At 63.2% G+C, this 112,710-nt stretch carries 113 protein-coding genes, 4 tRNA genes and 1 pseudogene (2 of these 118 cut by a window edge); 40 read left to right on the top strand and 78 right to left on the bottom strand.

Annotation, left to right across the window (positions count from 1 at the left end):
* Positions 1-200, top strand: a pseudogene (locus tag FGK63_RS11525) (transposase); its annotated part reaches 304 nt to the left of the window's first position; the annotation flags it as partial.
* Positions 201-370: 170 nt separating this feature from the next.
* Here the strand turns inward: FGK63_RS11525 and terL are convergent.
* From terL to FGK63_RS11515, 3 genes are read right to left on the bottom strand one after another with little or no spacing between them, the layout of a single operon-like run.
* Positions 371-1,846: a phage terminase large subunit gene (gene terL / locus FGK63_RS11520; RefSeq protein ID WP_171052629.1), complete on the bottom strand. Its 1,476-nt coding sequence runs from the start codon at positions 1,844-1,846 to the stop codon at positions 371-373.
* A complete protein-coding gene (locus FGK63_RS20755; protein ID WP_171052628.1) occupies positions 1,833-2,264 on the bottom strand; it encodes a DUF5681 domain-containing protein in 432 nt (143 codons plus the stop codon). Before FGK63_RS20755 ends, terL begins: the two co-directional genes overlap by 14 nt.
* The gene (locus tag FGK63_RS11515; protein ID WP_246044013.1) at positions 2,257-3,651 is read right to left on the bottom strand and encodes a site-specific DNA-methyltransferase; all 1,395 of its coding nucleotides are present in this window, start codon (positions 3,649-3,651) and stop codon (positions 2,257-2,259) included. Before FGK63_RS11515 ends, FGK63_RS20755 begins: the two co-directional genes overlap by 8 nt.
* 417 nt (positions 3,652-4,068) lie before the next feature.
* Here FGK63_RS11515 and FGK63_RS11510 point away from each other — a divergent pair, with 417 nt between their 5' ends.
* Genes FGK63_RS11510 through FGK63_RS11500 form a run of 3 tightly spaced genes read left to right on the top strand, consistent with a single transcriptional unit; the run spans position 4,069 to position 6,388 of the window.
* Positions 4,069-4,299, top strand: coding sequence for a DUF3489 domain-containing protein (locus FGK63_RS11510; RefSeq protein ID WP_138842284.1), 231 nt, complete (start codon positions 4,069-4,071; stop codon positions 4,297-4,299).
* A gap of 2 nt (positions 4,300-4,301) precedes the next feature.
* Complete coding sequence (locus FGK63_RS11505) at positions 4,302-4,712, top strand: DUF2924 domain-containing protein (RefSeq protein WP_138842282.1); 411 nt, start codon at positions 4,302-4,304, stop codon at positions 4,710-4,712.
* Positions 4,709-6,388, top strand: coding sequence for a recombinase family protein (locus tag FGK63_RS11500; protein WP_138842280.1), 1,680 nt, complete (start codon positions 4,709-4,711; stop codon positions 6,386-6,388). The genes FGK63_RS11505 and FGK63_RS11500 overlap by 4 nt, the downstream gene beginning before the upstream one ends.
* Before the next feature lie 376 nt (positions 6,389-6,764).
* On the opposite strand, the gene FGK63_RS11495 is transcribed toward FGK63_RS11500, so the two are convergent.
* The 3 genes from FGK63_RS11495 to FGK63_RS11485 form a co-directional block, all read right to left on the bottom strand.
* A tRNA-Ser gene (locus FGK63_RS11495) sits at positions 6,765-6,854 on the bottom strand.
* A gap of 240 nt (positions 6,855-7,094) precedes the next feature.
* A tRNA-His gene (locus FGK63_RS11490) sits at positions 7,095-7,171 on the bottom strand.
* 47 nt (positions 7,172-7,218) lie between these two features.
* Positions 7,219-7,701 carry a GNAT family N-acetyltransferase gene (locus tag FGK63_RS11485; RefSeq protein ID WP_138842278.1) on the bottom strand — a complete coding sequence of 161 codons (483 nt, stop codon included), beginning with the start codon at positions 7,699-7,701 and terminating at the stop codon, positions 7,219-7,221.
* A gap of 76 nt (positions 7,702-7,777) precedes the next feature.
* Here FGK63_RS11485 and FGK63_RS11480 point away from each other — a divergent pair, with 76 nt between their 5' ends.
* Entirely contained in the window at positions 7,778-7,966 is a 189-nt protein-coding gene (locus tag FGK63_RS11480) for a DUF6324 family protein (RefSeq protein ID WP_138842276.1), read from the top strand.
* A 3-nt stretch (positions 7,967-7,969) separates the two neighbouring features.
* On the opposite strand, the gene FGK63_RS11475 is transcribed toward FGK63_RS11480, so the two are convergent.
* The 6 genes from FGK63_RS11475 to ribB form a co-directional block, all read right to left on the bottom strand.
* Positions 7,970-8,401 (bottom strand): MmcB family DNA repair protein, encoded by a 432-nt coding sequence (locus tag FGK63_RS11475; RefSeq protein WP_138842274.1) that lies wholly within the window; start codon positions 8,399-8,401, stop codon positions 7,970-7,972.
* A gap of 379 nt (positions 8,402-8,780) precedes the next feature.
* The gene (locus tag FGK63_RS11470) at positions 8,781-10,163 is read right to left on the bottom strand and encodes a PIG-L family deacetylase (protein WP_138842272.1); all 1,383 of its coding nucleotides are present in this window, start codon (positions 10,161-10,163) and stop codon (positions 8,781-8,783) included.
* Positions 10,164-10,392: 229 nt separating this feature from the next.
* The gene (locus tag FGK63_RS11465) at positions 10,393-10,689 is read right to left on the bottom strand and encodes a hypothetical protein (RefSeq protein WP_138842270.1); all 297 of its coding nucleotides are present in this window, start codon (positions 10,687-10,689) and stop codon (positions 10,393-10,395) included.
* Positions 10,690-10,759: 70 nt separating this feature from the next.
* Entirely contained in the window at positions 10,760-11,242 is a 483-nt protein-coding gene (nusB, locus tag FGK63_RS11460; RefSeq protein ID WP_138842268.1) for a transcription antitermination factor NusB, read from the bottom strand.
* The gene (locus FGK63_RS11455; RefSeq protein WP_138842266.1) at positions 11,239-11,790 is read right to left on the bottom strand and encodes a 6,7-dimethyl-8-ribityllumazine synthase; all 552 of its coding nucleotides are present in this window, start codon (positions 11,788-11,790) and stop codon (positions 11,239-11,241) included. The genes nusB and FGK63_RS11455 overlap by 4 nt, the downstream gene beginning before the upstream one ends.
* Before the next feature lie 2 nt (positions 11,791-11,792).
* On the bottom strand, positions 11,793-12,914 hold the full coding sequence (gene ribB, locus FGK63_RS11450; RefSeq protein ID WP_138842264.1) for a 3,4-dihydroxy-2-butanone-4-phosphate synthase: 1,122 nt from the start codon (positions 12,912-12,914) through the stop codon (positions 11,793-11,795).
* Positions 12,915-13,056: 142 nt separating this feature from the next.
* Between ribB and FGK63_RS11445 the strand changes: the two genes are divergently transcribed.
* Positions 13,057-14,109 (top strand): proline racemase family protein, encoded by a 1,053-nt coding sequence (locus FGK63_RS11445; RefSeq protein ID WP_138842262.1) that lies wholly within the window; start codon positions 13,057-13,059, stop codon positions 14,107-14,109.
* Positions 14,110-14,125: 16 nt separating this feature from the next.
* On the opposite strand, the gene FGK63_RS11440 is transcribed toward FGK63_RS11445, so the two are convergent.
* Positions 14,126-14,713, bottom strand: a complete 588-nt coding sequence (locus FGK63_RS11440) for a riboflavin synthase (protein WP_138842260.1) — start codon at positions 14,711-14,713, stop codon at positions 14,126-14,128.
* 141 nt (positions 14,714-14,854) lie between these two features.
* Between FGK63_RS11440 and FGK63_RS11435 the strand changes: the two genes are divergently transcribed.
* The 3 genes from FGK63_RS11435 (at position 14,855) to FGK63_RS11425 (ending at position 19,406) form a co-directional block, all read left to right on the top strand.
* Positions 14,855-16,165: a capsule biosynthesis protein gene (locus FGK63_RS11435; protein WP_138842258.1), complete on the top strand. Its 1,311-nt coding sequence runs from the start codon at positions 14,855-14,857 to the stop codon at positions 16,163-16,165.
* A gap of 102 nt (positions 16,166-16,267) precedes the next feature.
* Positions 16,268-17,401 (top strand): polysaccharide biosynthesis/export family protein, encoded by a 1,134-nt coding sequence (locus tag FGK63_RS11430; RefSeq protein ID WP_138842256.1) that lies wholly within the window; start codon positions 16,268-16,270, stop codon positions 17,399-17,401.
* A gap of 4 nt (positions 17,402-17,405) precedes the next feature.
* Positions 17,406-19,406 carry a capsular polysaccharide biosynthesis protein gene (locus FGK63_RS11425; RefSeq protein WP_246044012.1) on the top strand — a complete coding sequence of 667 codons (2,001 nt, stop codon included), beginning with the start codon at positions 17,406-17,408 and terminating at the stop codon, positions 19,404-19,406.
* 15 nt (positions 19,407-19,421) lie between these two features.
* Here FGK63_RS11425 and ribD read toward each other — a convergent pair whose 3' ends face one another.
* From ribD to FGK63_RS11360, 13 genes are all read right to left on the bottom strand, one after another.
* The gene (gene ribD / locus FGK63_RS11420; RefSeq protein WP_138842254.1) at positions 19,422-20,522 is read right to left on the bottom strand and encodes a bifunctional diaminohydroxyphosphoribosylaminopyrimidine deaminase/5-amino-6-(5-phosphoribosylamino)uracil reductase RibD; all 1,101 of its coding nucleotides are present in this window, start codon (positions 20,520-20,522) and stop codon (positions 19,422-19,424) included.
* Complete coding sequence (nrdR, locus tag FGK63_RS11415) at positions 20,519-20,989, bottom strand: transcriptional regulator NrdR (RefSeq protein WP_138842252.1); 471 nt, start codon at positions 20,987-20,989, stop codon at positions 20,519-20,521. Before nrdR ends, ribD begins: the two co-directional genes overlap by 4 nt.
* A gap of 121 nt (positions 20,990-21,110) precedes the next feature.
* Positions 21,111-21,524, bottom strand: a complete 414-nt coding sequence (locus tag FGK63_RS11410) for a secondary thiamine-phosphate synthase enzyme YjbQ (RefSeq protein ID WP_138842250.1) — start codon at positions 21,522-21,524, stop codon at positions 21,111-21,113.
* Positions 21,525-21,567: 43 nt separating this feature from the next.
* On the bottom strand, positions 21,568-21,975 hold the full coding sequence (locus FGK63_RS11405; RefSeq protein WP_138842247.1) for a hypothetical protein: 408 nt from the start codon (positions 21,973-21,975) through the stop codon (positions 21,568-21,570).
* Positions 21,976-22,142: 167 nt separating this feature from the next.
* Positions 22,143-24,125 carry an RNA polymerase sigma factor RpoD gene (gene rpoD / locus FGK63_RS11400; protein ID WP_138842245.1) on the bottom strand — a complete coding sequence of 661 codons (1,983 nt, stop codon included), beginning with the start codon at positions 24,123-24,125 and terminating at the stop codon, positions 22,143-22,145.
* Between the two features lie 114 nt (positions 24,126-24,239).
* Positions 24,240-26,192 (bottom strand): DNA primase, encoded by a 1,953-nt coding sequence (gene dnaG, locus FGK63_RS11395; RefSeq protein ID WP_138842244.1) that lies wholly within the window; start codon positions 26,190-26,192, stop codon positions 24,240-24,242.
* Positions 26,193-26,270: 78 nt separating this feature from the next.
* Positions 26,271-26,570 (bottom strand): hypothetical protein, encoded by a 300-nt coding sequence (locus tag FGK63_RS11390; protein ID WP_138842242.1) that lies wholly within the window; start codon positions 26,568-26,570, stop codon positions 26,271-26,273.
* A 41-nt stretch (positions 26,571-26,611) separates the two neighbouring features.
* On the bottom strand, positions 26,612-27,157 hold the full coding sequence (locus tag FGK63_RS11385) for a sarcosine oxidase subunit gamma (RefSeq protein ID WP_138842240.1): 546 nt from the start codon (positions 27,155-27,157) through the stop codon (positions 26,612-26,614).
* On the bottom strand, positions 27,150-30,083 hold the full coding sequence (locus FGK63_RS11380; RefSeq protein WP_138842239.1) for a sarcosine oxidase subunit alpha family protein: 2,934 nt from the start codon (positions 30,081-30,083) through the stop codon (positions 27,150-27,152). The genes FGK63_RS11385 and FGK63_RS11380 overlap by 8 nt, the downstream gene beginning before the upstream one ends.
* Positions 30,080-30,343 (bottom strand): sarcosine oxidase subunit delta, encoded by a 264-nt coding sequence (locus FGK63_RS11375; protein WP_138842237.1) that lies wholly within the window; start codon positions 30,341-30,343, stop codon positions 30,080-30,082. The genes FGK63_RS11380 and FGK63_RS11375 overlap by 4 nt, the downstream gene beginning before the upstream one ends.
* Before the next feature lie 60 nt (positions 30,344-30,403).
* Positions 30,404-31,657 carry a sarcosine oxidase subunit beta family protein gene (locus FGK63_RS11370; RefSeq protein WP_138842235.1) on the bottom strand — a complete coding sequence of 418 codons (1,254 nt, stop codon included), beginning with the start codon at positions 31,655-31,657 and terminating at the stop codon, positions 30,404-30,406.
* 149 nt (positions 31,658-31,806) lie between these two features.
* Entirely contained in the window at positions 31,807-32,709 is a 903-nt protein-coding gene (locus tag FGK63_RS11365; RefSeq protein ID WP_246044011.1) for a DUF6268 family outer membrane beta-barrel protein, read from the bottom strand.
* A 101-nt stretch (positions 32,710-32,810) separates the two neighbouring features.
* Complete coding sequence (locus tag FGK63_RS11360) at positions 32,811-34,241, bottom strand: Glu/Leu/Phe/Val family dehydrogenase (protein ID WP_138842233.1); 1,431 nt, start codon at positions 34,239-34,241, stop codon at positions 32,811-32,813.
* A gap of 328 nt (positions 34,242-34,569) precedes the next feature.
* Between FGK63_RS11360 and FGK63_RS11355 the strand changes: the two genes are divergently transcribed.
* From FGK63_RS11355 to FGK63_RS11345, 3 genes are read left to right on the top strand one after another with little or no spacing between them, the layout of a single operon-like run.
* The gene (locus FGK63_RS11355) at positions 34,570-36,273 is read left to right on the top strand and encodes a TadE/TadG family type IV pilus assembly protein (protein WP_138842231.1); all 1,704 of its coding nucleotides are present in this window, start codon (positions 34,570-34,572) and stop codon (positions 36,271-36,273) included.
* The gene (locus tag FGK63_RS11350) at positions 36,270-36,806 is read left to right on the top strand and encodes a TadE/TadG family type IV pilus assembly protein (protein ID WP_138842229.1); all 537 of its coding nucleotides are present in this window, start codon (positions 36,270-36,272) and stop codon (positions 36,804-36,806) included. The genes FGK63_RS11355 and FGK63_RS11350 overlap by 4 nt, the downstream gene beginning before the upstream one ends.
* A 4-nt stretch (positions 36,807-36,810) precedes the next feature.
* Positions 36,811-37,350 carry a TadE/TadG family type IV pilus assembly protein gene (locus tag FGK63_RS11345; RefSeq protein WP_138842227.1) on the top strand — a complete coding sequence of 180 codons (540 nt, stop codon included), beginning with the start codon at positions 36,811-36,813 and terminating at the stop codon, positions 37,348-37,350.
* A gap of 1 nt (position 37,351) precedes the next feature.
* Here FGK63_RS11345 and FGK63_RS11340 read toward each other — a convergent pair whose 3' ends face one another.
* Positions 37,352-37,822, bottom strand: coding sequence for a hypothetical protein (locus tag FGK63_RS11340; protein WP_138842225.1), 471 nt, complete (start codon positions 37,820-37,822; stop codon positions 37,352-37,354).
* A gap of 167 nt (positions 37,823-37,989) precedes the next feature.
* Between FGK63_RS11340 and FGK63_RS11335 the strand changes: the two genes are divergently transcribed.
* The gene (locus FGK63_RS11335) at positions 37,990-38,901 is read left to right on the top strand and encodes a pirin family protein (RefSeq protein ID WP_138842223.1); all 912 of its coding nucleotides are present in this window, start codon (positions 37,990-37,992) and stop codon (positions 38,899-38,901) included.
* A 42-nt stretch (positions 38,902-38,943) separates the two neighbouring features.
* Positions 38,944-39,246 carry an antibiotic biosynthesis monooxygenase family protein gene (locus FGK63_RS11330; RefSeq protein WP_138842221.1) on the top strand — a complete coding sequence of 101 codons (303 nt, stop codon included), beginning with the start codon at positions 38,944-38,946 and terminating at the stop codon, positions 39,244-39,246.
* Here FGK63_RS11330 and FGK63_RS11325 read toward each other — a convergent pair whose 3' ends face one another.
* Positions 39,247-39,834 (bottom strand): TetR/AcrR family transcriptional regulator, encoded by a 588-nt coding sequence (locus tag FGK63_RS11325; RefSeq protein WP_138842219.1) that lies wholly within the window; start codon positions 39,832-39,834, stop codon positions 39,247-39,249.
* Between the two features lie 99 nt (positions 39,835-39,933).
* On the opposite strand from FGK63_RS11325, the gene FGK63_RS11320 reads away from it, so the two are divergent.
* From FGK63_RS11320 to FGK63_RS11255, 14 genes are all read left to right on the top strand, one after another.
* Positions 39,934-40,179 (top strand): hypothetical protein, encoded by a 246-nt coding sequence (locus FGK63_RS11320; RefSeq protein ID WP_138842217.1) that lies wholly within the window; start codon positions 39,934-39,936, stop codon positions 40,177-40,179.
* A gap of 143 nt (positions 40,180-40,322) precedes the next feature.
* The gene (locus FGK63_RS11315) at positions 40,323-41,609 is read left to right on the top strand and encodes a homoserine dehydrogenase (protein WP_138842215.1); all 1,287 of its coding nucleotides are present in this window, start codon (positions 40,323-40,325) and stop codon (positions 41,607-41,609) included.
* A 78-nt stretch (positions 41,610-41,687) separates the two neighbouring features.
* On the top strand, positions 41,688-42,653 hold the full coding sequence (glpX, locus tag FGK63_RS11310; protein ID WP_138842213.1) for a class II fructose-bisphosphatase: 966 nt from the start codon (positions 41,688-41,690) through the stop codon (positions 42,651-42,653).
* A 111-nt stretch (positions 42,654-42,764) separates the two neighbouring features.
* Positions 42,765-44,513: a single-stranded-DNA-specific exonuclease RecJ gene (recJ, locus tag FGK63_RS11305; RefSeq protein ID WP_138842211.1), complete on the top strand. Its 1,749-nt coding sequence runs from the start codon at positions 42,765-42,767 to the stop codon at positions 44,511-44,513.
* A gap of 103 nt (positions 44,514-44,616) precedes the next feature.
* Positions 44,617-44,691 (top strand) — tRNA-Glu (locus tag FGK63_RS11300).
* A 14-nt stretch (positions 44,692-44,705) separates the two neighbouring features.
* Positions 44,706-44,780 (top strand) — tRNA-Glu (locus FGK63_RS11295).
* Positions 44,781-45,085: 305 nt separating this feature from the next.
* A complete protein-coding gene (locus FGK63_RS11290; RefSeq protein ID WP_138842209.1) occupies positions 45,086-46,132 on the top strand; it encodes an SPOR domain-containing protein in 1,047 nt (348 codons plus the stop codon).
* 14 nt (positions 46,133-46,146) lie between these two features.
* Positions 46,147-47,313, top strand: a complete 1,167-nt coding sequence (locus tag FGK63_RS11285) for a D-alanyl-D-alanine carboxypeptidase family protein (protein WP_138842207.1) — start codon at positions 46,147-46,149, stop codon at positions 47,311-47,313.
* Positions 47,310-47,936, top strand: a complete 627-nt coding sequence (gene tmk, locus FGK63_RS11280) for a dTMP kinase (RefSeq protein ID WP_138842205.1) — start codon at positions 47,310-47,312, stop codon at positions 47,934-47,936. The genes FGK63_RS11285 and tmk overlap by 4 nt, the downstream gene beginning before the upstream one ends.
* A 6-nt stretch (positions 47,937-47,942) precedes the next feature.
* The gene (locus FGK63_RS11275; protein WP_138842203.1) at positions 47,943-49,064 is read left to right on the top strand and encodes a DNA polymerase III subunit delta'; all 1,122 of its coding nucleotides are present in this window, start codon (positions 47,943-47,945) and stop codon (positions 49,062-49,064) included.
* Positions 49,061-49,876 (top strand): TatD family hydrolase, encoded by an 816-nt coding sequence (locus FGK63_RS11270; RefSeq protein WP_138842201.1) that lies wholly within the window; start codon positions 49,061-49,063, stop codon positions 49,874-49,876. Before FGK63_RS11275 ends, FGK63_RS11270 begins: the two co-directional genes overlap by 4 nt.
* Complete coding sequence (locus FGK63_RS11265) at positions 49,873-50,673, top strand: MBL fold metallo-hydrolase (protein ID WP_138842200.1); 801 nt, start codon at positions 49,873-49,875, stop codon at positions 50,671-50,673. The genes FGK63_RS11270 and FGK63_RS11265 overlap by 4 nt, the downstream gene beginning before the upstream one ends.
* A 76-nt stretch (positions 50,674-50,749) precedes the next feature.
* The gene (locus tag FGK63_RS11260) at positions 50,750-51,682 is read left to right on the top strand and encodes an AEC family transporter (RefSeq protein WP_138842198.1); all 933 of its coding nucleotides are present in this window, start codon (positions 50,750-50,752) and stop codon (positions 51,680-51,682) included.
* Between the two features lie 136 nt (positions 51,683-51,818).
* The gene (locus tag FGK63_RS11255; protein ID WP_138842196.1) at positions 51,819-52,520 is read left to right on the top strand and encodes a CbiX/SirB N-terminal domain-containing protein; all 702 of its coding nucleotides are present in this window, start codon (positions 51,819-51,821) and stop codon (positions 52,518-52,520) included.
* A gap of 92 nt (positions 52,521-52,612) precedes the next feature.
* Here the strand turns inward: FGK63_RS11255 and FGK63_RS11250 are convergent, their stop codons facing one another.
* From FGK63_RS11250 to FGK63_RS11225, 6 genes are all read right to left on the bottom strand, one after another.
* Positions 52,613-53,929 carry a peptidoglycan-binding domain-containing protein gene (locus FGK63_RS11250; protein ID WP_138842194.1) on the bottom strand — a complete coding sequence of 439 codons (1,317 nt, stop codon included), beginning with the start codon at positions 53,927-53,929 and terminating at the stop codon, positions 52,613-52,615.
* Positions 53,930-54,069: 140 nt separating this feature from the next.
* Positions 54,070-55,086: a GGDEF domain-containing protein gene (locus FGK63_RS11245; protein WP_138842192.1), complete on the bottom strand. Its 1,017-nt coding sequence runs from the start codon at positions 55,084-55,086 to the stop codon at positions 54,070-54,072.
* A complete protein-coding gene (locus FGK63_RS11240) occupies positions 55,083-55,670 on the bottom strand; it encodes a heme NO-binding domain-containing protein (RefSeq protein WP_138842190.1) in 588 nt (195 codons plus the stop codon). The genes FGK63_RS11245 and FGK63_RS11240 overlap by 4 nt, the downstream gene beginning before the upstream one ends.
* A 160-nt stretch (positions 55,671-55,830) precedes the next feature.
* On the bottom strand, positions 55,831-57,390 hold the full coding sequence (locus tag FGK63_RS11235; protein WP_138842188.1) for a trimethylamine methyltransferase family protein: 1,560 nt from the start codon (positions 57,388-57,390) through the stop codon (positions 55,831-55,833).
* Positions 57,391-57,513: 123 nt separating this feature from the next.
* Positions 57,514-58,203: an HAD family hydrolase gene (locus FGK63_RS11230; RefSeq protein WP_138842186.1), complete on the bottom strand. Its 690-nt coding sequence runs from the start codon at positions 58,201-58,203 to the stop codon at positions 57,514-57,516.
* A 22-nt stretch (positions 58,204-58,225) separates the two neighbouring features.
* Positions 58,226-58,510, bottom strand: coding sequence for a DUF3572 domain-containing protein (locus tag FGK63_RS11225; protein WP_138842184.1), 285 nt, complete (start codon positions 58,508-58,510; stop codon positions 58,226-58,228).
* A 93-nt stretch (positions 58,511-58,603) separates the two neighbouring features.
* Between FGK63_RS11225 and FGK63_RS11220 the strand changes: the two genes are divergently transcribed.
* A complete protein-coding gene (locus FGK63_RS11220) occupies positions 58,604-59,488 on the top strand; it encodes a response regulator (protein WP_218961132.1) in 885 nt (294 codons plus the stop codon).
* Between the two features lie 23 nt (positions 59,489-59,511).
* On the opposite strand, the gene FGK63_RS11215 is transcribed toward FGK63_RS11220, so the two are convergent.
* From FGK63_RS11215 to FGK63_RS11200, 4 genes are read right to left on the bottom strand one after another with little or no spacing between them, the layout of a single operon-like run.
* Positions 59,512-59,994, bottom strand: coding sequence for a periplasmic heavy metal sensor (locus tag FGK63_RS11215; RefSeq protein WP_138842180.1), 483 nt, complete (start codon positions 59,992-59,994; stop codon positions 59,512-59,514).
* Positions 59,994-60,344, bottom strand: a complete 351-nt coding sequence (locus FGK63_RS11210) for a hypothetical protein (RefSeq protein ID WP_138842178.1) — start codon at positions 60,342-60,344, stop codon at positions 59,994-59,996. The genes FGK63_RS11215 and FGK63_RS11210 overlap by 1 nt, the downstream gene beginning before the upstream one ends.
* Entirely contained in the window at positions 60,337-60,951 is a 615-nt protein-coding gene (locus tag FGK63_RS11205; RefSeq protein WP_138842177.1) for an RNA polymerase sigma factor, read from the bottom strand. Before FGK63_RS11205 ends, FGK63_RS11210 begins: the two co-directional genes overlap by 8 nt.
* A 6-nt stretch (positions 60,952-60,957) precedes the next feature.
* On the bottom strand, positions 60,958-61,425 hold the full coding sequence (locus FGK63_RS11200) for an EF-hand domain-containing protein (protein WP_138842175.1): 468 nt from the start codon (positions 61,423-61,425) through the stop codon (positions 60,958-60,960).
* Positions 61,426-61,657: 232 nt separating this feature from the next.
* On the opposite strand from FGK63_RS11200, the gene FGK63_RS11195 reads away from it, so the two are divergent.
* Both FGK63_RS11195 and FGK63_RS11190 read left to right on the top strand, forming a co-directional pair.
* The gene (locus FGK63_RS11195) at positions 61,658-62,056 is read left to right on the top strand and encodes a DUF983 domain-containing protein (RefSeq protein ID WP_138842173.1); all 399 of its coding nucleotides are present in this window, start codon (positions 61,658-61,660) and stop codon (positions 62,054-62,056) included.
* Positions 62,057-62,077: 21 nt separating this feature from the next.
* Complete coding sequence (locus FGK63_RS11190) at positions 62,078-62,779, top strand: NUDIX hydrolase (RefSeq protein WP_138842171.1); 702 nt, start codon at positions 62,078-62,080, stop codon at positions 62,777-62,779.
* A 12-nt stretch (positions 62,780-62,791) separates the two neighbouring features.
* Here the strand turns inward: FGK63_RS11190 and FGK63_RS11185 are convergent, their stop codons facing one another.
* From FGK63_RS11185 to FGK63_RS11035, 33 genes are all read right to left on the bottom strand, one after another.
* Positions 62,792-64,459, bottom strand: a complete 1,668-nt coding sequence (locus tag FGK63_RS11185; protein ID WP_138842169.1) for a ribonuclease J — start codon at positions 64,457-64,459, stop codon at positions 62,792-62,794.
* Positions 64,456-65,235: a type III pantothenate kinase gene (locus tag FGK63_RS11180; RefSeq protein ID WP_138842167.1), complete on the bottom strand. Its 780-nt coding sequence runs from the start codon at positions 65,233-65,235 to the stop codon at positions 64,456-64,458. Before FGK63_RS11180 ends, FGK63_RS11185 begins: the two co-directional genes overlap by 4 nt.
* Positions 65,236-65,246: 11 nt before the next feature.
* Positions 65,247-65,996 (bottom strand): biotin--[acetyl-CoA-carboxylase] ligase, encoded by a 750-nt coding sequence (locus tag FGK63_RS11175; protein WP_138842165.1) that lies wholly within the window; start codon positions 65,994-65,996, stop codon positions 65,247-65,249.
* 54 nt (positions 65,997-66,050) lie between these two features.
* Positions 66,051-67,493, bottom strand: coding sequence for an NADH-quinone oxidoreductase subunit NuoN (nuoN, locus tag FGK63_RS11170; protein WP_138842163.1), 1,443 nt, complete (start codon positions 67,491-67,493; stop codon positions 66,051-66,053).
* A 15-nt stretch (positions 67,494-67,508) separates the two neighbouring features.
* A complete protein-coding gene (locus FGK63_RS11165) occupies positions 67,509-69,050 on the bottom strand; it encodes an NADH-quinone oxidoreductase subunit M (RefSeq protein WP_138842161.1) in 1,542 nt (513 codons plus the stop codon).
* A complete protein-coding gene (gene nuoL, locus FGK63_RS11160) occupies positions 69,050-71,239 on the bottom strand; it encodes an NADH-quinone oxidoreductase subunit L (protein WP_138842159.1) in 2,190 nt (729 codons plus the stop codon). The genes FGK63_RS11165 and nuoL overlap by 1 nt, the downstream gene beginning before the upstream one ends.
* Before the next feature lie 6 nt (positions 71,240-71,245).
* Positions 71,246-71,551, bottom strand: coding sequence for an NADH-quinone oxidoreductase subunit NuoK (nuoK, locus tag FGK63_RS11155; protein WP_005984024.1), 306 nt, complete (start codon positions 71,549-71,551; stop codon positions 71,246-71,248).
* Positions 71,552-71,555: 4 nt separating this feature from the next.
* The gene (locus FGK63_RS11150) at positions 71,556-72,158 is read right to left on the bottom strand and encodes an NADH-quinone oxidoreductase subunit J (protein ID WP_138842157.1); all 603 of its coding nucleotides are present in this window, start codon (positions 72,156-72,158) and stop codon (positions 71,556-71,558) included.
* The gene (locus tag FGK63_RS11145; protein ID WP_138842155.1) at positions 72,155-72,565 is read right to left on the bottom strand and encodes a carboxymuconolactone decarboxylase family protein; all 411 of its coding nucleotides are present in this window, start codon (positions 72,563-72,565) and stop codon (positions 72,155-72,157) included. Before FGK63_RS11145 ends, FGK63_RS11150 begins: the two co-directional genes overlap by 4 nt.
* On the bottom strand, positions 72,562-73,056 hold the full coding sequence (gene nuoI, locus FGK63_RS11140; protein ID WP_138842153.1) for an NADH-quinone oxidoreductase subunit NuoI: 495 nt from the start codon (positions 73,054-73,056) through the stop codon (positions 72,562-72,564). Before nuoI ends, FGK63_RS11145 begins: the two co-directional genes overlap by 4 nt.
* Before the next feature lie 2 nt (positions 73,057-73,058).
* Positions 73,059-74,096: an NADH-quinone oxidoreductase subunit NuoH gene (gene nuoH, locus FGK63_RS11135; protein WP_138842151.1), complete on the bottom strand. Its 1,038-nt coding sequence runs from the start codon at positions 74,094-74,096 to the stop codon at positions 73,059-73,061.
* 240 nt (positions 74,097-74,336) lie between these two features.
* Complete coding sequence (nuoG, locus tag FGK63_RS11130) at positions 74,337-76,358, bottom strand: NADH-quinone oxidoreductase subunit NuoG (RefSeq protein ID WP_138842149.1); 2,022 nt, start codon at positions 76,356-76,358, stop codon at positions 74,337-74,339.
* A 5-nt stretch (positions 76,359-76,363) separates the two neighbouring features.
* Positions 76,364-76,717 (bottom strand): DUF5333 domain-containing protein, encoded by a 354-nt coding sequence (locus FGK63_RS11125; protein ID WP_138842340.1) that lies wholly within the window; start codon positions 76,715-76,717, stop codon positions 76,364-76,366.
* Between the two features lie 149 nt (positions 76,718-76,866).
* The gene (locus tag FGK63_RS11120; RefSeq protein ID WP_246044009.1) at positions 76,867-77,196 is read right to left on the bottom strand and encodes a hypothetical protein; all 330 of its coding nucleotides are present in this window, start codon (positions 77,194-77,196) and stop codon (positions 76,867-76,869) included.
* Between the two features lie 65 nt (positions 77,197-77,261).
* Positions 77,262-77,678, bottom strand: coding sequence for an MAPEG family protein (locus FGK63_RS11115; RefSeq protein ID WP_138842147.1), 417 nt, complete (start codon positions 77,676-77,678; stop codon positions 77,262-77,264).
* A gap of 5 nt (positions 77,679-77,683) precedes the next feature.
* Positions 77,684-78,982, bottom strand: coding sequence for an NADH-quinone oxidoreductase subunit NuoF (nuoF, locus tag FGK63_RS11110; RefSeq protein WP_138842145.1), 1,299 nt, complete (start codon positions 78,980-78,982; stop codon positions 77,684-77,686).
* A 7-nt stretch (positions 78,983-78,989) separates the two neighbouring features.
* Positions 78,990-79,217 (bottom strand): DUF5337 domain-containing protein, encoded by a 228-nt coding sequence (locus FGK63_RS11105; protein ID WP_138842143.1) that lies wholly within the window; start codon positions 79,215-79,217, stop codon positions 78,990-78,992.
* A 100-nt stretch (positions 79,218-79,317) separates the two neighbouring features.
* Positions 79,318-80,424 (bottom strand): NADH-quinone oxidoreductase subunit E, encoded by a 1,107-nt coding sequence (locus tag FGK63_RS11100; RefSeq protein WP_138842141.1) that lies wholly within the window; start codon positions 80,422-80,424, stop codon positions 79,318-79,320.
* Positions 80,424-81,638, bottom strand: coding sequence for an NADH-quinone oxidoreductase subunit D (locus FGK63_RS11095; protein ID WP_138842336.1), 1,215 nt, complete (start codon positions 81,636-81,638; stop codon positions 80,424-80,426). The genes FGK63_RS11100 and FGK63_RS11095 overlap by 1 nt, the downstream gene beginning before the upstream one ends.
* Before the next feature lie 78 nt (positions 81,639-81,716).
* Entirely contained in the window at positions 81,717-81,854 is a 138-nt protein-coding gene (locus tag FGK63_RS20750) for a hypothetical protein (RefSeq protein ID WP_171052626.1), read from the bottom strand.
* A 1-nt stretch (position 81,855) separates the two neighbouring features.
* Positions 81,856-82,029: a hypothetical protein gene (locus tag FGK63_RS20745; RefSeq protein ID WP_171052625.1), complete on the bottom strand. Its 174-nt coding sequence runs from the start codon at positions 82,027-82,029 to the stop codon at positions 81,856-81,858.
* Positions 82,029-82,634 (bottom strand): NADH-quinone oxidoreductase subunit C, encoded by a 606-nt coding sequence (locus FGK63_RS11090; RefSeq protein ID WP_138842139.1) that lies wholly within the window; start codon positions 82,632-82,634, stop codon positions 82,029-82,031. The genes FGK63_RS20745 and FGK63_RS11090 overlap by 1 nt, the downstream gene beginning before the upstream one ends.
* Positions 82,635-82,646: 12 nt before the next feature.
* Entirely contained in the window at positions 82,647-83,180 is a 534-nt protein-coding gene (locus tag FGK63_RS11085) for a NuoB/complex I 20 kDa subunit family protein (RefSeq protein ID WP_138842137.1), read from the bottom strand.
* Positions 83,171-83,536, bottom strand: a complete 366-nt coding sequence (locus tag FGK63_RS11080) for an NADH-quinone oxidoreductase subunit A (protein ID WP_138842135.1) — start codon at positions 83,534-83,536, stop codon at positions 83,171-83,173. The genes FGK63_RS11085 and FGK63_RS11080 overlap by 10 nt, the downstream gene beginning before the upstream one ends.
* Positions 83,537-83,722: 186 nt before the next feature.
* Complete coding sequence (locus tag FGK63_RS11075) at positions 83,723-84,511, bottom strand: crotonase/enoyl-CoA hydratase family protein (protein ID WP_138842133.1); 789 nt, start codon at positions 84,509-84,511, stop codon at positions 83,723-83,725.
* 9 nt (positions 84,512-84,520) lie between these two features.
* Positions 84,521-85,375 (bottom strand): hydroxymethylglutaryl-CoA lyase, encoded by an 855-nt coding sequence (locus FGK63_RS11070; protein ID WP_138842131.1) that lies wholly within the window; start codon positions 85,373-85,375, stop codon positions 84,521-84,523.
* 84 nt (positions 85,376-85,459) lie between these two features.
* Positions 85,460-87,391, bottom strand: coding sequence for an acetyl/propionyl/methylcrotonyl-CoA carboxylase subunit alpha (locus FGK63_RS11065; RefSeq protein ID WP_138842129.1), 1,932 nt, complete (start codon positions 87,389-87,391; stop codon positions 85,460-85,462).
* Positions 87,392-87,475: 84 nt separating this feature from the next.
* Positions 87,476-89,080, bottom strand: coding sequence for a carboxyl transferase domain-containing protein (locus FGK63_RS11060; protein ID WP_138842127.1), 1,605 nt, complete (start codon positions 89,078-89,080; stop codon positions 87,476-87,478).
* Positions 89,077-90,576: an AMP-binding protein gene (locus FGK63_RS11055; protein WP_138842334.1), complete on the bottom strand. Its 1,500-nt coding sequence runs from the start codon at positions 90,574-90,576 to the stop codon at positions 89,077-89,079. Before FGK63_RS11055 ends, FGK63_RS11060 begins: the two co-directional genes overlap by 4 nt.
* Before the next feature lie 37 nt (positions 90,577-90,613).
* The gene (locus FGK63_RS11050; RefSeq protein WP_138842125.1) at positions 90,614-91,321 is read right to left on the bottom strand and encodes a flavodoxin family protein; all 708 of its coding nucleotides are present in this window, start codon (positions 91,319-91,321) and stop codon (positions 90,614-90,616) included.
* Between the two features lie 50 nt (positions 91,322-91,371).
* Positions 91,372-92,535 carry an isovaleryl-CoA dehydrogenase gene (locus tag FGK63_RS11045; protein WP_138842123.1) on the bottom strand — a complete coding sequence of 388 codons (1,164 nt, stop codon included), beginning with the start codon at positions 92,533-92,535 and terminating at the stop codon, positions 91,372-91,374.
* A 185-nt stretch (positions 92,536-92,720) separates the two neighbouring features.
* Positions 92,721-93,911 (bottom strand): DegT/DnrJ/EryC1/StrS family aminotransferase, encoded by a 1,191-nt coding sequence (locus FGK63_RS11040; protein WP_138842121.1) that lies wholly within the window; start codon positions 93,909-93,911, stop codon positions 92,721-92,723.
* A gap of 62 nt (positions 93,912-93,973) precedes the next feature.
* A complete protein-coding gene (locus FGK63_RS11035) occupies positions 93,974-94,645 on the bottom strand; it encodes an HAD-IA family hydrolase (protein WP_138842119.1) in 672 nt (223 codons plus the stop codon).
* A 133-nt stretch (positions 94,646-94,778) separates the two neighbouring features.
* Between FGK63_RS11035 and glmU the strand changes: the two genes are divergently transcribed.
* Genes glmU through FGK63_RS11015 form a run of 4 tightly spaced genes read left to right on the top strand, consistent with a single transcriptional unit; the run spans position 94,779 to position 99,198 of the window.
* Positions 94,779-96,131 (top strand): bifunctional UDP-N-acetylglucosamine diphosphorylase/glucosamine-1-phosphate N-acetyltransferase GlmU, encoded by a 1,353-nt coding sequence (gene glmU / locus FGK63_RS11030; protein WP_138842117.1) that lies wholly within the window; start codon positions 94,779-94,781, stop codon positions 96,129-96,131.
* A 3-nt stretch (positions 96,132-96,134) separates the two neighbouring features.
* The gene (gene glmS, locus FGK63_RS11025) at positions 96,135-97,958 is read left to right on the top strand and encodes a glutamine--fructose-6-phosphate transaminase (isomerizing) (RefSeq protein WP_138842115.1); all 1,824 of its coding nucleotides are present in this window, start codon (positions 96,135-96,137) and stop codon (positions 97,956-97,958) included.
* Positions 97,959-97,961: 3 nt separating this feature from the next.
* Entirely contained in the window at positions 97,962-98,504 is a 543-nt protein-coding gene (locus tag FGK63_RS11020; protein WP_138842113.1) for a pyridoxamine 5'-phosphate oxidase family protein, read from the top strand.
* 7 nt (positions 98,505-98,511) lie between these two features.
* Positions 98,512-99,198 carry a DNA alkylation repair protein gene (locus FGK63_RS11015; protein WP_138842111.1) on the top strand — a complete coding sequence of 229 codons (687 nt, stop codon included), beginning with the start codon at positions 98,512-98,514 and terminating at the stop codon, positions 99,196-99,198.
* Here FGK63_RS11015 and FGK63_RS11010 read toward each other — a convergent pair.
* Positions 99,186-99,620, bottom strand: coding sequence for a hypothetical protein (locus FGK63_RS11010; protein WP_138842109.1), 435 nt, complete (start codon positions 99,618-99,620; stop codon positions 99,186-99,188). The two genes, FGK63_RS11015 and FGK63_RS11010, sit on opposite strands and share 13 nt — an antisense overlap.
* 90 nt (positions 99,621-99,710) lie before the next feature.
* Here FGK63_RS11010 and moaA point away from each other — a divergent pair, with 90 nt between their 5' ends.
* Both moaA and FGK63_RS11000 read left to right on the top strand, forming a co-directional pair.
* Positions 99,711-100,718 carry a GTP 3',8-cyclase MoaA gene (gene moaA, locus FGK63_RS11005; protein ID WP_138842107.1) on the top strand — a complete coding sequence of 336 codons (1,008 nt, stop codon included), beginning with the start codon at positions 99,711-99,713 and terminating at the stop codon, positions 100,716-100,718.
* 1 nt (position 100,719) lies between these two features.
* On the top strand, positions 100,720-102,039 hold the full coding sequence (locus tag FGK63_RS11000; RefSeq protein ID WP_138842105.1) for a 3-deoxy-D-manno-octulosonic acid transferase: 1,320 nt from the start codon (positions 100,720-100,722) through the stop codon (positions 102,037-102,039).
* Between the two features lie 64 nt (positions 102,040-102,103).
* Here FGK63_RS11000 and FGK63_RS10995 read toward each other — a convergent pair whose 3' ends face one another.
* Genes FGK63_RS10995 through FGK63_RS10970 form a run of 6 tightly spaced genes read right to left on the bottom strand, consistent with a single transcriptional unit; the run spans position 102,104 to position 109,050 of the window.
* Positions 102,104-103,267: a M20 aminoacylase family protein gene (locus FGK63_RS10995; RefSeq protein WP_138842103.1), complete on the bottom strand. Its 1,164-nt coding sequence runs from the start codon at positions 103,265-103,267 to the stop codon at positions 102,104-102,106.
* A 24-nt stretch (positions 103,268-103,291) separates the two neighbouring features.
* Positions 103,292-104,455, bottom strand: coding sequence for a M20 aminoacylase family protein (locus tag FGK63_RS10990; RefSeq protein ID WP_138842101.1), 1,164 nt, complete (start codon positions 104,453-104,455; stop codon positions 103,292-103,294).
* A 16-nt stretch (positions 104,456-104,471) separates the two neighbouring features.
* Complete coding sequence (locus tag FGK63_RS10985; protein ID WP_138842099.1) at positions 104,472-105,638, bottom strand: M20 aminoacylase family protein; 1,167 nt, start codon at positions 105,636-105,638, stop codon at positions 104,472-104,474.
* Positions 105,639-105,671: 33 nt separating this feature from the next.
* Positions 105,672-106,055 (bottom strand): nuclear transport factor 2 family protein, encoded by a 384-nt coding sequence (locus tag FGK63_RS10980; RefSeq protein WP_138842097.1) that lies wholly within the window; start codon positions 106,053-106,055, stop codon positions 105,672-105,674.
* Positions 106,056-106,058: 3 nt separating this feature from the next.
* Positions 106,059-107,225, bottom strand: coding sequence for an acetylornithine deacetylase (gene argE, locus FGK63_RS10975; RefSeq protein WP_138842095.1), 1,167 nt, complete (start codon positions 107,223-107,225; stop codon positions 106,059-106,061).
* A gap of 4 nt (positions 107,226-107,229) precedes the next feature.
* Positions 107,230-109,050: an ABC transporter ATP-binding protein gene (locus FGK63_RS10970; RefSeq protein WP_138842093.1), complete on the bottom strand. Its 1,821-nt coding sequence runs from the start codon at positions 109,048-109,050 to the stop codon at positions 107,230-107,232.
* 285 nt (positions 109,051-109,335) lie between these two features.
* Between FGK63_RS10970 and FGK63_RS10965 the strand changes: the two genes are divergently transcribed.
* The 3 genes from FGK63_RS10965 to FGK63_RS10955 all read left to right on the top strand — a co-directional run.
* Positions 109,336-111,042, top strand: a complete 1,707-nt coding sequence (locus FGK63_RS10965; RefSeq protein ID WP_138842091.1) for a peptide ABC transporter substrate-binding protein — start codon at positions 109,336-109,338, stop codon at positions 111,040-111,042.
* A 97-nt stretch (positions 111,043-111,139) separates the two neighbouring features.
* Positions 111,140-112,147 (top strand): ABC transporter permease, encoded by a 1,008-nt coding sequence (locus tag FGK63_RS10960; RefSeq protein ID WP_138842089.1) that lies wholly within the window; start codon positions 111,140-111,142, stop codon positions 112,145-112,147.
* Positions 112,140-112,710, top strand: the 5' portion of a protein-coding gene (locus FGK63_RS10955) for an ABC transporter permease (RefSeq protein WP_138842088.1). 401 nt of this gene lie beyond the right edge of the window; the window shows 571 of its 972 coding nt (coding positions 1-571); its start codon is at positions 112,140-112,142; the stop codon falls past the right edge of the window. The genes FGK63_RS10960 and FGK63_RS10955 overlap by 8 nt, the downstream gene beginning before the upstream one ends.

Genomic DNA, 112,710 nt, shown 5'->3' with positions numbered 1-112,710 from the left:
AGCAATACGAAATCTCGATGAAGCTGCGAAAGAAGGTCGAGATGCTGTTTGCGCACCTCAAACGCATCCTTGGCCTCGGACGCCTCCGATTACGTGGCCCATGCGGCGCAAATGACCAATTCCTCCTCGCCGCCACCGCCCAAAACCTCCGCAAACTGGCGAAGATCTTTCCTGCACCGCAGAAACCGAGAACAGCCTGACAAAAAAGGCACTCGCGCCTTCAATCAGCGCCCACTTTTTGCAGTCGCAACACGATGTTTTTCAACAGAATGCGCCCGTCGAGCGCTACGCCGCAAGGCAGCAGGCAACGGGTTGGATTGCCCGCACTCACTGTTCTTCGAACCAGCCCAACCGCTTGAGGACGGCGGCGTCACCGCCGCCTTTCGCGCGAACGGTTGCGTTCGCGGCGCTCGAGATTGATTGGGTGCTCACGCCCCAGGCTGCGATAGAAGCCGTTGCCCTTGGACCAATTCAGGAACTGGCTGAAGCTGTCGACCTGGTCGTCGTTCCGTCCGCGCGGGAAGGACTGCAACTCGCGCTTGAAGACCGGCAACCAGTGTGCCTCTACAGGCAGGAACACCTTGCCCTCCTCCACCGGTGCGCAGGCCGCGTTGAACCGGATCTCCTTGTCTTTCTCCGGGACCATGCGAACGTACCGTTTGTCATCCTGGAACAGTTCCTGGAACAAAGGCCGGCCGGTTGCCGCATCCTCGATCAGAACCTTGTCGGGGTTCCACTGGCGGACCAAAGCAAGCGCCTTGGATTTGAGATCCGGGTAATCCAGTTGCCCGCGCCAGAGATCGAGCAGGTACCAGGCGTTGTCCCAAAATCCCCAGGTGGTGCAAACGGAATAGTCCGACCGCGGATCTGACGAGGTGCCGGTATCCCAGCTCTGGACGACAAGCTGGCACAGGCGCATATCCGGCGCAGTTTCATAGGTCTTGAACCACTCCCAGCGAAGCGGAGATCCGTCGGGCGCGACCGGGTTCTGCTGGTATTGGCAGTTGAAGACCGCGGACCCCATTTCACGGCGCATGCGATCGAGTGTCGCCCGGTCGAGTCTCGCCGGGAACAGAAGATCCCCGGGCTTGCGCCGATGCACTTGCCCGCGCCCGATCGGCACGACCTCGTTCTCCTCCGCGATGGCGGGCAGGTTCAGGTGGCGGTAGGTGCCCTGGTCGAGGAGGTAGCCCGGCGGATCCATCTCGTGCAGACGTTGTGCGATCATCACCACCCGGCCTTCGCCGGGGTTGTCAAAGCGCGACAACAACGTGCCCTCGATGAACTCCTGCGCCCGGATCAGTTCCGCCTCGGAATTGGCGTCCCCGGCCTTCAGGAGATCATCGATGATGATGTAGTCGGCCCCATGACCGGTCACCGAACTGCCGATGGACACCGCCTTGCGGCTGCCGCCCCGGGTGGTGCGGATTTCGTCGACGGTGTTGCCGCGCCGTGCCAGCCGGGTGTCCGGGAACATCTCCTGGTACCAGCGCGAAGACATGACCCGCCGGCAATCCTCGGAATGCTTGCGGGCGAGATCGAGGCCGTAGCTGGCCACGATGATCTTGGCCCCGGGATGATGCCCCAGCAGGAAGGCCACGTAAGACACCGCCACGGTCACGGATTTCAGGCAGCGGGGCGGGATGTTGATGACCAGCCGGTGGTACTCACCGGTTCGCACGTTGTCGAGCGCATGACACATCGCGCGCACGTGCCAGGCCGGCTCGAACGTGCCATTGGGCCCGTGATGGAGGGTGTCGAACACCTTCCACACGAACGAAAAGAAGTTGTCCCGGCAGACAGCGTTCACAGCCTGCCGGACCATGCGGGGATCAGGTGCCGACATCATCGGTCTCCTCGTCTTCGATGTCTTCTTCGCCGGCCCGCGGGGCGGAAAAGAAATCCCGGAGGATGTCAAAATCGACCGGCTCGGGCAGGCCAGCGCCGGCGTTGGCCTCCGCTTCTGACTCGACGACGTTGAACAGTTCGGCATCGAGTTTCAGAAGTGCCATCAACATCTTGGGGTCACCTTTGAGTGCACCGGTCGTAATCCGCTTGGCCATGGCCTCCGCCTTGGAGATCCGGATCTCCCGGTTGCCCTCGCGGACCGTGATCTTCGACTCCAACTCGCGCTTCAGGCTGGCATTCAACCCCTTGGCGCCCTTCGGCCGTCCTTTCGGATTGCCCGACTGACCCTTCTGGAACCGGCTCGTCTTCGGCGGCTTGCCATACCCGACCTCATAGTCCTTGACGTCTTCAGACATGATCGACCTCCATCTCCCTGGCGGTGGCCAGAGCCGCCACGCATTGATCGAAAGTTTCACCGGTCCCCGAGAGAACGGCCTTTTCGCCCGTCATCTTCTGCCAGCGACGGATGGCAACATCCACGTAGAGCGGGTCGAGCTCGATCAGCCGCGCCCGGCGCCCGGACGTCTCGGCGGCCAGCAGCGTGGCACCGGACCCACCGAAGGCGTCCAGTACCACGTCGCCGCGATGGCTCACGTCCCTGATCGCATCCGCCACCAGCGCAGTCGGCTTGACCGTGGGGTGATCGGCCAGGTCCGCCTCCCGCGACTTGCCGAAGCTGTTCACGCCCGCATAGTCCCAGACATTGGTGCGGTTGCGACCATGCCGGCCCAGTTCCACGTTGTTGATGTGCGGGGCCCCCGGCTTCTTGAAGACGCAGATCAACTCGTGCTTGGACCGATAGAGGCTGCCCATGCCGCCATTGGTCTTGTTCCAGACACAGAGGTTGATGAGATCGAACCCCTTGGCCTCACCAGCCGCGACCAGTTCCTTGATGTGGCGCCAGTCCATGCAGACCATGGCGACGCCGCCCGCGGGCAGGCTGTCCGTGAGACGGCACAGCACGGTCTCCAGGAAGCCGCTGAACTCCGCGGCCGACATCTCACCCGAGGCCATGGCAAACTCGCGATGGCTGCTGCCGGTGCCGGCGCGCACATGTCCCTGCACCGGCACGTTGTAGGGCGGGTCGGTGAAGACCATGCGCGGGACATCACCATCCAGCACCCGCGTATAGCTGGCCTCTTCCAGCGCATCGCCGCAGAGGATGCGGTGATTGCCCAGCAGCCAGAGGTCCCCCGGCCGCGTCACCGCCGGCTCGCCCGGATCCGGGAGATCCACGGTTTCCGGCGGGGCAGTGTCGCTCTGCCCTGCCCCGCTGATGAGGATGTCGATCTCGGGCATCTCGAAGCCGATGATGTCGAGGTCGAAGTCCAACGTACCCTCGAGGCTCAGATCCATCAGCTCGCCCAGCTCGAGCTGCAGAGCTTCCAGGTTCCACTCCGACAGTTCCGCCAGCTTGTTGTCGGCGATGCGCAGGGCGCGCACCTCGGCCGGGCTCAGATGCGCCGCGACCACGGTCGGCACCGTTTGCAGCCCCAGCGCCTTGGCGGCCTCGAAACGGCCATGCCCGGCGATGATCACGCCATCGCCATCAACCAGGATCGGGGTGACGAAGCCGAACCGTTCCACCGAGGCTTTCAGCTTGTCCACGGTCTTTGCCGTGTGGATGCGGTTGTTGTTGGCGTAAGGTTTGAGTTTGGCAACGGACGTCTGGATCACCTTCTCGGCCATCCAGACCGGTTTGGTCGAAACCTGGGCATCGGGGTTTTTGTGCTTGGTACGCATGTGCGTCTCCATTCAGTTGCGCCGCTGTCGCGGCAGAGGTCGGAACGGATCGCATCGGGAAAATCGGAGAGAGCACGAATGGCAACTCCCCGGACCGAACGATCCGAGAGTTGCTCCTTCCGCTGCTCCCTTCGGAACTTTCGAGTTCCAGTGAGTGCTGCCTAGAAATGGAGCTGTTTACCGCCCGGTCGTACCGGGCGATTGCCTTGAAGATACCCACCCCCACGACAAGGTGCAAGTTTTTTTGTTTATTAACAGATCGTTAAGACACCCACGATTCTTCGTCAACGCCAGCGGATTCGGGCTGGACTACTGGCGCGAACCACGCATCACTGAGCCCAGGCCCGAAGCGTTCGGGCCCTTCTCGGTACCGGGGCGCGGCATCCCGCCGGCCCCCGGAACACGAGGAGATCGGACATGTCCAAAACCAGGCAAACCAAGACCGACATGGTGCAGGCCCTGCTGCGCCGTCCCGAAGGCACAAGCCTCGCGGACATCTGCAAGGCCACCGGCTGGCAGCAACACTCGGCCCGGGCCGCCCTCAGCACCCTCCGCAAAAAGGGCGCCACGATCGAACGCCACCCGGCACAAGAGGCGGGAGCGCCAGCCACCTATCACCTGATCGCGGACGCAGGTATCGGGTTGTGACCATGCCCGCTGAGATCTCCGATCTGGAGGTGATGGACAGGTCAGACCTGCTGGCGCTCTGGCAGCATCTGTTCGGGCAGCCCGCTCCGGCAATGCTGAGCCAGCCCTTCCTGCGCCGGTTTCTCGCCTTCGAACTGCAGTCCCGCCGTCATGGCGGGCTGCCCCGGTCCGCGCAGGTCGCGCTGCAGAGAGGCGCCGATCAGAAGCCGCGCCCAAGCTGCCCGGCCCTCAAACCCGGCGGGCGCCTCTTGCGCGAGTGGAACGGGGTGACCCACGTGGTCGATGTCACCGCAGCCGGGTTTGCCTGGAACGGTCGCGCCTACCGCTCGCTCTCGGCCATCGCCCGCGAGATCACCGGGGCGCATTGGTCCGGGCCGCGCTTCTTCGGCCTCGATGGAAAGGTTGCCAGATGAGCCCGCGCCCCAGGATCCGCTGCGCCATCTACACCCGCAAATCCTCCGAGGAGGGGCTGGACCAGGACTTCAACTCGCTGGATGCGCAATTCGAGGCCTGCGCCGCCTATGTCGCCAGCCAGCGCCACGAGGGCTGGTCCCTGCTTGCGGGACGCTTTGACGATGGCGGCCTCTCGGGAGGCACCCTGGAGCGCCCTGCCCTGCAGCGCCTGCTCGACGAGGTGGATGCCGGTCGCATCGACATGGTGGTGGTCTACAAGATCGACCGGCTGACCCGGTCGCTCACCGACTTCGCCAAGCTGGTGGAGCGGCTGGAGAAGGCGAACTGCTCCTTCGTGTCAGTGACGCAGGCCTTCAACACCTCGTCGTCCATGGGTCGCCTCACCTTGAACGTGCTCCTGTCCTTCGCCCAGTTCGAACGCGAGGTGACCGCAGAGCGCATCCGCGACAAGATCGCCGCCTCCAAGAAGAAGGGTCTCTGGATGGGAGGCAACCTGCCGCTGGGCTATGATCGCCATCCCGATCCGAAGGCACGTACGCTGGTGGTGAATGCGTGCGAGGCCCGAACGGTCCGGCGTCTCTTCGATCTCTACGCGGAACTGGGTTGCCTGCGCCGGGTGGCGGAGAGGGCCGCTGCGGAGGGGTTGCGCTCGAAACGCGTGGTTTGCGCGGATGGCAGCGTCAAGGGCAATTGCCCGCTGTCGCGCGGCCAGATCTACTACCTGCTGCGCAACCCGGTCTATCTCGGCAGGATCCGCCACAAGGACAAGGTCTGGGACGGCCAGCACCTGGCCATCATCGACGAAGAGATCTGGGACCGGGCACAGGATCTGATGCGGCAAGCCTCACAACGGACCCGCGCGCAATCCTCACCCGACACGCCATCCAGAGGGACGGATCCAGGCGCCTGGCTCACCGGCCTGCTGCGCGACGAGACCGGCGACCGGCTTACCCCGACCCACACCACGCGCAAGGGCCGGCGGCTGCGGTACTACGTCTCCAACCGGTTGATCTCGGGAGGCACGGACCCCACCGGTTGGCGATTGCCGGGACCGGCGCTGGAGACGGCGGTCATCGATATCGTTGTCCGACATCTGCGGGAGGCCTCCGCATCCTACCGTATCCTCGCGCGGCCCGAGGCCGGGTCCGCCGAGGCAATCCGGGCAGCGTTTACAGACCTGGCCACCGGTCTCAGCGACACCGGAAGTCGGGTCTGCGCCGGTCTGCTTGTCTCCGGTATGCTGAAGCGCGGGCGGATCTGCCTCGACCTGGACGGCAAGGCCGTGGCCAACGCACTTGGCATTGCGCCAGACGATCTGCACCCGGACCTGCTCTCCGTTGCTGCGCCCTTCGATCTGCGCCGCCGCGGTGTCGAGGCGAAGATCATCGCCGGTGACGTGACGCCCCAACCCGATCCCCATCTCCGCTCCATGCTGATCCGCGCCCATGGCTGGGCCCGTGATCTGAAGGCTGGCGTCCAGCTGGTCGACATTGCCCGCCGCGACCGGCTTCCCGCCTCCTACATCCGCACCCGTGCCCAGCTCGCCTTCCTGTCGCCGAAAATCCAGGCTGCGATCCTCGACGGCAGTCAACCACCGGAACTCACGCTCAAGCGCCTGGTCAGCCTCACCCACCCGATCAGCTGGGCGGAGCAGGAGCATATCTTCGGCTTCTGACGCCACTAAATCCGGCTTCCCTGATACCCGCTTTGCTTTCCCTGTTCCGGGCCGGAAAATTCCCTGTTCGCCCGAAAAAATTCCCTGTTCCGGCGCCCAGGGAAATCGCGCCATAAGCCATTGAAATAAATGCGGATATCCGCACAGAAAACGACGGGTTTTGGCCTTTTTGACAAAAATTCCCTGTAAATAGCCTGTTATCAGGGAAATGACACTCAAAGCGACCCCGCCAAACTGCCCAACAGAGACACCCGCCAGAACCGCGTCCCGGGTATGCCTGTTGGATCGTCTCTGATGGGAAACGGGTACGACAACCCGCGGGAATTGCGGCACAATTCCGGGGCAAAAAACACCACTGCAGTGAGACGGGCATGGGTGGCGGGGAGACAGGGATTCGAACCCTGGGAAGGCTCTCACCTTCAACGGTTTTCAAGACCGCCGCATTCGACCACTCTGCCACCTCCCCGGTGCAGGCCGTGCATGCACTTAGGCGGTTCTGCACAAGTCCGCAAGGGGAAACGATTTCGGAAGAGCCAGGTTGCCGTGCCGATGGCGGACAACCTGTGAGAACCCGTTTTCCGTTCCACGGGCAACGGGTCCAGAACTGGTGCAGGAACGCTGACGAATTTCACCGCGAATTGGAAACCGCGCACGATCGATTGCGCGCTGCGCTGAGCAATTCACCAGATCGATATTCATGGGATTATGGTACCGCCTCCCTGGCTTGAACAGGGGACCTCTGGATCCACAATCCAGCGCTCTAACCAACTGAGCTAAGGCGGCACTTGTGTGGGGCGATGTAACCAACGCGTCCCGGGATTGCAAGTGGATTATAGCCGAATTCTCCAGCTTTGCTCCACAAGATCGACCCCGAAGGAATGCACCGGTTTGCTCTCTGTCAAATGCCAACCGAAAGCCGCGTAGAGGGCGCAGGCGGCCCGATGGCTTTCATGTGTCCAAAGCTCCATGTCGCGGTATCCGGCATCGCGCGCGAAATCCATGCACGTCCGCAGCAGGCTTTTTCCCAGCCCCATACCTCGCGCCTTGGGATCCACCAGAAACAGGCGCAACTTGGCCGTGGGCCCGGTCGCGGCGACGCAAAATATGCTGCCAAGCCTGTGCCCACTGCCTTCGGCGATCCAGCCCCTTTCGCGGTCCGGGTCGTGGCCGGCAACGAAGTCGTCCAGAATCCGGGCCACCAAAGGCGCAAAGGTGTGGTCAAACCCTTCGTCGCGGGCATAGAGCGTGCCGTGGCGTTCCACCAGCCATGGGGCGTCATCCGGGCGAAAGGGGCGCAGCATTGGTTCGGTCATGCATTATCAGAACGCGAAGGACGCTTGATTCTCAACCCTTTGCGGAGTAGCAGGAACGCTCATTCCGGAGGGTGGCATGGGTATCAATACCGAGCGCGACATCGAAGCGAACCTGCAGATCGGCCCGACCGACAAGGGCATGGTTCGCCTGTACGTCGAAGCCGAGGGCGTCGAGATCCCGATGGATTTCGACCCCGAAGAAGCCGAGGAAATCGCGGAAGAGATACGGGCAGCCGCGCAAGCCGCCCGCAGCATGAAAGGCTGAACGCTACAGACGCGGGTCGCGCAACGTCCTGAGCCGCCGCGCCGCGTCCATTGCAAATTTCTGGATCATCTTCTTGCGCCGTGCCGGGGCTATCTTGTCCTCGGGCCCCATGCGGATGATTTCAGCGTCATAGGCATCGGCAATGATCAACCCGGTTCGCGTCGGCAGCAGATCGGTCGGAAACTCGATATCCACGGCCCAGAAGAAGCGGTCGCACCAGTCCAGATACCCTTCCCATTTTGAGTCCGCCTGATAGTCGGCGCGGCAAGACTTGCATTCGATCACCCAAAGTTCGCCCTTGGGGCCGAGCCCCATCACATCCACCCGAAGCCCCCGCGCCGGCACGAATTCCTCAACGGAAACAAAGCCGTGGCTAGCGAGGTGACGTGCCACACCGCGCGCGAGCTTCTGTCCGGGCTGCAAATCCAGAGTCATGGATGTAACGTGAACAATAAGTGAACAAAAATCAAGGGTGCGGCGACTTGGGCCGCGCAGCAGCGCTCGAGCAAGGATCTTATGGACGATGGAAACAACTGTTCGCGCCTGCCCCTTGTAGAAACCCGCGATTGGCCCTAATTAGGCGGGTGGCGGGTTCTGCCCTTCTCGTGTCAGGCAGCATTCCGGTGGCCTTAAACATTTCCGAGGGAGCCGGCTCTGTTCAGGTCCTGGCCTGATTACCTGGCGCCCACCTGTACATGCAGGTCCTCGGGAATCAACGCCCCACGGTTGACCGGCGGTCCCGCCACTTTTTCGTTCCGGTCACCTGGCGCCGTCAATCACACCCGGATGTATACCCGACAATGCACCTCTGCCTTCAATCGCTTTGGGGTACGGCCATCTTGATAAAGCTCTCATCATACATCGCAAAATCATATCGCCGTCTTCCGTCCCATTGCGGTAGGTATTCGTCGAAAAGCTTGTTCTTCTCATCATGCGCAACGGGCACCTTCAAATCGGCTTCTGCAAAGCCAACGCCGAAAGTCAGAACCTGGCTTGCCTGGTATCGTCCGGCGGCGTTCAACACCGCATGATGCAGAAGCACATGTTCCAAGTGCCCATACTCACCCACGGAATTATGTGTGATAACGATGGAGGGATTGCATTTTTTCATTGTGGCCAGAGCCGTCTCCGACAAGGCGCCAAATAGCGGGTGCCGCCTGAGAGGGCGTATGATCTCGACCGCGCCTTGGCCTTCCTGCTCAGGCTTCCGAATGAAGCGTCTGAGTCTGGGGTGATCCTGTTCAACCGCGAAAGGGTACTGTATACACTCCGCCCCGAGATGCTCGCAGACCCGTCGCAAAGTGGCTTCACGTGTGTGAGTATCCCGGCGATTTGGGGCCGGTCGAAAGAAACTTGCTACGGTGATTTCGGCATGCCCTTTGAGGCGAGACAAGAGCGAACCGCAAAACAAGGTCTCGTCGTCCTGATGCGCGACACAAACAAGAAGACGCTGGTTCTTCAGCGCCTCGAGCGTAGAAAGTTCCGAAGCGCGTTTTTGGCCTATTTCAAGCACCTTGTAGTTGCGGCTTTCAATTTCCGCAAACTCTGGCCTGTTCACTGGCCTAGCCATCCCTTCACTCAACAAACGATCTGAACTTTCGCGGACGTGACCGTTGACAAAGTCCCCCTGCATGAGAAAGCACTGCTTGGCGAGACCGGGCCACGCGGCCCGAACTTCGGCATACCTGTTCTTCTTTTGGGCGTCCAAGTGCAGAAAACCGATTGGTCCGAACGGGTTCTCTTTTACCGCTTGAGTGAGACCGTCGATTGAATCCGCCATATACAATCGGACCCGGTCAGGAAATCGCCGCTCGAGCCACCGGAACGCGATCGGCACGAAGATGTGCACGGGCGGCCACGAGGGCATGAGACGTTGCCCCAAGTCGATCCCTATGTAGCGCAGCTTTGGATTGGAATGGAGAGCCAGAAGTGCCGCATGTCCACCCGCAACACCAACCTCGGCAAAACATTCGACTTCTCGAGAAATCAGGTTGATGGCACGGCGCTTGCCTTCCATCGCGGGCGCAAACTCAGCCTCGTGAAACCGGTGTTGCATATGGGAAAAAAACACGTTCCCGTTTTTCGCCACCGGCTCCCCCTGCTCCGAGAGCCCTTCCGCTATTGCAAGGTTCAGTTGGGATAGATCATTTTCAAAGCTTTTTGATGCCAGCACTTCTTCATACGTGGGGAGTTCCAAGGTCGTTTCTCGTAACTAGACACTAAGAAACGCTATGTGCACAACCGAATTTAGTTCTGTCAACCGGATGTGTTTCCAGTTGGTATCGGCCAGCAAGATTTCACGAAAAGATACGGCAAGAGCATTTTTGCTTCATGCCTCGGCAAAGCTGCGCGAAACAAGTACCGACAGGATAGTTGTCACCGCATGGGGTATGCGGGGAAAGGAAAGAACTCTGCTTGGGCGCGCTCTATTTGTGGAACTGTTTGACGAGAACAGGCTTCAGCGCATGAGCGACCGGCGTGCCGCCGCGGGGACCTTCCGGTTTTTCGGCCAAGCTCATGATCGCCCAGGCGAATTGCACTCCGGCAAAGACGATACCGTTCATGAACCACAGCATTGCCAGCGCGATCAACCCGCTGTCCGAGCTGAAAATCAAGCCGCGCAGGTTGGCCACGTTCAACAGCAGGAGCGCCGCGATGAATACCGCCGAGATGGCAAATCCGATTGCGACCTGGGTGATGTAGAGGCGGATCAGTTTGGGCATGGCGAGTCTCCTTGCGCTCTGGCATTCAGTTTAGCGCATATTTGACCCGGGTAAAGCGTTCGGGGCTGTTTCAGAATGCCTCGGGCCGGGCTTCGCGCGCCATGTGATCCAGTACGGCGTTGACGAATTGCGGCTCGCGACCCTCGGGGAAGAAGGCGCGGGCGATGTCGACGAACTCGTTGATGACCACTTTGGGCGGCGTGTCGCTTTGTGTCAGTTCGGCGCCCGCCGCGCGAAATGCCGCACGCAGCGTTGGATCGATCCTGGCGATCGGCCATTTCGCCACCAGCGCCCGGTCGGTCATCTGATCGATCGGCGCCTGGTAGTTCACCGCGTCATCGACCAGTTTGCGGAACAGCGACACGTCGCCTTCGATCATCTCCTGCCCTTCGTAAACCTCACCGAACCGGTGATCCAGAAACTCGCTCACCACCTGCTCGATGGTCTGGCCCGACCGCTCCATTTGGAACAGGGCCTGCACGGCATAAAGCCGCGCCGCGGATTTCATCATGCGTTTCCGGCTGACCGGTTTGGGCGCTTCTGTTCGTGTCATGCAGTAGTGGATCCGTTGCTGTCGCCCGCCACGAGGATGGACTCGGACGGCGGTTTGAATCCGACGCCCTCCTTGGAAGCGCCCCACTTACGGCTGAGCGCGATCAGATGCAAGGCCGCAGCCGCGGCTCCGCCACCTTTGTTCATCTGCGCCGGGTCCGCGCGCACCTCGGCCTGCGGACGGTTTTCCACCGTCAGGATGCCGTTGCCGATGCAGAGCCCCTGAAGCCCCATCAACTGGATCGCCCGACTGGAATCGTTGCAGACCGTGTCATAGTGGGTGGTCTCTCCGCGGATCACGCAGCCCAGCGCGACGTAGCCGTCGAAGTTGCACTGGCGATCGGCCATTGCGATGGCCGTGGGCACTTCCAGGGCACCCGGCACTTCGACGATTTCCCAGCTGCCGCCCGCAGCCTCGATCTCGGCCTTGGCGCCGGCCACCAGGTTGTCGGCGATGTCCTTGTAATAGGGCGCCACGACGATCAGCAGTTTCACCGGTTTGTCGAATTCCGCGCGCGGCAGGATGTAGTGGGTTTCGCGTCCAGCCATGATCACTTGTCCTTCAGGATCGGTCGGGTCCCGACTATGGAAAGCCCGAAGGCATCCAGACCCAGGTACTTTGTTTGAGGTGAATCGGTCAGCAGCACAAGCTCATGCAGTCCGAGATTGGAAAGGATCTGCGCCCCAAGACCTGTCTGTTTGATGGTCCGCGGCCCTTCCTCCTCGCTGGCATACAGCGAATGACGCGGTTCGCGGAACAGGCACACCACGCCGCGCCCCTCGGCGGCGATCTTTTCCATCGCGCGCGGCAGTTCCCGCGCGGATTTGGGACCCAGCCCCAGGACATCGGAGGCCTCGTGCAACGCGTGGGTACGGGTCAGAACCGGTTCCGGCGTGGTGATGTCGCCCTTGATCATCACCACATGCTCTACGCCGTGGGTCTGGTCGGTGAAGATCCGCAATTCCCATTCGCCGCCGAATTCCGATGTGACACTCTCGCGCGAGGTTTCGACCACCAGGTTGTCGTTGCGCGAGCGATAGGTGATCAGGTCGCTGATGGTGCCGATCTTCATCCCGTGTTCGCGGGCGAAATCCACCAGATCGGGCAGCCGAGCCATGGTTCCGTCGGGCTTCATGATCTCGCAGATCACGCCGGCGGGATTGAGCCCCGCCAGCCGCGAGATGTCCACCACCGCCTCGGTATGCCCTGCCCGCACCAGAACGCCGCCGCGCTTGGCCCGCAGCGGGAAGACGTGACCCGGCGTTGCAAGATGCGCCATGGTGTTCTGCTCGTTGATCGCGGTCGCGACGGTCAGCGCACGGTCGGCTGCGGAAATGCCGGTACTGACCCCTTCGCGCGCTTCGATCGAAACGGTAAAGGCGGTTTCATGCCGCGAAGAGTTGTTCACCGCCATCATCGGCAGGCCCAACCGTTCGATCCGCTCGGCGGTCATCGGCAGGCAGATCAGGCCGCGCCCGTGGGTGGCCATGAAGTTGATCGCCGCCGCATCGGCGAACTCGGCGGCAATGCAAAGATCGCCCTCGTTCTCGCGGTCTTCATGATCGACAAGGATGTACATCCGGCCCTTGCGGGCCTCTTCGATGATCTCCTCGATCGGGCTGATCGCGTCGCGCAACTGGGCCTCTACCGGGCCGGGGGTCTCAAAGCTCATGGGGCAGCCTTTCGCAGAGAATGTCTCGCAAGGCGGGATAGACCACAAGCGCCGCAAAGACCAGACCGCAAACGGCATTGACGGGGCTGGACGCGGCGTTGCCGCGGGCGGTAGCGTGCGCCGAACGAATGAGGAGAACGCCATGCGCCTGTCCCGCATGATCACCGCGGTCGAAGCTCATGCCGAGGGCGAACCCGGCCGGGTCATCACCGGCGGCCTGCCGCACCTGCCCGGAAATTCGGTCTTTGAAAAGATGCGATGGATGCAGTCCAACCTGGACGAGGTCCGGTTGATGATGCTGCGCGAGCCGCGCGGAAATCCGGGCCTCTGCTGCAATGCGCTGGTGCCGCCCTGCGATCCGGCGGCAGATGCGGGCTTCATCATCATGGAGCAGACGGAATACCCGCCCATGTCCGGCTCGAACACGATCTGCGTCGTGACGGTCCTGCTGGAAACCGGCATCCTGCCGATGGTCGAACCGGTGACGGAACTGACCCTCGAAGCGCCCGCCGGGCTGATCCGGGTTCGGGCGGAATGCCGGGACGGAAAGGTTACACGGGTCGAGTTTCGCAACGTGCCCGCTTTCGCCGTTCACCTGGACGCCCCTGTCGAGGTCGCTGGGCTGGGCACTGTCACCGTCGACGTGGCCTGGGGCGGCATGTTCTTCGTACTGGCCGAGGCCGCGAAACTGGGTGTTTCGCTGGACGCCAACAACGGCGCCGAAATCGTCCGGGTTTCAGAGGCGATCCGCCACGCGACGGTGGAACAGCTTCCCGTATCGCACCCCGAGAACCCGGCGATCACCGGACCGACGATCACCAATCTTTGGGGGCCGCCCGTCGCAACCGGCACCCAAGGACGGGGTGCGATCACCATTTCCACGGGGCCTTTCGATCCGGCGCGCCCGCAGGATGCCTCGGGAATCCTGGACCGCTCGCCCTGCGGCACCGGAACCTGCGCCAAGATGGCGGTTCTGCACGCTCGGGGGATGCTGGGCGTGGGCGAGGCATATGTCAACGCGGGGCCACTCGGCACAACCTTCACCGGCCGCATCGTCGAAACGACGACCGTCGGCCCCTACCCCGCCATCGTACCGACCCTGTCCGGCCAGGCCTGGATACACGGCACCGCGAACTGGACGCTGGATCCAACCGATCCGTTCCCGTCGGGCTATACCGTCGGGGATATGTGGTGACGTTCACCCGGTACGGTCAAACGGCCTCGGCCAGCCTCGCCACGTAACGGGCCAGCGTGTCGATTTCCAGGTTCACCTGATCGCCGACCGAAACGTCGCCCCAGGTGGTCACTTCCTTGGTGTGAGGAATGAAGTTGATGCCGAAGTCGCATCCGTCGACGTCGTTCACGGTCAATGAGGTTCCGTTAAGCGCCACCGAGCCTTTCGGCGCGATGAACCGCGCCAGGTCCTTCGGGGCGCGCAGGGTCACGCGGGTGCTGTCTCCTTCGTCCTTGACCGCAACAACCTCGGCCACGCCGTCCACGTGACCCGAGACGATGTGGCCGCCCAACTCGTCGCCAACCTTGAGCGCCCGTTCAAGGTTGACGCGCTTGCCGACCTTCCAACCGCCGAGATTGGTCTTGGATACGGTTTCGGCGCTGATTTCCACGTCGTACCAGTCGTCGCCCAGCGCAATTACCGTCAGGCAAACGCCGTCGCTGGCGATCGACGCCCCGATGTCGATTGAGGCGGTGTCGTATCCGGTCCCGATCCGCGCGCGAAGATCGCCGCGCTGCTCAAGTTCGATCACCGTGCCGACATCGGTTACGATCCCAGTAAACATCCTGTTAACCCTCGTAGGTCTAGCGTTCAGGGCTGAGGTAACGGTATAGATGGATGCGGGCAAGCCCTGCCTTGCCAGCAATTCCCACGGCGTCCTGAAATTCGAACCGAACAAATGCCGAAAAGGACCGAGCAGCGGGCCATGTCCCGGGAAGCCCTGAAATCCGCGCCTCCGGCCGCGGTCCGCGTCTTTCTGTTTCTGCAGGGCCCGCACGGCCCGTTCTTTGACGCGCTCGGCCGCATGTTGCGAAAATCCGGCGCCGACGTCCGGCGCGTCGGCTTCAACGCCGGCGACCGCGCCTTCTGGTTCGACAGAAAAAGCTACATCCCCTTTCTGGGACATCCCGAGGTTTGGCCTTCTTTTTTCGACGGGCTCGTGACCGATCTCGGCGTCACCGACATCGTTCTTTATGGCGACACCCGCCCCATTCATGCCCGGGCGGTCGAAATCGCGCGATCCCGGGGCGTGGCGGTCCATGTCTTCGAAGAAGGGTATCTGCGTCCCTGGTGGATCACCTACGAGCGGGACGGATCCAATGGCAACTCGCGCCTGATGGCGATGGGAGTCGATCGGATGCGTCAGGCGCTGACACATTCGGACGCCGAGGCGCCGCCACCTCCTTCGCACTGGGGCGACATGCGCCAACACGTCTTCCATGGCGCGCTCTACCACTGGTTCGTGATGTTCGCGAACCGCAAGTACCGAAACTTCCGTCCGCATCGCGCGCTGACGGTATCGCAAGAGTTCGGCTTGTATTTCAGACGTCTACTGCTGATGCCCGTGCACAGGCTGGAACGCGCATGGGCGACCGCCCGTGTCCGGCGCGGCGGTTATCCGTACCACCTCGTCCTGCTGCAACTGGCGCATGACAGTTCGGTGCAAAGCCACTCGGATTATTCCTGCATGACCGAGTTCCTGGAACAGGTCGTCGGCGGTTTCGCCAAGGGCGCCCCGCGGCACCACCACCTTGTCATCAAGGAACATCCCCTTGAAAACAACACCGCCCCGCTGCGCCGGGAAATTCGGCGATTGGTGCGTCAGCACGGGCTGCGGGGCCGCGTGCATTACGTGCCGGGCGGAAAACTGGCGACACTGCTCGATGACGCACGTTCGGCCCTGACGATCAACTCGACCGCCGGCCTGCAGGCGCTCTGGCGAGGCATCCCATTGCGGGTTTTTGGCCGCTCGGTCTACGCCAAACCGGAATTCGTCTCGACGCAGCCGGTCGAGGAATTCTTCGCCAATCCGCAACAACCCGACGGTCCGGCCTACCGCACCTACCGGCGCTATCTGCTGGCGACCAGCCAGGTTCCCGGAGGCTACTATTCGCGCAGGGGACGGCAGCAGTTGCTGCGCCGGGTGATCGACATGGTGCTGCGGCCCGAAGATCCCTACGAGGCGTTCGAAACCGGAACATCGACTCCCGAGCCACAGTTGCGCCTTGTGAAATGACCAGCCCCGGTCCGAGACTGGATGTTCCAATTCGAACTGGATAGATTGGCCGCAGAATCCTTGGCGGAAACAAGAAACAATAATGTTTGAGGAAACCCGGCAGTGAAATCCTACCCTGCAGTTTGGGCGAAGCGGTTCGCCTTGCTTGTCGCATGTGGACTTGTGGCCGCCTGCCAACTGCCGAAATCCGGCCCAAGCAAGAACCAGATTCTCGCCGGTTCCGTTCAGGACGGCGGCAATGCCTTCGTAGTGGCCGTAGATGACCGCGTGGCCCGCGCTGCTGCCGCCGTGCCTGAGCTCGGTTTCAATTCCTCTTTCCGGAGCGCGGCCAGCCTGACCGCCGATACCGTGCGTCCGGGCGACGTGCTGGGACTGACAATCTGGGAAAACGTAGATGACGGCCTGCTGGCCGGAGAAACCGGCAATCAGACTGCGCTGGAAGAAGTGCAGGTGGACAGCGACGGCTACATCTTCGTGCCCTATGCCGGGCGCGTACGCGCCTCGGGCAACACGCCCGAGCAGCTGCGGGAGTTGATAACCTCGAAGCTGCAGGAACAGACGCCGGATCCGCAGGTGCAGGTGCGCCGCATCGCCGGCGACGGATCCACCGTGTCGCTGACCGGCGCCATCGGCGCGCCGGGCGTCTACCCCATCGAGCGCCCGACGCGGACCCTGTCCAACATGCTCGCGAAAGCGGGCGGTGTGGCGGTGGCCCCCGAAATCGCGCAGGTGACCGTCATCCGCGGCGATCAGAGGGGCACGGTCTGGTACGAGGACGTGTTCAAGAACCCCAACCTCGATATCGCCCTGCGGGGTGGCGACCGCATTCTGGTCGAAAAGGACAAACGCAGCTATACGGCGCTTGGCGCAACCGGCAGCCAGGCCCGTGTCGCGTTCGACAGCCAGGATCTGTCCGCACTTGAGGCGCTGGCGCAGGTCGGCGGCCTGCTGTCCCTGTCCTCGGACCCGACGGGCGTCTTCATCCTGCGCGATGAGACGCAGGACATTGCCCGGCAGGTGCTGGGACGGGCGGACCTTCAGGGGGAACAGCGCATGGTCTACGTGCTGAACCTGACAGGACCCAACGGCCTGTTCGTCGCACGCGACTTCGTGATCCGCGATGACGACACGATCTACGTCACCGAAGCACCTTACGCACAATGGACCAAGACAATATCGCTGGTCGCCGGCGGTCTGACGCCCTTTGCCAATGTCGCGACCCTGACAGGCAGTTGAGGCCGTGATCGCTGACGAAAACCCTGCAGCCGGGTGCGAACGCTCCCGGCTGTTTGTTTTCAACGGCGGCTTTCTGACCCAAGGGCGCATTCGCAGAATTCTGGACCTGAGCGGGTATGATATCCGGCTGGGCCTGCCGGGTCCGGGTGACATGGTCGGCATCTGGGGAAACAGCCCGACCGCACATCGCGGCCGCGGTATCGCGGCAACCCGAAATACGCCCCTGCTTCGGGTCGAGGATGCGTTCCTCAGATCGCTCCAGCCCGGGCGCAGCGGCGAACCGCCGCTCGGGCTTTTGCTGGACCGCTCTGGCGTCCATTTCGATCCCGAGCAACCCTCGGACCTGGAACGGATGCTCGGCAGCCACCCGCTCGACGACACCGCCCTGCTCGACCGCGCACGGGGCGCGATGGAGCGGATGCGCGAACTGCAGCTGAGCAAGTATTCCGCCCATGATCCGGACATTCCCGCGCCGGAGCCCGGTTACGTGCTGGTCGTGGATCAGACCCGCGACGACGCGGCGGTGACCGCCAGCGGCGGCACCGAGGCGTTGTTCCGCGAGATGCTGGTTGCGGCGCAGGTGGAAAACCCCGGCGCGCGCGTGCTCGTCAAGTTGCATCCCGAAACGGCCGCGGGATACCGTTCCGGCCATTTCTCGGCACAGGACGCGACCGAACGCGTCACCCTTCTGGACCAGGCGATCAACCCCTGGTCGCTGCTTGAAGGGGCCGTGGGCGTCTATACCCTGTCGTCCCAGTTCGGCTTCGAGGCCATATTGGCGGGGCACAAGCCTCGCGTCTTCGGCGACCCCTTCTATGCTGGATGGGGCCTGACGCACGACGAAAACCCCCTGCCCCGCCGACAACGGAACCTGACCCGCGCGCAACTGTTCGCTGCCGCGATGGTGCTTTACCCAACGTGGTACGACCCCTATCGCGACACGTTGTGCGAACTGGAAACGGTGTTGGACACGCTCGAGGCCCAGACGAGAGCCTGGCGCCAGGACCACCGGGGTTGGACCGCCGCGGGCATGAGGGTCTGGAAGCGACCGCATTTGCAGAAATTCTTCGGCCGGCACAAAAAGATTCGCTTCACCGAATCGCCCGATCCAGCCGGTCTGCGGCCCCATATGGTTTGGGCCAGCCGGGCCGGACCCGACGACGGGGTTGTCCGGGTCGAAGACGGTTTTCTGCGCTCGCGCGGTTTGGGCGCACAACTGGTGCCGCCACTGTCGCTGGTGACCGACGATCAGGGCATTTACTATGACCCGACGCGTCCCAGCCGCCTTGAAACCCTGATCGCCGCCCGCGAAGCCCTCCGCCCGGACCAGCAGCTTCGCGCGGAACGGCTGGTCGCGCGCCTCGTGCGCGAGGGCCTGAGCAAATACAATGCCGGCGGGCCGTGCCCTGAACTTCCCAAGGGCCACCGCATCCTCGTGCCAGGTCAGGTCGAAGACGACGCCTCGATCCTCAAGGGCGCCGGCGAAGTGAAGACGAATCTCGGGCTGCTGCGCCGGACGCGCGAGGCGAACCCCGGGGCCGTGATCATTTACAAGCCACACCCGGATGTCGAAGCCGGGCTGCGAGACGGCGCCATCGTCGACGAAGATTTGGCGGATGTCGTCGCCACGAACTCCGATCCCGCCGCGTTGCTGGCGCAGGTGCAGGAGGTGTGGACCATGACGTCCCTGACCGGGTTCGAGGCGTTGTTGCGCGGGGTCCGCGTCACCACGCTCGGCGCGCCTTTCTATGCAGGTTGGGGCCTGACACAGGATCTGGGCGCGGTGCCTGTTCGGCGTGGCGCCCGGCCATCGTTGCTGGGCCTCGTCCACGCCGCGCTCATTGACTATCCGCGCTACCTGGACCCCGTGACTGGCCTTCCTTGTCCGGTCGAGGTTGCCATCGATCGGCTTGCGGCCGGGAAACCCGCGCATACCGGGCTGCTCAACCGGCTGCTCTCCAAGGCGCAGGGCGTTTTTTCGACCCATGCGCACCTCTGGCGCTGACGGTCTGTTTTACCTTCAGCCGAGCGCGCGGCTCCAATGATGCAGGATGTCCGGACCGACCGCCCGCGTTTCGACAAGTTCGAACCGGGGCGCGTCTTCAAGCCGGTTCAACCCCAGCACGCCGATCGCGGGAAGTCCTTCGGCGCCGATCGCCAGCCCGGCCGAAAAGCCGACAAGCTCATCCACAAGGTCGTCGGCCAGCAGCGAGGCGGCCAAGGCCGACCCGCCCTCGCAAAAGACGCGTGTAAGCCCTGCATTCCCAAGCTGCTGAAGTAAATCCGCCGTGTCGATCTGCGAACCGTGAACGGCACAGGGCACGAGGCGCGCGCCCAGCCCTTCCCACGCCCTGGCGCGCTCGGAATCCGCGCCTGGACCGTGGCAAAGCCAGACGGGGTTTTCCTTCGCCGTCCGGGCCAACTGACCCATCAGCGGCAGATCCAGGTGCCGGGACACGACCACGCGCACCGGTTGATGCGCCACGCCGATGTCCCGCACGGTCAGCGAAGGATCGTCGGCGCGCGCGGTGCCGGCGCCCACCATCACCGCATCGTGGCGCGCACGCATCGCATGCACAGCGCGACGCGCCTCGGGACCCGTGATCCATTTGCTCTGGCCGGTCGCCGTGGCGATCCGGCCATCGAAACTGCTGGCCAGCTTCAATGTGACCAGAGGGCGCCCCTGTTCCGTTTTCAGGAAGAACCCCGCGTGATCCCGCGCCGCCTGATCGCGCAATACCCCTGTCGTCACCTTGATCCCCGCCTCGCGCAGCATGGCGATGCCCTGGCCGGCGACGCGCGGATCACTGTCCTCCACAGCGCAGACGACGCGTGCCACCCCGGCAGCGATCAGCGCCTCGGCGCAAGGAGGGGTGCGCCCATGATGCGCGCAAGGTTCGAGGGATACATAGGCCGTGGCGCCCCGTGCCGCCTCGCCGGCCTGCGCCAGCGCCTCGGTTTCCCCGTGCGGCCGGCCACCCGGCTGCGTCCAGCCGCGCCCTACGATGCGGCCGTCGCGCACGATGACGCAGCCGACGGCCGGGTTGGGCCAAGACGTGCCTTGGCCGCGCCGACCCAGCGACAGGGCCAGCGCCATGAATCGGTTATCTTTTTCGCTCACTCTTCGGTCGATGGCTGCGGCGGTCGCAATTCGTGAACGAAATCCTCGAAATCATCGGCCGCCTGGAAGTTCTTGTAGACGCTTGCAAAGCGAACATAGGCCACAGTGTCGATCCGCGCCAGAGCTTCCATCACGATCTCGCCGATCCTGCTCGACGGAATGTCGGTCTCGCCCATGCTTTCCAACCGGCGGACGATCCCCGAGATCATCTGGTCGATCCGCTCGGGATCGATGGGCCGTTTCTGCATCGAGATGCGGATCGAACGCTCCAGCTTGTCGCGGTCGAAATCCTCGCGCTTGCCGTTCGACTTGATGACCACCAGGTCACGCAACTGCACCCGTTCATAGGTGGTGAAGCGCCCGCCGCACGCCGGACAGAACCGTCGCCGCCGTATCGCCACGTGGTCCTCTGCCGGCCGTGAATCCTTAACCTGAGTGTCGATGTTTCCGCAAAACGGGCAGCGCATCCGCCGTCTCCTCGTCCCTTGTCCGCCTCTTTTTGTGAGTGCTTCGGCCCACTTATCCACAACTATAGGGCAGCCGCTAGGGTTTGGGTAGAAGGAATTTCAAACCGCTAGATAAAGGGCGTCATCCGAGGTGCGCCATGACCTTGCGAGTATGTGGCGAGCGTCTGTGTTCAAAGAGAAAAACCCCCTGCCAGGTACCCAGTGCCGGAACACCTCCGCTCACCGGTATCGACAGGGATACCGGCATCATCACCGCCTTGATGTGCGCCGGCATGTCGTCCGGCCCTTCGTATGTGTGACGCAGGTAGGACATGGACGGGTGATCCGAGTGCGGCACCAACCGTTCAAAGAACGCCTGCAGGTCGGTCTGCACTTCGGGGTCGGCATTTTCCTGTATCAAAAGCGAGCAGGACGTATGGCGCACGAAAAGAGTCAACAGACCGTCGTGGCCGCAGGGGCGCAGCCAATCCCGCACCTGCGAAGTGAATTCGTAAAGGCCCTGCCCCCGTGTGGAAATCAGGAATTCGTGCTGCATGACTGGCTATTGCGCTCAAATGTTGAGGTGATGCAATTCCGATTCAGAACCGGGCCGGGAACGGATCGCAATACGCGTTCGCCTGTTGCACCGACATGCTGTCGCCCGCCTGCAACCCGCTTCGGAAGCCGCCGCTCTCCAACGGGGTTACGCCTGCTGCCTGCGGATTGAGCGTGAACTGCACCGCAGTCTTGCGCCCCGTGGTCACGCTTGGGCCGTACCCACGCGCTATGTAGATTCTGTCCTGCCACCCTGCTCCCAATACGCGGCGGGCATAGTCAGACGCGCTGCACCAGTAAAAATTGGTATTGCTGCGGCCACGCGGGATCACTTCGAAAACGGCATTGTCCACCTGATTGACCCGGTAGCCATTCGCGGAACTGAAGGCCTGGGCCTGTGTCGCCAGAACAAGGGTCGTTGCGGTAACGGTGATGCCTATGAATTTGAACATCCTGCAAACCTTCCCTGAAATCATGTGACCGAAAGCCTAGAACGAAACCGTCTGATGTCACAGGGGAATTCACGGATATTTGCGACAGCTTACCAGCACCCAACCCGCTTGGCCGGTTGGTGACGTGGCAGAAGGAAAAAGGCGCCTTGAACGAGGCGCCTTTGAATTTACTGATCCAGGAATGACCGCAGCTTGCGCGATCGGCTGGGGTGTTTCAGCTTGCGCAGCGCCTTGGCCTCGATCTGGCGGATCCTTTCGCGGGTCACGCTGAACTGCTGCCCCACCTCTTCCAGGGTATGGTCGGTGTTCATGCCGATCCCGAAGCGCATCCGCAGAACCCGCTCCTCGCGCGGGGTGAGCGACGCCAGCACGCGCGTGGTAGTCTCCTTGAGGTTTTCCTGAATGGCGCTGTCGAGCGGCAGAACCGCGTTCTTGTCCTCGATGAAATCGCCCAGCTGGCTGTCCTCCTCGTCCCCGATCGGGGTTTCAAGGCTGATCGGCTCCTTGGCGATCTTCATCACCTTGCGGACCTTCTCCAGCGGCATCTGCAGCTTTTCGGCCAATTCCTCGGGCGTCGGTTCGCGGCCGATCTCGTGCAGCATCTGGCGGCCGGTGCGGACCAGCTTGTTGATCGTCTCGATCATGTGCACCGGAATACGGATGGTGCGCGCCTGATCCGCGATGGACCGGGTGATCGCTTGACGGATCCACCAGGTCGCATAAGTCGAGAACTTGTAGCCGCGGCGGTACTCGAACTTGTCCACCGCCTTCATCAGGCCGATGTTACCTTCCTGAATGAGATCAAGGAATTGCAGGCCGCGGTTGGTGTATTTCTTGGCAATCGAGATCACTAGGCGCAGGTTCGCCTCGACCATTTCCTTCTTGGCCTGGCGCGCCTCTTTCTCGCCCTTCTGGACCTGGGCGACGATGCGGCGGAACTCCGAAATGTCGAGACCGACATACTGCCCAACCTGCGCCATGTCATTGCGCAGTTCTTCGACCTTGTCGGACGAGCGTTCGATGAACATCTGCCAGCCGCGTCCGGGCTTGTCGGACATGTCGCTCAGCCAGTTGGGGTCCAGTTCGCGCCCGCGATAGGCGTCGATGAACTCGCGGCGGTTGATACGGGCCTGGTCGGCCAGCTTGACCATCGCGCTGTCCAGCGACATCACCCGCTTGTTGATGCCGTAAAGCTGGTCGATCAGCGCCTCGATCCGGTTGTTGTGCAGGTGCAGCCCGTTCACCAGCTCCACGATCTCGGACCGCAGCTTCTGGTAGGTGGCCTCGTCCTTGTCGCTGAACGATCCGTCTTCGTTCAGCGTGGCCGAGATCCGGTTGTCCTGCATCGAGCTGAGCTGGGCGAAATCGGTCGAGATCCTTTCAAGCGTCGTCAGCACACGGTCCTTGAGCGCGGCTTCCATCGCGGCCAGCGACATGTTGGCCTGATCGTCTTCCTCGTCGTCGTCGTCGCTCGTGATCGGGTTGCCGTCCGCGTCCAGTTCCGGCCCGGATTCCTTGGCCGGTTTGGCCGACTGCACGGCCGACGGGTCGACCACCGGCTCATCGGCATCCTCGTCCATCTGGTTGCCGAACGTGGCTTCCAGGTCGATCACGTCGCGCAGCAGAATGTCTTCCGAGAGAAGTTCGTCGTGCCAGATCGTGATGGCCTGGAACGTCAGCGGGCTTTCGCACAGGCCCGCGATCATCGTGTTGCGTCCCGCTTCGATCCGCTTGGCGATAGCGATCTCGCCTTCGCGGCTCAGCAGTTCGACGCTGCCCATCTCGCGCAGATACATGCGCACCGGATCGTCGGTCCGGTCCAGTTTCTCGGTCTGCGCACCGGCAAGCGCGACATCGCGGTTGCTGTCGGTGGTCACCAGGTCGGTCGAGCCTTTGTCGTCGCCTTCCTCGGCCTCCTCATCCTCGATGATGTTGATGCCCATTTCGCTGAGCATCGACATCACGTCCTCGATCTGCTCCGAGCTGACCTGGTCGGGCGGCAGCACCTGGTTGAGCTGATCGTAGGTGATGTATCCTCTCTCGCGGGCCTCGGCGATCATCTTCTTGACCTGGGCCTGGCTCATGTCCAGCGAGATTTCCTGTTCCTGCTCGTCGGATTTGGTTTCCTCGGTCGTGTCCTTGGCGGCCATTCAGTGCTCCTGCAGGGATGGGTGATTCGTTGGAACCGAATCATTAGCGCGAAGAATTGATTCGGCCACCCGTTTACCCGTTTTTCTTTGGCTGTTCCTCTGGAAAACGCACGCTCACCGGCGCTTCCGCTCAAACTTGATGCCGGACATGATCGCCTCGAAGGCCTGACGTTCATCGCGATTTATCCTCGCGCCGTTGTCCGCAACGTCAAAAATGGCCTTGTCCTCGTTCTGGCTGCGACTGGCGCGGTTTCGCTGTTCCGCGGCCTGTTTCAGCCGCCATGTCAACGCTTCATCGGCCAAATCGGACAATTCCTCCTCGGCTTCTGCAATCTCGGCATCGAGCCCGCGTTGTGCCTGGAGTTTTGCGAGTTCTTCGGCCAGGGTCATCTCGGCCAGTTCGACGTCGCCGGGTCTTCGCACACAGGGGCTTATTGCCACATGGCGAAGCCCCAACAGGTTTTCAAGGGGTTCGGCCCCAACGGAGTCCACGATGTGGTCTTTCAGGTTGTCCGGATCATCGATCGCGTGGCGCAGGATCGCTTCGCGAAGGGCCGCGTGGTCCGGATCGCGGCAGTCCATTTCCTCAAGCTGTTGCTCGAACTGCACGACGACCGCCGGGGTCGAGATCGCCGCGGCCAGAATGACCGCTTCGCGCATACGGGTCTGCGCATCCTCGCCGGACGCGGCCAGATAGGATGTCCGGACACCGGCGGTAGCCGGCGCTTTCTCGGGTTTCCACGCGCCACGCGGCTGCCACCCTCCGGGGCGCGGCTGCCGCTTGGGGCGGAACAACTGCCAGCGCAGATCCTTGATCTCCTGCCCGTAGTGGGTCCGGATCGAAGGGTCGCGGATCAGCTTGATCTTCTCGCGTAGCGCCTTGTCCAAGGCGGCCTTGCGCTCGGGGCTGTCGAAAACCTTGCCCTCGGTTTCGCGTTGCCACAACAGCTGGACCATGGGAATTGCCCGCTCCAGAACGGCCTGCACGGCGCCGGGACCTTCGGCCCGGATCAGGTCATCGGGATCCTTGCCCTCGGGCATCAGCGCAAAACGCACCGACTTCCCCGCTTGCAAAAGCGGCAGGGCCAGGTCGATCACGCGCATCGCCGCGCGCAGCCCGGCGGTGTCGCCATCCAGCGCGATGACCGGCTCGTCCGCGATCCGCCACAAGAGTTGAAGTTGATGCTCGGTGATCGCGGTCCCCAGGGGCGCCACGGCAGCGCCGAACCCCGCTTCGGACAGTGCGATCACGTCCATGTATCCCTCGGCCACGATCAAGGGCTGTCCCTGCCCAGCAGCCTGACGCGCAGGTCCGTGATTGTACAGGCTTCGGCCCTTGTCGAAGAGGTCGGTTTCTGGAGAGTTCAGGTATTTGGCGCCGTCATTCGGGTCCATCGCCCTGCCGCCAAAGGCGACGCAGCGCCCGCGCACGTCGCGGATTGGGAACATGATCCGGTTGCGGAACGTGTCATAGGGCTTGCCCCCCTTGGTCGAAGGCTTGGCCAGTCCCGCGCCCAGGATCAGTTCCTCGGCCACGTTCTTGCCCCGCAGGTGATCCCACAGGTTCTGCCAGCCGTCCGGCGCGAAGCCGATCTCCCACCGGTCCATCGACTGGCCCGTCAACCCGCGGCGCGTGATGTAGTCCCGTGCCGCGGTACCGGCGCCTGTGCTCAGTTGCAGGCGGAAGAACTGCACCGCCTGCTCCATCACCTCGGCCAACTGAGTCCGGCGATCCTGCTTTTCCTGCGCCTTGGGATCGCGGGCAGGCATGGTCATCCCGGCTTCGCGGGCCAAAATCTCCACCGCTTCGATGAACGAGACGTTCTCGGTCTCCTTCACGAAACTGATCGCGTCGCCCTTGGCGTGGCAACCGAAGCAGTAATAGTACCCTTTGCGGTCGTCCACGTGGAACGAGGCCGTCTTTTCGTGGTGGAAGGGGCACGGCGCCCACATGTCGCCCTTGCCCTGATTGGACTTGCGCGCGTCCCACATGACCTTGCGCCCGACGACCTGAGACAGACTCAGGCGGGTGCGCAACTCATCCAGGAATCCCGGGGGCAGTGACATGTGCTAAATCTGGCAGAAACGGAAACGCTCGCCAAGGACCCGGCGCGCATTGTCCACAGTCAAATTCGCGAATGTGGATCAAGGCTGCTTGAGACACAGCTCCAGCCAGGCCGCACCCAGGTCCTTTTCACGCACGTCGCGCATCTTTTGTTCGTAAACCCAGGGCGTGATCAGCGGGATGGCGGCATTGTAGTTTTCGGGCCAGGAAGGGTTCGTGTCGGCAATTGCCTGCGGCACCTGCCGCTCCTTCACCCGGTCCAGCCGCGCCTGCTGGATCGCGGCCACCACATCCGCCTGGTACTGGCAACTCTGTTGCTTGGTTTCGGCGGCGGCCAGGGGCGAGGCCAGCAGGGTGGCGGCAAGGGCAAGGCGGAACATCAGGCGGTCTCCCGGAATCATTGCAATGTGGCGCGCGCAGCTTAACCGCGCGCGGCCACACCTTCCATCGCCGTTTTCAGATCATGCACAAGGGTCTCGGCCATCGAACGGAAGACCATGATCTGGAACGCAGTGTCGCCGACCCGCGTGATCGATGCCGTCATGTGGAACAGCAGGCTGCGCACCGTGTGCCCGCGCTTGAAATGGGCGGCCCGCAGATCGACCGGAACGAGGCGCGCCAAAACGTCCTCGGCCCCTTCGCCCTCAAGCCGGACGACGGCCCAGGCATCCGACTGATCCACGATCGCGGCATGTTCGCTCAACGTGGCATCCGGAACCGGCCCGATCAGCATCGCCTGCCCGTGCCCGAACCAGACGGCGCGTGACCCGGCCCGCCCGGTGGCGCGATTGGCAGCCGGGTAGCCCATGCCATGCGCGGCCTTCAACGCCTCGGACAGTGCTTCTTCGCAGCCCTTGTACGGTGCGACCGAGGTCATCACCCCCGGTTCCTCTTCGGTCAGCGTCACCGAACCAACGGTCAGCGGCAGCAACCCTTCGCAGGGGCTTTTGGCAATCAGCTTATCCACGCACACGCCCTCCCTCGGGGTCAAAGAAGATCGGGTTCACCACTTCGCAAAGCGTCGTTACCCCGCGCAACCCATCCACCATCTTGACCGTCTCGCCATGCCGCTCCGGCCCATCGGCCAGAAACGCCAGCCCGATCATGTGGCCGAGGGTCGGCGAGTAGCAGACCGATGTCACATAGCCCTGATCGTTGACGCGCCTGGGCTCGGCTTCCTCCTTGTAGAGGTGCGCGCCGGCCAGCAACTGCTTGCTTTCTCCGATCGGCTTCAGTCCCACCAGCCGCTCGCGGCCGGTTTCCTCGAGACCTGGACGCTGTGACATCGTCTTGCCGATGCAGTCCTTTTTCTGCGAGACCATCCTCTCCATGCCGATGTCGTAAGCCGTGGTCCGGCCGTGGATCTCGGCATGGGTGATGTGGCCTTTTTCGATCCGCAGAACGTTCAGCGCCTCCATCCCGTAGGGCCCGCCGCCCAGCGCCTCGGCGCGCTTGGTCAGCACGTCGTAGAGGCTTGCGCCATAGCGCGACGGCACCGCGATCTCGTAGGCATGTTCGCCCGAGAAAGAGATCCGGAACAGCCGCCCTTCGATGCCCAGCACCTTGACCGGGCCACAGGCCATGAAGGGCCAGTTCTGATCGCTCAGCGGCTCATCCAGCAGATCGTTCAGCAAATCGCGCGATTTCGGGCCGGCGACCGCAAACTGCGCCCATTGCTCGGTGACCGAGGTAAAGCACACGTCCAGATCCGGCCTCAGCCCCTGATGCACAAACTCCAGATGTTTCATCACCTCGCCCGCCGCGGCGGTGGTGGTGGTCATCAGGAAGTGCTGCTCGCCCAGCCGCGCGGTGGTGCCGTCGTCCATCACGTATCCGTCCTCGCGCAGCATCAGGCCATAGCGCGTGCGCCCCACCTTCAGCGTCGAGAACATGTTGGTGTAGACGAAATCAAGGAACTCGCCCGCGTCCGGGCCCTGGATGTCGATCTTGCCCAGAGTCGAGACATCGCAAACGCCGACCGCCTCGCGCACCATCCGCACTTCGCGGTCGCAGGAGTCCCGCCAGGTGGTCTCGCCCGCCTTCGGAAAATAGCTCGGGCGATACCAGAGTCCCGCCTCGATCATCGGCGCGCCGCGCGCGATGCTTGCCTTGTGCGACGTGGTGAAGCGCTGCGGCTTGAACCCCTTGCCTTCGGCCCCCGCACCCAAGGCAGCAATGGCCACCGGAGAATACGGTGGACGGAAGGTCGTGGTGCCCGTCTCGGAAATCCCGCGCCCGGTGGCATCCGCCAGCACCGCAAGGGCCGCCACGTTCGAGTTCTTGCCCTGGTCGGTCGCCATACCTTGCGTGGTGTAGCGCTTCATGTGCTCGACCGACCGGAAATTCTCGACCGCTGCCTGCTTCACGTCCTTGACAGTGACATCGTTCTGGAAATCGAGCCAGGCGCGCCCTTTGCCCGGAACCGCCCAGAGTTGCGCGATTTCGTAGGCCGAGTCCTCGGCCTTCGGCGCGGACATCTCCGGCACCTTGAACCCGAGATCGCCTAGCACCTCGCCCGCGGCGGCAATGCCTTCGCGCAGACAGGCCGCGGTCGAGAAGGACCCGTTGCAGGCGCCCGCCGTGACCATTCCGGGGATCGCGCCCGGTGTCGGTACGAAGGCGGCGATGTCGCGCTGCCAGGTCGGGCGGCCGTTCATATGGCAGGTCAGGTGCACAGACGGGTTCCAGCCGCCGGTCATCGCCAGGCAGTCGGTCTGGATCCGTTCCTCGCCGCTCGCCCGGCGGACGGTGATGGCCTCCAGCCCCTTGCGACCGGCGCTTCCGCAGACCTGCGCCCCCCGCAGGACAGGGTAGTCATCCGACATGGGCGCGTCGTGGCGGCTGTCGATCACTGCCGCCACATGCACGCCCGCATCGAGCAGATCGCGCGCGGTGCGGTGGATGTCATTGGTGTTGCCGAACACGGTCACGTTCTTGCCCGCACTGACGCCCCAGCGGTTCAGATAGGCCCGCACCGCCCCCGCCGTCATGATGCCGGGGCGGTCGTTGTCGCGGAACGCGACCGGCCGTTCCAACGCCCCGGCCGCCAGCACCGAGCGTTTGGCGACGATGCGCCAGAAGGTCTCGAGCGGCGCGCCGTGCGGTCGGCGCCCGTCATGGTGAAGAACACGCTCCAGCGCGGCAAAGGTCCCGTGATCATAAGCGCCGGCCACGGTGGTCCGCGTCATCAGGCGCACGTTGTCCATCGATCTCAGTTCGGCCAGAACCTCGTCCACCCAGACATGCCCCGGCTTGCCATCGACCTCGTGGGTTTCCGCCAGCAGACGGCCACCCATCCGGCTGTCTTCGTCGGCCAGGATCACGTCGGCACCGGCCCGCCCCGCCGACAGCGCCGCCATCAGGCCCGCAGGCCCCGCGCCGATCACCAGGAGGTCGCAGAACGCAAACGCGCGTTCGTACTTGTCAACATTGCCCTGCCCCGACAACGCCCCAAGCCCCGCCGCGCGCCGGATGGCCGGCTCATAGACCTTTTCCCAGAAGCTCTTGGGCCACATGAAGGTCTTGTAGTAAAACCCGGCGCCAAAGAACGGCGCCGCCAGATCGTTCATCGCCAACAGATCGAAATTCAGCGACGGCCACCGGTTCTGGCTGCGCGCATCGAGCCCGGCGTAGATCTCTTGCACCGTGGCGCGCACGTTCGGTTCCTGCGCGGCGCCGTGGCCGACGGTGACCAGTGCATTCGGCTCCTCGCTGCCCGCCGTCAGCACCCCGCGCGGACGGTGGTACTTGAACGACCGCCCCATCATCCGGATGCCGTTCGCCAGCAGCGCCGAGGCCAGCGTGTCGCCCTCGCAGCCCGAGTACCGAACGCCGTCGAACATGAACGGGATCGACTTGGAGCGATCGACCAGCCCCTTTCCCTGTATCCTCATGACCGCGCCTCCGATGCGAGTTGCGTACCCAGAACCTCGTGCGTCACTGTATTTCGCGCCACCACGATCCAGGCTCCGCAACCGCCCTCGTGATACCAGAGGTCGCGGGTCTCGCCCGCGGGGTTCTCGCGCAGAAAGACGAAATTGTCCCACGCCTCTTCGCCCGCGTCCGGAGCCGGACGTTCCAGGTCGGTGGCCGCTCCGCGATAATAGAATTCCCGGCGATCCCGCTCGCCGCAATGCGGACAGGTGATCCTCATGGCCGCGCCCCCTGCTTCGCCTTTTCACAAATACTCAATTCCAGCATCCGCCACCCGTCCCTAATGCAGATTGTGCTGAGAGCCCTTGCCCTCTTCATCCATGACCCCGCGACCCGTCCGGAACCGGTCGAGACGGAATTTCGTGGCGTTCTCGTGGTAGCGACCCGTGGCGATCAGATGGGCAAAGACGTTGCCCGATCCCGGAACCGCCTTGAACCCGCCGTAGTTCCAGCCGCAGTTCAGGAAAAGCCCGTCGATATGGGTCTTGTCGATGATGGGCGAACCGTCCGGCGACATGTCCATGATCCCGCCCCAACTGCGCAGCACCTTGGCCTTGCCGATCATGGGCATCAGCGCCACGCCCGCCTCCATCACGTTTTCAACCGTGGGAAGGTTCCCGCGCGCCGCGTAGGAGGCGTAGAAATCCAGGTCGCCGCCAAAGACCAGCCCGCCCTTGTCCGACTGGCTGATATAGAAATGCCCCATGCCGAAAGTAACCACGTGATCGATGCAGGGCTTCAGCCCCTCCGTCACGAATGCCTGCAGCACGTGGCTTTCGATCGGCAGCCGCATGCCCGCCATCGCCGCCACCTGCCCCGAGCGGCCCGCGGCCACCATCGCCACCTTCTTCGCCCGGATCGGCCCGCGCGTGGTCTGCACGCCCCGGACCGCTCCGTTTTCGATGTCGATGCCGATGACCTCGCAATTCTGGATCAGGTCGACGCCCCGCTGATCCGCTCCGCGCGCAAAACCCCACGCCACCGCGTCATGTCGGGCGGTGCCACCGCGCGGATGATAGAGACCGCCATAAAGCGGAAAGCGCAGATCGTCGAAGTTCAGATAGGGCAGCATCTTGCGCAGCTCGTCCCGGCCCAGCAGGATCGCGTCATCCCCCTGGCTGATCATCATGTTCCCGCGCCGCGCCGCTGCATCGCGCTGTCCGTCCGAATGGAACAGGTTGATGATGCCGCGCTGCGAATGCATGACGTTGTAGTTCAGGTCTTCTTCCAGCCCTTCCCACAGCTTCAGCGAGTGCGAGTAGAATTCCGAGTTGCCCTGCAGGAAATAGTTGGCGCGCACGATCGTAGTGTTCCGGCCGATGCTGCCGCCGCCGATGTAACCCTTCTCCAGCACCGCCACGTTGGTCAGGCCATGCTCCTTGGCCAGGTAATACGCCGTGCTCAGGCCGTGGCCGCCGCCGCCGATGATGATGATGTCATACTCGGATTTCGGTTCAGGATCGCGCCAGTGCGGCGTCCAGCCCTTGTTGCCGGTCAACCCTTCCTTGAAGACGCGAAAGCCGGAAAAGCGCATGTTGAACTCCCTGCGGATTTGTCGGCATAGAACCAACTCCGCGCACCAGTATCAACGCCTTGACGCGCCCCCCCTTCCATTTTCGACAAAATCATGTCGCTGGGCGACCAATGGCCAAGCGGAACCGACGGCGGCCCGGATGCCTGAGTTCAGAAAAGCACTCTGACCGCCAGTCCCGCGATCGGGGCGGTATCGTAAGTCTGCCTGCCGACCTCGCGTCCGGTCGCATCGTCCAGCCGCAGTTCACCGTCGAATTCGGCCCCGACAAACACGCTGATCGAGGTGCTTCGGGTTGGCGTGTAGTCCAGCGACACGACAGCCGGAATGCTCCGATCCTCACCGACGCCACCCGGCGCCGGCCCCGAGTCGTTCAGCTGAAACCGCACACGTTCCGAGCGGACCGCCAGGCCCAGCCGAAACTGCTCGGACACGGCGTAGCTGAGGGACAGCCCGGGACCTTGCGTCGCCCCAAGTCCGCCGCCGGTGCTCAGGTTCCAGCGATCCGAGATGTCCCAATCGACCAGCAGAGCCGGAAAGACGTCGAGATCGCCTGTTCCGACCTCCGAGAAGACGCCGAACGCGGGTCCGATCCGCAAGGCCGGGTTCAGTTGCCAGGACACCCCCGCGAAGGCGCCATAGGTGAAACCATCCGACGCGCTGGCGCCACGTTCATAATCCCAGCGAAGTTGCGGCGAAACCAGCACCTGCAGCCCGTTTTCCGATGCCCAGCGTATCGGGACGGAAAGGCGGATATCCCGCACGTCCTGCCAGGGTTCGTTGGCGGCCGTGCCGAAATCGTAGTCGAATTCACCGAAACTCGCGACTAGTCCGGCGGCGGCGCCGTTGCCGAAGCTGTAGATCGCGCCAGCCCGTAGAAACGCGCGGTTGGCACTGAATTCGCCGCCACCCTCCAGATCGGCGTCGCCCTGATGAACGGCAAGACCATCGAAGATGGCACTCCAGCCTTCGGGCTGCTGGGCGACCGCCGCCACTGGAACGAGTGTCAAGGCCGTCGCGGCCGCGATGGCCGTTGGGAATTGGACTTTGCGCATTCAGGACACTCTTGCGAACTGTTCGAACCGGCAACCGGACGCAGTTCAACGTAGTTCAACTGCAAGGTCTTCAAGGACAATTCACCTTGGTTGCCGCAACGTCAAAGCCCCTTGGCGCGATAGCTCTTGGCCACCCGGTCGATCGCCACGATATAGGCCGCCGTCCGCAAATCCTCGACATCCGGTCTATCGTGCCAGACCTCGCTCATGGACTGATAGGCGAACCGCATGGTGTCATCGAGGCCCGAGCGCACAAGCTCCAGTTCGTCCGCGCCCTTCAGGTACTTCGCCTTGAAATCGGGCGACATGGACCACCCGTCGCCCATGTGTCGCGCCAACCGTTCCAACTCGCTGATGATCAGCTCATGCCGCGCTTCTTCCTGCCGGCGCTGCATCCTTCCGAACCGGATATGGCTAAGGTTCTTGACCCATTCGAAATAGGAAACCGTCACACCGCCCGCATTGGCATACATGTCGGGAATGATGACGGTGCCCTTCTTCTGCAGGATTTCGTCCGCCCCCGCCGTCACCGGCCCATTCGCCGCCTCGATGATCAGCGGCGCCTTGATCCGGTCGGCGTTGGCCAGATTGATCACGCCCTCAAGCGCGGCCGGGATCAGGATGTCGCACTCCGCCTCCAGAACCGCGCCGCCCTCGGCGGTGTGGGTGGCGTCCGGATAACCCGTGACCCCGCCGTGCCGGACGATCCAGTGATGGACCGCCTCGACATCGATGCCTTCCGGGTCGTAGAGCGCCCCGTCCCATTCGATGATGCCGACGATGCGCGCGCCGTCCTCGTGGCTGAGGAATTTCGCGGCGTGGTATCCCACGTTGCCCAGCCCCTGCACGATCACGCGCTTGCCGTCGAGACTGCCTGACAGCTTCGCCTTGGCCATGTCTTTCGGATGGCGAAAGAACTCGCGCAAGGCGTATTGAATTCCGCGCCCCGTTGCCTCGACCCGGCCCTGAATGCCGCCCGCATTCAGCGGCTTTCCGGTCACGCAGGCGCGTGCATTGATGTCCGTGGTGTTCATGCGCGCGTACTGATCGGCGATCCAGGCCATCTCGCGCTCGCCCGTCCCCATGTCGGGCGCAGGCACGTTCTGGGACGGGTTGATGAGGTCGCGCTTGGCCAGTTCGTACGCGAAGCGCCGGGTGATCTGCTCCAGCTCATACTCTTCGTATTGCCGCGGATCGATGCACAATCCCCCCTTTGAACCGCCGAACGGCGCTTCGACCAGCGCGCATTTGTAGGTCATGAGCGCCGCCAGCGCCTCGACCTCGTCCTGGTTGACCGCCAGAGAGTAGCGGATGCCGCCCTTCACTGGCTCCATATGTTCGGAATGAACCGAGCGATATCCGACGAACGTGTGAATGTGGCCGCGCAGCCGGACTCCGAAGCGGACGGTGTAAGTCGCATTGCAAACGCGGATCTTTTCTTCAAGCCCCGGCGGAAGGTCCATCAGGGCCGCAGCCCTGTTGAACATAAGGTCCACGCTCTCGCGAAAACTCGGTTCGGCTATTGGGCTCATGGTCTCCTCCGGGTCCGAAATTTCGACCGGCTTCACGACGATTAGTCGCAGCGAATTCGCAACGGATCAATCGCAAAGAGGTTTTTTTTCAGTGAATTGTGGTTACCAATGGATGCTCTGAATGAGTCGTTTCGGCTTGGCGCCGCTCTCTCGATTGTCCTTGCGGCGGAAACAGAATCGTCCGGCCAACTGGTAGTATCGCCCAAGTCAAGGCAATACGGGCAAGACGGCGGCCTTTTCGCCTAAATCCTGCCATTTTCAGAATTTACCCTCTTAAGGTCCGAATATGTCTTGTGGCCGGACCTCCCGGCCAAGAGAGGTTTCTGCCATGCGCAAGCATTTCGAGAATTTCATTGGCCGCAACTCCGCTGCCGCACTCTTTTCGCAAACTCGTTCCGGTGAATTCCACCGCGACGAACGCGGAAGCGTTACAATTCTGTCAGTCTTTCTTTTCCTCATCATCCTCATGGTCGCCGGCATCGGCGTCGATCTCATGCGGTACGAGCGCGACCGGGCCATCCTGCAATCCACCCTGGATCGCGCCGTGCTGGCAGCGGCCGACCTGGATCAGAAACTGCCCCCGACCGAAGTGGTCAGCAACTATCTGGACAAGGCCGGGCTGTCGGGAAAATTTCCGACCCCGACCGTAAACAGCGGTATCGGTTACCGGAAAGTGACGGCGAACGCCCAGATCGACGTTCCGACCTTCTTCATGCACCTGTCCGGCGTGGATATGTTGAACGCGCCGGCGTTGAGTTCCGCCGAGGAAAGCATCGGCGGCGTCGAGATCTCGCTGATCCTCGACGTTTCCGGGTCCATGAACAGCTACAGCCGCCTGACAAACCTCAAAGTCGCCGCCAAGGATTTCGTCGACCAGATGGTCAACAACACCGAAGACGGCAAACTGTCCATCTCCATCGTGCCTTATGCGACACAGGTTTCGGTGCCGCAGAACATCTTCAGCCAATACAACACGACCGGCACCAACAATTATTCGCGATGCATCAATTTTGCGGCGAGCGACTTCAACGCCACCGCGATCAGCCAGACCGCCCCACTGCAGCGCACCATGCATTTTGACCCGTGGCAGGATACCGACCGCCGCGACAACGGCCAGTTCCTTGGGCAGAGCACCAATACCAACTCCTACTACGGTCGACCGGTCTGCGAAGCGTGGGCCAGCCGCGAAATCATGCCGTTCCAGAAGAACGCGACCACACTGAAGAACTACATCGACAGCTTCGTGGCCCGCGGCAACACCTCGCTGGATATCGGCATGAAATGGGGCACCGCGATGCTCGACCCGGCATTCCGGCCAGTGGTTAATTCGCTGATTGCCGCCGGCGACGTGGACGCGGGATTCAATACGCGCCCGGCCAACTACAACAGCGGCGATACGCTCAAGGTGATCGTGCTGATGACCGACGGTAACAACACCTCGCAATATTACATCGACGAGAACTACCGAAGCGGGATGTCAAACATCTGGTGGAATGCCCAGGAGAAAGTCTATTCGGTCTACGATCCCCAAAGCGACAGCTACTACTGGCCCGACTACGACGACCTCAACGCGTATCGGTGGCAGGACCACCCGTATGGGAACGATAACAAGCACAAGGACTGCAACAGCTATAGCTGCTGGACGGACAACGAAGACGAACCAGGCGAAGCCGTACGACTGGACTATCCCGAGCTTTGGGCCCGCACGTCTCTAAAGTTCAACGTCCAGGAACACTACTATCCTTGGATGAACGACAGCACCGCCAGGAGCATCTGGGAATACGGCGTTCGCAGCTACTACAACGACACCATCAAGGACGTCCGTACGAAAGCAATCTGCGATGCGGCCAAAGCCGGTAACAAAGGCATCATCCTCTACACCATCGCGTTCGAGGCACCTTCCGAAGGCAAGGCCGTGCTGAAATACTGCGCCAGTTCTGACAGCCATTACTATGACGTGAAAGGCTTGGAAATCTCGGACGCCTTCGCGTCGATCGCTTCCTCGATCCGCAAACTGAGGCTGACGCAATGATACGCCACATCCTCAAGGCCACGCGCCGTTTCGCGCGCAAAGAAAACGGAACGGCGACCGTCGAATTCGTGATGGTCTACCCGGCCATCATCGCCCTCATGCTGTCCGGGGTGGAACTGGGCTTTGTCGTGCTCCACCACGCCATGCTGGAACGGGCCGTGGACCTGACGGTTCGGGACATTCGGCTGGGCACGGGCACGAACCCCAAGCATGACGAACTCAAGGACACGATCTGCGAACGCGCCATCTTCATCAACGACTGCAAAGCCAATCTGCGTCTGGAAATGATCCGTCAGGACCCCTTCGCCGCGATCACCATTCCCGAAGAGCCCGACTGCACGGACACCTCGGAAGAGGTGAAACCGGTGCGGACTTTCGTGAACGGTCAGTCGAATGAACTGATGGTCCTGCGCGCCTGCGCCAAGATCAACCCGATCTTCCCGACCTCGATTCTGGGCGCGCAGCTATCGGACAACACGGACGGTCAGTACGCGCTGACCGCAACCACGGCCTTTGTTCAGGAGCCTTTGTAAGACGATGCGCAAAAGTCTCAAAAATTTCCGAAGCGACGAAAGCGGCTCGATTCTTGTCGAAGCCCTGCTGGCCTTGCCGGTTCTGCTTTGGGCCATAGCAGCCACGTTCACGTATTTCGACGGGTTTCGCCAAAGCGCGTCGAACCTCAAGGCCGCATTCACCGTCAGCGACCTGATCTCTCGGGAAACGCGAACGATCACGGAAACCTATCTCGACTCCATGCACGAACTCATGGAGTTGATGGTGGACAACGGCACGCAGATGAACGTCCGGATCTCGCTTATCGCTTTTGACGAGGATGATGACCGCCACTATGTCAGGTGGTCCGGAATTCGCGGATTCGACGAGGAATGGACGGACGACAACATCCACCTCATCCGCGACAAGCTTCCTCCGATGCCGAACGCGGATACCCTGATCCTGGTTGAGACCAGCAACACTTACGTACCGTTCTTCAACGTAGGTCTCGGGAACAACATCACCTTCGACAACTTCGTTTTCACCCGTCCGCGTTTCACCAACGAGATCGCCGGCTCGGTTTAGGTCACTGCCGTTCCGCGATCAGCGCGGCGAGCGTTTCCGACATGAACTTGGTCTGCGCGGCTGGCGTAACCCCGCCTATGCCGACGCGCCGTCCGACCCGCCACCAGAGGCCGGGCGCCCAGGCCCTTTGGCCCGGTTCACGGGTCCGGACAAGGAAACCGTTCGACGGCTTGAAGGCGAAAACGCCACGATCCATGGCCTCGACCTCTGACACCCTGGCAATGACCTCCCCGGTGCTTGAACGCAGTTCTTGTTCGGTCAATTCGATCCGGTGCGCCGTCGCCTGATGAAGGCGCTGCGCCAGCCACAGGGAAAGTCCCCCGATCACGATCAGGAACACCTGCCAACCAGGCGCGGGCGGCGTAGCCAGGGCAACATATATCGACAACAGCCCGACCGTCGCGAGCATCCCCACCCCCAACCAGCGCCTTGGCGTTGACGCCTCGACCACGGCCAGCACTTCGTCCTGCATTCGATCCTCCGGTTTGTCCTTCCGCCCCTTACTCTGATTTCCCGCCAGACGACAGGGGGTATCGCCGCCCCTGCCTATTCCGCAAAATTGCACAACACCAGTGTCGCGATGCGAATTGATTGCCTGCCTTCAAGGGTTAGATTGCAACGCAGCATTCAGGAGGTGCCATGTCCATCCGTCCGACCATCGAAACCCGCAAGGCAATGCCCACCATGGAAGGGGCCGGTGTCAAACTGCACCGCGCCTTCGGCTTTCATGACCCAACCGAGCTTGATCCGTTCCTGCTGTTCGACGATTTCCGCAACGAACACCCCGCGGATTACCTGCGCGGCTTCCCGTGGCACCCGCATCGCGGCATCGAAACCATCACCTATGTGCTGGCCGGCACCGTCGAGCACGGCGACTCGTTGGGCAATTCCGGGTTGCTGGGGGCTGGCGACGTACAGTGGATGACCGCCGGATCGGGCATACTGCATCAGGAAATGCCCAAGGGGAACGCCAAAGGTCAGATGCACGGCTTCCAGTTGTGGGGCAATCTGCCGTCGAGCCAAAAGATGACCGCGCCGCGGTATCAGGACGTACGCGGCAGCGACATTCCCGAAGTGATCGATGATGACGGCACACGCGTCCGGGTGATCGTGGGCGAATTCTGGGGCAAGACCGGTCCGGTGGACGGGATCGCGGCGGACCCGCAATACCTCGACATCTCCGTCCCGGCGGGCGTCAGAAAGACCTTCAAGGTGGACACTTATCGTCGCGCCTTCGCCTATGTTTTTGAAGGGCAAGGCGCCTTTGCCGATGCCTCTGTCCCCACCGGAGTGCTGTTGGAAAAGGAAGTGGCCGGGCAAGAGGTCAACATCCGCGACATGTCCGGCGACCGCACCCTTGTGCGTTTCGGCACGGGTGACGAAGTCACCGTGCAGGCTGGGCCGCAAGGCGTCCGGTTTCTGCTGATCTCGGGCGCGCCGATCGCCGAGCCGGTGGCCTGGCATGGGCCCATCGTGATGAACACGCAGCAGGAATTGCAGCAGGCGTTCCGGGAGCTGCGCAACGGGACCTTCATCCGTCCCGCGCATTGAAACATGCTATGATGGCTTCGCCACAGAACAGGGGAGGCCATCATGATCGTCCGAATTTTCCGTGCCGTCATCTTTGACGACAAGGTCGCAGAGTTCCGCAAATTCCTGATCGGCACCGCCCTGCCCTTCATGCGTAAGCAGAAGGGGCTGGTTTCGATCACCCCGTGCCTTCCGCGCGCCGAAACGCCCAACGAATTCTGCCTGGTCATGGTGTGGGAGACGGTGGACGCGCTGGCCGCCTTCGCCGGCGAGGATTGGCGGAAACCCCATGTGCTTCCCGAAGAGGAAGGCATCGTCAAAGAGCGGTTCCTGCACCACTACGACCTGGCGCAGGAAGCCGCCTGATCACAGCGCGACCGCCTTGCGCACCATGTCCCAATAGATGGTTTCGACCTGGTCCAGCGACAGGCGGCCACCGCTGCGGTACCAGGTGTTCACACCGTTCAGCATCGCGATGACCGCAAGCGTCGCGACCTTGGTGTCGGGCACGGCGAACACGCCCTGCGCGACGCCATCGCGCAGGATGCCTTCGAGATCATTCTCATAGGTCCGACGAAGCGCCTCGATCGCGGCGAAATTCTCGGGCGTCAGGTTGCGCAATTCCATGTAGGCGATGAACACTTCGTCCGGCCGTTCCAGGTGAAAGCGGATGTGAAAACCCACGAACTGTCTGAGGTTTTCCAGCGCGTCCTTCACTCGCTTCGAGCCGGCGCGCGCTGACAGCAGATCGTCCATATGCCCGTGCATCAGGTGAAACAGAAGGCTTTGCTTGTCGGGCGTATAGTTGTAGAGCGCGCCGGCCTGCACCCCGACCTCGCCCGCGATCTGACGCATCGAGACGGCCGCGTAACCATGCTGGGCAAAGAGTTTCAGCGCCGCCTTGTGGATGCGCGGGCCGGTAATGTCGGAATGGGAACCTTGGGTACGTGCCATGGCTCCACGTTATATGAACATTTGTTCATATAGAAGCCCGCTTGAACCGCCTGGCCAAAAAGTGCAACAACCGGAATTGACCCACCCGAAGGGACCGAAATGAAGCCACTGCTGCTGATCCTGATCGCTGCCGCTGCCGGGTGCACCCAGATCCCCGAACTCGAAGAGCGCGAAACGCCCGAGTTGCTGAGGGCCAAGTTCCCTCGTCTGGTGCCCTTGCAGGACACGCTGGGACCGCCGGTCGATCCCGTGGACGAAGCGGGCAAGGTCGAAGAGGAACTGACCAAGCGGAGAGAGGCCCTGGGAAAGCGTGCCGATGCTTTGCACGCCGCACAGACCGACTGATCACGCTGAAAAGCAGACAGTGCCGGGCGACCGCCGACTCCGCGACATCAGATGGATTGCGCCCTTGCGCCGAACCGGATAAGGCACCGGGCAAAGTACGTGCCGCCAAAGGCCGTAATTTCGAGCGGAAAGGGACCCACAGGATGACACAGGCGCTGCGGTTGGGCATTGCAGGTTTGGGAACCGTCGGCATAGGTGTCGTCAAGATCATCCGGCGTCAGGCCGCCCTGCTCGAGGCGCGAACCGGGCGGCAGATCGAGATCGTTGCCGTCTCGGCTCGCGACGCAAAAAAAGATCGCGGCGTGAACCTCTCGGGCTATGCATGGGAAGCCGACCCCGTCGCCCTCGCGCGTCGCGACGACATCGACGTGTTCGTAGAACTGATGGGCGGCGAGAACGGTACCGCGAAAGCCTCGGTCGAGGCCGCCCTGGCATCCGGCAAGGACGTGGTCACGGCCAACAAGGCGCTTCTTGCCATCCACGGTCAGTCGCTGGCGGAACAGGCCGAGGCGGCGGGCCGCGTGATCCGGTTCGAGGCCGCGGTCGCAGGCGGCATCCCGGTCGTCAAGGCGCTGACCGAAGGCTTGGCGGGCAACGAGATCAAGCGCGTGATGGGCGTCATGAACGGCACCTGCAATTACATCCTGACCCGGATGCAGTCGCAGGGCCTTGGTTACAACGCGCTTTTCGAGGAATGCGCCCAGCTGGGCTATCTCGAAGCCGATCCCAACCTGGACGTGGGCGGGATCGACGCGGCGCACAAGCTGGCCCTGCTGGCGTCCATCGCCTTTGGCACCAAGCCCAACTTCAACGGAATCGAGATCGAAGGCATCGAGCACATCAGCCTCGACGACATCAGCCAGGCCGCCGACATGGGCTATCGGATCAAGCTGCTCGGCGTGGCGCAGCGCAGCGCGCGCGGACTGGTGCAGCGGATGCAGCCCTGCCTCGTTCCCAGCGACTCGCCGCTGGGCCAGCTGGAAGGCGGCACCAACATGGTCGTGATCGAAGGCGACGCGGTGGAACAGATCGTGCTGCGTGGCCCCGGCGCGGGCGAGGGTCCGACCGCAAGCGCGGTTCTGGGCGACATCTGCGACCTGGCGCGCGGCATCCGCATTCCCACTTTCGGCCAGCCCGCCAACACCTTGAAAAAGGCGCCCGCCGCGCGCGTCGGCCTGCCCGCGCCCTACTACCTGCGCCTCAGCCTGCTGGACAAGCCGGGCGCGCTGGCCAAGGTGGCGGCGATCCTGGGCGACGCCGGCGTTTCCATCGACCGGATGCGCCAATACGGACATACCGACGCCACCGCCCCGGTGCTGATCGTCACCCACAAGACGACCCGGGCCGCGCTGGACGTGGCGCTTGACGGGTTCAGATCGACCGACGCCGTGGCCGGTGAGCCCGTGGCCCTGCGGATCGAACAAGTCTGACCCCTCGCCTCTTGCGGCACCGGTCGAGGCCGGGCTATGCCGGAACAAACGTCTTCACGACCAAAGGAAATTCGGAAAATGAACGCAGCCAAGATCGATTTCAACGACCGCATGCTGTCGCTGGGGCTTGCACGCGTGGCGGAACAGGCGGCACTGGCTTCGGCCTCGCTGGTGGGACGCGGCGACGAGAAAGCGGCCGATCAGGCAGCGGTGAACGCCATGCGCGAGCAGCTGAACCTGCTCGACATCGCGGGCGTCGTGGTGATCGGCGAGGGTGAGCGCGACGAGGCACCGATGCTCTATATCGGTGAAGAGGTCGGCACCGGCAACGGCCCGGGCGTCGATATCGCTCTGGACCCGCTGGAAGGAACCACGCTGACCGCCAAGGACATGCCCAACGCGTTGACCGTGATCGCCATGGGACCGCGCGGAACCATGCTGCACGCGCCAGACGTCTACATGGACAAGCTGGCGGTCGGGCCGGGCCTGCCGCAGGGCGTCGTCTCGCTCGACATGAACCCGCGCGAGCGGGTCGAGGCGCTGGCCAAGGCCAAGGGCTGTGCCCCTTCGGACATCACGGTCTGCATCCTTGAGCGCCCGCGCCACGAGGCGACGATCGCCGAAGTGCGCGAAACCGGCGCAGCGATCCGCCTGATCACCGACGGCGACGTGGCGGGCGTCATGCATTGCGCCGAAAGCGACGTGACCGGCATCGACATGTACATGGGACAGGGCGGCGCGCCCGAGGGCGTGCTGGCTGCCGCCGCGTTGAAATGCATGGGCGGGCAGATCTATGGCCGCCTGCTGTTCCGCAACGACGACGAACGGGCGCGCGCCGCCAAGGCGGGCATCACCGACCTGGACCGCGTCTATGCGCGCGACGAGATGGTGACCGCGGACGTGATCTTTGCCGCGACCGGCGTTACCGGCGGCTCGTTGCTGCCGCGCATCAAGCGCGAGCCGGGATGGGTCGAAACCACCACCTTGCTGATGCGGTCCAAGACCGGATCGGTGCGCCGGATGTCCTATCGCACGCCGGTGTGACCCGGTGGCGCGGGGATGCGGCTTGCGCCGCAGCCTCCGGCGGGAGTATTTGTGAAAAGATGAAAAGGCCGGGTCCGCATTGGGTCCGGCCTTGGCACATGAGGCGAGATCTTGAGTTTTCTATCGGTTGAGCGGTCGCTGACAGGGCGGCGTTGGGTTGGACCTTCGGTCGAGGTGGAACGCGCGTCCGAGATGATGGCGCAGCAGACCGACCTGCCCCGCGCCCTGTGCCAGGTGCTGACGCGGCGCGGAGTTCCCCTGATCGAGGCCAAGGGGTTTCTGGAACCGAAGCTGAAAGAGCTCTTGCCCGATCCGCGTGACCTGAAGGACATGGAGGTGGCAGCCGCGCGGTTTCTGGCCGCCGTGCATGGCCGCCAGCGCATCGCGGTCTTTGCCGATTACGACGTGGATGGCGGCAGTTCGGCGGCGCTCCTGCTCGTGTGGCTGCGGCAGATGGGGGTAGCCGCCACGCTCTACGTGCCTGACCGGATCGACGAAGGCTATGGGCCGAACGTGCCGGCGATGCGGGAACTGGCGGCCGGGCACGATCTGATCATCTGTGTCGATTGCGGCACTCTGAGTCATGAACCGATCGCCGCCGCCGAAGGCGCGGATGTGATCGTTCTGGATCACCATCTGGGCGGTGAAACGCTGCCGGACTGCGTGGCCGTGGTGAACCCGAACCGCCAGGACGAGAGCGGCGATCTGGGATATCTCTGCGCCGCGGGCGTCGTGTTCCTCATGCTGGTCGAAGCCGGCCGGCAACTGCGACTGGCCGGAGCCAGGGGACCGGATCTGATGGCATTGCTGGACCTGGTGGCGCTGGCAACGGTGGCGGATGTCGCGCCGCTGATCGGGGCCAACCGGGCGTTGGTGCGGCAGGGGCTCAAGGTGATGGCGCAGCGGCAGCGGCCGGGGCTGGTGGCGCTGTCCGACGTGGCGCGGATGGACGCGGCGCCAAATACCTATCACCTGGGTTTCCTGTTGGGCCCACGCGTCAATGCCGGCGGCCGGATCGGCCAGGCGGACCTTGGCGCGCGGCTTCTCGCAACCGAGTCGATGGTCGAGGCCGAGGCCCTGTCACAGCGGCTGGACGAACTGAATACCGAGCGGCGCGAGATCGAGAACGCGGTCCGCGCCGCGGCGCTCGAACAGGCCGAGGCGCGCGGGCTTGACGCGCCGCTGGTCTGGGCCGCCGGAGAAGGCTGGCATCCCGGTGTGGTCGGGATCGTCGCCTCGCGGCTCAAGGAGGCCGCGAACCGCCCCGCCATCGTCATCGGGTTCGATGGCAACGAAGGCAAGGGCTCGGGCCGGTCGGTCTCGGGCGTCGATCTGGGCGCTTCGATCCAGCGGCTGGCGGCCGAAGGTCTGCTGGTCAAGGGCGGCGGGCACAAGATGGCCGCCGGGCTGACGGTGATGCGAGACAAGCTGGAGCCGGCCATGGCCCGGCTGTCGGAACTGCTGGCGAAGCAGGGCGCCGGCGAGGGCGGACCGGCGGATCTGAAACTGGATGGCGCGCTAATGCCCGGCGCGGCGACCGTCGATCTGGTCGAACAGATCGAACTGGCCGGCCCCTTCGGAGCAGGAGCCCCGGCTCCGCGCTACGCCCTGCCCGACCTGCAGGTCCGCTTTGCCAAACGCGTCGGCGAAACGCATCTGAAACTGTCCCTGTCGGACGGGATGAACGGCGGTGTGGACGCCATCGCCTTCGGCGCCTTCGACGGCCCGATGGGCGACCGCCTGACCAATCACGGCGGCGCCCGGTTCCATTTCGCGGGCCGCCTGGAGGTCAATTCCTGGGGCGGGCGGCAGAGCGTTCAATTGCGGATCGAGGACGCTGCAGAGGCCGTTTCGGACTGAATTTCAACCCGTTCGCGCGGGCGGAAAAAAGTTTCTCATCCCCGCATTTTTCGTCTTGCGGGGGGCGGAGGTAATACGTAAAAGGCCCTCCACAAGCCAGAGTGGCCCGTTCGTCTATCGGTTAGGACGCCAGGTTTTCAACCTGGAAAGAGGGGTTCGATTCCCCTACGGGCTGCCATTTCCGCTTGTCGTGGCCCGTTCGTCTATCGGTTAGGACGCCAGGTTTTCAACCTGGAAAGAGGGGTTCGATTCCCCTACGGGCTGCCACGAAATCCGCTCAGTTGTGCTTCCCGTCCATTGGCCTGCGCCCGTTTCCCGCTCGACCGGATGGGTTGCCCCTTTTCGCGGACGTGCCGTGCCGCGTCCCGTCACAGGCGCATTTCCGTCCCCAACCAAACCAGCGCAATGCCGAAAGAGGGAAATCTTGCCGAGCCGCAGGCAGCGGGCTTTCAATGGCCAGATACGCGCGTTATGATCCGCCTGAAAGACCGTTGGAGGCAGGTTGCGAACCGATCGGCCAACCGGCGGCAGGGTCCGGAAAACCGGACCGAATTCAGGCAAGGGACGAAATAATGAAGCGAGCGACAGAGAAACGCACAAGCCCGTTTCGGCTTGCGGTTCTGGGTCTGGCAATGGCCGCATTGGCGGGATGCGGTGAAGGCACCGGGTCTCCTTTCTCCAAGACCGACGCCCAGGACACGACTGAAACACCAAAAACCGGCGGCAAGAAGACCGAGCGCGATGTCGAAGCGCCGGAGGTGTTCGAGGTGACCGAAGCCGGACTCTGGGACGGTCGGCCGTCCTTGGGCGGCATCTGGGTAGCGCATCCGGATGTGACGCAGCCCGCGCGGGTGATGATCCGCAACACTTCGAACGACAAATCCACCGTCGGAGCACTGTTCCGCCGCGAGCGCGCGATCCCGGGGCCCATCGTTCAGGTCTCGTCGGATGCGGCGGCGGCGCTGGGAATGCTGGCTGGCGCGCCCGTGAAGGTCCACGTCGTCGCGCTCAAGCGTGAAACGGTCGAACCGGAGCCGAAGCCGGAGGCCGCCGCTCCGCCGAAGACGGAAGAGCCTGCGAAAAAACCCGAAGCAACAGTGCAAGAACCGGTGAAAACGGCGGAACCAGACGCGAAAACCGAAGCACTGACCATCGCGGCCGCAGATCAGGCACCGCAGGACGCCGAAGCGGCCGACGCCGAGGAAGCTCCGGCCAAAAGGAAATGGTTCTGGCAGAAACGCCCGAAGGCCGGTGAAATCACCGAATCCACTCTTGCGCCCGTTGCCGTCGCCGGCGCTACCGCAGTCGCTGCGGCCACCGCCGCCGGTTCGAATGCCGATGCCGCGCCGGCGGAAACCCCGGCCCAGCCATCCGGCACCTCTTCCCTGACGAAACCCTATGTGCAGATCGGCACCTACACCGTCGAAGAGAACGCCAAGACGGCCGCGAAAACGGTCAGCAAGACCGGGCTCAACGCCGAGGTACGGACTGTTTCGAACAATGACAAGACGATCTGGCGCGTGGTCGTCGGTCCGGCCGCAAACCGGTCGGAACGAAAGGACATCATGGCCAAGGTCGAAGGGCTCGGGTTCGCCGACGCCTATATCGTTAAGAACTGACAAGGAGGCTGCCAATGCTGTCTTCGCTGCGATCTGCCGCTCTTGCCCTGGGTCTGGCGCTTCTGGCGCTTCCGGCCCAGGCTTTCGACACCACCGCCCGCGCCGCTTATGTGCTGGACCAGACGACCGGTACGGTGCTTTTGTCCAAGGAACCGGACTTGCCGCTGCCGCCGGCCTCGATGTCCAAGCTGATGACGCTCTACGTCGCATTCGAGGCCTTGCGGGACGGGCGTCTGACCCTGAACGAGGAACTGCCCGTTTCCGAGCACGCTATGAGCTATGGCGGATCCACCATGTTTCTCAACACCCAAGACCGGGTCAACGTCGAGGATCTGTTGCGCGGCATCATCGTGCTGTCGGGAAATGACGCCTGCGTGGTCATCGCCGAGGCGCTCAGCCCCGATGGAACCGAGGCGGGCTTTTCCCGGTACATGACCCAGCGGGCGAAACAGATGGGCATGGAGAATTCGCACTTCGCCAATTCCAACGGCTGGCCCGCCGCCGGTCACATGATGTCCGTCAAGGACCTTGCCATTCTCGCGGACAGGCTGATCACGGACTTCCCCGAGTATTATCCCCTGTTCGCCGAGGAAGAGTTCGCCTTCGACGGCCGTGCCCCGTCCAACACGCGCAACCGCAACCCGCTGCTCAAGCTGGACATCGGCGCTGACGGGTTGAAAACCGGGCATACCGAGGATGCGGGCTATGGTCTCGTCGGATCGGCCAAACAGGGCGACCGGCGCGTGATCTTCGTGCTGACGGGTATCGAAAGCAACTCCAAGCGCGCAGAGGAGGCCGAGGCCGTGGTTAACTGGTCCTTTCGCAATTTTGTCGAGAAGACCATCGCCAAGGCCGATACCCCCGTCGCCGAAGCCGAAGTCTGGATGGGAGCAAATCGATCGGTAGGGCTGGTTCCGGCCCAAGACCTGCAGATCCTGTTCCCGGTGCTTGGCGGCAAGACGGCCGAGGCCGAGGTTGTCTACCAGGGTCCGATCAACGCGCCGATCGTCAAAGGTCAGCAATTGGCGGAACTGGTCATCAGGCCCGATGATCTGCCCGAAATCCGCCGCCCGCTGGTGGCCGCCGAAGACGTTGCGGTCGGCGGTTTCGTGGTCCGGATGATGACCGTCGCCGGTATCGTTCTGAGCGACCTCATCAAACGTCCGTTGGAGGCGATGTGACGGGCCAAGGGCTGTTTCTGACCTTCGAGGGGATCGACGGCTCGGGCAAATCCACTCAGGCGCGGCGGCTGGCCGAGTTCCTGCGCGCGCAAGGGCGCGAGGTCGTCCTGACGCGCGAGCCCGGCGGTTCGCCCGGGGCCGAAGAGATCCGCCGGCTGGTTCTTGAAGGCGACCCTGACCGCTGGTCGGCCGAGACGGAAATCCTGCTGTTCACCGCCGCCCGCCGCGACCATCTTGAACGGACGATCGAGCCCGCGCTCGATGCGGGCAAAGTCGTGATCTGCGACCGGTTCGCCGACAGCACCCGCATGTATCAGGGCCTTTCACGCGGTGATCTGCGCGGCCTGGTCGATCGGTTGCACGCGCTGATGATCAAGCGGGAACCCGACCTGACCCTGCTCATCGACATGGACCCTGACACCGGATTGTCGCGTGCCAAGGGCCGTCAGGGCTCTGAAGAGCGTTTCGAGGATTTCGGCCCGGACCTGCAACGCCGGATGCGAGCGGGTTTCCTGGCGCTCGCCAACGAATTTTCCGACCGTTTCCGGGTCATCGACGGCGGACGCGACATGGACAGCGTGGCCGCAGATGTGACAGATATCGTGATGCAGGCATTGCGATAGACACGGATGAGCGACGAAACTCCCACCCCGGATCAAGCCCCCGGCGCCCCGCACCCGCGCGAGACACCGCGCCTCTTCGGTCAGGACGCGGCCGAACAGGCATTTCTGGCGGCATTTTCTTCAGATCGCCTGCACCACGGCTGGCTGCTGACCGGGCCGCGCGGCGTCGGCAAGGCGACGCTGGCCTGGCGGATCGCCAAATTCCTGCTGGCCGCCCCGCCCGCCGACGAGGGCGGGCTGTTCGGCGCCCCGCCGCCTCCGGCCTCGCTGGACATTGACCCCGAAAATCCGGTCTCGCGCCGAATTCAAGCCGGGGCCGAACCCGGGCTGGCGGCGATCACGCGCTCGCTGAACGATCAGGGCAAGCTGCGCGGCGAGATCGTCGTGGACGACATCCGCAAGCTGGGCCGCTTCTTCGGCCTTTCCGCCGCGGATGGAGGCCGGCGGGTCGTGATCGTGGACAGCGCGGACGAAATGAATGTCAGCGCCGCGAACGCCCTTCTCAAGATGCTAGAAGAGCCGCCGGCGCGCACGACGCTCCTTCTGGTCTCCCACCAGCCGTCGCGCCTTTTGCCGACGATCCGGTCGCGCTGCCGGACGCTGCGCCTGTCGCCGCTGGAAGCGCAGGACATGCAGTCCGCGCTGGAGCAGACCGGCGCCGGTATCCCGGCCAACCCAGACCACCTCGCAGCCCTTGCAGCCGGCTCCGTGGGCGACGCGATCCGGCTGACGAACCTGGGCGGGCTCGAAATCTACGCCGAATTGATCGGCATCCTTGGCACCCTGCCCCGCCTCGACCGGCAGCGCGCCCTGAAGCTTGCCGAAGCGGCAGCGCAACGCGGCGCGGCCGAGCGGTTCGAGCTGCTACTGACCCTGATCGACATCACCCTGTCGCGACTCGCCCTGACCGGCGCGACAGGCCAGCCGCCCCAACCCGAAGCTGCCCCGGACGAGGCCGCCATCCTGTCCCGCCTGTCCGCCACTCCGCACCAGGGACGCCTTTGGGCCGAGGCCGCGGCGATCATCACCGCCCGCGCCCGCCACGGGCAGGCCGTGAACCTTGACCCTGCCGCCCTCGTCCTAGATACGGTGTTCAAGATAAAGGAAACCGCCGGTCAGAGCAGATGAGCGACAGCACGATCCCCCCGGAAATCACCGACAGCCACTGCCACCTGGACTTCCCCGATTTCGCAGGGCAGCTGGACGACATCGTCGCCCGAGCGGCCGAGGCCGGCGTGACCCGGATGGTGACGATCTGCACGCGGCTGCGGAACGAGCCTTCGGTCCGGGCCATCGCCGAAGCGCATAGCCCGGTCTTCTACGCGGCGGGAACCCACCCGATGAGCGCCGGCGAGGAACCGATGGCGACCGTGGACCAGCTTGTCGCCTTGTCCCGGCACCCGAAATTCGTGGGAATTGGCGAAAGCGGGCTGGACTACTACTACACCGCCGACAGCGCCCAGGCGCAGAAGACCTCGCTGCGCATCCATATCGAGGCCGCCCAGCGCACCGGCCTGCCGCTGATCATCCATGCCCGCGCCGCCGACGACGACATGGCCCGCATCCTGGCCGAGGAATACCGCAACGCGCCCTACAACTGCGTCATGCACTGCTTTTCCTCCTCCGCGGAACTGGCGAAGGCCGCTCTGGATCTGGGCTTCTACCTGTCGATGTCGGGCATCGCGGCCTTTCCCAAAAGCCAGGACCTGCGCGACATCTTCGCCGCCGCCCCGGTCGATCGGGTGCTGGTGGAAACCGACGCGCCCTATCTCGCGCCGCCACCGCATCGCGGCAAACGGAACGAGCCGGCATTCACCGCCCATACCGCCCGCACCGGCGCCGAGATCTTCAGCATGGACTATGCCGCCTTCGCGGCGCAGACGCAGGCCAATTTCAACCGGCTGTTCGCCAAGGCCGCCGCATACAAGGCCGCCGCATGACGGGCGAGTTGCGGTTCACGATCCTTGGTTGCGGCTCGTCAGGCGGCGTTCCGCGGCTCGGCGGTCACTGGGGCGATTGCGACCCGGACAACCCGAAAAACCTCCGGCGCCGCTGTTCCATGCTGGTCGAACGCGAAGGCCCCGGCGGTACGACCACGGTTCTGATCGATACGCCGCCGGACATGCGCAGCCAACTGTTGGATACCGGAACCGGGCGTCTCGACAGCGTGGTCTACACGCATTCCCATGCCGACCACGTGCATGGCATCGACGACCTGCGCATGATCGTCTTCAACATGCGCGCCCGTATCCCGGTCTGGGCCGACGGCGACACCCAGAACGCCCTGCTGTCGCGGTTCGGCTATGCCTTTGTCCAGCCCGAAGGCTCACCCTACCCTCCCATCCTCGATCTCAGGACCATCGATGGCCCGTTCGAGATCGATGGCCCCGGTGGCCCGATCCCGTTCCGGCCGTTCCGCGTCGGCCACGGGTCGATCGACTCGCTGGGCTTCCGCATCCGCGACCTCGCCTATCTGCCCGACGTGTCGGACATGCCCGAGAATGCCTGGACCGAGTTGGAGAACCTGGACTGCTGGGTCATCGACGCCCTTCGCCGCACCCCGCACCCCACCCACGCGCACCTTGAAAAATCGCTGGAATGGATCGCCCAGGCGAAACCAAGGCGTGCGGTGCTGACCAACATGCATATCGACCTCGACTATGCGACGGTCGATGCGGAAACCCCGGATCACATCACGCCCGCCTATGACGGCATGGTGATCCGCTATCCGATCTAGGCAGTTCAGCCCTGTACACCCGGCCCAAGATATCCCCGCCAGCCGCACACCAGCCTGGCCAAAAGCACGCAAGGCCATGTTCCAAAGCCTGATCGACGTCATTCTCCCGGTCTTTCTCGTCATCGGAGCGGGTTATGCCGCGACCCGCGCGGGGTATTTCCGAGAGGCCCATATCGACGGGCTGATGCGCTTTACCCAAAGTTTCGCGATCCCCTGCCTTCTGTTCCGCGCCATCGCCAATCTCGACCTCGAAGCCAGCTTCGACCCCAGGCTGCTCGCAAGCTTTTACACCGGAGCCGCTCTGTGCTTCATCGCGGGCATGGCCGGCGCCCGGCTGATCTTCAACCGCGACTGGGAGGATTGCGTCGCCATCGGCTTCTGCTGTCTGTTTTCCAACTCGGTCCTGCTGGGCCTGCCCATCACCGAACGCGCCTACGGGGCAGACAATCTGATCGGCAACTACGCCATCATCGCCTTCCATTCCCCCTTCTGCTACGGGGTCGGCATCACGGTGATGGAGGTCATCCGGAACCGCGGCGGCGGCGGCCGGCGCATGGTCAGATCGGTGCTGACCGCAATGTTCAAGAACGCGTTGATCGTCGGCATCGGGCTGGGGTTCATCGTCAACCTCTCCGGTCTCGCCTTGCCGGTCGTCGTCGATGACGCGCTGGCCCTGATCACCCGGGCCGCCTTGCCCGGTGCGCTTTTTGCTCTGGGCGGCGTGCTGGTCCAGTACCGGCCCGAAGGCGATCTGCGCACGATCGCCTTTGTCTGCGCTGTCTCGCTGTTGCTGCACCCGGCACTGGTCTGGATCTTCGGAAAGACACTCGCCCTGCCGCAGGACCTGTTCCGTTCGGCCGTGATGAATTCGGCCATGGCGCCCGGCTTCAACGCCTATATCTTTGCCAACATCTACGGACGGGCAAAGCGCGTCGCCGCCTCGTCCGTTCTGATCGCGACTGGCGCGTCCATTCTGACCGTCTGGCTTTGGCTGACGCTTCTGGAGTAGTTCCAAGCCTGCTTGACGCGCCATGGCCGATCAAGTGCTTGCCGCCCCGACGAAAAACGCCGGATTTCGCGGCTCAACCGATTGACTTTCGAGGCCGCAGGAACATCTTGCTGCCGGATCAACTCAGGAGCATGGAATGCCGCACGCGGTCATCGTCGCCCACGGACAGCCCTCTGACCCAAAGCCCGCCGAAGCCGCCCTGCGCGACTTCGCCGGACGTGTCGGCGCGGCCTCGCCTGGCGTCACCGTGCATTCGGCAACCCTGTCCGCCCCGAAACGGCTGGAGACCGTCCTGGACGGCTTGCCCGCGGACACCGTGATCTATCCGCTTTTCATGGCGAAAGGCTGGTTCGTGACCGACGTTCTGCCGAAGCGTCTTGGAAGCCGTTCGGCCGAGATTCTTGATCCGCTGGGCGTCGATCCGGCGCTGCCTGCCCTGGTGGCGGATGCCTTGCTTTCCGAGATGCAGCGTTTGGGCTGGGTTCCGCAGCAGACCGATCTGGTCTTGGCGGCCCATGGTTCGGGGCGCAGCCGCAACCCGGCCGAGGTCGCCCGTGACTTTGCCGGTGCGCTCGCCGAGCGGCTTTCCTTCGCCAGCATTCGTCTTGGTTTTGTCGAGCAGGAGCCTTCGATCACCGATGCCGCCCGTGGCGCCGGAGTTCAGGCGCTGTGCCTGCCGTTCTTTGCCTGTCAGGGCGGTCACGCACTGGAGGATGTTCCAATGGCATTGAGCGATGCGCGATATACGGGCCGCGTGCTTCCGGTGCTTGGCGACTTGCCCCCGGTTCCGCCCCATATCGGCAGTCGGCTGACCCGGCATTTTGCGGCGCGGGCTTAGACCCCATCCTTCAAGAACCCTCGCGCGAGCATACAGTCAGGGACCGCCCGTGCCGAACGGTCCCCGATTTCCGTTTGCCGGACTGAACCGCGTCAGTTCCCCGTCGTGGTCTGGAACACCGGCAATGTCGTCGTGGCCGATGCGCCGGCGGGCGACATCGCCGCGTTCAGAACCGCGAGTCGCTCGGGCGTCTGCCCCAGTACGGTGTTGCCGCTCTGCGCCGCATCAAGCGCCAGACGCATCCACTCGCCGGGTTGCGGTCCGGTTGCCTTGGCCACGCCGATGCCTTCACGCAGTTGGTGGCCGACAACTTCGCCATAGCCCTGCTGACCGGCAGCGGACAGAAGAACGGCCGAGGCCAGCGCCATTTCCCCGTTGTCCGTCCGATAGCCGACGCCCAGGCAGAGCTGACCACCCGAGACGAGTTGATCCATCGAATGGCCCGACTGATGCAGGAAGGTCGAAGTCGCCGCGATCACGTCATTCGCGGACTTGGATTCGATACCGCTCAGGTAAGGCGCAAGGGCTGCGGTCAACTGCTCACACTGCTGTTCGATCTGCGGCGCGGTCATGTTCGGCACCGCTTCCTCCAAACGGTCGGATTCCGCGATGGCTTGAACCCGCGCCTGGCAGAACTGCTCGTTCAGCGCCAGATTCGGATTCGTCATCGACGACGCCTGGATCGGACCACCATTCGATGCGGTCAGGACACTGGTGTCATTGCACAGATCGTTCGCGGACTTTCCGGTCGGCGCAAAGGCGAAAGACGGCAACTGGCCGCCGGTATCGGCGCGCGCAGTCGTGCCTTGCACACCCATTTGCGGCAACGTCGCAGTTTGGCCCTGTTGCGGCAATACGGCCAACTGGCCCTGCGGTTGCGTTGTCGCCCCCTGCGGCGTCGCGATGCCCAGCTGCTCGTTGCGATAGGTGCGCAGCAGCCCGGCTTGGCCCTGGCTGGCCAGGATCTGGTTGTATGGCGGCACGTGCGCACTCGCCAGCGCGCGCTGATAGGATGTCAGCAGGAAGCTCCGCTCGTGGTCGTCAAGATAACCGTCCGCGGGATACCCCATATCGGCCTGATACCGGGTAATGCCTGCCCGGCTGTTGCGCCCCAGCGCGCCGTCCACGGCCCCAACATTGTAGCCGAAATAGTTCAGCGCGGTCTGAACCTCGCGGTTCTGCTGGCGCTGTGCGGACGATATGCCCGAGGAATAGCTCTTCGACGTCGTCGTCGAACGACGGGTGGTTTGTTGTTTGCGCTGCTTGTTCTTCTGAATCTCGCTGCCAACAATCCCGCCCAGAAGAGCGCCCCCGATGAAGGCGGCGGCTTCGTCTGCAGCCGCTTTTTCGGCAGGGACGAGAGACAGGCTGGCGACAATGAATGTGGTGCTTAGATATTTTGCAATCATTTGGACTACCTCGCTGCTTCTGAGACCCGGCGCAGACCAGGGCCAGAAATGCTTAATGTACTGAATATAGCACAAACAAATCTCTTGGCTCCCCCGATTGGGCCAATGACGCGGGAATCGGCGGCCAGGGCACGAAAACCTCAACCGAATCGGCCGATTTCCGCAACGCAGCCGTCACCTTCGTCGCATCTGGAAAAGAACCGGTGTTCGCCACGGCCCGCGCGTTTCGCCGCATAAAGGGCGAGGTCCGCGGCGTTGAGGATTTCGGCAGCCGCCGGTCTGGGAAACTGCGATGTCAGGGCGGTCCCGATGCTTGCCGAAATGCGGCACGTCTGCCCGCCGTACGGGACCGGCTCCTGCAGCCGCTCGATCAGGCGGCGGGCGAGCTTGTTTAGTTGAATTTTGTCCTCCAGACCCCTGAAAATCAGCACGAATTCATCCCCTCCGATGCGTGCGACAAAGTCGGTGCCGCGCGTTTCTTCGCCCATGATGCGCGCGGCCTGCTGCAATACGTGATCACCGGCCGCGTGACCGAACCGGTCGTTGACCGATTTGAAGAAATCGAGGTCCAGGTGCATCAGGGCGAACGGCATCTGCATGGAAATCAGTTGGCTCAGGACCTGATCCATGGCCCGCCGGTTCTTCAGTCCGGTCAGCATGTCGGTGAACGCCTGCTCTTCTGCGGCAATCCTCGCACCCTGCAAACGCAAGTTGAGCGAACGTGACGCTTCCATCGCGGCGGATTTCGCCTCGACCAGGTAGAGAAGCTCGATTGCAAGGTCCGTGGCCGAGAAATCCGCGCTTGTCAGCGCATAGTCGCGCACTGCGTCTAGGATCGAAATGCCGAAAGACAGGTTGACGACGGCGCCCCGCCCCTGCGGCAACCGCGCGATCGCGCCCTTGAGACTCGTTTGCGGTTCGTCCCGGAACCTCAGGCGGAGCTTGGCGTCCGTTGCGCCCATCAACGCCGGTATCGTCGTCACCGAACGCGGGCGCAGCAGTTCGAACAGGTCAAGAAAACCCTGTCCCGGCATGGCGTGCCGGGGGCGCAGCTTCTGCAGCGTCGGCCCTACGTTCAGAATCCGGCCGCCATCGTCCAGCAAGACGTACATGGGGCAGAATCGTTCCAGAATTCCGGTCAGATCTTCGGTCATCATCGGGCGCGCGCCCCAAGGTCGAAACGCCGCCCTCTGGAAAACGCGCTTTCGATCAGCGAAATGGCGATCAGTTCGTCGGTTTCCCTTCGGCCTTCATAAGACAGCACCACCAGGGCGCCATAGTCGTCGGCCATTGCCCGAAGCAGCCCCACCAGGACGCAGGCATATCCCGGCAGTCCCGGCTCGCAGAGCAGCAGGAAATCGGTCGGTGACTTCTCGCGCAGTTCCAGCCGCGGAAGATCAAGATCGGACACGGCAAGACGGGCGCGGTCGGCGAGGTCATCGAGCGAATGCAGAAACTCCACGTAGCTGACGCCGCCGAACCGCAACAGCCGGCGCAAGGCTTCGGTGTTGGGGTGAGATACCAGAAAGGTTCCCAAGTCTTCGAGTATCTCGTCGCGGCTCCGGCCCAGCTTGGCGCAAAGCGTGTCGAGAACCCGCAGCGAAACGTCCCGATCGTAGATCAGCATCGCTTCGAAGTCGGTGAAACCCAACCCGGCGGTTTGGGTCACGCTCAGCCAGCAGGACCGCCCGTAGGTGGCACAGACGAATGATTGAACCGCCCTGTTGATCAGACCGTGCATGGCGTTCCCCGACAAACTCCATGCCTAATCTCACTCGGCAATTCTTAACAAATGCCCAACGGGCGCGGTTGCCTACCAAATCTTGCGACCAGGAAAAAACGGCCGGCCCGATTGCCCGACTCCGGGTGTTTCGGAGGCGCCGGCCGCTGTCTGTCCCCGATCAGAAATCGGTCGGCGCGCCCCCTTCCGCCTTTCGGCGTTCAACGAACTCGGCAAGCTCTTCGCGGATGGCCTCGTCCATCGGCGGCGCTTCGAAACTGCCGATGATCTCCTTAAACATGTGATGCGCGCGCTCGGCGGTCCACAGCCCTCCGGCGGCTTCCCAGCCTTCAAAGTTCTTCCAGTCGCTCAGGAACGGCTGGTAGAACGCGGTGGTGTAACGGTCCTGCGTATGCTGTATGCCGAAGAAGTGGCCATCGTTCCCGACCGCCTTGATCGCGTCCAGCGCGATCTCGTCCGGGCCGGTGGCGCTGATTTCCGGCTGCATGTAACGCTGGATCTGCTGCAGAATCTCGCAGTCCATGATGAACTTCTCGGGGCTGGCGATCAGCCCGCCCTCAAGCCATCCCGCCGCGTGATAGACCATGTTGGTGCCCGACTGGACCGCAGCCCACAGCGAATTCGACGTCTCCCACATCGCCTGACCGTCCGGCACGTTGGCCGCGCAGACACCCGAGGACCGCAGCGGCAGGCCATAGTACCGGGCCATCTGTCCGGTCATCTGGGTCGAGCGCATGTATTCCGGCGTCCCGAAGGCCGGCGCACCGGACTTCATGTCCACGTTCGACGTGAAGGTGCCGATCACGCAGGGAATGCCCGGCCGGACGTACTGGAACAGCGCGATGGCGCAAAGCGCCTCGGCCAGCGACTGCGCGACTGCGCCGGCCATGGTCACCGGCGCCATCGCGCCGGCCAGCGTGAACGGCGTCACCACGATCGCCTGGCCGCGCCGGGCCAGCCGCAAGCAGCCGTCGATCATCGGATGATCGTGCTTCAGCGGCGAGGTAGAGTTGATGTTGGTGTACATGCGCGGGGTTGCATCGAATTCCTCGTGGCTCAGGCCGCCCGCTATGCGGACCATCTCCATCACGTCCTCGACCCGCTCCTTCCCCAGCGAATAGGCGTGCATCGCCTTGTCGCTGAGCGTCAGCTTGTCATAAAGCACGTCCAGATGCCGGACGCTGGCGTGAAGGTCGACCGGTTCCACCGGATACCCGCCGGCAAAGTGGATGCAGTTGAAATACTGCGTCAGTTTCAGCAGGTTGCGGCACATCTCGCGGTTGCCGGGAACTTTTCTGCCGATCTCCAGATCCCAGTAGTTCGGCGGAGAAGACACGTTGCCGAACAGCATGGTCTTGCCGCCGATCTCGATCGTGTGGTCCGGGTTTCGCGGCGTGATGGTGAAACTGCTGGGGGCCTTGCCCACCATCTCCATCACGAAGTCGCGGCCAAACCGCACGTTGTCGCCCTCGACGATGCATCCGGCCTCGCGCAGAATGCCCAGCGCCTCTTCGTTGTAGAATGCGATACCGATTTCTTCGAGGATGCGCATGGCGCCTTCGTGAATCGCCTCGACCCCCTCCTGATCCATCGGCTCGACCGGGCGGTCGATATTGACGGGAGGGTTCCAGGGCATCTGCTCGATTACGGCAGCACCTCTGCGGGCGGCTGCGCCGGCGCGTCCGCCTCCGCGGCGTTTACGGGTCGCACTGTCGGCCATGAGAGTCCTCTTTCGCTTGCTTCGCAACAAGCAAGGCCCAATGCATGTTCAAATGGCCGTTCTGTCTGCGACAGCAGGTGTCGCTTTCTGTCAGAGAACCGCCGAATTTCGTGAAAATCGGCGTCAGGCCGCCAACCAGTCCGGGATATGCCCGATATTGGGCAAAACGACATCAGCCAGGGGCGACAGGTCCTCGGCGCCCGCCAAACCCGTGAGAACGCCGATCGTCGTCATGCCGGCGGCGCGACCTGCTTCAAGGTCATGCGTGCTGTCGCCGACCATCGCTATGCGCGCCGGATCGATGCCGACATGGGCGGCGAAAGCCAGCAGTTGCCCGGGGCCGGGCTTGGCGCCGTGGCCGCTGTCAAATCCCGCGACAAAATCGAAAAGTTCCCGGATTCCCACAGCTTCCAGATGCGCATGCGCCGGAGAATGGCCGTCATTGGTCGCAACGCCCAGCTTGTAGCCCTTGTCGCGCAGTCCGCCGAAAAAGGGAACCAGCGGCACCGCCTCAACCTGCGGGGCGCAGGCCGATTCGTCGTTGATCATCGACACCATGTCCGCATGGGCCATGCCGGGAAACTCGTGCAGCAGAGCATCTGCGATCTCGCCCGGCGTACCGGCGATCACGACGCTGCCAGCTTCATAGCGGCCGCTGACCATGTCGAATCCGATCAATCTTCCCAGGTATTCGGCACGATCCGCATCCTGATTCGCAATCCGGGCCAGAAACGACCGGCCAAAGGCGCCCCACGTGGCCGCGAAATCGAAAAGCGTGCCGTCCTTGTCAAACAGAAGGGCTTCGATGGGCATCGGTGTTCTCCGGCGCGTTCACTCAGGTCCAGTGCACCTCTCCCCCGCCGGGCAGCATCGCCCGCGCCTGCAGGGGAAGTTCATAAGGTACCGCATTGGCATCACAAAACGCCACCACCCAGGCGTCGTCAAGCATCAGAAAGTCCAGAACCGAAGACAGGAACTCGGTCTCGGCGGCCCGTGCGCGCAAATCCGCCCCCGACGCGCCGGTCGATCCCAGAAACAGCGGCAGCAGCTCTTCGTTCGCCACCAGCCAGGACAGGGCCTTGAGCGCCAGTGTTTCGGCGGCATCCGGGGAAATGGGCATGGAATCTCCTGAACGGGGATCTCGGAAAGAGATTGTTAACCAGTCTCATAAACACTTGAGGAACGCTTGGGAACTACGCGAAAGGCCAGTCAGGTGCAGGGAACGATAGTTGTTCTCGACGGAGTTTCGACGAACCGCATCATGCTGAAGGTCCAATTGACCGCGGCCTGGTACAACGTCGTGCAAGCCGACCGGCTCGAAGGGTTCGAGGCTTTAATGCGGCGCACCCGCCCCGATCTGGTTCTGACCGCGATGGCCCTGCCCGACGGCACGGCCATGGATGTGAAAAGGCTGCTGCAAACCGACCGTTCCCAAGCCGACGTGCCGGTCCTTGCCATCGCGCCGCGCAACGACAAGGCGGCGCGCCTGCGCGCGCTTGCCGCCGGGTTGGACGACGTGCTGGTCCAACCCTACAACGACAACCTGCTGCTGGCGCGCATCCGCAGCCTTTTGCGCACAAGCCCGGGCGCCGAGGAATTGCGCCTCCGGAACGGCTCGCAGCCGCTCGGCTTCGCCGAAGCTCCGGCGATTGTGAATCCGCTCGCTCCGCCGGCCCTCGTTGCGCTTTTTGCACTGCGGCCCGATACCGGGATCGCGTGGCGCGACGCCCTGCAGCCTTTGACACGGCACAGGGTGGCAAGCCACGGGTTCGACCAGGCTCGGGCGGCGCTGGCCGGCCCCCTGCCCGATGCGTTCGTCGTTGAACTGGGGCGCGACGGCGCGGAATTGAACCTGCTGGCCGATCTGCACGCACGAAGCGCCGCCCGGCATACCGTGCTGATCGCGGTTCTGGGCTTGAACGACGCCGATCTTGCCGCCGCCGCGCTTGACCGCGGCGCGGATGCCGCCTTGCTGGACGGGTTCTGCGCTGAGGAACTGGCGCTGCGGCTGGACAACCGGATCGCTCGCAAAACCCGCAGCGACTATCTCCGCGCACCGGTACGCAAAAGCCTATTGGACGCAACCAGGACAGGATGACCCGGAACACTGCCAGCGATGGTTCAGTCCCGATCGCGCTTGTAGCCCTTGTACCGTTTGCCGCGCTCAACGGCCTCCTCGACGCGCTCGGCATAGGCGGCCCTCTGCGCATCGCTCATGGCGCTGACACGTTCCAGCCACGCGCGGTTCAGCGCCATGTGCGTCTCGGCCCGATGCGCGGCCTGCGCACCGATCAATACCTGCACCGCGTCAGGGTCAAACGGAACGGCTCGCAGTGCATCGGCCAAAGCCTCAAAATCTTCCCGGCGCTCGTGGGAACTCGCCTCGTGGTCGCGGCGCAACTGACCCCGCAACGCCTTGCGGTCCTCTTCCGGAAGGGCGCGGTACAGGACCGGACCGAAACTCGGCGCATGACGCATGCCCTCGCCCCCCCGGAACCGCATCGCCGTGCCCAGCACCACACCGACCACCAGCAGGTTCAGTGCCAGGGACAGCCCAAGCAAAATGGGCAGCCATCTGCGCGTCTTGGGCTTTTCTTCGCTCATCACCCTTCCTCCACATAAAGTTCCGACAAGGTCAGGTCCGAGAACAGGTCGGTTGCATCCGGCTGAATCAACAGCTCCGCCGGGTCAGGCAGAAAGCCCGGCGGCGCCAGCCCGATCCAGATCCCTGCCGCACAGGCCGTCGCCAGACCGCCCATGCCGCGCCAGCCTCCCAGATAGTCGAAGACCTGCCGCCAGGACGGCCGTTGCCGCTCCTGCACCGGGTGAACCCGTTCCGACAGGACCGTCCCGGCGTCGGCCAGCATCCGGGCCGCCAGATCGTCCGGCAGGCGCTCACCTTGCCGCCGCGCCGCCGCAAACAATTGTTCCAGATGAGTGTCCTTGTCAGTCATCTTCGTACCCCAGTTCCTCGCGCCGCCCGGCCAGTGCCTTGGCCAGCGCCCGTTTCCCGCGGGCGGTCAGACTTTCGACCGCCTCCACGCTGATATCCATGATCCCGGCAATCTCGGGATTGGTCAGTTCCTCGATATGGCGCAGCACCACCGCCTGCCGCTGACGTTCCGGCAACTGCATCAATGCAGCCTGAAGCGCATCGGCCCGCGCCGCCTCCTGTATCCGCTCCGGAACCGTCTTGGCCCCGTCCTGTGGCTCGGGCACCGCGTCCAGCGCCTCATGCGGTTTCCTGCGCTTTAGGTCCATGCACAGGTTCAGCGTGACCCGGTACAGCCAGGTCGATACCTTGGCCTGCCCTGGCCGCCAGTCCGGCGCCATCCGCCACAGGCGCATCATCGCCTCCTGCGCCACATCCTCGGCTTCCGCCCGGTTGCCAAGAACGCGCATCGCCACGGAATAACAGCGCGGCCCCAACCGCCCGGTCAGATCCCGCGCCGCGCCGTGGTCGCCGTTGGCAAACAGCACCAGCAGCGCGTCGTCGCTCGGCGCACCCGCGGCGGCATCGCCGCCGCGAGCGCCTTCCGATATGGAGGTCAGATCCTCCATGCCGTGTCAGTTGTCTTCGGTCTGACCATGACCACGTTTCTTGTGGCGCTTCTGCATCCGTTCCTGAGCATCCGCAAATTCCTCGGCCGAGATTGCGCCGTTGCCATCCGCATCCATGCGGTCAAAGAACTTGCCCGCCCGGCGCGGGCTTGGCAATTCGTCGTCGGCCAGAAACCCGTCCTTGTCGGCGTCGTGGCGCTCGAACATGGCCGAAACCATTTGGTTCGCCCGTTCCTGCGCGGCGGCCTGCATCTCGTCGACGCTCAGCTTGCCGTCGCCGTCGGTGTCCGCCTTGTCGAACCTGGCCATCCGGTGCGCCTCCATTTCCGCCTTGCTCACCTCTCCGTCGCCGTCCGCATCCAGCTCCTGAAAGGTCACATCCTGCCCTCCGCGGGGGCCCATCGCCAAAGCCGACGTCGCGGTCACCCACGCGGCCGCCAGAACGAGAGCCGGGATAAGGCTTGCATGTTTCATATCGGATTTCCCTTGTTGCGCGGCAACCCCGTGTCGCCGATCCTGTATCTCAAACGCAGCGGCACCGGGTTTCCGTCGTTCGGCCCGCATAATTCCGGCCAAGCGTCGAAATCGTTGAATCCGACTCCAAAACCCCTATTTTTGCGGCATCCCGACGCACGGACATTAATTCGCCTTCCGAAATGGTCCAATCAGGCTCAGGTATGACGGGCGCAACAGGATGAGTGGAACCATGACCGACCAGACCATCGACACGAACACCCCGGACGAACGCGCCACCTGGCCCGCCATCTCGAAAGGATTTCGCTGCAAATGCCCGAATTGCGGCGAGGGCAAGCTGCTGCACAGCTATCTCAAGGTCAATGACGCCTGCGCCAGCTGCGGTCAGGAACTGTTTCATCATCGGGCGGATGACGGCCCGGCCTACTTGACCATTCTGATCGTCGGGCACCTGATGGCCCCGGCGCTGCACGTCTCCTACGTGCAATGGCGTCCCGAACCGTTGACGCTGTTCACGATCTTTGCCCTTGGCTGTCTGGCCCTGTCCCTTTACCTTCTGCCCAGATTGAAAGGGGTCGTCGTCGCCTATCAATGGGCGCGCCGGATGCATGGGTTCGGCAAGGAGAACTGACCCCGTCCGCGAGGCAGAAGCATGAGCACAGACAAATCCGCAATCCGCGACGCCGCCACCGTGATCGTTCTGCGCGACCGGATGGGCGATCCGTCGGTCCTTATGGGGCAGCGCGGCGCGCAGGCCGCCTTCATGCCGAACAAGTTCGTGTTTCCGGGCGGCGCGCTGGATCTTGAGGATGCGGATGTACCGCTGGCGGCCCCTTTGCCGCAGGTCTGTTTCGACCGGCTGGGCGAAAGGGCGACCCAAGGTCTGCAAAACGCGCTTGCGGTGGCGGCAGTGCGAGAGCTTTGGGAAGAAACCGGCCTGATCCTTGGCAAGCCCGGCACCTGGTCGGGCGACATCCCGGCGGATTGGCAGAGCTTCGCCGCAACCGGTCATGTCCCCGCCGCGAACGCCCTGCAGTTCGTGTTCCGCGCCCTCACGCCGCCGGGCCGCCCCCGCCGCTTCGACGCGCGGTTCTTCCTGGTGGATGCCGACGAGATCCAGGGCGATCTCGACGATTTCACCCATGCCTCGGACGAGCTGTCGCATCTGCAATGGATCAAGCTGCGCGACGCCCGCGAATTCGACCTGCCTTTCATCACCGAGGTCGTTCTGGCCGAAGTCGCCGGCCGCGTCGTGGACCGGGAGCCGCCGGTCTCGGTGCCCTATTTCCACAACAACGACGAGGCAAGCCTGTTCCTGCGTCTTCGCGGCTACCAGATGCCCCAGACGGACTGAGCCGGGCGCGCCTCAGCGCATCCGGCTGACGACGACGGTGACTTCGGGCTTCTTGCCGATCTCGTTTTGGGCGGTCTGCCGCACGATCCGGCGCAGCGCCTCTTCGACGCGATCGTCGTCGCGCAGCGTCTTGGCCTCGGCGCGCATCAGGAACTGGTTCAGATCCTCTTCCAGCACCTCGACCAGCGCCGCCCGCGAGCGGCCAATCTCGGGCAGGCCGATGGTGTCGCACCAGGGCTCGCCCAGCGGCTCGTCCTCTTCGTCCAGAATGACGGTCACGGTGACGTGGCCGTTCAGCGCCATGCGGATCCGGTCACGTACAATTCCGTCAAGGGCACCGATCTTGGTTGCACCATCCAGATAAGTCCGCCCGGTTTCGATGTACTCCGCAACTGACGGCCTGTTTCCCGACAGGTCCAGCATCATGCCGTTGACCGCCACGATCCCGGCGCGGCCACCGGCTTCGGCCAGTTTCGCGTGTTCCCGCAGATGGCGGTGCTCGCCATGCATGGGAATGATCATCTGCGGATCGATCAGCGTGTGAATCCGCTCTAGATCGGGGCGGTTGGCGTGCCCCGATACGTGATAAAGACCCGTGCTGTCATCGACCACGTCGACGCCTTTTTCGCTGAACTGGTTGATGACGCGGATGACCCCGCGTTCATTGCCCGGGATCGTCTTGGAGGAGAACAGGAACAGATCGCCCTCCTTGACCTCAAGCCCCCGGTACTTGCCGCGCGCCAGTTGCGCGCTGGCCGCGCGGCGCTCGCCCTGGCTGCCGGTCACGATCAGCATCAGGTTCTGACGCGGCAGATCGGCGGCCTCCTCGGCGCTGATGACCCGAGGGAAATCGCCCAGAATGCCGGTCTCGATGGCAGCCTCGATCATCCGCCGCATGGCGCGGCCAAGCAGGACGACCGACCGCCCCGCCCTTTCACCCGCTTCGGCAAGCGTCTTGACCCGCGCCACGTTCGACGCGAACGTGGTTGCGACGACCATGCCCGCCGCATTCTCGACAAGCTTGGTGATCTCGGGCGCCAATTCGGATTCCGACCGGCCCGGATGGGTGGAAAACACGTTGGTGCTGTCACAGACCAGCGCCTTGACGCCCGGCCTGGCCACTTCGGCCCACAGCTCGGGATCGAACGGCTCTCCCACCACCGGTTGCGGATCAAGCTTGAAGTCGCCCGAATGCACGATGCGCCCGGCCGGCGTGTCGATGACCAGCCCCGCGCTTTCGGGGATCGAGTGCGACACCGGCAGGAAACCGACCTTGAAAGGCCCGGCCGTGACCTGCTCGGGCCAGGCAGACACGGTTCTGACCGCTTCGGGGGAATGACCCTGATCCTCCATCTTGCCGCGCGCAATATTGGCGGTGAATGCGCGGGCATAGACGGGTGCGCCGAGCGCGTCGTAGCAATGCGCAACCGCGCCTACATGATCCTCGTGCGCATGGGTGACGAAGATCGCCTCCAACCGGTCAGCGCGTTCTTTCAGCCAGGTTATGTCGGCAAAGATAAGGTCCACCCCGGGCGACGTGTCCATATCCGGAAAGGCCACACCGAGATCGACGAGGATCAACCGCTCCTTTCCGGGTTTTCCGTAACCGTATACATAGGCGTTCATGCCAATTTCGCCTGCCCCACCGAGAGGCAGGTAGATCAATCTGTCACTGCTCATACCGAGCCATTTTCCTTGTTGTAGCGATGAATCACGGTCAGGCCGTGCATCGTCAGATCTTCTTCAAATGCGTCGAACAAGTCGGCGCTCTGCTGGAACAGCGGCGCCAACCCGCCGGTCGAGATCACCTGCATCGGCGCGCCATATTCGCCCTTGATCCGCGAGCAGATCTCGCGGACCAGACCGACGTATCCCCAGAAGACGCCCGACTGAATGCATTCGACGGTGTTGGTGCCGATCACCTTTTGCGGTTTCGAGATGTCCACATGCGGCAATGCCGCGGCGGCAAGGTGGAGCGCCTCGAGGCTGAGATTCACGCCCGGCGCGATGACGCCCCCGACATAGGCCCCGTCATGCGCCACCACATCAAAGGTCGTCGCGGTGCCGAAATCCACCACGATCAGGTCGCCGCCATGGCGGTCAAAGGCGCCGGCGGTGTTGACCAGCCGGTCCGGCCCGACCTGAGTTCCCTCGTCGACGCGAGGCTTGAACGGCAACAGCGTTTCCGGCTTTCCCACGACCAGCGGGCGGCAGCCGAAAAAGCGGTCGGCAAAGACCCGCAGATTGAACACGACCCTGGGCACGGTCGAGGAAATGATCACGTCGGTGATGTCCGCCTCGATTCCGTAGTGTTTAACCAGCGTCGAGTACCAGGTGAAATAGGCATCCGCCGTGCGCGCGTGATGGGTCGAGGTGCGCAGGGTGCAGAGGAACTTTTCCCCGTCCCAAATCGAGAACACGGTGTTGGTGTTACCGCAGTCGATGGCCAACAGCATTGGACGTCCCCTCAGAAATACACATCCGCCGCGGGAATGCCGACGCGGCCCTTGGCGGTGTTTAGGACAAGGTTGCCGTCCGCGTCCACCGTTTCAAAGGTGCCGACGGTCTCGGACGTTGCGGTTCGGGCGGTGATCACCTCGCCCAGCCGCGCAGCACGCCCGAGCCATGCAGTGCGGATCGGTTCAAACCCGTAGGTGACGAACTGGGTCTCGTAATGCGCATAAGCGGCGGCGAGTTCGGTCAGGAAATCCTCGGCCTCGACCTGCGCGCCCGTCTCGGACAGCAACGACACGGGCCGAACCGCGTTGGGCTCGACCACCGCCGGGCGCGGCGCCTCGACCAGATTCACGCCGATGCCGATCGCCAGATGCGAAATCCCCCGCCCTTGGCCGGTGCTTTCCAGCAAAATGCCCGCCAGTTTACCGCCGTTCAGCAGAACGTCATTGGGCCATTTCAGCGAAAGCCCGTCCGCGCGCCCCGTCACCGCGACGCAAGCGTCGAACAGGGCAAGCGCGGCCACGAAGCTTCGCAGCGCCGCCCGTTTCGGCGCCGCGTCAGGACGTAGCAGCAGGGTCGCGGCCAGGTTCCCCTTGGGGTTGGCCCAAGCGCGCCCGCGCCGTCCCCGTGCCGCGGTCTGATGGTGCGCCATGATCCAGACCGGGCCCCGGGCCTGCGGCGCTATGCGGGCGGCCTCGTTCAGGGTGCTGTCAACCTCCTGCAGGATGTGCAGCCCGTATCCTTGCGGCCAATCGCTCATCGCAAAAAGGCCCGGTCCTGAAACCGAGCCCCCTTTGTTTGTTTGGCGTGCAGATCAGTTGACAAGCGTCGCCGCAGCGGCTGCCGCCGCGCCTTCGATGCCGAACTGGTAGAACACACCGACCACCATCAACGCCGCCGATGCCATCAGCGCGCCCCATAGAACGGGCGAAGAGTGGGTGTCGATCGGATCCTCGTTCTCGGCCCCGAAATACATGTAGAAAACGATCCGCAGGTAGTAAAACGCGCCGATCACCGAAGCGATGGCCGAGGCGATGACCAACCCGGTCAGGCCGGCCTCGATACCCGCCTGCCAGACCCCGAATTTGGCGAAGAACCCCAGCATCGGAGGGACACCGGCTAGGCTGAACATCAGGATCATAACGGCCAGCGCCTTGCCTGGATCGCGGCGGGAGTACTGGCGCAGTGCGTCGATGTCAGTGACCGGTTTGCCGTCGCGTTCCATCATCAGGATGAAGGCGAAGGTGCCGACATTCATGGTCACGTAGATCGCCAGGTACATCAGCATCGCCTTGACGCCGAGTTCGGTCCCGGCGGCCAGACCGATCAGGCCGTAGCCCATATGCGCGATGGACGAATAGGCCATCAGCCGCTTGATGTCGCGCTGGCCGATCGCTGCAATCCCGCCCAGGAACATGGACAGGACCGATAGCAGCACGATCACTTGCTGCCAGTCCGCCACAGCCCCGCCAAAGGCGTCATGCAGCACACGGGCGAACAGGGCCATCGCGGCGACCTTGGGCGCCGTTGCGAAGAAGGCGGTGATGGGCGTGGGCGATCCTTCGTAGACATCCGGCGTCCACATGTGGAAGGGAACCGCCGAAACCTTGAACGCCAGCCCCGAGATCAGGAAGATCAGGCCGAACAGCAGCCCGATCGAGGCATCGCCATGCTGCGCGGTCTTGATGATGCCCGAGAACAGCGTGGTGCCGGTATAGCCATAGACCAGCGACGCGCCGTAGAGCAGCAGACCCGAACTGAGCGCGCCCAGGACGAAGTACTTAAGGCCGGCCTCGGTCGACTTCACGCTGTCCCGGCGCAGGGCGGCGACGACGTAAAGCGACAGGGATTGCAGTTCGAGCCCCATGTAAAGGGACATCAGGTCGCCGGCGCTGACCATCATCATCATGCCGACTGCAGCCAGCGCCACCAGCAGCGGATATTCAAAGCGCAAAAGTCCGCGACGCGCCATGTATTCCTGGCTCATCACCAGCACAGCCGCGGCCGCGAGCAGGATCGCCACCTTGGCGAAGCGGGCGAACCCGTCGTCGACGAACATGCCGTTGAAGGCGATGTGAGTGCCGTCACCGTTGGTGGCGATCCAGAAGGCCAGCACCGCCATCAGCCCGGCGGTGGTCCAGACCAGCAGCGGGCCAAGCGCGTCCTTTGTCGTATAGACCGCCCCGATCAGCGCCGCCATCGCATAGATCGCCAGAATGATTTCCGGCAGGATTACAGACAGATCAGCCTGGATCATCTCTCCAAAGCTCCCTTAATGCGAGGCGAACTGGGTCGCGGCCTCGGCCGCGGCCAGGGCCGTGTCATAGTTCGAAATCAGTGCGGCGGTGGAATTGCCGATCACGTCGGTCACCAGAGATGGGTAGACGCCAAGCAGGATGGTCATGACGACCAGCGGCGCAAAGACCAGACGTTCGCGTGCACTCATGTCGGTGATCGACTTGAGGCTTTCCTTGATCAGGTCACCGAACACGACCCGGCGATAGAGCCAGAGCGCATAGCCGGCCGAGAAGATTACGCCCGAAGCGGCAACGGCGGTCACCCAGGTATTGACCTGGAAGGCGCCCATCAGCGTCAGGAATTCACCGATGAAGCCCGACGTTCCCGGCAGGCCCACATTGGCCATGGTGAACAGCATGAAGACCAGCGCATAGGCGGGCATCCGGATCACGAGGCCGCCATAAGCCTCGATGTCGCGGGTGTGCATCCGGTCATAGATCACACCGACGATAAGGAAGAGCGCCGCCGAGATGAAGCCGTGGCTGAGCATCTGGAAGATGGCCCCGTCCACGCCCTGCTGGTTTGCGGCGAAGATGCCCATGGTCACGAACCCCATGTGGGCGACCGAGGAATAGGCGATCAGCTTCTTCATGTCCTCCTGCACCAGCGCCACCAGCGAGGTGTAGACGACCGCGATGGCCGACATCCACAGCACCACGTCGGTCATCACCGCCGAGCCGACCGGGAACATCGGCAGGCTGAAGCGCAGGAAACCGTAGCCGCCCATCTTCAGCAGGATCGCGGCCAGCACGACCGAACCGGCGGTGGGCGCCTGCACGTGCGCATCCGGAAGCCAGGTATGCACCGGCCACATCGGCATCTTCACCGCGAAGCTGGCGAAGAAGGCGAGGAACATCAGCGTCTGCATGCCGCCGACGATGTAGACGCCCAGCACGCTGAACCCTTCGGACGAGAACTGATGGCTCATCAGCGCCTCGATGTCGGTGGTGCCCGCATCGGCATACATCGCCACCATCGCCACCAGCATCAGCACCGAACCGAGGAAGGTGTAGAGGAAGAATTTGAAGCTGGCATAGATGCGGTCCTTGCCGCCCCAGACGCCGATGATCAGGAACATCGGTATGAGGCCCGCTTCGAAGAACAGGTAGAACAGCACCAGATCCAGCGCCATGAAGACGCCCAGCATCAGGGTCTCGAGCATCAGGAAGGCGATCATGTATTCCTTGACGCGGTCCGTGACCTGCCAACTGGCCAGGATGGTCAGCGGCATGATGAACGTGGTCAGCAGCACGAAGAGAACGCTGATGCCATCCACGCCCATCTTGTATTTCAGACCCATGAGCCATTTGCCCTCTTCCACCATCTGGAAGCCGGTGTTGGACGGGTCGAAATCCGTGTAGATGCCGATGGAGACCAGGAAGGTCACGGTGGTGGCGACCAGCGCCACCCATTTAGCGTTGCGCTGCGCGGCGGCGTCCTCACCCCGCAGGAACAGCGCCAGGATCAGCGCCGCCAGCGCGGGGATGAAGGTGACTATGGAAAGAATATTGTCCATCAGTGCGCGCCTCCGCCGATCGACATCCAGGTGACCAGGGCAGCGATGCCGAGGACCATCCAGAAGGCGTAAGTAAAGATGTACCCCGTCTGCGCCTTGCCTGCGAGGCGGGTGAAGAAGGGAACAACGCCCATGGCCACTCCGTTGAGGAAGCCGTCGATCGTATTGCCGTCGCCGCGCTTCCACAGGAACCGCCCCAGCGCGATCGTGGGCTTGACGAAGACCGCGTCATAGATCTCGTCGAAATACCACTTGTTCTTCAGGAACAGGTACAGCGGCCGCTGGTTCTCGGCCAGGCGGACCGGCAGCTTCGGGTTCACGATGTAGAAGAGATAGGCCAGCGCAAACCCGAGCACCATTGCGATGAAGGGTGATACCTTGACCCATTTCGGAGCCGCGTGGGCATCGTCCAGAACGTGGTTGTCCGGCGCGATATAGATCCCGCCCTCACCCGGCTTGCCCGCAAACACGTAGTGGTGTTCGCCTTCGGCCGCGGCATCGCTATGCCCCGCATCGGCGGTGGCCTCGCCATGGCCCTCGTCGGTGGCGGCATGCGTGGCCTCATCGCCGTGGCCGCCTTCGGCCTGGGCCGCCTCTTTGCCGTGACCGGTGGTGGATTCGGCGCCATGTGCTTCGGCCTCGCCGTGCTCGGCGGCCTCGGCCATCGGGATGCCGTAGAACTTGCCGACCTGATCCGCATGACCGAAGAACTGGCTGTACCAGATCATACCGGAAAAGACCGCCCCCAGCGACAGGGCGCCAAGCGGTACCAGCATGGTCATCGGGCTTTCATGCGCGTGTTCGTGGGTGTGCTTGTCGCCCCGCTCCTCGCCATAGAAGGTCAGGAAGATCAGCCGCCACGAATAGAAAGACGTGAAGGCGGCTGCGATCACCAACAGCCAGAACCCGTAGCCGGAACCGCCTGCATAGGCGCTTTCGATGATCGCGTCCTTGCTGAGGAACCCGGCGAAGCCGATGGTTGTCAGCGGAATGCCGACGCCGGTGATGGCCAGCGTGCCGATCATCATGGCCCAGAACGTATAGGGAATACGCTTGCGCAGTCCGCCGTAGTTCGTCATGTCCTGCTCGTGGTGCATCGCGTGGATGACCGAGCCCGCGCCAAGGAACAGCAGCGCCTTGAAGAAGGCGTGGGTAAGCAGGTGGAACATCGCCGCCGAATACATGCCCACGCCCGCAGCCACGAACATATAGCCCAGCTGCGAACAGGTCGAATAGGCGATCACGCGCTTGATGTCATTCTGCACCAGACCCACGGTCGCCGCGAAGAATGCTGTGCTGGCGCCCAGCACCGTCACGAAAGCGGCCGCGCCGGGAGCGAATTCATAGAGCGGCGACATGCGGCAGACCAGGAACACGCCCGCGGTCACCATGGTCGCGGCATGGATCAGTGCCGAAACGGGCGTCGGACCTTCCATCGCGTCCGGAAGCCAGGTGTGCAGGATAAGCTGTGCCGACTTGCCCATCGCGCCGATGAAAAGCAGCACACAGACCACCTCGACCGAGGTCCACTCGCCCCACAGGAAGGTCAGTTGGCTTTCGGCCAGCGACGGCGCCGCGGCGAACACGTCCGACAGGTTGATGCTGTCGGTCAGGAAGAACAGCGCGAAGATCCCCAGCGCAAATCCGAAGTCGCCGACCCGGTTTACGATGAACGCCTTGATCGCAGCGGCATTGGCCGTCGGTTTGCGGTAGTAGAACCCGATCAGCAGGTAGGATGCCACGCCGACGCCTTCCCAGCCAAAGAACATCTGCACCAGATTGTCCGAGGTCACGAGCATCAGCATCGCGAAGGTGAAGAAGCTGAGATACGCAAAGAAGCGCGGCTTGTAGCTTTCACCCTCGCGCCATTGCGGGTCGTGATCCATGTAGCCGAAGGAATACAGGTGCACGAGCGCCGAAACCGTGGTCACCACGATCAGCATGATTGCAGTCAGCCGGTCCAGACGGATGGCCCACGAGGTCGACAGCGAGCCGCTTTCGATCCAGCGCATCACCTCGATCTGCTGGGTCTGGCCGTCGAAGGTGAAGAACACCAGCCAGCTCAGGATACAGGCGAGGAACAGCAGGCCTGTGGCCGTCCACAACGCGGCCTTCTCTCCGATGAATTTCCAGCCGAACCCGCAGAGTATGGCGCCCACCAACGGGGCAAAAAGGATGGTTGTTTCCATGGTCCCTTACCCCTTCATCATGTTGACGTCTTCCACCGCGATCGTGCCGCGGTTGCGGAAGAAGCAGACCAGGATGGCCAGGCCGATGGCGGCCTCGGCGGCGGCGACCGTCAGCACGAAGAGCGTGAAGACCTGCCCGACCAGGTCGCCGAGAAAGCTCGAGAACGCAACAAGGTTGATGTTCACCGCCAGCAGCATCAGTTCGATGCTCATCAGCAGGATGATGACGTTCTTGCGGTTCAGGAAGAGACCGAAGATACCGATGACGAACAGCGTCGCCGCGACGGTTAGGTAATGTTCAAGTCCGATCATCGTCTCAAAGCCCCTGCCCCGGTTTCACGTCCTTCAGTTCCATCGCCTTGGCCGGATCGCGCATCATCTGGGCGATGATGTCCTGACGCTTGATGTCCCTGCGGTGGCGCATGGACAGCACGATGGCGCCGATCATCGCGACCAGCAGGATAAGGCCCGCCAGTTGGAACAGAAGGAAGTATTGATCATAAAGGATGAGGCCAAGCGCCTCGGTGTTGTGGCGGTCCACCGGAACCGGTTGCGCCAGCTGTTCGGCGGCGCCGTGCGCGCTTTCCCATGCGCCATAGGCCATGACGAACTGCATCAGGATCACCAGACCGATCAGCAAGGCCAGCGGCATGTAGCGCGCCATCTCGGCCTTCAGCTCGGCAAAATCCACATCCAGCATCATCACGACGAAGAGGAACAGCACCGCAACCGCACCGACATAGACGATCACCAGCAGCATCGCGACGAATTCCGCGCCCAGCAGAACGAACAGCCCCGCCGACGAGATGAAGGCGAGAATCAGCCACAGCACCGAATGCACAGGTTGCCTGCTGATCACGGTGAACAGCCCTCCGGTGATCGTACTTATGGCAAAGAGGTAGAAGGCAAATACGCTCATTGGTCGTCGTCCTCTTGTTCGCCCATGGCCTCCTGCGCCAGTTCCAGCGCGCGGGTCATGGCCGGAATGCCGGCAAACACCGACATCTGACCGATCGTCTCAACGATCTCTTGTTTCTTGGCGCCCGCCTCGATGGCGTGCCGCACGGTCTGGCGCACCGCGGTATCGGCCTGGGCGCCCTGCATTGTCAGCCCCGCCAGCGTCAGCAGCAGCCGGGTCTTGGCGTCCAGCCCGTCCTTGTTGACTGCGTTGCCGAACATCATCTCCATGACCTCTTTGGGCATGGTCGGCCACAACGCCTCGAACCCTTTGGGCGAAAAGCTTTCGAGACCCGGGTTGAACGCCTTGGCCATCTCTTGTGCCTGCTTGAGCATCTGCTCGAACGGATTTTTCGGCGCGTCGGTCATCGGTAGGGCGCGTCCATTTCCAGGTTGCGGGCGATTTCGGCCTCCCAGCGTTCGCCGTTCGAAAGGAGCTTTTCCTTGTCATAGAACAGTTCTTCGCGGGTTTCGGTGGCGAATTCGAAGTTCGGACCTTCGACGATGGCATCGACTGGGCAAGCCTCCTGGCAGAAGCCGCAATAGATGCACTTGGTCATGTCGATGTCGTAACGCGTGGTGCGGCGGCTGCCATCCGCGCGCGGTTCCGCGTCGATGGTGATGGCCTGCGCCGGGCAGATCGCCTCGCAAAGCTTGCAGGCGATGCAGCGCTCCTCGCCGTTGGGATAGCGACGCAGGGCGTGCTCACCGCGGAATCGGGGCGAAAGCGGGCCCTTTTCGTGCGGGTAGTTCACCGTTGCCTTGGGGGCGAAGAAGTACTTCATCCCAAGCTTGAAGCCGACCCAGAAGTCCTGGAGCAGGAAGTACTTGGCCGCGCGGGTGTAGTCGATGTTTGCCATTGTCAGCCTCCAACGCTCCAGCGGGTGAAGATGCCCCAGAACCATTCGAATTTCGCCGCGAAGGAAACGAAGACGACCCAGGCCAGCGAGAAGGGAAGGAACACTTTCCAGCCCAGCCGCATCAGCTGGTCATAGCGGTAGCGGGGGGTGATCGCCTTGACCATCGCGAAGAGGAAGAAGAAGAACGCCATCTTGCCGACCATCCACAGCACACCGTCCGGCAGACCCGGGATGGGCGATAGCCAGCCGCCGAAGAACAGCAAGGTCGTCAGGGCGCACATCAGGAAGATGGCGATGTACTCTCCGGCCATGAACAGCAGGAACGGCGTCGCCGAGTATTCCACCTGATAGCCCGCCACCAGTTCCGATTCTGCTTCGGGCAGGTCGAAGGGTGGGCGGTTGGTCTCGGCCAGGGCCGAGATGAAGAACAGGAAGACCATCGGGAAATGCGGCAGCCAGTACCATCCGAAGAAGCCCCAGCCGGTATCCTGCGCATGCACGATCTGGCCGAAGTTCATCGAGCCGGTCGAGATGATCACGCCGATGATGATCAGGCCGATCGAAACCTCGTACGAGATCATCTGCGCGGCTGAACGCAGCGATCCCAGAAACGGGTATTTCGAGTTCGACGCCCATCCGCCCATGATCACTCCGTATACCTCGAGCGAAGAGACCGCGAAGACATAAAGGATTGCTACGTTGATGTCTGACAGGACCCAACCATCGTTGAACGGGATCACCGCCCAGGCGATCATCGCCAGCACGAAAGACGTGAGCGGAGCGAGGATGAATACCGTGCGGTCGGCGCCGGCCGGAATGACGACTTCCTTGACCACGTATTTCAGCGCGTCGGCCACCGATTGCAGCAGGCCATAGACGCCCACCACGTTGGGGCCGCGGCGCATCTGGACCGCCGCCCAGATCTTGCGGTCGCCATAGACCAGAAACAGAAGCGAGATCATCACAAAGGCAACGACTGCAAGCACTTGCGCCAGGATGATCGCGGCGATGCCGACTGGGGTGTTAAAGAATTCAGCCATTGGTCCTCACACCGTGGGTATTCCGTTTTCCGCGCGCCTCGCGACCGGGCGAAAGACGACCGGCCCGCAATTCCTGCGGTTGGGATGGCGAGTTGGTGTAAACAGCATCCGCTGTCCATGCGCCACCCTTTTTGTACAAATTCACATGCAGGGCATACGCACCGCTCCGGCCCCCGTCGGCAAACGGTGCCAGTTCCGCGGGCGCAGCCGCGGCAAAAGGCGATATGATGGCCTGCAGGGTCATTCCGCCGCGATCTTTTCCGCACCGCGCGCCTTGGCCTGCGCCGAGAGTTCAGCCATCAGCTGAGAGGCCCGCGCGATTGGGTTGGTCAGGTAGAAATCCTTGACCGCATAGCGGAACGAGGCCTGCCCCAGCGCACCGGCGTCCAGCGCCTGTAATTCGTTCTCGACAACTTCGTCGATCCTGGCCAGATGCGGGACGGCCTCGACCAGCTTCTTCCGAAGCTGCGCCAACGAGTCATAGGGCAGCGCAGCGCCCAGTTCCGCCGACAGGGCGCGCAGAATTGCCCAGTTTTCCTTCGCCTCGCCGGGCGCGAAGCCTGCGCGCATCGCCAGTTGCGGACGGCCCTCGGTGTTCACGAACAGTCCGTTTTCCTCGGTATAGGCGGCGCCGGGCAGGATCACGTCGGCGCGGTGCGCCCCTCGATCACCGTGGCTGCCCTGGTAAATCACGAATGCGCCTTCGCCGATCTCGACCTCGTCGGCGCCAAGGTTGTAGATGACGTCGGCATCGCTAACCGCTTCCATCCCGCGCTCGTTCGTGGCGTCAACGTCCATGGCGCCCACACGCGACGCGGCGGTATGCAGGATGATCAGGCCGCTTTCGGTATTGGCGGCAATGGACTGCGCGGCGGCCAGCACGGCGGCCCCATCCGCCTCCTGCAAGGCCCCCTGCCCGACGATGACCAGCGACCGCTTGGCCCTGATCTCGTCCGAGCCGCCCATGTCCACGATCTTTTGCAAGGCGGCGCGGTCGTCGCCCGCGTGGTGATATTCGTAGGTCAGATCGACCGCCGGTCCGACAAGCGCCACCTCTGCCCCATGCGACCACGCCTTGCGAATGCGAGAGTTCAGCACCGGCGCCTCGTCGCGCGGGTTGGTGCCGATCAGAAGGATCCGCTCGGCCGTGTCGATATCCTCGATTGCGGCGGTCCCGGCATAGGCGCCCCGATTGCCCGCGGGCAGCTTGGCCCCGTCGGTGCGGCATTCCACGACGCCGCCAAGCCCCTCGATCATCTGCTTGAGCGCAAACGCGGCTTCGGCGGGCGCCAGATCACCGATGATCCCGGCTGGTTTGCCCGCACCCTTCAGCGCCTCGGCGGCCTTGGCCAGCGCCTCGCTCCAGCTGGCCGGGCGCAGCTTGCCGTTGTCGCGCACGTAGGGCTTGTCCAGGCGCTGACGGCGCAGTCCGTCCCAGACGAAACGGGTCTTGTCCGAGATCCATTCCTCGTTAACGCCGTCATGATTGCGCGGCAGGATGCGCATCACTTCGCGCCCCTTGGTATCGACACGGATGTTCGAGCCCAGGGCGTCCATCACGTCGACCGTCTCGGTCTTGGTCAACTCCCAGGGGCGGGCGGTGAAAGCATAGGGCTTGGAGGTCAGCGCCCCCACCGGGCACAGGTCGATGATGTTGCCCTGCAGGTTCGAAACCAGCGTCTCGTTCAGATAGGACGTGATCTCGGCGTCCTCGCCGCGCCCGGTCTGGCCCATCTGGTTGATCCCCGCCACTTCGGTCGTGAAGCGCACGCAGCGGGTGCACGAGATGCAGCGCGTCATGTGCGTTTCGACAAGCGGCCCGAGGTTCAGATCGTCCACCGCGCGTTTGGGCTCGCGATATCGGCTGAAATCCACGCCATAGGCCATCGCCTGATCCTGCAGGTCGCACTCGCCGCCCTGATCGCAGATCGGGCAGTCCAGAGGATGGTTGATCAGCAGGAATTCCATCACACCTTCGCGCGCCTTCTTGACCATGGGCGAATTCGTCTTGACCACCGGCGCCTGACCTTCCGGGCCGGGACGCAGATCACGCACCTGCATGGCGCAGGAGGCCGCCGGTTTCGGGGGCCCGCCAACGACTTCGACCAGGCACATGCGGCAGTTGCCCGCGATCGACAGGCGTTCGTGATAGCAGAAACGCGGCACCTCGACCCCGGCCTGTTCGCAGGCCTGGATCAGGGTCATGGCCCCGTCCACTTCGATCTCTTTGCCGTCGATGTTGATCTTGCGAAGGTCAGACATGGCTTTCAATTCGCCCTCAAATACACGCCGATCGCGCTGTTTCTTTCGATTTCCGCACGCCCCAGCGCGCAGAACGTTTCCGGTTTTTCATAAGTGACGCCACGCTGGGCCAGATACGCTTCGCCCTTGGCCCGCATCCGCGCCTTTTCGGCGTCGGAATCTACGTAGGACCGGATCTCGTCATCCGAGTAACCCAGCTTGTTCGCCTTGGATCGCAACGCCCACATAACACCGATCGCTTTCATCCTGCGCCCCGTGATTTCGTCGCACAGTTCGGAAATCTCTTTTGCGACCGCGATGTAGTAAAGCTCGTCGTCGATCTCCTTGACTTCGCGCAAGGGCGGCTTGGCCTGAACCATCGAGGGAACGAGCAGAAGCAGGGCCAACGAAACAGGCTTTGTGAAGAACGTTGTCACGCGTCTGCACCAGGAAAGGCCCAAGGCGGGCAATCCCGGCCTGCTTCTCAGCGGCGTCAAGGCCGAAGGGCAAGGATATGCGCGACGTCGGTTCATGGCCTCTGACAGGTTCCCGCGAATGTCAGCGTGTTATCGACGATGCGCAGTTGCCGCGGCTCGGTGTCGGGGCCCACCTTCCAGTCGATCCGGGATGTTCCATAGTTTTCAATACAGTACCGTGTACCCGCATGGCGCCCGGCCTCGCGCGCACCGTCAAGCGATGCCGAGACGTCGTCGACCCGCACCGTGAAATCGGCGAGGGTCTTCTTTTTGTCCACGACCTTTGCCTTGGTGCGGAAATAGTGTCCGTCGAAAAGGACCCGGAATTCCTTGCGTTCGCCACACCCCGCCACAAGCGCGGCGACGGCAAACACGCCCAACACGATCTTCGCCTTGGGCAGGACGATACCGCGGACGCTACCGCCCCGTTGGTTTCTATCAATCCCGATCAAAACGCAGCCACCAATGCCATGAGCGCCAGAACGACCATGCAGGCCCAGCCGGCGACGTAGAAAACCGAGCGGATGCCGCTGTGCGGTTTGCCGATACCCTGCAGATGAACCACCAGCATCACGATGCGGCTCACCAAGGCCAAAGTGGCCAGCAGGTTCACCCAGAACGGGCTTGCACCAAGCAGGATGGCCGCCACGGTGACGGCCACGAAAGAAGGCAATGTCTCGGTGCCGTTGAGATAGGCCCGGTTCAGGCGATAAGCCTTGTCCGCGTAGTCCTGTTCGGGCGCCGCGCCCGGCGCCAGCCCTTTGCCCTGCTTGGAAATCGCAGAAAACGGCGATAGGGCCAGAACGATCAGAGTAAAGATCACCAGAGAGGCGATCGCGTGAGAATATTCGGCAAAGGTCTCCATCGGGGTCACTCCGCTGCCATCGCACCCATTCGACCCGACTTCTGGGCCTTGATGCGGTCCTCGATCTCTTCGCGAAAGTTGCGGATCAGGCCTTGGATCGGCCATGCCGCCGCATCGCCGAGCGCGCAGATTGTGTGGCCTTCGACCTGCTTGGTCACGTCGAACAGCATATCGATCTCTTCCAACTCGGCCTCTCCGCGCACCAGGCGGTCCATCACCCGCATCATCCAGCCGGTGCCTTCCCGGCACGGCGTGCATTGGCCGCAACTTTCATGCTTGTAGAACTTGGACAGGCGCCAGATCGCCTTGATGATGTCGGTCGACTTGTCCATCACGATCACCGCCGCGGTGCCAAGGCCCGAGCCCAGTTCGTTCCGCAGATAGTCGAAGTCCATCAGCGCCTCGCGCATGTTCTCGCCGCGCACACAGGGCACCGAGGAACCGCCCGGGATCACCGCCAGCAAGTTGTCCCAACCTCCGCGAATGCCGCCGCAGTGCTTTTCGATCAGTTCCTCGAACGAGATCGACATCGCCTCTTCTACGACGCAAGGGTTGTTGACGTGGCCCGAGACGGCGAAAAGCTTGGTTCCAGCGTTGTTCGGGCGGCCAAAGCCTGCGAACCAGTCGGCGCCACGGCGCAGGATGGTCGGCACAACGGCGATTGATTCCACGTTGTTCACCGTGGTCGGGCAACCGTACAGACCCGCACCGGCCGGGAACGGCGGCTTCATGCGCGGCATGCCTTTCTTACCCTCGAGGCTTTCGATCAGCGCGGTTTCCTCGCCGCAGATATAGGCGCCTGCCCCGTGGTGCAGGAAGAGGTCGAAATCCCAGCCCGATCCGGCGGCGTTCTTGCCCAGAAAGCCCGCGTCATAGGCTTCGTCGATTGCCGCCTGCAGCGCCTCGCGCTCGCGGATGTATTCGCCGCGAATGTAGATGTAGCAGGTATGCGCACTCATTGCGTAAGACGCGATCAGGCAGCCTTCGATCAGCGTGTGCGGATCATGACGCATGATCTCGCGATCCTTGCAGGTTCCGGGCTCGGATTCGTCGGCGTTGACGACCAGATAGGCAGGGCGGCCATCGCTTTCCTTGGGCATGAAGGACCATTTCAGACCGGTCGGAAAGCCGGCGCCGCCGCGCCCGCGCAATCCGGAATCCTTCATCGTCTGGATGATCCAATCCCGCCCCTTGGCCATGAGGTCCGCCGTGCCGTCCCAATGACCCCGGGCTTGCGCGCCTTTCAAGGTGCGCTCGTGCATCCCGTAGATGTTGGTAAAGATCCGGTCCTGATCCTTCAGCATCGCTTGCCTACCTTTGGCTGTCCTGACGCATGCGCCAGAGTTGAAATATGTTGATCACCGCATAGATAAGCCCGGCCAGCGCGGCGAAATCGAAGAGCAGCGCGTATCGTCCCGGCAGGCTCAGTGCGGGCCCAACGAAAAGCGACAGGGCAAGCCAAGCCAGCATGGTCACGGCAATGACCACCCCGATATGACGGCCCTTGCGGGCCATGGCTTGTTCCTTGTCCGTGCTCATCGCTTCCGGTTCATCCCGTCGCCCCCGGTTCCGGGGACGCCCATCAGTCTCGTGTCTCGCGTCCAGCTGTGCCAAACGCGGTTCTCTCGGCCATGCAGGCCTATTCGATCTCTTCGCCCGCCGCCAGCTTGGCCGCCTGCTCGATCCAGCCGTCACGCTCGATCCGGCCCTTGAACGATAACCGCTCGTCGACCCAAGCCACATGCGCAGGGGTCCAGGCCGCGATCTGATCGAAGTGATAAATCCCAAGCCCGTTCAGCTTTTCTTCCAGCTTGGGACCGACGCCCTTGAGCTTCTTAAGATCGTCGGGCTTGCCACCGCGGGCAGCGGTCAGTTTTTCCGGTTCAGCCTCTTCCGTCACTTTTGCGGCCGCGCCTTCCGGCGACGACGGCTCGGCTGCGTCGGACTTCTTTACGGCGGTCTGCTTGACGGCGGGCTTTGGAGCTTCAGGCGCGGCCGGCGGTTTGCCGGATGCCGCCCGACTGGCCGCCTTGCCGTCCTTGTCCAGCCACGGGGTCAGCAGCGGAACTTCGGTTCCGTCGATCCGCTTGACCGTGTCGCCGAGATCGGTGGCAAGCTGCACGCTCGCGTTGTACTTCGTCTTGCCGCTTTCATACTCGGTCAGGCTGGTCAGCCCCTTCAGCGGCTCCGACCCATAGCGCCCGTTCTGCGGACCGGGCACTGGCACCTTGCCGGCGGCCAGATCGTCGATGATCCGGGCAAAAGTCCCGGCCGTCAGATCCTCGTAATAGTCCTTGCCGATCTGCGCCATCGGCGCGTTGGTGCAGGAACCCAGGCATTCCACCTCTTCCCACGAGAACTTGCCGTCAGCGGACACGGTATGCGGCTTGTCCGCTATCTTTTCCCGGCAGACGGCGATCAGGTCCTCGGCCCCGCAGATCATGCAGGAAGTGGTGCCGCAGATCTGGATATGCGCAACGGAACCAACCGGTTGCAGCTGAAACATGAAGTAGAACGATGCCACTTCCAGCGCCCGGATATAGGCCATGTTCAACATGTCGGCGACCTGTTCGATCGCCGGGCGGGACAGCCACCCCTCCTGTTCCTGCGCGCGCCACAGAAGCGGAATGATGGCCGATGCCTGGCGGCCTTCGGGATACTTGGTGATCTGCGCCTCGGCCCAGGCCTGGTTGGCGGGCGTGAAGGCGAAGCTTTCGGGTTGTTCGGGATGCAGACGGCGGAGCATTAGCGGTCGATCTCTCCAAATACGACGTCCATGGTGCCGATGATGGCGGCGACGTCGGCCAGTTGGTGGCCTCTGGCCACATGGTCCATGGCTTGCAGGTGAAGGAACCCCGGCGCGCGCAGCTTGGCGCGGTAGGGCTTGTTGGAGCCGTCGGCGACAAGGTAGACGCCGAACTCGCCCTTGGGCGCCTCGACGGCGGCATAGACCTCGCCCGCAGGCACGTGGAAGCCTTCGGTGTACAGCTTGAAATGATGGATCAGCGCTTCCATCGATGTCTTCATGTCAGACCGGCTGGGCGGCGTGATCTTGCCGCGGGCCAGAATGTCTCCGGGCGTTTCGCGCAGCTTTGCGATGGCCTGCCGGATGATCGAAACCGATTGGCGCATTTCTTCCATGCGGACCAGATAGCGGTCGTAGCAGTCGCCGTTCTTGCCCACGGGGATCTGGAATTCGAACTCGTCATAGCATTCATAGGGCTGCGCACGCCGCAGATCCCAAGCAAGGCCCGAGCCGCGCACCATCACGCCGGAAAATCCGTATTTCTGAATGTCGTCCTCGGTCACCACGCCGATATCGCAGTTGCGCTGCTTGAAGATGCGGTTTTCCGAAAGCAGGCCGTCAATATCGTCCAGCACCTTCGGGAACTCGTGGCTCCAGGACTCGATGTCGTCGATCAGTGCATCGGGCAGATCCTGGTGCACCCCGCCGGGGCGGAAATAGGCCGCGTGCAGGCGCGCGCCGCAGGCCCGCTCATAGAACACCATCAGCTTTTCGCGCTCTTCGAAACCCCAAAGCGGCGGCGTCAGCGCGCCCACGTCCATGGCTTGCGTGGTCACATTGAGCAGGTGGTTCAGGACCCGGCCGATCTCGGAGTAGAGAACCCGGATCAATGAGGCGCGGCGTGGTACCTCGACCCCGGTCAGCTTTTCGATCGCCAGGCACCAGGCGTGTTCCTGGTTCATCGGCGCCACATAGTCGAGCCGGTCGAAATAGGGCAGGTTCTGCAGGTAGGTGCGGCTTTCCATCAGCTTTTCGGTGCCGCGGTGCAGCAGTCCGATATGAGGATCGCAACGCTCGACGATCTCGCCGTCCAGTTCAAGCACCAGACGCAGCACACCGTGGGCTGCCGGGTGCTGGGGGCCGAAGTTGATGTTGAAGTTGCGGATCTTCTGTTCGCCCGTCAGAACGTCGTCGAAGCCCTTGCCGCCATCCATCATCGTGTCTCTCCTGTCCGGGGACGTCCCCGGCTGATTCATTCGCACCGGGCGCAATCGGCCCGGCAATCGGGGACGTCAGCGCCGTCCCGTCCCGTCCTTTTCCACCCCGGCCCGAACGCGGACCCGATCCGCCTCCGCCGTCTTGACGGCGGCCCCGGCCAGCAACATCCCCAGAGTACCCAAGGCGGCCAGTTCGCCCAGCAAGGTCAGCATCTCAGCGGCGCTCCAGTTCCTGCAGCTTGATCCCCATCCACCACAGCAGCGCAATCGTGCCGAAAGGGATCAGACAGGCCAGAGCCCAGTATTTGTTGATCCCGAAGAACGGCAGCAGCTTGACCATCGGGATGATGGTCAGCGCCGAAAGGATCAGCCACCAGATGCCTCCCATCACTTGCTCTCCTGTTTCTCATCCCCCGGCAGAATGTAGTTTGCTCCCTCCCAGGGGCTCATGAAGTCGAATTGACGGTATTCCTGCACCAGCGTGACCGGCTCGTAGACGACGCGCTTCTGCGCCTCGTCATAGCGCACCTCGGTATAGCCGGTGGTGGGGAAGTCCTTGCGCAGCGGATAGCCGCGAAAGCCATAATCGGTGAGGATTCGGCGCAGGTCGGGATGCCCCGAGAACAGGATTCCGAACATGTCGAACACCTCGCGCTCGAACCAGTTGGCCGAGGGATGGACGCTTTCGATCGACGGCACCATGTCCTCTTCCCGGATCGAAACCCGCAGCCGGATTCGGTGGTTCTGATACATCGATAGGAAGTGGTAGACCACGTCGAACCGCTTGGTCCGCTCCGGGTAATCGACGCCGGTGATGTCCACCAGGCTCGTGAACTTGCAGTTCCGGTCCGTCTTCAGGAACTCCACGAATTCGACCAGGTTGGACGGGGCCACATCCACGTTCAATTCGCCAAAGCTGACGTCCCACGACAGGACGCAATCGGGACGCTTGAGTTCGATATGCGCGCCAAGTTCCTTGAGTGCTTCGCTCATCAGCTTCCCTCCTCAGCGCACGATGGTGCCGGTGCGGCGGATCTTGCGCTGCAGCTGCATCAGGCCATAAAGCAGCGCCTCGGCAGTCGGCGGGCAGCCGGGAACGTAGATGTCCACCGGCACGATGCGGTCGCAGCCGCGCACCACCGAATAGGAATAGTGGTAATAGCCGCCGCCATTGGCGCAGGATCCCATCGAGATCACGTAGCGCGGTTCGGGCATCTGGTCGTAGACCTTGCGCAGCGCCGGGGCCATCTTGTTGGTCAGCGTGCCCGCCACGATCATCACGTCCGATTGGCGCGGGCTGGCGCGCGGAGCGATACCGAACCGTTCCGCGTCGTAGCGCGGCATCGAGGTGTGCATCATTTCGACCGCGCAGCAGGCAAGGCCAAAGGTCATCCAGTGCAACGAGCCCGTGCGGGCCCAGTTGATGATGTCCTCGGTCGAGGTCAGCAGGAACCCCTTGTCCTGCAGTTCGGCGTTCAGGGCCTGGGTGGCGACTTCCTTGTCCACGCCGGCCGTGTTGGACCCGGTCATCACTCCCATTCCAGGGCCCCCTTCTTCCATTCATAGGCGAAGCCGATGGTCAGCACCGCCAGGAAAACCATCATCGACCAGAAGCTCACGTCGCTCAGATCCTTGAAGCTCACCGCCCAGGGAAACAGCATCGCGATTTCGAGGTCGAAGATGATGAACAGGATCGAGACCAGGTAGAACCGGACATCGAACTTCATCCGCGCATCGTCGAATGCGTTGAAACCGCACTCGTAGGCGCTGACCTTTTCGGGATCGGGGTTGCGGACGGCAATGACGACAGCCGCGAGAATCAGGACGATGCCCAAGCCGACGGCCACGGCCAGAAACACCAGGATCGGGAGATATTCCCGCAACAGCTCTTCCACGAGTGGCTCCTTTCCTGCACGCCCTGTTCCGGGCGCGCCGTCAATTGGCGTGTTGACTGGACATTCTCTAGCCGTGCGGGGTCAGAGGGTCAACCGAACAGAAGCGCGCAACGCCGGTTAAATCATCGCACCTGCGCCGCGGAAATTCGGATTGTTTCGCAAACGGTTTCCAATTTGCGCCAGGCGTCAAACCTGACTGCTCCATGCAGGTTTGCGCTTGTCGAAAAAGGCCCCGATCCCTTCGCGCGCCTCGTCGGTTTCCCACCTGTCGACCAGTGCCTGAATCGTGTGGTCGATCACCCCGTCATCGACACGCGGCCCCAGATCGCGCACCAGTTGCTTGGCCGAGGCCACGGCCCCCGGGGCACAGGACAGATATGGCAGCACCTCGGCCTCGACCGCCTCGGCCAGTTGCTCTGCCGGAACTACCTTGGCCAGCAACCCCAGATCCACCGCTTCGGCCGCGTCGAACAGGCGCGCAGACATGAACACCCGCCGCGCGCGCGCTTCACCCATGCGCGCGACGACATAGGGGCCGATCGTCGCGGGGATCAGCCCCAACCGCGTTTCGGTCAAACCCATTTTCAGGCTGTCCACGCCGATCGCGACATCGCAGACCGAGGCGATGCCGACGCCGCCGCCGAATGCGTTGCCCTGCAGCGCGCCGATGACCGGTTTGGGAAGCGTGTTGATGGCCTGCAGCATCTCGGCCAGCTTGCGCGCCTCGACGAAGCGCGTCGCCGGGTCGGCGGCCATCTGATCCTGCATCCAGCCCAGATCGCCGCCCGCGCAGAAGGTCTTTCCGGCGCCGGTCAGGATCACCACCCGAATGGCATCGTCATCGGCCAGCCGCTTTGCCGCGGCGGTAAGATCCGCCAGCATTTGCGCCGACATGGCGTTGTGCTTTTCGGGCCGGTTCAGGGTCAGCGTCGCGACGCCGCGCGCGTCGGTTTCCAAAGCTACCGTTTCAAACATGTCCAATCCTCATCCTGCCCGCATCGTGCGTGCCATTTCCGCGGCTTCCTGCAGCACCGCCGCGTCCAGCTCCGTCTTGTAACCCAGACGTTCAAGATGTGCCGCAACGGCCTCGGTCGCCACATTGCCCGCGGCTCCTGGCGCATAGGGGCAGCCTCCCAACCCGCCGACGGCGGCATCGAACACACGGACGCCCAGCGCCAGGGACGCGTCGATGTTGTCGATCGCCCGCCCGGACGTGTCGTGGAAATGCCCGGCCAGCCGCGTCACCGGAACCCGCTCGCGCACCGCCAACAGCATACGGGCGATCTTGTCAGGTGTTCCCTGCCCGATCGTGTCGCCCAGCGAAATCTCGTAACAGCCAAGGGAGAACAACCGGTCCGCCACCTCGGCCACCTGGCCCGGCGGCGTCGGTCCGTCGTAGGGGCAGTCCGTCACGCACGAGACATAGCCCCGCACCGGCAGGTCGATGTGCCGGGCGGCTTCGAGAATTGGAACGAAACGTTCGATCGATTCCTCGATCGTGGCGTTTATGTTTGCCTTCGAGAACCCCTCGGAGGCCGAAGCAAAGACCGCGATCTCGTCCGCCTGCGCCGCAAGCGCGTCCTCGTAGCCCCGCATGTTCGGCGTCAGGGCGGCATAGCGCACCCCATCGGCCCGTTTGATGCCGGCAAGAACCTCGGCGCTGCCCGCCATCTGCGGCACCCATTTGGGCGAAACGAAGCTTGCCACTTCGATCCGGTTGAAGCCCGCGCGACTCAGGCAATCAACAAGAGCGACCTTTTCCGAGACGGGGATCTCGCGCTTTTCATTCTGCAAGCCGTCGCGCGGCCCCACTTCAAAGATTTCAACCCGTTCGCCCATTCGCGCCACTCCCTCGTCCGCTTTCCGGCCCGGTTACGGAACTCCGACGGGCCGTTGTCTGGCAAGCCCTTTTTTTGGGTTCGCCTATTCCTCTTCCAGCCGCACCAGTGCCGCGCCGGCCTCGACCTGGCTGCCGGCGCTGGCCAAAACTTCGGCCACCACCCCGTCGCGCGCCGCCAGCAGCGAATGCTCCATCTTCATCGCTTCCAGGATGGCAAGCCGGTCGCCTTCCTTCACCGCCTGTCCCTGCTCGGCGAAGACCGCCTTGACCAGACCCGGCATGGGCGCCTCGATCACGTTGGTGTCGCCTGCGGCACCGGCGTCGCGGTCGAGCGGGTCGATCACCTCGAATTCCAGCCCGTAGGCGTCGAACACCGTCACCGTCGATCCGGAAACGGACACTGCCGGCATCGGCTGGCCGCCGACGATCCACTCCCCCTGCCGGCGCTCGGACACGATCCGCGCCTCGCCGACTTGCCAGATCTGGCGGTCGGGTCCTTCGACCTGAACGTCCAGATCGACCGCCTCGCCGCCCCAGGCGACCTGCACCGCCCTGTGCAGCGGGGCCCAGAGGGTGAATCCCGCATCCTCCAACGGCTCGACCAGCCCAAGCGACATCATCGCCGCGGCAACCTTGTGGCGCGGTTCCGGAGCAGGGTCTTGTACGAGTGCATCAATGTCGCGGCCGATCAAGCCGGTATCCACGTCTCCCGACATGAACCCCTGGTGCCGGGCCAGCGCGCCGAGGAAGGCAAGGTTGGTTACGGTTCCGCCGACCTGCGTGTCCTGCAGCGCGCGGCTCAGCGTCGCCAAGGCGACCGCGCGCGTGGGGCCGTGCACGACGACCTTGGCGATCATCGGGTCGTACCACGGGCTGATCGTGTCACCCGCGCGCACGCCGCTGTCCGCGCGGCACTGCCAGGGAAACTCCAGATGCGTCAGGGTGCCGGTTGCGGGCAGGAAACCCTTGGGCACGTCCTCGGCATAAAGCCGCGCTTCGAAGGCGTGACCGTCGATGGTCAGGTCTTCCTGCTGCATCGGCAGGCTTTCGCCCGCCGCCACGCGCAACTGCCATTCCACCAGATCGACTCCGGTGATCGCCTCGGTCACCGGGTGTTCGACCTGCAGGCGCGTGTTCATCTCCATGAACCAGAACCGGTCCGGTCGCAGCCCGTCCGAGGCGTCGACGATGAATTCCACGGTCCCGGCGCCCTTGTAGCCGATAGCCTCGGCCGCCCGCACGCCCGCCTGCCCCATCGCAGCGCGCATTTCCTCGGTCATGCCGGGCGCGGGGGCTTCTTCGATCACCTTCTGGTGCCGGCGCTGCAGCGAGCAGTCGCGTTCGAAAAGGTGTACCGCATGGGTGCCGTCGCCAAAGACCTGGACTTCGATGTGCCGCGGTTTGGCCACGTATTTCTCGACCAGCACCGCGTCATTGCCGAACGCAGTCCTGGCCTCGCCCCGGGCGCTGTCGAGCGCCGAGGCGAAATCCGCCGGTTTCTCGACCAGGCGCATCCCTTTGCCGCCCCCGCCCGCGACGGCCTTGATCAGAACCGGGTAGCCGATCGCATCGGCCGCACCGGACAGATGCTCGGGATCCTGGTTGTCGCCGTGATATCCCGGCACAACCGGCACTCCGGCCTTTTCCATCAACGCCTTGGCGGCGTCCTTGAGCCCCATCTTGCGGATCGCATCCGCCGACGGGCCGATGAAGGTGAGGCCCGCCGCCTCGACCGCTTCGACGAAATCAGGGTTTTCCGACAGGAAGCCGTAACCCGGGTGGATGGCCTGAGCGCCCGTGCGCCTCGCCGCCTCGATGATCGCATCGCCCCTCAGGTAACTCTCGGCCGGGGCCGCGCCGCCGATATGGACGGCTTCGTCGGCCATCGCGACGTGCTTGGCCGAAACGTCGGCATCGGAATAGACCGCGACGCAGGCCACGCCCATGGATTGGGCCGTTTCCATCACGCGGCAGGCGATTTCTCCGCGATTGGCAATCAGGATCTTGTCGAACATGGGGTTGGTCCTTTGTGTCACGCGTCGGATCGGGGGCGCTGCCCCCGGACCCCCGGAGTATTTGTCAAAAGATGAAGCACGGCCTTACATCCGGAAAACGCCGAAGCGCGTGTCCGCGATGGGCGCATTCAGCGCGGCGCTGAGCGACAGGGCCAGCACGTCGCGGCTTTTCCGCGGATCGATGACGCCGTCGTCCCAGAGCCGCGCCGAAGCGTAGAGCGGGTGCGACTGGTGTTCGAACATCTCGAGCGTCGGGCGTTTGAACTCGGCCTCTTCCTCGGCCGACCAGTTGCCTCCGGACCGCTCGATGCCGTCGCGTTTGACGGTTGCCAAAACGCCCGCCGCCTGTTCGCCGCCCATGACCGAGATGCGGGAATTGGGCCAGGTCCACAGGAACCGCGGCTGATAGGCGCGGCCCGCCATGCCATAGTTGCCCGCCCCGAAGGAGCCGCCGACCAGCATGGTGATTTTCGGCACATTTGTCGTCGCGACCGCGGTCACCATCTTGGCGCCGTGCCGCGCGATGCCTTCATTCTCGTATTTGCGCCCCACCATGAAGCCGGTGATGTTCTGCAGGAACACCAGCGGGATTTTCCGCTGGCTGCAGAGTTCCACGAAATGCGCGCCCTTTTGTGCGGCTTCGGAAAACAAAACGCCGTTGTTGGCGATGATCCCGATCGGGCAGCCCTTGAGATGGGCAAAACCGGTGACGAGTGTTTCGCCGAAGCGCGGCTTGAACTCGTCGAAGCGCGAGCCGTCGACCAAGCGCGCGATCACTTCGCGGATGTCGTAGGGCGTACGCAGATCGGCGGGAACGACGCCGAGGATTTCGTCGGGATCATAGGCCGGATCCTCGGGGCTGGCCCAGTCCACGGTCTGCGGCTTGCGGCGGTTGAGCGACCGGACCGCGCGGCGCGCAAGGGCCAACGCATGGGCGTCATCCTCGGCCAGGTAATCCGCGACACCGCTGAGGCGCGTGTGCACGTCGCCACCGCCAAGATCTTCGGCAGTCACCACTTCGCCCGTAGCGGCCTTGACCAGCGGAGGACCGGCCAGAAAGATCGTGCCCTGTTCCTTGACGATGATGGTGACGTCGGACATCGCCGGAACATACGCCCCCCCGGCGGTGCAGGAACCCATGACCACGGCGATCTGCGGGATGCCTTTGGCGGACATCCGGGCCTGGTTGTAGAAGATGCGGCCGAAATGATCGCGGTCGGGGAACACTTCGTCCTGATTGGGCAGGTTGGCCCCGCCACTGTCCACCAGGTAGATGCAGGGTAGGTTGTTTTCCTCGGCGATCTCTTGCGCGCGCAGGTGCTTCTTGACCGTCATCGGGTAGTAGGTGCCGCCCTTCACGGTGGCGTCGTTGCAGACGACCATGACCTCCTGCCCCTCGACCCGGCCGATACCAGCAACCACGCCGGCGCAGGGCGCATCGCCGTCATACATGCCGTGCGCCGCCGTCGCGCCGATTTCCAGGAAGGGCGAGCCCGGATCCAGCAGGTTCGCTACCCGCCGGCGCGGCAGCATCTTGCCGCGCGCCTCGTGCCGGGCGCGGGACTTCTCGCCTCCGCCCATGCGGGCGGCCTCGGCGGCGGCGGAAATCTGCGCCAGCGCTTCGAGATGCGCGGCGCGATTTGATTTGAAGCCCTCGGAGGTGGGCATCGCCTTGGATGTGAGTTTCACTGTTCAGCCTCCAGTTCCGCCGCGGCGCGACGTTTCAGTTCCTTGCGTATCACCTTGCCCGTCACCGTCATCGGCAAGGCATCGAGAAACGCGATTTCCCTCGGGTACGAGTAATGTGCGAGCCGGTCCCTGACCAAGCCCTGCAATTCATGTGCCGAGACTTTCGCCCCCGGCTTCAGAACGACATAGGCCTTGACGATCTCGGTCCTGAGCGGGTCGGGCTTGCCCACGACCCCAACCGTCGCAACAGCCGGATGGGTCAGCAGGCAATCCTCGATCTCGGCCGGTCCGATGCGGTAACCCGCCGAAGTGATCACGTCGTCGTCGCGACCGACGAAGCGGAGGTAGTCGCCCTCCCAGACGCCCCGGTCACCGGTGACAAGCCAGTCCCCGCGGAACTTCTCGGCGGTGGCCTGCGGGTTGTTCCAGTATTCCAGCAGCATCGAGGCGGAGCCCCGGTGAATTGCCACGTCACCCTCGTCCAAAGTAAGGTTTCCCGCCTCGTCGATCACTGCAACCTCATGCCCCGGCACCGGTTTGCCGATACAGCCCGGGCGCGCCGGGAAATCGGTGGCGCAGGACGACACGACCATGTTGCATTCGGTCTGCCCGTAGAATTCGTTGATGGTCAGGCCGAATGCCCGCTCGCCCCAGGCCAGCATCTCGGCCCCCAGGGGTTCGCCGCCAGAAGCGACCGAGCGCAGGCCCGGGATGGCCTGATCCGCAGCCTTCAGCATACGCAGGGCGGTCGGCGGGAAGAACACGTTTCGGACGCCTCCACGGCCAATCACGTCGGCGCAGGCCTCGGGCGTGAACTTGTCGAGACGCGCGGCGACGACCGGTATGCCCAGGCTGAGCCCCGGCATCAGCACGTCGAAAAGCCCGCCGATCCAGGCCCAGTCGGCCGGGGTCCAGAGGCAATCGCCTTTCTGCAGGTGGTTATGGCTGATCGACACGCCCGGCAGGTGGCCGGTCAGAACACGATGGCCATGCAGCGCACCCTTGGGGCTGCCTGTGGTGCCCGAAGTGTAGATCAGCACCGCCGGGTCATCGGCGCCGGTGTCCGCGAAAGGCAAAGGCGGGCCCTCTTCTCCGGCCTCGGACGCCATCAGCGGCGATGCAAGATCGCCCAAAAGTTCCGCGCCCTGCGCATCGGTCAGCACGATCTTCGCCCCGGCATCCGAAACGCGCGACCGCAGGGCGTCCCGCTGAAAGAGCTTGAACAAGGGCACCGATATCGCACCGATCTTCCAGACCGCCAGATGCGCCGCGGCGCACCAGGGCGACTGGCTGAGCAGCACGCCGACACGGTCGCCTGGCGCCACGTCGCGCATCAGACGGCGGGCCAGACCGTCGGTCATTTTCTCCAGCGTGCCGACACTGACATCCTGCCGGACCGGCCCCGTCAGATCGATGATCGCGAGCTGCTCGGCGGGTCCGGCAAGGCATTGCCGAGCCATGTTGAGCCTCGGCGGAACCTGCCACTGACCGTCCATGACCAGATCGCGATATGACGTTGCCAATGTCACTGAATCACCTGACCGTTCGAGGATTGCGAAAGCCGAACCGTTCGCCCTTTGCCCAGGCGTCACGGTCGTTCCCTTCGTTGGGGTAACCGCCCGCGGCCTTCAGCATCCGCGCCAGGTGGATAAGGTTCCAGGTCATGATCGTCGTGTTTCGCTGGGTGAATTCGTTGTCGAATCCCGCGCGTTCTCCATCCACCTCGTCGCCGTATGACGGGCCCGGTCCGGCCTCGCCAATCCAGCCGCAATCCGCCTGCGGCGGAATCGTGTAGCCCAAATGGCTGAGCGCGAACCCCGTGGTCATCGCAACATGCTTGACGCCATCTTCGTTGCCGGTCACCACGGTGCCGCCGACCTTGCCGTAAAAGATCGACTGTCCCTTGTCATTGAGTTCGCCCGACATGGCGTAGAGGCGTTCGATCAGGATGCGGCAGACGCTGCTTTCCTCGCCCAGCCAGATCGGCGTTCCAATGACCAGAATGTCGGCGCCCAGCACCTTTTTCCACAGCTTGGGCCAATCGTCCCGGTCCCATCCGTGTTCCGTCATGTCCGGGTAGATGCCGGGCGGCACCAGATGGTCGAGCAGGTACAAATGCTCGACCGCGATCCCCTGCCCTTCCATGATGGCGGCCGATGCATTCAGCAGCAGCTGTGTATGGCTTTCCTCGCGGCGCCGCTTGAGCGAGGTGTTGACGTAAAGCGCGGTCACTTCGGCCATGATGCTATACCTCGTGGAATGCTTCGCGGAATGTCCCCGCGGCGATCAGCCTACAGCATCTCGGACATCAACTCGCGCCCGATCAGCATTCGGCGGATCTCGGAGGTACCTGCACCGATCTCCATCAGCTTTGCGTCCCTGAAGATGCGGCTGACCGGGGCATCCGACAGGAATCCGGCTCCACCCATCGCCTGCACGGCCTGATGCGCCTGCACCATCGCCTGTTCCGAGGCATAGAGGCAGCAGGCGGCCGCGTCCTGACGGGTCACGTCGCCCCGGTCGCAAGCTTTGGCGACCTCGTAGATATAGGCCCGGGCCGAGTTCATCGCGGTGTACATGTCCGCGATCTTGCCCTGCATCAACTGGAAGCTGCCGATGGGTTTTCCGAACTGCTTGCGTTCGGCCATGTAGGGCATGATCTCGTCAAGGCAGGCCGCCATGATGCCGGTTCCGATCCCTGCCAGCACCACCCGCTCATAGTCGAGACCGGACATCAGCACCGCGACGCCCTTGCCCTCTTCGCCCAGAACGTTCTCGAACGGAACTTCCACATCCTCGAAGATCAGTTCGGCGGTGTTCGAGCCGCGCATCCCCAGCTTGTCGAAATGGGGCGAGGTCGAGAACCCCTTCATTTCCTTCTCGATCAGGAAGGCGGTGATTCCCTTGGACCCGGCCTCGGGATCGGTCTTGGCATAGACGACCAGCGTGTCGGCATCCGGTCCGTTGGTGATCCAGTACTTGTTGCCGTTCAGGCGATAGTGGTCGTTCCGCTTCTCGGCGCGCAGCTTCATCGACACCACGTCCGAGCCGGCCGACGGTTCCGACATCGCCAGCGCGCCCACATGATCGCCCGAAACAAGGCGCGGCAGGTATTTCTGCTTCTGCTCGGCGTTGCCGTTCAGCTTGATCTGGTTGACGCAAAGGTTGGAATGCGCCCCATAGGAAAGCGACACCGAAGCCGAGGCGCGGGCGATCTCTTCCACGGCGACCGTATGCGCGAGATAGGTCATCCCCGCTCCGCCGAATTCTTCCGGAACGGTGATGCCGAGCAAGCCCAGATCGCCCATTTCCTTCCAAAGCTCGTTCGGAAACGCGTTGGTCTTGTCGATTTCCGCGGCCATCGGCTTGACCCGCTCCTGGGCCCAGCGGTGCACCATTTCGCGCAGGGCGTTCACGTCCTCGCCAAGATCGAATTGCATGGTTGCAGCGAACATCTGCGCTCTCCTCTCGCGTTAATGAACAACTGTTCAATAACGAGATACCAGCGAATCCTCGTTCGGTCAACGATTGCCTTCACGTTCCGCCCCGCACCAAATAACAAAACGGCGGAACGGCGCCGCTCCGCCGAAACGGGCGCGATTCGGTTTACGTCCGCGCTTTGCAGACGTGCTAGGCCGGATCAAGATTGAAATACGGCTCCGACTTCCGCCCGGATGATGCGCGCGATGAGGCGGCAGTCTTCCAGCGAAAAGGTCAGCGGAACCCGCATGTCCACAATGCCTGCGAGGATGCGGTCGCTTTTCGGCATCTGTTCGCTCTTGGCGTAGCGCCAGCTGTCATAGCGCGACGTGAAGCCGACAGGTTCCGCCCGGCCGAACCACTTCAGCTCAACGCCGCGCTCGGCACAGCGGCGGACCACCTCGGCCACGCGCTCGCCCGGCCAGTCGAGCAGCAGAAACTGGATCGACGAACCCACGTAGGACTCGGCCTCGGGGCGGTCGATGATGGTCAGCCCCGGTGTGCCACGCAGACCACTTTCGATCTCGCGGTATCGCTCGTTCCATCGCGATACCTGCGCGTCGAGTTGCCTGAGTTGCGGGCGCAGGATGGCAGCTCTCAGATTGTCCATACGGCCCGAGATGTTCGGCGTGTCATATTTCACCCTGTCGAACACCTCCGGCGGCGGCGCAGCCATGTGCCGTTCGAACAGCATGTACGAACCCGACAGCATCACCGATCTTGCCGCCAGTTCCGCGTCGTCGGTGACGAGAAGCCCGCCCTCGCCAGAATTGACGTGCTTGTAAGTCTGGCAGGAATAGCAGCCGATGGCCCCCTGCCTCCCCGAAGGCACCCCGTTCCAGGCCGCCCCCATCGTGTGGGCGCAGTCCTCGATCACCGTTATCCCTGCAGCGTCGCAAATTTCCATCAAGCGATCCATGTCGCACAGATGGCCGCGCATGTGGCTGAGCATCAGCACCTTGGCCTGCCCCGACTTGGCTGCCAGATCGTCCAGATCGATGGTCAGGTCTTCGGTGACGCCCACGAAGATGGGAACTGCGCCGACCGCGGCAATCGAACCCGGCACGGGCGCCAGGGTAAAGGCATTCGTCAACACCGGATCCCCCGGCTTGACGCCCACCGCCCTGAGTGCCGTCGCAAGCGCATAACCGCCCGAAGCCACGGCCAGACAGTATTTCGCGCCGATCTGCGCCGCGAATTCCTGTTCGAGCAATGCCGTTTCGCCCAATTCTCCAGGCGCAAGATTGTAACGGTGCAACCGCCCGTGGCGCAGCACCGACACGGCGGCCTCGATCGCCTCCTCCGGGATGGGTTCCTGCTGGGTGAAACTGCCAGAAAATCTTTCGCTCATTGCCTGTTTGTGCGAGCAGCCGCAGCCCCGGTCAAGGGGGGAAACAGTGAACTCGGCGCAGATCAGAACACCCGGCCGATCAGATTCGGCACAAGACCCGGCAGATCGTCGAAATGATGCAGCAAGGCTTCGGGTTCCAATGCGGCCATGTCGGCGCCCGAAGGACCGAACGTCACCAAAACCGAAGGCACGCCGGCGGCGCGGGCCGTGTTCCGGTCAGTGTCGGAATCCCCGACCAGAACGCATCTAGCAGGGTCGCCTCCGGCCCTCCGCGCGGCTTCGCGCAGCGGTTCGGGATCGGGTTTGCGCACCGGAAGCGTGTCCGCACCGACCAGCGAGGCAAAGACTTCGCGAACGCCGAGACGCGTCAGCAGCAGGTCGGCCAGCGCTTCGGGCTTGTTGGTGCAGATGCCGACTCCATAGCCGGCGGCCTTCAGCGCCTCTACCGCCTCCATCGCGCCGGGATAGAATGCGGTGTGGTGGTCGATGGCTTCGGCATAGGCCGCCAGCAGAACCGGGTAAAACTCATCGACGGTGTCGGCACGGTACGCACCGACACGCTCCAGCCCGTGAGTCAGCATCATGCGGCCGCCGCGAAGTGCGATATTGGCATCTTGCCCATGCACCAGTACATCGCCGTGCCCCATCTGCCGGAAACAGTGATTTGCCGCAGCCAGCAGGTCTCCTGACGTGTCCGCCAAGGTACCGTCCAGATCGAAAATCACCGTGCGCATGCGGCCTCCTTGCTCGGCGGGTATCCGCCACGACGTGTTGCAAACGGCAATCTTGTTTGATCACGGAACCGCTTGCGACTTTGCCCTCAGCGGATAAAACGGTCGCCAGCAAAACGAAAGAGATAATATTTTCATGAGCACCGCCCTTGTCATCCTTGCCGCAGGAAAAGGCACCAGGATGAATTCGGACCTGCCGAAGGTTCTTCACCCGATCGCCCACGCCCCGATGCTGATTCACGCCATGCGCGCCGGCGTGGCCCTGTCGCCCGAGCGCACCGTGGTTGTCGCAGGTCATGGAGCCGATGAAGTGGCCAAGGCGGTCGCGGACGAGGATGAAACCGCCGTAGTCGCCATTCAGCAAGAACAGCTTGGCACCGCCCATGCAGTCGAACAGGCCCGCGAAGCTCTGGACGGGTTCAGCGGCGACGTGGTGGTCCTTTACGGGGACACCCCGTTTCTGCAGCCCGCGACACTGGAACGTATGGTCGAGGCGCGGCGCGCGCACGATTTGGTGATCCTCGGCTTTGAAGCGGCGGATCCTGCACGCTATGGCCGCCTAGTGATGCAGGGAGAAACGCTGGAACGGATCGTCGAATTCAAGGACGCATCGGATGAAGAACGCGCCATAACCTTCTGCAATTCAGGGCTGATGGCTTGTGACGCAGACACGCTGTTCTCGCTGATCGACGAGGTCGGCAATCACAACGCATCCAAGGAGTACTATCTGACGGATGTCGTCGAGATCGCCCGCCAGCGCGGTCTAAAGGTCACGGCGGTGGCCTGCGAAGAGGCGCAGACGCTTGGCGTGAACTCGCGCCCGGACTTGGCGGCGGCGGACGCCGTGTTCCAGGCCCGCGCCCGCGCCGAGCTGCTGGATCTGGGCGTGACGCTAATGGCCCCGGAAACCGTATATCTGGCCGCCGATACCGTGATCGGACGTGACGCGGTGATCGAGCCCAATGTCGTCTTCGGGCCTGGCGTGACGGTGGAGAGCGGCGCCGTGATCCGTTCGTTTTCGCATCTCGAAGGCTGTCATGTCAGCCGTGGGGCCGTTGTTGGCCCCTACGCCCGCCTGCGCCCCGGCACGGAACTGGCCGAAGACAGCCGGATCGGCAATTTCGTCGAAATCAAGAATGCCGAAATCGGAGAAGGCGCCAAGGTCAACCACCTCAGCTATATCGGCGATGCTTCAGTTGGGGCAGCCACCAACATCGGCGCCGGCACCATCACCTGCAATTATGACGGCGTGATGAAGCACCGCACCGAGATCGGCGAGAACGTGTTTGTCGGCTCGAACACGATGCTGGTGGCCCCTGTCCGGCTTGGCGACGGCGCGATGACCGCGACCGGCACCGTGGTGACCCGCGACGTCGAGGCCGATGCGCTGGCCGTGGCGCGCGCGCGGCAGGAAAACAAGCCGGGATACGCACGGAAACTGTTCGAAATGTTGAAGGCGAAGAAAGCTCGCCGGGAAAAAAGGGCCTGACCTATGTGTGGAATCGTCGGAGTTCTGGGAGAGCACGAGGTCGCGCCGATACTTGTCGAGGCGCTGAAGCGGCTTGAATACCGCGGCTATGACAGCGCGGGCATCGCCACCGTGAACGACGGTGTGCTCGACCGTCGCCGTGCGGTGGGCAAGCTGGCCAATCTCAGCGATCTTCTGGTGCATGACCCGCTACCGGGCAAGTCGGGAATAGGCCACACCCGATGGGCCACGCACGGCGCGCCGACGGTCGAGAACGCCCATCCACACCGCGCGGGCGCGGTCGCGGTCGTTCACAACGGGATCGTCGAGAACTACCGTGAACTTCGGGCGGAGTTGTCGGACAACGGAATCAGGTTCCAGACCGAAACCGACACGGAAACCGTTGCGTTGATGACCGAGTATCACATGCGGTCGGGACTGGGACCGGTCGAGGCGGCGTTCAAGACCATCGACCAGCTTGAGGGAGCCTTCGCGCTGGCCTTTCTGTTCGACGGCGAGGAGGATCTGATCATCGCCGCCCGCAAGGGCTCGCCGCTGGCCATAGGGCACGGGGACGGCGAGATGTTCGTGGGTTCGGACGCCATCGCCCTGGCCCCGTTGACCGACCGGATCACCTATCTTGAAGAAGGCGACAGGGCCGTCGTGACGCGGACCTCGCTGGAGATCCGCACCGAGAAAGGCGAACTGGCCAACCGCGAGATACGCCGGATAAAGCTGGAGCATTCGCAGGCTGACAAGGCCGGACACAAGCATTTCATGTCGAAGGAAATTGCAGAACAGCCGGTGGTCGTGGCCGAAGCGATCCGTTCCTACCTTCCCACGGGCAGCGATCGCGTGAACCTTCCGGGAGAAAACCTGGATTTCTCCAAACTGGATCGGCTGACCATGGTCGCCTGCGGCACCGCCTTCTATGCGTGCCTCACCGCGAAATACTGGTTCGAGCAACTGGCCAAGATGCCCGTCGAGGTCGATATCGCCTCGGAGTTCCGCTACCGCGAACCGCCGATCCCTGGCCGCACGCTGGCGCTGTTCGTCAGCCAGTCGGGCGAAACCGCAGATACGCTTGCGGCGCTGCGCTATTGCGAGGGCAAGGCGGACAAGATCGTGTCGGTGATCAACGTTCCGGAAAGCTCGATCGCGCGCGAAAGCGATCTGGCGCTGCCCATTCATGCCGGCGTGGAAATCGGCGTCGCTTCGACCAAGGCGTTCACGTGCCAACTGGCCGTTCTGCTGATGCTGGCCCTCAAGGCCGCGGCAGACCGCGGCACCATGACGGACGAGGAACTCTCCGACCACGCCGCTGCCCTGCGCGGTCTGCCGACGGCACTGAACACGGCGCTGGATCAGAACCGCCCGATCAGAAAAGCCGCGCAAAGGCTCAGCGAGGCGCGCGACGTGCTGTTCCTGGGCCGCGGGCTGATGTATCCGCTGGCGCTGGAGGGCGCGTTAAAGCTCAAGGAAATCAGCTATATACACGCCGAAGGTTACGCATCAGGAGAGTTGAAGCACGGCCCTATCGCGCTGATCGACAAGAACATGCCGGTGGTAGTGATGGCCCCGCGCGATGCGCTGTTCGACAAGACCGTGTCGAACATGCAGGAGGTGATGGCACGCAAGGGCAAGGTCATCCTCGTCTCGGATGACGACGGCATTGCCGAGGCCGAGGACGGCGTTTGGGCCACGATCCGGATGCCGCACATCCATTCCAGCCTGTCGCCGATCCTCTATGCCGTCCCTGCGCAACTGCTCGCCTATCACACGGCTGTCGCCAAGGGTACGGACGTGGACCAGCCGCGCAATCTGGCGAAATCCGTTACTGTGGAGTGAACCATGGCCAAGCAGTTTCCTGCCCTCGACGACGCGCACCGCAAGTTCATCGAGGATCAGCACCTCTTCTTCACCGGGTCTGCCGGTCCGGAAGGGCGGGTGAACATCTCGCCCAAGGGGATGGAGTCGCTGCGGGTGATGGGGCCGAACAGGATCCTTTGGATGAACCTGACCGGCAGCGGCAACGAAACCGCCGGGCATCTGCTTGAGAACAACCGGATGACGCTCATGTGGTGCTCTTTCACCACCCGCCCGCTGATCCTGCGAGCCTATGGCACTGCGCGAACCGTACAGGCCGACGACAAAGACTGGACCGAATTCGCGGCGCTGTTCCCGCCTCACCGCAGCGCCCGCCAGATCTTCGACGTGGCGATAGACCTGGTTCAAACCTCGTGCGGCTATGCGGTACCGCTGATGGATTACCGGGCGGAACGCGATACGATGCAGAAATGGGTGGACGGCAAGTCCGATGAGGATATCCGCGCCTATTGGAGTGACAGGAACCAGACCACAATCGACGGCAAGCCCACCGGCGTGCCGGTCTGAAACCGCCATGCCCGCCCCGCATCTCGACCAGATCAGGGCCCATGCCGACCCCGAGCGGGCGGCGCAGATGGCTGCCTATCATAAAATCGACCGCCCCTACCTGGGGGTGTCCAACCCGGTGCTCAACGACCTGACCAAGTCCTGGCGGCAGGAATTGAGCGTTCCCGAACGCGTCGAACTGGCCGATGCCCTGTGGCAGACGAACATCCACGAGGCACGATTGGCCGCGTCGAAACTGCTCACCCAGGCTCGCATCCGGCCGGATGAGGCGGTCTGGGCCCTGCTGCTAAGCTGGCTACCCGATTTCGACGCCTGGGCAGTGGCCGATCATGCCTGCATGGCGATGCAGAAACGCCTGATTGCCCGTCCGGAACGCCTGGATCAGATCGAGGAATGGACCCGCTCGGACCACATGTGGACCCGTCGGGCCGCCCTGGTGGCGACGCTGCCCTGGACCAAGCAGAACCATCCCAAACCCGAAGACCTGGAGCGCCGCGACCGCATCCTCGGATGGGCGGCAACCTATGTCTCGGACCGCGACTGGTTCATCCAGAAGGCGGTCGCTTGGTGGCTGCGGGACCTGTCGAAACACGATCCCGGACGCACCCGCGCATTTCTGGACCGGCACGGGCAGGACATGAAACCCTTTGCACGCAAGGAAGCGGGCAAGTACTTGAAAGATCAGTTGGAATAAACGTCCAACTCGACCAGTTGGTCGAGTGGCACCAGCAAGGCCTGCATCGCTTCAAGCGACAAACGACTGCCGGCGCCTTCGGCTCCGGGCGCGGGAACAAGGGCGACATAAGCCTGCGCCCCGGTCCTTTGCACGACGATCCGCCCGTTCATCTCGGTCTTGACCAGCGGCGTTTCCAGCCAGCGTCCGGGTTTCGTGGGATCGCCCAATCCCGCGATGGTCTGCTTCGCCCCGTCCCAGCCGGTATCGACGACGACGGCCTCGGTTGGTTGCACCTCTTCCGCTGCCACGTCTTCGACCACCGCCTCATCCGCGGCGGTGTTCTGCGGACGATCCGAACCACCGAACAATCGGTTCGAAGAGGTGCGAACGGCGTCGCAACCTGCCAAAAGTACCAGCGATATCAAAACGGCGCGCTTCATGCCGAGAACCCTATCCCCGCATGTCCGTCCATGCCAGCCCAAAGACGGTTAGCTCTTGCCGCTGGCTGATCCCCGCTTTACCTATGTCACATGACCGCTCCGCTGATAGACCCGTTCGCTCGCGCCATCACCTATCTCCGCGTTTCCGTCACGGATCGCTGCGATTTTCGCTGCGTCTATTGCATGTCCGAGAACATGACCTTTCTGCCGAAGCGGGAGCTGCTGACGCTGGAAGAACTGGACCGCATGTGCTCGACCTTCATCCGGATGGGGGTGGAGAAACTGCGCATCACCGGAGGCGAGCCACTGGTGAGGCGGGACATCATGACCTTCTTCGACGCGATGACCCGGCATCTGGACAGCGGAGCACTCAAGGAGTTGACGCTGACCACGAACGGCTCACAACTGGCCCGCTTTGCCGACCAGCTATACGCGGCAGGGGTGCGCCGGGTGAACGTCTCGCTCGATACGCTGGACGAAGCGAAATTCGCCGGCATCACACGCTGGGGCCGGCTGCCGCAGGTGCTGCGCGGTATCGACGCGGCACAGAAGGCGGGATTGCGGATCAAGATCAACGCCGTCGCCCTGAAAGGGTTTAACGAGGACGAACTGCCGCGCATCACCGAATGGTGCGCCGAACGGGACATGGATCTGACCTGGATCGAAGTCATGCCGATGGGCGACATCGGCAACGAAGACCGTCTGGATCAGTACTGGTCGCTCAAGGATGTGCGGTCCGAATACGAGAAACACTACAGCGTGACCGATCTGGCCGAACGCACGGGCGGACCCGCGCGCTATGTGCGGCTGGAGGAAACGGGTCAGAAAATCGGCTTCATCACGCCTCTCAGCCACAATTTCTGCGAAAGCTGCAACCGCGTCCGCCTGACCTGCACCGGTGAGCTCTACATGTGCCTGGGGCAGGAGGACATGGCCGATCTGCGCAAACCGCTGCGGGATCATCCGGGTACCGAAGCGCCTCTGGAACAGGCGATCCGCGCCGCCATCAGCCACAAGCCCAAGGGCCATGATTTCGACTACTCCCGTCAACGCATCGACGGGCAGATGACGCGGCACATGAGCCACACGGGCGGCTGACGTGACCGGTATCAGCGGCCGGCCCACGGTGCTTTACGCGCTTTATCGGGGTTTCACGTCTATCGCGGCTCCGGTGGCTTGGGCCACCGTCCGGAAAAAGCTGAAAGACGCCGGCGTGCCGGAGAAACGGCAGCAGGAAAGGTTAGGCCATGCCAGCCTGCCCCGTCCGCAAAGCCGGCTCATCTGGTTCCACGCCGCCAGCGTCGGAGAAAGCCTGTCGGTACTGAGCCTGATCAGGCGGATGGGAAACCACCTGCCGGAGGCCGAATTTCTGATCACCTCGGGCACCCCTACCTCTGCCGCGCTGATCGAGAAACGGCTGCCACCTCGGACCCGGCACCAATACCCGCCTCTGGACACTCCGGCCCCTGTGCGTCGTTTTCTGGAGCACTGGCGCCCGGATGCGGGGATCTTCGTCGAAAGCGAGATCTGGCCGCGCCTCATCGTCGAAAGCGCCGAACGGGGCATCCCGCTGGCGCTGCTCAACGCCCGCCTGTCCGAGAAATCCGTCGAGGGCTGGAAACGACGCCCCGCCACCGCCCGCTTCATCCTGGACCGGTTCCGCCTGTTCCTGACCCAGAACGACAGGACCGCATCGAACCTCGTCGCGATGGGCGCCGATCCGGACCGCGTGCAACCCGGAACCAATCTAAAGGCGATGTCGGACCCGTTGCCGATCGACGAAGAGGTGCTGAACCGCCTCCGCAGCGAAATCGGCGAGCGCCCCCTCTGGATCGCCAGTTCTACCCATTCGGGCGAGGAAGAAAGCGTTCTGGCGGCTCATTCCCGGCTTCTTGAACGCTGGCCAGATCTGCTGCTGTTGCTGATCCCGCGCCACCCGGAACGCCGGGATCAGGTTGCGGACCTCGTGTCGGGCGCGGGCCTGGAGTTTGCGCAACGCACCAAGGACCAGCCGATCGCGCCGGATACTCAGGTCTATCTTGCCGACACGCTTGGCGAAACCGGAACCTGGTACGCGCTGTGCCCCATCGTTTTCCTGGGCGGTTCGCTGAAGGAGATTGGCGGCCACAACCCGTTTGAGCCGGCGCAGGCTGGCGCGGCGGTCATCACCGGGCCGGGCTTCTTCAACTTTGCCGAAACCTATGCCCCGCTTCTGGCCAGCGGCGGGGCTAAGGAAGTTCGGACATCCGAAGACCTCGCGCAAGCCGTTGCGCATTGGCTGCAGGATGACGCGGCGCTGGCCGCAGCGCGTTCTGCCGCGCGGGGCTGCGTCAGCAATCAGAAATCAGCGCTGGAATCGGTTATCGACACGCTCTGCGAGCAGCTGGAGCTGGCTGCAGAGCCACAGCCCCAATCCTAAACCGGGTCTAAGCCGCAACGGTCAATTGCCGCGCGGCGGGGACTGCACCCCGCCGCGCAATTCGTCATGCCGCCGGCATACGCTGCTCGACGATCTCGGCCCACCAACTGCAGCCAGCCGGAATGGCCTCGTCGTTGAAGTTGTACTCGGGGTGATGCACCATCGCCGTGTCGCCGTTGCCGACAAGGATGTAGGCGCCAGGACGCTCCTCGAGCATGAAGGCGAAATCCTCCCCCCCCATGACCAGCGGAGCCTCTTCGCAGTCGCCGGACACACTACGGGCCACCTGCGCCGCGAAATCAGTCTGTTCCTCGCTGTTCACCATCACCGGATAGCCGCGGATATAGGTCACGTCCGCCCGACCGTCGAAGGTTGCGGCGACGCCGTTGCAGATTTCCTTGATCCGCTTTTCCGCCAGATCCCGCATGTCCTTGCTCATCGTGCGGACGGTGCCCTTGATCTGCACCTTCTGCGGGATCACGTTGAACGCCTTGGACGAGGTCTCGAAAGAGGTGACCGACACCACGACTTGATCGATCGGGTCGGCATTGCGCGACGCGATGGTCTGCAGGGCCAGCACCGCCTGCGCCGTCATCACGGTGGTGTCCACGGTCTCATGAGGCTTGGCGGCATGGCCGCCGCGCCCTTCGAAAGTGATGTCGAACTGGTCGGTAGCGGCAAAGAAGGCGCCTGGGCGGATTGCGAACCGGCCTACGGGCTGGCCGGGCCAGTTGTGCATCCCATAGACTTCCTGGATGTTCCACCGTTCCATCATGCCGTCCTCGCACATCTCGCGACCGCCGCCGCCGCCTTCTTCGGCGGGCTGGAAGATCACGACGACCGTGCCGTCGAAGTTTCGGGTCTCGGACAGATATTTGGCCGCGCCCAACAGCATCGCCGTATGGCCGTCATGGCCGCAGGCATGCATGGCGCCCGGCGTCTTGGAGGCGTAGTCGAGCCCCGTCGCCTCGTGGATCGGCAGTGCGTCCATGTCGGCGCGCAGGCCGATCACCTTGCCCTTTGTGTCTGACTTGCCCTTGATGACGCCCACGACACCGGTGCGGCCGATACCGGTCACCACTTCGTCACAGCCGAAGTCTCTCAACTTGTCCGCAACCATTGCGCTGGTGCGGTGGGTTTCGAACAGGATCTCGGGGTTCTCGTGAATATCTCGTCGCCAGGCGGTGATTTCCTCCTGCAACTCGGCGAAACGGTTCTTGACTGGCATATCTCTTTTCTCTCCTTCGAAAACTCAGGCGGCCGGCATTCTGCGCTCGACCATTTCTGCAAACCACGAGCAACCCATCGGGATGATCTCGTCGTTGAAATCGTATTCCGGGTGATGCAGCCCGGCACTGTCGCCGTTTCCCAGCACGATGAAAGCGCCCGGGCGTTCCTGCAGCATGAACGAAAAATCCTCGCCGCCCATGACCATCGGCGCTTCGTCGCAACTGCCTCCGACCGCGATCGCCGCCTCGGTGGCGTAACCCGTCTGCTCCTCGGCATTGATCGTCACAGGCACGCCCCGGTGATAGCTGACCCGCGCAGATCCACCGAATGTGGAGGCGACCCCTTCGACCACTTCAGTCAGGCGCTTCTCGATCAGGTCCCGCAACTCGTTCGAGTGGGTCCGCACGGTGCCGCGCAGGCGGGCGGATTGCGGGATCACGTTGAACGCCTTCGACGAAGTTTCAACCGAGGTCACCGACAGGACCGCCTGCAGGACCGGGTCGGCGTTGCGGGACACGATAGTCTGCAAGGCGACGATCAATTGGGACAACATGACCGTGGTGTCGATGGTTTCGTGCGGCTTGGCGCCGTGGCCGCCCCGCCCTTCGAGGTGAACGTCGAATTCGTCGGCCGCCGCAAGCAGCGGGCCCGAGCGGATCGCGAACTGACCGGCGGATATCCCCGGCACATTGTGCATGGCATAGACTTCCTGAATCCCAAACCGGTCCATCAGACCGTCATTGCACATCGCTTCGGCCCCGTTGCCGCCCTCTTCCGCCGGCTGAAAGATCACCACGGCGGTGCCGTCAAAATTCCGCGTCTCGGCCAGGTATTTCGCCGCCCCCAGCACCATCGCCGTGTGCCCGTCATGGCCGCAGGCATGCATCGCGCCTGGCGTTTTCGAAGCATGGGCAAGCCCGGTCTGCTCCTGCATCGGCAGGGCGTCCATGTCCGCGCGCAGGCCGATCACGCGCCCCATTGTGTCCGTTTTGCCTTTGATCACACCAACGACGCCGGTTCGGCCAATGCCGGTCGCCACTTCGTCGCATCCGAACTCCCTGAGTTTTTCGGCAACCAGCGCGCTGGTGCGATGAGTGTCGTAGAGGATTTCGGGGTTTTCGTGGATGTCCCGCCGCCAGGCCGTGATCTCGGCGTGCATTTCCGCAAGACGATTCTTGATCGGCATGTCTCTCTCCCCTTTGTCACGCCACGGGCATTCGCCGTTCCACGATTTCCGCGAACCAGCTGCAACCGGCGGGAATGGCGTCGTCGTCGAAGTTGTAGGCGGGATGGTGGCACATGGCCGTGTCCCCGTTCCCGATGAAGATGTAGGCTCCGGGCCGTTCTTCAAGCATGTAGGCGAAATCTTCCGAAGGCATGATGGGATCGACATTGTCGTTCACCTTGCCGGCAACCGCCGCTGCGGCTTCGGCGGCATGGGTCGTTTCCTCGGCCGAATTCACGGTTACAGGGTAGCCGGGCGTCCAGATCACCTCGGCATGTGCCCCAAAGGCCGAGGCGGTGTCTTCGGCGATCCGGCGCACCCGTTCCTCGGCGATGGGGCGGTATTCCGGGTCGAGCGTCCTCACCGTGCCTTGCAGACGCACCTTGTGCGCGATCACGTTCGAAGCAACGCTGTCGGTCTCGAAGGTTCCCACGGTCAGGACCACGCGCTTGATCGGATCCACAGTGCGCGACACGACCGATTGCAACGACACGACGATCTGCGCGGCCACAAGGGTCGTATCGACCGCCTCGTGCGGAGCGGCGGCATGGCCGCCCTTGCCCGTCACCCGGATCTCGAACTCGTCGGAGGAGGCCAGCAAAGCGCCGGGCCGGATCGCGAATTCCCCCACCGGTAGACCCGGCGTGTTGTGCATGCCATAGACTTCCTGAATGCCCCAGCGATCCATCAGCCCGTCCTGGCACATGGCAAGCCCGCCCGCGCCGCCTTCCTCGGCGGGTTGAAAGATCAGCACTGCGGTACCGTCGAAATTCCGCGTCTCGGCAAGGTATTTCGCCGCCCCCAGCAGCATCGAGGTATGCCCGTCATGGCCGCAGGCGTGCATCTTTCCCGGCACGGTGGAAGCATAGTCGAGCCCCGTCGCCTCTTCGATCGGCAGCGCGTCCATGTCCGCCCGCAACCCGATCACGCGGCCTTTGGTGTCGGTCTTGCCCTTGATCACGGCGACGACCCCGGTCTTGCCGATACCCGGGGTGATGTCATCGACCCCGAATTCCCTGAGCCGTTCGACGACGAAACCCGCGGTTTCGTGGACGTCGTACATCAGTTCCGGGTGCGCATGCAGGTGTCGGCGCCAGCCGGTGATCTCGCCGTGCATGTCCGCCAGTCGGTTCTTGATCGGCATATCCAGTTCTCCCATGTTGGCCCGCGCCGCGCTTCAGGCGTATTTGTCCCCCACCTCTTCGCGCACAGGGTGGGTGTCATAGTAGATCCGCATCGCGGTGAAACGATCATCAGCGCCGAAGGTGAAATGATCGACGCCCTCAAAGACCAGCCGGTTACCGCTTTTCAGCACCCAGTCGTACCGGAAATGCGCCGCTGCGCTCTGACCGTCTTCGCCCAACAGCACATCCAGGACCGTGAGCTCGCTTGAGGCAGAGGCCGCATCGAGTTTGGCGTAGAAATCCTGAGCCTTCATCACGCCCAGAAAAGGCGAGTGGATCTCTGCATCGGGTGTAAACAGCTTCAGGATCGCCGGGATATCGCCCGCAGTCAGGGCTTGAAAATAGGCGCGAACTCGATCCGAGCGGTTTCCCGGCATCTCCTAGCTCTCCAGCTTGTCCAACAATCGTTCCATGAAGGCGTGGCCGGCATCGAACTGCGCCACTGTGATGAATTCGTTCGGCTGATGCGCCTGCGCGATATCCCCCGGCCCACAGACGACGGCGGAATACCCGGCCTGCTGGAAGTGCCCGGCCTCGGTGCCGTAGCTGACCACGTGAGTCGCGTTGTCGCCGGTCAGGACCCGCACCAGCGTTTCGGCCTCGCCTCCCTGTTCGGGCTCCAGCGCGGGCACCGCGAAGCTTTCCGACACGTCGATCCGGGTCTCCGGATGGACGGCCCGCATGTTCGCTTCGACCTCGCGCACGCGGGCCAGGTAAGCATCGCGCCAAGTCGCGGGATCCTCGCCAGGCACCACCCGGAAATCCAACATGAAACGGCAGTCCTTGGCGGTGATGTTATGCGCCGTACCACCCTGTATCTGCCCGACATGACAGGTGGTCCAGGGTGGCTCGAACACAGCCGCCAGCGCCGAGGGTTCGGCCGCCATGTTTTCGGCATTGCGGTGGTTGGCCCAATCGATCAGCGGCGCAGCGGCCATGACGGCGTTGATGCCGGTATGCATGATCGAACTGTGTACCTCGAAGCCGACGACATGGGTGGCATATCCGAACCCGCCCTTGTGGCCGGTGACCGCCTGCATCATCGACGGCTCGCCCACGATCACCGCCGAGCCCTTGGGCAGAACCTCCTGCATCGCCGCGATCAGCGGCGGCGCGCCGGTGCAGCCGACCTCTTCGTCGAAACTCAGCGCCAGTTGCAAAGGCCGCGTGACGCCGCGATGGCGGGCCTCGACCAGCGCCCAGATCGCCAGCGCGTCGAAACCCTTCATGTCGCAGGTGCCGCGGCCGAAATACTTGCCGTCTCGCTCGGTCACGGTGAAGGGATCGCTGTCCCAGGGCTGACCGTCCACGGGCACGACATCGGTGTGCCCGGAAAGCACGACCGCCCCCTCTTCCAAAGGCCCGACATGGGCAAAGAGCGCGGCCTTGTGCGGCTGTGCCGGGTCCGGCCAGCGATGCGCCTGGATACCTTGACTTGCCAGATAGCCCTCAACCCAATCGACCAGCGGCAGGTTGGACTCGCGGCTCACCGTCGGAAATGACACCAGCTTGGCCATGATCTCCAACGGCGTCAGACGCTGGGTCATTAAATCAGTACCCGCTGTCGGTGGTCAGGATGAAATGCCCCGGTTCGACTTCGCGGTATTCCGACGGCGCCGGCTTGTAATCCAAGGAATGGATTGGCGACGGGATCGGTTTGAAGTTCAGGTCTTTTTCCGACTTGCGCCTGTTCGGATCCGCGATCGGAACCGCCTTCATCAGGGCTTGCGTATAGGGGTGCTGCGGGTTCTCGAACACGCGGCTCCGCGGCCCCAGTTCGACGATCCGGCCAAGATACATGACACCGACATGATGGCTCACACGCTCGACCACGGCCATGTCGTGCGAGATGAACAGGTAACTCAGCCCCAGTTCGGCCTGCAGTTCCATCATCAGGTTCAGGACCTGCGCCTGAACCGAGACGTCCAGCGCCGAAACCGCCTCGTCCGCGATGATCAGCTTGGGGTTCAAGGCCAGTGCGCGGGCGATGGCGATACGCTGGCGCTGCCCGCCGGACATTTCGTGCGGATAGCGGCGCATGAAGCTGCGCGGCAACTGCACCCGGTCGAACAGGTTCGCCACCCGGTCGTGCAGTTCCGAACCAGTCGCCACGTTGTAGTTCCTCAGCGGCTCGGCCACCTGATCCACAAGTTGCATCTGCGGATTGAGCGAGGCGAACGGATCCTGAAAGATCATCTGCATGTCCAGACGCGCCTTCCGAAGGCCGTTCTGGTCCAGCTTCATGATATCGACGCCGTCAAGATTGATCTCGCCCGCCATCGGCTCGACCAGCCGCAGGATCGACCGCCCCGCCGAAGACTTTCCGCAACCGGATTCTCCGACCAGACTCAGCGTCTGGCCGCGGTTCAGCTTGAACGAGACATCCTCGACCGCATGCACGTTGGCGATAGTGCGGCGCAACAGACCTCCCTTGACGGGGAAACGGGTCGTCAGTCCCTTGACGGTCAGCAGCACGTCCTTCGTGCCGGGAATCGGCGCGATCTTCTGGCCTTCCACACCCAGCAGCTTCATCGGCTCGGGCGCCGCCTTGCCGCGCATTTCGCCCAGCTTCGGCACCGCCGCCAGCAGGGCCTTGGTGTAGTCGTGCTTCGGGTTCTCGAAAATCTCGGTGACGGGGCCTTCCTCGACCTTGTTGCCGCGATACATGACGACGACGCGGTCGGCCATCTGCGCAACGACCGCCATGTCATGAGTGATGAACATCACCGCCGTACCCGTCTCGCGCTTGAGCCGGTCCATCAGCGCCAGGATTTCCGCCTGAATCGTCACGTCCAGCGCCGTTGTCGGCTCATCCGCGATCAGCAGGCGCGGCTCGCAAGCCATCGCCATGGCGATCACGACCCGCTGCCGCATTCCTCCCGACAACTCGTGCGGATACTGTTCCAGCCGCCGCTCGGGTTCGGGGATACGGACCTGACGCAACAGTTCCACCGCCCGCTTCTCGGCCTGGGCCTTGGACATGTCCTTGTGAATGCGCAGCCCTTCGGTCAGCTGACGGCCGACTGTGAAGACAGGGTTCAGAGCCGTCATCGGCTCTTGAAAGATCATCCCGATCTCGTTGCCGCGAATCTTCTTCATCATGTCCTGGTCGGCTTCCGCCAGGTCCATCTCGCGCCCGTCGCGCCGGTCGAACAGCAGTTCGCCGCCTGCAATCTCGCCGCCGCCGAATTCCACCAGCCGCATCAGGGACAGCGACGACACCGATTTGCCCGAACCGGATTCCCCAACGATACAAACGGTTTCGCCCGGATGCACCTCGAACGAGACATCCTCGACCCCGACGACCGGTCCATCCTTGGTCTGGAATTCGACCCGCAGTTTCCTGATCTGTGCAATAGGCTGATCCAGCACGAAAGCGCTCCCCTTGGCCGCCCTTGTTGGTTGAGTGACAAACGCTAAGACCGCGAGGCGGGGAAAGTCAAACCCATTGCAGCTTTTCCCGACGGCAAGGCTTGCAATTTTCGGAAACTCTGTTTCGATACGCAGCGTAACCGTTCTGGGGGAGAGAGCGCGGAACACAGGGCACGTTCAGTGTTTTCCTTTTGTTTCAAAGCCTTGAATCCATTTCGGCAACGCCAAATCCGCAGGCAGTGCGGAGATAAGCAAGACACATTCGTGTCCAACATGGAGTGTAGAATGAAAGTCAAAGCCCTTTTGCTCGGTGCGATCGCAAGCACGGCGCTGGCCCCGATGGCCATGGCCGAGCGCGGATCGGACGGCAATGTCAGCATCATCTATTGGCAGGCTCCGTCGATCCTGAACCCCTTCCTGTCGGGTGGCACCAAGGACGTTGAATCGGCGTCGCTGGTGATCGAACCGCTCGCCCGCTACGACCAGGACGGCAACATGGTGCCCTACCTGGCCGCCGAGATCCCGACCGTCGACAACGGCGGGGTGAGCGAGGATCTGACCTCGATCACCTGGAAGATCGCGCCCGGAATCACCTGGTCGGACGGCAGCCCGTTCACATCGGCCGACGTCGTGTTCACCGCCGAATACTGCATGCATCCCGAAGGCGGCTGCGCGCAGGTGACGAAATTCGAAGGCGTGACCTCGGTCGAGGCGGTTGACGACATGACCGTCAAGGTAACTTTCGACAAGCCGACCCCCTTCCCCTACGGCCCCTTCGTGGGCGGCGAAAGCCCGATCATCCAGAAGGCCCAGTTCGAGAACTGCATGGGCGCCAAGGCACCTGAATGCACCGAACAGAACTTTGGCCCGATCGGCACCGGCCCGTTCGTTGTGGACGAGTTCAAGCCGAACGACGTGATCACCATGTCGGCCAACCCGAATTACCGCGACCCGAACAAACCGGCCTTCGCCACGCTGACCTTCAAGGGCGGCGGCGATGCGACCGCGGCGGGCCGTGCCGTGATGGAAACCGGCGAGTTCGACTACGCCTGGAACCTGCAGCTTGCGCCCGAGGTGATCGCCCAGATGGAAGCAGGCGGCAAGGGCGTTCCGGTGGCGGGCTTCGGCCCGCTCGTCGAGCGCATCATGCTGAACCAGACCAACCCGTCGCCCGACCTGCCTGAAGGCGAGCGGTCGACCGCCAAGCATCCGCATCCGTTCCTGAAGGATCCGGCGGTCTACAAGGCCATGTCCCTGGCCATCGACCGTCCGCTGCTGGTCGAAATCGGATACGGCAAGGCCGGTCAGGTGACCTGCAACTGGGTGCCGGCACCCGCTGCGGTCAATTCGACCACCTTCACCTGCGACAAGCAGGACATCGAAGGCGCCAAGAAGCTGCTGGACGATGCAGGCATCGTCGACACCGATGGCGACGGCGTGCGCGAAAAGGATGGCGTTCCGCTCAAGATCGTCTATCAGACCTCGACCAACGCCGTCCGTCAGGACTTCCAGGCGCTGATCAAGGAATGGTGGGCGCAAATCGGCATCGAGACCGAACTGCGCAACATCAACGCATCGGTCTTCTTTGGCGGTGATCCGGGCTCGCCCGACACCTTCCAGAAGTTCTATGCCGATGTCGAGATGTACGCCAACACCTTCAACGGCACCGACCCGCAGTCCTATCTGGGCAACGGCCTGTGCGACAAGGCTCCGCGTCCCGAAACGCAGTGGCAGGGCGAGAACATCAGCCGTTTCTGCAACGAGGAGTTCGACAAGCTGCACGCGCAACTGGCCGAAACCGCCGGAGCGGACGCGCGCGCCGAACTGGCCAAGCGTCTGAACGACATCATGGTCGAAAACGGCGGCATGATCCCGCTGGTGCACCGTGGCCGTCTGTCCGCCCACTCGAACACGCTGGGCGGCGTGATCCTGAACGTCTGGGACAGCGAACTGTGGAACGCCGCGGATTGGTTCCGCAAGACCGGTTCCTGATACGCTAGCCTTGCAAATCCGCGCTCCGATCTTTATCGGGGCGCGGCCTCTGGCATAATGACCCAAGAAAAAGACTCGTAAACAAAGGCGCACCTGAATGCTGACCTTCACCATCCGCCGTCTGGTCCTGGCAGTCCCGACGCTTTTGTTCATCAGTCTTGTGATTTTCCTTCTCCTCGAACTCGCCCCCGGCGACCCCATGGCGCAGGTGCCGTTGACCGTGCCTCCGGAGGTCAAGGAAAAGATGCGCGAGGCGCTTGGCCTCGGCCAGCCGATGCATATCCGGTTCTGGAAGTGGATCGTGCAGTTCTTCTGGATCGAGCCGCAGGTGCTGGTCGACCACATCTTCGGCACCACCTTCTCGCAGGGCGATCTGCGGGTGATCTCGTGGCAGACCCGCTCGCCGGTGATGGACATTGTCGTACAGCGCATCCCCCAGACCCTGTGGGTGGTTGGCACGGCCTACGTGGTCGCCATCCTGATCGCCCTGCCCATCGGCATCTATTCCGCCTACCGCCAGTATTCGTGGTTCGACCAGATGGGCACCTTTGTTTCGATGATCGGCTTTTCGGTGCCGCCGTTTTTTTCGGGCGTTCTGGTGATCGTGATCTTTTCGGTCAACCTGGGCTGGTTCCCTTCGATCTACGACACAACCCTCAAGGTTACCGACTGGGACAGCTTCATGCTGCAACTCCAGCAGATGATCATGCCGGTCATGGTGCTGGCACTGCAGATCACCGCGCAGCTCAGCCGCTTCATGCGCGCTTCGATGCTGGACAACCTGAACCAGGATTACGTCCGAACCGCCCGCGCGAAGGGTCTGAGCGAGTATACGGTGGTCATGGTCCACGTGCTGCGAAACTCGATGATCCCGGTGGTCACCGTGATCGCGCTTGGCATCCCGTCGATCTTTGGCGGTGCCATCATCACCGAGCAGGTGTTCAAGGTGAACGGCATCGGGCAACTGCTGATCGGCGCCATTCAGGCCAATGACCTTCCGATGGTGCAAACCCTGACCTTCATATTCGCCGTGCTGATCGTTCTGTTCAATCTGATCGCCGACGTTCTCTACGGCATTCTGGACCCGAGGATCCGCTATGACTGACAAGGAGCGCTTTGTACCCGACGAAGGGCTGGCCCCCGCGTCGACCGCCCTGCCCGCAGCTGGTCCGATGGAAGAGCTGCACAACCCGCCGCGCAGTCAATGGCGCGATGTCTGGGACCAGTTCAAGACCCACAAGGGCGCCATGCTGGGCGCGGTCCTGTTCATCCTGATCGTCGCCTCGGTCTATCTCGGCCCGTTCTTCTGGGACATCGATCCGACCCAGACTGCAATCCGCGAACGGAACCAAGGGCCCAGCTGGGCGCACCCCTTCGGCACCGACCAGTTGGGCCGCGACATGCTGGCGCGCATGATGGCCGGGGGTCAGACTTCGGTATCTGTTGGCATCGCTGCAATGCTGTTGGCCTTGTTCCTCGGCTCGTTCATCGGCGTTCTGGCCGGGTTCTTCAGGCGTTTCGACGGCCCCTTGATGCGGCTGACCGACCTGTTTCTCGCGCTGCCGCTGCTGCCGCTCCTGCTGGTGATGATGCTGCTTTTCCGCGAACCGCTCAGCGCGGCGTTCGGGCTTGAACGTGGTCTGTTCATCCTGATCGTCTCGGCCATCG

The organism is Ruegeria sediminis (genome assembly GCF_005938215.1).
Lineage (GTDB): Bacteria > Pseudomonadota > Alphaproteobacteria > Rhodobacterales > Rhodobacteraceae > Ruegeria > Ruegeria sediminis.
Note: the sequence above shows the minus strand (reverse complement) of the source record. Positions and strands in the feature narration are given on the sequence as shown.

Coding starts and splice junctions, on each gene's coding strand:
- FGK63_RS20755 (WP_171052628.1), bottom strand. CDS start 2,264: ATGTCTGAAGACGTCAAGGACTATGAGGTCGGGTATGGCAAGCCGCCG.
- FGK63_RS11475 (WP_138842274.1), bottom strand. CDS start 8,401: ATGACTCTGGATTTGCAGCCCGGACAGAAGCTCGCGCGCGGTGTGGCA.
- nuoI (WP_138842153.1), bottom strand. CDS start 73,056: ATGGCAAACATCGACTACACCCGCGCGGCCAAGTACTTCCTGCTCCAG.
- FGK63_RS10985 (WP_138842099.1), bottom strand. CDS start 105,638: ATGCCGATCAAGAACCGACTGGCGGACATGCACGGCGAGATCACCGGC.
- FGK63_RS11315 (WP_138842215.1), top strand. CDS start 40,323: ATGACACAGGCGCTGCGGTTGGGCATTGCAGGTTTGGGAACCGTCGGC.
- FGK63_RS11200 (WP_138842175.1), bottom strand. CDS start 61,425: ATGAAACATGCAAGCCTTATCCCGGCTCTCGTTCTGGCGGCCGCGTGG.
- nrdR (WP_138842252.1), bottom strand. CDS start 20,989: ATGCGCTGCCCGTTTTGCGGAAACATCGACACTCAGGTTAAGGATTCA.
- FGK63_RS11180 (WP_138842167.1), bottom strand. CDS start 65,235: ATGCTGTTGGCCATCGACTGCGGTAACACCAACACCGTGTTCTCGATT.
- FGK63_RS11240 (WP_138842190.1), bottom strand. CDS start 55,670: ATGCACGGTCTGATCAACAGGGCGGTTCAATCATTCGTCTGTGCCACC.
- FGK63_RS11435 (WP_138842258.1), top strand. CDS start 14,855: ATGTCCCGGGAAGCCCTGAAATCCGCGCCTCCGGCCGCGGTCCGCGTC.
- FGK63_RS11040 (WP_138842121.1), bottom strand. CDS start 93,911: ATGAGCGAAAGATTTTCTGGCAGTTTCACCCAGCAGGAACCCATCCCG.
- FGK63_RS11010 (WP_138842109.1), bottom strand. CDS start 99,620: ATGAAGCGCGCCGTTTTGATATCGCTGGTACTTTTGGCAGGTTGCGAC.
- FGK63_RS11045 (WP_138842123.1), bottom strand. CDS start 92,535: ATGTTCGCTGCAACCATGCAATTCGATCTTGGCGAGGACGTGAACGCC.
- FGK63_RS11035 (WP_138842119.1), bottom strand. CDS start 94,645: ATGCGCACGGTGATTTTCGATCTGGACGGTACCTTGGCGGACACGTCA.
- FGK63_RS11505 (WP_138842282.1), top strand. CDS start 4,302: ATGCCCGCTGAGATCTCCGATCTGGAGGTGATGGACAGGTCAGACCTG.
- FGK63_RS10990 (WP_138842101.1), bottom strand. CDS start 104,455: ATGCCGATCAAGAATCGTCTTGCGGAAATGCACGCCGAGATCACGGCC.
- FGK63_RS11055 (WP_138842334.1), bottom strand. CDS start 90,576: ATGGACGGTCAGTGGCAGGTTCCGCCGAGGCTCAACATGGCTCGGCAA.
- FGK63_RS11380 (WP_138842239.1), bottom strand. CDS start 30,083: ATGAGGATACAGGGAAAGGGGCTGGTCGATCGCTCCAAGTCGATCCCG.
- FGK63_RS11480 (WP_138842276.1), top strand. CDS start 7,778: ATGGGTATCAATACCGAGCGCGACATCGAAGCGAACCTGCAGATCGGC.
- FGK63_RS10995 (WP_138842103.1), bottom strand. CDS start 103,267: ATGCCAGTCAAGAACCGTTTCGCCGAGTTGCAGGAGGAAATCACCGCC.
- FGK63_RS11230 (WP_138842186.1), bottom strand. CDS start 58,203: ATGCCCATCGAAGCCCTTCTGTTTGACAAGGACGGCACGCTTTTCGAT.
- FGK63_RS10980 (WP_138842097.1), bottom strand. CDS start 106,055: ATGCCGGGAAACCGCTCGGATCGAGTTCGCGCCTATTTTCAAGCCCTG.
- FGK63_RS11275 (WP_138842203.1), top strand. CDS start 47,943: ATGAGCGACGAAACTCCCACCCCGGATCAAGCCCCCGGCGCCCCGCAC.
- nuoG (WP_138842149.1), bottom strand. CDS start 76,358: ATGTCTGACCTTCGCAAGATCAACATCGACGGCAAAGAGATCGAAGTG.
- FGK63_RS11285 (WP_138842207.1), top strand. CDS start 46,147: ATGCTGTCTTCGCTGCGATCTGCCGCTCTTGCCCTGGGTCTGGCGCTT.
- FGK63_RS11165 (WP_138842161.1), bottom strand. CDS start 69,050: ATGGACAATATTCTTTCCATAGTCACCTTCATCCCCGCGCTGGCGGCG.
- FGK63_RS11445 (WP_138842262.1), top strand. CDS start 13,057: ATGCGCCTGTCCCGCATGATCACCGCGGTCGAAGCTCATGCCGAGGGC.
- FGK63_RS11265 (WP_138842200.1), top strand. CDS start 49,873: ATGACGGGCGAGTTGCGGTTCACGATCCTTGGTTGCGGCTCGTCAGGC.
- FGK63_RS11410 (WP_138842250.1), bottom strand. CDS start 21,524: ATGCAGCACGAATTCCTGATTTCCACACGGGGGCAGGGCCTTTACGAA.
- FGK63_RS11465 (WP_138842270.1), bottom strand. CDS start 10,689: ATGCCCAAACTGATCCGCCTCTACATCACCCAGGTCGCAATCGGATTT.
- FGK63_RS11095 (WP_138842336.1), bottom strand. CDS start 81,638: ATGGATGGCGGCAAGGGCTTCGACGACGTTCTGACGGGCGAACAGAAG.
- terL (WP_171052629.1), bottom strand. CDS start 1,846: ATGTCGGCACCTGATCCCCGCATGGTCCGGCAGGCTGTGAACGCTGTC.
- FGK63_RS11065 (WP_138842129.1), bottom strand. CDS start 87,391: ATGTTCGACAAGATCCTGATTGCCAATCGCGGAGAAATCGCCTGCCGC.
- moaA (WP_138842107.1), top strand. CDS start 99,711: ATGACCGCTCCGCTGATAGACCCGTTCGCTCGCGCCATCACCTATCTC.
- FGK63_RS11360 (WP_138842233.1), bottom strand. CDS start 34,241: ATGAGCCCAATAGCCGAACCGAGTTTTCGCGAGAGCGTGGACCTTATG.
- FGK63_RS11515 (WP_246044013.1), bottom strand. CDS start 3,651: ATGCGTACCAAGCACAAAAACCCCGATGCCCAGGTTTCGACCAAACCG.
- FGK63_RS11255 (WP_138842196.1), top strand. CDS start 51,819: ATGCCGCACGCGGTCATCGTCGCCCACGGACAGCCCTCTGACCCAAAG.
- FGK63_RS11015 (WP_138842111.1), top strand. CDS start 98,512: ATGCCCGCCCCGCATCTCGACCAGATCAGGGCCCATGCCGACCCCGAG.
- FGK63_RS11150 (WP_138842157.1), bottom strand. CDS start 72,158: ATGAGCGTATTTGCCTTCTACCTCTTTGCCATAAGTACGATCACCGGA.
- FGK63_RS11440 (WP_138842260.1), bottom strand. CDS start 14,713: ATGTTTACTGGGATCGTAACCGATGTCGGCACGGTGATCGAACTTGAG.
- dnaG (WP_138842244.1), bottom strand. CDS start 26,192: ATGTCACTGCCCCCGGGATTCCTGGATGAGTTGCGCACCCGCCTGAGT.
- FGK63_RS11370 (WP_138842235.1), bottom strand. CDS start 31,657: ATGCGCTTTTCCGGCTTTCGCGTCTTCAAGGAAGGGTTGACCGGCAAC.
- FGK63_RS11350 (WP_138842229.1), top strand. CDS start 36,270: ATGATACGCCACATCCTCAAGGCCACGCGCCGTTTCGCGCGCAAAGAA.
- FGK63_RS11485 (WP_138842278.1), bottom strand. CDS start 7,701: ATGACCGAACCAATGCTGCGCCCCTTTCGCCCGGATGACGCCCCATGG.
- FGK63_RS11070 (WP_138842131.1), bottom strand. CDS start 85,375: ATGGGCGAACGGGTTGAAATCTTTGAAGTGGGGCCGCGCGACGGCTTG.
- FGK63_RS20750 (WP_171052626.1), bottom strand. CDS start 81,854: ATGCTGACCTTGCTGGGCGAACTGGCCGCCTTGGGTACTCTGGGGATG.
- FGK63_RS11205 (WP_138842177.1), bottom strand. CDS start 60,951: ATGGAGGATCTGACCTCCATATCGGAAGGCGCTCGCGGCGGCGATGCC.
- FGK63_RS11345 (WP_138842227.1), top strand. CDS start 36,811: ATGCGCAAAAGTCTCAAAAATTTCCGAAGCGACGAAAGCGGCTCGATT.
- FGK63_RS11195 (WP_138842173.1), top strand. CDS start 61,658: ATGACCGACCAGACCATCGACACGAACACCCCGGACGAACGCGCCACC.
- rpoD (WP_138842245.1), bottom strand. CDS start 24,125: ATGGCCGCCAAGGACACGACCGAGGAAACCAAATCCGACGAGCAGGAA.
- FGK63_RS11105 (WP_138842143.1), bottom strand. CDS start 79,217: ATGAGCACGGACAAGGAACAAGCCATGGCCCGCAAGGGCCGTCATATC.
- glmU (WP_138842117.1), top strand. CDS start 94,779: ATGAGCACCGCCCTTGTCATCCTTGCCGCAGGAAAAGGCACCAGGATG.
- FGK63_RS11390 (WP_138842242.1), bottom strand. CDS start 26,570: ATGTTCCGCCTTGCCCTTGCCGCCACCCTGCTGGCCTCGCCCCTGGCC.
- argE (WP_138842095.1), bottom strand. CDS start 107,225: ATGACCCAGCGTCTGACGCCGTTGGAGATCATGGCCAAGCTGGTGTCA.
- FGK63_RS11125 (WP_138842340.1), bottom strand. CDS start 76,717: ATGGTTCAGGCCAAGCCGCCCTTGCGCGAAGTCAAGGAGATCGACGAC.
- FGK63_RS11225 (WP_138842184.1), bottom strand. CDS start 58,510: ATGCCCATTTCCCCGGATGCCGCCGAAACACTGGCGCTCAAGGCCCTG.
- FGK63_RS11375 (WP_138842237.1), bottom strand. CDS start 30,343: ATGAGGATCACCTGTCCGCATTGCGGCGAGCGGGATCGCCGGGAATTC.
- FGK63_RS10960 (WP_138842089.1), top strand. CDS start 111,140: ATGCTGACCTTCACCATCCGCCGTCTGGTCCTGGCAGTCCCGACGCTT.
- FGK63_RS11100 (WP_138842141.1), bottom strand. CDS start 80,424: ATGCTCCGCCGTCTGCATCCCGAACAACCCGAAAGCTTCGCCTTCACG.
- FGK63_RS11145 (WP_138842155.1), bottom strand. CDS start 72,565: ATGACCGACGCGCCGAAAAATCCGTTCGAGCAGATGCTCAAGCAGGCA.
- FGK63_RS11290 (WP_138842209.1), top strand. CDS start 45,086: ATGAAGCGAGCGACAGAGAAACGCACAAGCCCGTTTCGGCTTGCGGTT.
- nuoK (WP_005984024.1), bottom strand. CDS start 71,551: ATGATCGGACTTGAACATTACCTAACCGTCGCGGCGACGCTGTTCGTC.
- FGK63_RS11185 (WP_138842169.1), bottom strand. CDS start 64,459: ATGAGCAGTGACAGATTGATCTACCTGCCTCTCGGTGGGGCAGGCGAA.
- nuoL (WP_138842159.1), bottom strand. CDS start 71,239: ATGGAAACAACCATCCTTTTTGCCCCGTTGGTGGGCGCCATACTCTGC.
- FGK63_RS11050 (WP_138842125.1), bottom strand. CDS start 91,321: ATGGCCGAAGTGACCGCGCTTTACGTCAACACCTCGCTCAAGCGGCGC.
- FGK63_RS11405 (WP_138842247.1), bottom strand. CDS start 21,975: ATGTTCAAATTCATAGGCATCACCGTTACCGCAACGACCCTTGTTCTG.
- FGK63_RS11510 (WP_138842284.1), top strand. CDS start 4,069: ATGTCCAAAACCAGGCAAACCAAGACCGACATGGTGCAGGCCCTGCTG.
- FGK63_RS11090 (WP_138842139.1), bottom strand. CDS start 82,634: ATGAGCGAAGCACTCAAGGAACTTGGCGCGCATATCGAACTCAAGCGT.
- FGK63_RS11175 (WP_138842165.1), bottom strand. CDS start 65,996: ATGAGCGATTGGCCGCAAGGATACGGGCTGCACATCCTGCAGGAGGTT.
- FGK63_RS11340 (WP_138842225.1), bottom strand. CDS start 37,822: ATGCAGGACGAAGTGCTGGCCGTGGTCGAGGCGTCAACGCCAAGGCGC.
- FGK63_RS11085 (WP_138842137.1), bottom strand. CDS start 83,180: ATGGGAGTGATGACCGGGTCCAACACGGCCGGCGTGGACAAGGAAGTC.
- FGK63_RS11020 (WP_138842113.1), top strand. CDS start 97,962: ATGGCCAAGCAGTTTCCTGCCCTCGACGACGCGCACCGCAAGTTCATC.
- FGK63_RS11190 (WP_138842171.1), top strand. CDS start 62,078: ATGAGCACAGACAAATCCGCAATCCGCGACGCCGCCACCGTGATCGTT.
- nuoH (WP_138842151.1), bottom strand. CDS start 74,096: ATGGCTGAATTCTTTAACACCCCAGTCGGCATCGCCGCGATCATCCTG.
- FGK63_RS11250 (WP_138842194.1), bottom strand. CDS start 53,929: ATGATTGCAAAATATCTAAGCACCACATTCATTGTCGCCAGCCTGTCT.
- ribB (WP_138842264.1), bottom strand. CDS start 12,914: ATGAGCTTTGAGACCCCCGGCCCGGTAGAGGCCCAGTTGCGCGACGCG.
- FGK63_RS11335 (WP_138842223.1), top strand. CDS start 37,990: ATGTCCATCCGTCCGACCATCGAAACCCGCAAGGCAATGCCCACCATG.
- FGK63_RS11355 (WP_138842231.1), top strand. CDS start 34,570: ATGCGCAAGCATTTCGAGAATTTCATTGGCCGCAACTCCGCTGCCGCA.
- FGK63_RS11075 (WP_138842133.1), bottom strand. CDS start 84,511: ATGTTTGAAACGGTAGCTTTGGAAACCGACGCGCGCGGCGTCGCGACG.
- FGK63_RS20745 (WP_171052625.1), bottom strand. CDS start 82,029: ATGGGAGGCATCTGGTGGCTGATCCTTTCGGCGCTGACCATCATCCCG.
- nuoN (WP_138842163.1), bottom strand. CDS start 67,493: ATGATCCAGGCTGATCTGTCTGTAATCCTGCCGGAAATCATTCTGGCG.
- nusB (WP_138842268.1), bottom strand. CDS start 11,242: ATGACACGAACAGAAGCGCCCAAACCGGTCAGCCGGAAACGCATGATG.
- FGK63_RS11235 (WP_138842188.1), bottom strand. CDS start 57,390: ATGGCCGACAGTGCGACCCGTAAACGCCGCGGAGGCGGACGCGCCGGC.
- FGK63_RS11210 (WP_138842178.1), bottom strand. CDS start 60,344: ATGACTGACAAGGACACTCATCTGGAACAATTGTTTGCGGCGGCGCGG.
- FGK63_RS10965 (WP_138842091.1), top strand. CDS start 109,336: ATGAAAGTCAAAGCCCTTTTGCTCGGTGCGATCGCAAGCACGGCGCTG.
- FGK63_RS11260 (WP_138842198.1), top strand. CDS start 50,750: ATGTTCCAAAGCCTGATCGACGTCATTCTCCCGGTCTTTCTCGTCATC.
- FGK63_RS11325 (WP_138842219.1), bottom strand. CDS start 39,834: ATGGCACGTACCCAAGGTTCCCATTCCGACATTACCGGCCCGCGCATC.
- FGK63_RS11455 (WP_138842266.1), bottom strand. CDS start 11,790: ATGGCTGGACGCGAAACCCACTACATCCTGCCGCGCGCGGAATTCGAC.
- glmS (WP_138842115.1), top strand. CDS start 96,135: ATGTGTGGAATCGTCGGAGTTCTGGGAGAGCACGAGGTCGCGCCGATA.
- FGK63_RS11500 (WP_138842280.1), top strand. CDS start 4,709: ATGAGCCCGCGCCCCAGGATCCGCTGCGCCATCTACACCCGCAAATCC.
- FGK63_RS11365 (WP_246044011.1), bottom strand. CDS start 32,709: ATGCGCAAAGTCCAATTCCCAACGGCCATCGCGGCCGCGACGGCCTTG.
- FGK63_RS11245 (WP_138842192.1), bottom strand. CDS start 55,086: ATGATGACCGAAGATCTGACCGGAATTCTGGAACGATTCTGCCCCATG.
- glpX (WP_138842213.1), top strand. CDS start 41,688: ATGAACGCAGCCAAGATCGATTTCAACGACCGCATGCTGTCGCTGGGG.
- FGK63_RS11270 (WP_138842201.1), top strand. CDS start 49,061: ATGAGCGACAGCACGATCCCCCCGGAAATCACCGACAGCCACTGCCAC.
- FGK63_RS11115 (WP_138842147.1), bottom strand. CDS start 77,678: ATGGAGACCTTTGCCGAATATTCTCACGCGATCGCCTCTCTGGTGATC.
- nuoF (WP_138842145.1), bottom strand. CDS start 78,982: ATGCTGAAGGATCAGGACCGGATCTTTACCAACATCTACGGGATGCAC.
- FGK63_RS11215 (WP_138842180.1), bottom strand. CDS start 59,994: ATGAGCGAAGAAAAGCCCAAGACGCGCAGATGGCTGCCCATTTTGCTT.
- FGK63_RS11330 (WP_138842221.1), top strand. CDS start 38,944: ATGATCGTCCGAATTTTCCGTGCCGTCATCTTTGACGACAAGGTCGCA.
- FGK63_RS11320 (WP_138842217.1), top strand. CDS start 39,934: ATGAAGCCACTGCTGCTGATCCTGATCGCTGCCGCTGCCGGGTGCACC.